This window comes from Arthrobacter sp. P1_B3 (assembly GCF_056406615.1).
In genome coordinates this window covers 55,686-165,226 of record NZ_JBFTZV010000008.1, presented here as the reverse complement: position 1 = coordinate 165,226, position 109,541 = coordinate 55,686, and the positions used below count along the sequence as shown (strand labels likewise).

The following is a 109,541-nucleotide window of genomic DNA, read 5'->3' as shown; positions in this document are numbered from 1 at the left end:
ACACGGGACCGGCCGCCGCTTTCGTGCGCCCTGACTGCTTGAAACCTGAAAACAACTCTTGCCTGTGACATCGAAAAGCACAGATCTGGGTGATGGTCCCACCCATCATCACTAGTGGTTGTCCCGCACCAAGAAGTTTGGGGCCACCTGCCTGCAGCCCGGCTCACCTTTAACGGACTCGAGGTTCTTCTTCACGGCCGCGGGAACCGGGTGGACAAGCAGCTTTGGGCGGCACTGACGCCCATCGTGGAAATGGCGATAAGGAGATGGCGCGTCCCGGATTCGGGCCCTTGGGAAATCCGCACCCCAGGCCGTACGTTCACCTACTCGGCGGCGCTTTGCTTCGTCGCCATTGACCGCGGCAGCGGAGACAGGGGCTCCGGGTAGGGGACAGACGAACGGCTCGCATGCGATCAGGAGTCTTCTGAACCCGCCCCTTCGACGGGACCGTCCCACGACCAGTGTTGGATGGGCAGGCCGTCCGGAACGTCCTCTGCGGAGCGGTGGTACCGGGACATCGTGGTGGTGGTCGACCACGCGAAGTAGTCGTGCAGCACCTTGCGGAGAGGCTTCTCCTCGGTGAGTCCGACGTCGGTCATTGCCTGATCGAAGCAGGCGATCGCTCTACGGTCCATATCCTCGTGCGGCCCGTTGCCGCTGTGCATCCGCACCACAGAGGTCTCGTCGCCGTAGGAGTCTGAATAGGTTGTCGGGCCACCTAAAGCCTCCGCCCAGTAGGCGGCCAGCCGCCGCCTATGCTCGGGATGGAAGCCATGGCTGAACGCGTGGCCGACCACCTCGTCGGCCGTTGCCCTGGTATGCCATGCGCCGGCCAGCGCCAGGAAAAAGGGGGCTCCGCCAGCAGCTTCGTACACCGTCTGCATCCTGCAACGATGGCATGCCCCACCCTTGTACGGAAGGGGCCGGCTCAGCGAAGGACGCGGTAGCGGATGTGGGTCGCCTCCGTGGAAAATTTTCGACGACAGGTGCGGTGTCTTTTCACCCGAACAGCCGCATCACCTGGTGGAACACAAGCGGCCAAATGACCGACGGCCTCCCGGCTCATACTCATGCGGGCTCCCACGCGAACCCGTCCGGGTCGGTGAACGGGCCGGCGTCGCTGCCTATCGTGAGACGGTGCGAACCGGTGCCCTCCGGAGGGACGCCGGCATCCTTGGCGAGAGCGCGGCGCCCGTAGAGCCCCAGCTTGATGGGACTCGCCGGCATGGCGAACTCGACGTACTTGCCGAAGCTTTTCCCGACGGCGAGTCCGTGGTCGACGTAGAACCGTTTGCTCGCAGCAACGTCGGTGGCCGCTACCAGCAGCACGATCTGGTCAATCTGTCTGGTGGCCGGACCGGTGTCCTTCCTCGCCGACGTCGCGACCTTCCAGATCGCTCCATCGGGAGCCTGAACGACGCCGCCATAGCCCCACAGTGACTTTTGGGCCGGCTTCAGCGTCGTGGCACCAGCCGCCAGAGCAGTGTCGATCAGGCTGCTGACGGTGGACGGCTGCGACACTATGAGCGACATCGTGAACCCGCGGAACCCGGCCGTCGGGGCATCCGAAGCTCGCACGCGCACCTGCGTTCCCAATCCGAAGGCAGCAGTGTAGAAGGCGGTGGCGGCCGCGGGGTCAGGTACTTCGAGGGTCACTGATTCGATGGAGGTCATGGCAGGTCCTTCGGAAGGGTGGGCAGGTCGTGTTGATGACTTTATGCTGTGGCCCCCCTGATCGCTTCTCCGATCCTGATCGATCCGTCCCGCATGCGGCCGAACATCCGGCTCGGCCTGCGGTTACCTTCGGGTTGGATGACCGGCGCTGGCTACGAGCTGGTGCTCGATGCCAGCACGCCCAGCCCGAGTGCGGCGATGATGCCGCTGCTGCCGCGTTCGAGCCAGCTGCTCACTCGCGGACGCTGCAGCCACGCCATTGCCTTCGCTGCCGCGATGGATACGGCGGCCAGATAGAGGAAACCGATAATGCTCTCGATGGCACCAAGCACCATCGCGGTGTCCAGAGTGTTGCCGCCGTGCGGAATGAATTGCGGCACGACGGCGAGGTAGAACAGGCCGACTTTGGGGTTGAGCAGTGTGGAGAGCGCGCCGGCGCCGAACCCTGTCATTCGGCTGTAGCTCCGGCGGGGAGCGTGTCCGGCCGTTGCTGAGGGTGTTGTGCGGCGGGCCCGGATCAGCGACGAGATGCCCAGGTACAGCAGGTACAACCCGCCCGCGATCTTTAGCCAGCGGAATACTTCGGCGGAGTCCTCCAGCACTGCGGCGAGACCCACCCCCACCAGCCCGGCCCAGACCAGGGATGCCAGTGCCGAGCCGAGCGCCGCGGCAAGGCCGGCCACGGCACTCTGCAGGGAGATCCGCAGCACCAGGAACGTATCTGGGCCGGGGGTGACGGAGAGCAGCAGGCACAGGCCGGCAAAAGCCAGCAGGGTTACAGCGGTCATGCGCACCATTGTCCGGGTGCAGCTTGCCTGGTTGCAATTGCAGCGAGGCACGGCCGGGGAGGCAGTCAAACGCGACCCGACGTTCTTCTCGAGGGCAGCGAGCTGCGCTGCGTCCCAGGAGCAGGAATGTGCGCTGGTACCACGGAACCGAGAAGTCCCACGGCAAGCGCGTCCTGGGTCATCAGAGGAGGATGACCATCAGCGCGATCAGGTACAGGATGGTGGCAATGCCAAGAAGGTAAAACCATAGGGTGTCCTTCGGCTCCTCGTCTGGGTCGGTCCGCTGAAAATCGCGGTCATCCGGCCCATCTTCGGGCATTTCTCGGGCGTTGCCGGGTTCGACGATCCTGACGGGGGTCACGTCGTTGGTTGCGGGTTGCCGCCGCGGAATCTGGGCGTGTTCATCATCCAGCCCGCGGCGCATAAACCGGTTCTGGAGAGTGAAAGCGGCGGAATGTGCCTTGAGCTTCATGATTGGTTCCTCCTTCCTGCCTGGTGGTACCTGAAGGGGCGGCGGCCATCCACGAGGTCGCTTCGGTATGGACACCGGCTCGATATGTCGTTAGCCGCGAGGAGGCCGGGGGGCGTCTTCAGGCTGGTGACATCAAGGGCAGCACCGGCCCCAGCCCGGCGGTTCCGCGCGCGCCGTCGGCTCGGCACGAGCCTTCCACGGCCGCGAGTATTGTTGGGGCCCTCTGGCATTGACCGCCTTAAACGATTACCCCTCTGTTTTGGGTCTATTTCAAGGGTGATCGACGGTCTTTCTGGAGAAGAATCCGTTCAGAGCAGGGATCTGCGCAGCGAGGGCGGCTGCGCCGTGCCCGTTGCGCGGCCTTCGCCGGGCTTGACCGGCCCGCTAGTCGCCGGCGGCGTCGCGGCCGCGGCGCACGATCAGCCGGTCGGGGCCGTGGACCACAGTTGTGTCCTTGTCCTCGTAGTCGAACTGGTTGAGGAAGAAGCGCATGGCGTTGATCCGGCCCCGCTTCTTGTCGTTGAACTTGATGGTGATCCACGGCGCATGGTCCGTGTCGGTCCGCAGGAACGTCTCCTCCTTGGCTGCCGTGTACTCCTCCCACCGGTCCAGGGAGGCCAGGTCTATCGGGGAGAGCTTCCAGCGCCGCACCGGGTCTATCTGCCGGATCGCAAAGCGGGTGCGCTGCTCGTGGCGGGTCACGGAGAACCAGAACTTGGTCAGGTGGATTCCGGAGTCCACCAGCATCCTCTCGAAGAGCGGCGCCTGAATCATGAAAGTGTCGAATTCCTGCTCCGTGCAGAAGCCCATGACCCGCTCCACATTTGCCCGGTTGTACCAGGAACGGTCGAACATCACGATCTCCCCGGCCGTGGGCAGATGCTGGATGTAGCGCTGGAAGTACCACTGGCCAAGTTCGCGGTCCGACGGTTTGCTCAATGCCACGGCCCGGGCCGAGCGGGGATTCAGGTGCTCGGTGAAGCGCTTGATCGTTCCGCCCTTGCCGGCCGCATCCCGGCCCTCGAATACGATCACGTGCCGGAGCTCCTGGTCCTGGCCCCAGTACTGGAACTTCAGCAGTTCAACCTGGAGCCGGTATTTCTCCAGCTCGTACTCCTCACGGGACATCCGCTCGTCGTAGGGGTAGTCTTCCCGCCACGTCTGCACGGCCGAACCGCCCGGGTGGATCAGCTCCGGATCCTCGCCTTGCCCCCCGCGCACGGTGTACCCCATCTCCACCAGATGGTCGATGGCCTCCCTCAGGTTTTCCCGGAGMCAACCTTGATCCTCGGGTGTCCACGTCCTGTCCGCATGCGCCATCCCCAGCCTCCTTCCGGCCCCGCTGAACCGTCGCCGGCTTTCTAGGGTGCCGGCAGCGTTCGATGCTCAACTGAGTTCATAGAATGCGACCAGCCTAAGCCGACAGGTGGAGCTCACGATAGGGATGGGCTTCAAAGTGATCCTCCGGCCGCTTCCGGCGTTCCGGAGTCGTGGCTCCCTCCGGTCTGGCCGGCGTGATGCCCGCCGGATCCCCGGTAGCCGCCGCCACCTCCTTGGTCGCCGACGCGTTCACGGGCCAGGAAGTTTTCGACGTCGAAGAGGTTGTCCGCGCGCCGGGCAATGTTCAGCAGGGTGGTCATCGAGGCGACCTCTTCGACCTGCTCCTTGAGGAACCAGAGCATGAATTGCTCGCCCAGGGCGTCATTCTCAGCCCTGGCTGCGGCGAAGATGGCCTTGATGTTCTCGGTGACTTCCTGTTCCTGCGCGAGGGCCAGGGCGAGGGGCTCCTCGACGTCAGCGAAGTCGTTGCGGACCGGATCAATGCCCGGGATGGCGACTTTGAGTCCGCGGTCCAGGATGTAGCGGACCATCATCATGGCGTGGTTGCGCTCTTCCAGCGACTGGCGGTAGAAGTGTTTGGCCAGCTGCGGAAGGTCCTGCCCGTCAAACCATGCGGCCACGGCGACGTATTGGTGGGAGGCGGCGAATTCGTTGCCGACCTGGCGGGTGAGCAGTTCAGTAAATTTAGTGGATTCCATCGGGATCTCCTTACGGGGGTCGGTGTGGGCGACTGTGGACGGAGCTGGCCGGGGTCGGCCGCGCTGTCGATTTGCAGGGGGTCTTGCTTCGAGCGTCCCGGATGCATGATGGCCGGTCAATAGCCTGCGGTTCCTGGTCGCGGAAGCTTGCCCACAAACAAGAACTGTGAGGATTGGTGTGGCTGGTCTGGGACTGGCTGGCAGAGTAGGTGCTGGCCGTTCCGCCCTGTGGTCGCGACTCAAACAAGAACTGGCCCCCGTCGGGTGCCCTTCCGTCGACTCGTCCGTCCATGGGGTGGGCGGCCGGTACCTGCCCGGCCCACATCGGTGACTTGATCAGAAGGTTGCCCGCCCTGTTTGACGGGGCGTGGCTCGTCACAGTGCTGTTCCGAAGTGACCTCTACCCGGATTGGTACCGGCCGTGCGCGGCCCTGATCATATCCGCGAAATTGAGGAAGGTGCCTGAACCGCTATGCCTATCGTTGCGCATTCCCGCCCGTTTGTCGTCGGCGTCGACACTCACGCCAGGAACCATGTCTACGCCATCATCGCCACCTCAACCGGCGAACTGCTTCAGACCCGGGATTTCCCCACCACCAGCGCCGGCATCAACCGGGCCATCGCCTGGGTGGCGCGCCGCACCGGCGCCGACCTGGCCACCTTGTGGGTGATCGAGGGCGTCGCCTCATACGGCGCCCTGCTGGCCGCCGCCGTGGGCACTGCCGGCTACCCGGTCGCCGAAGCGGCGCGCATGGATGCCCGTGCCCAGCACGGGCATGGCAAGTCCGATCCGTTGGACGCGCACCGGATCGCCGCAGCCGTCCTGCGACCAGTTCTCGCTGCGGGTTGTCGTATTTCTCCAGCCACAGATCCACATCGGGATTCCGGTTTTCCATAGTTGCCACCCTGTGAGGCCTCGCTATGCGGATTCGAGAACGCTTTTGAGGTTGGTCAGTTGCGCGACTTCGGCATTCATGGTGCGGACAATCACCGGACCCACGAGTTTCATGAGTCCCTTGGGCTGCAGATCCAACGTGAACAGGACAGTCGTTCCGCCGGACGCTGCACTGAGCCGGTAAGCGCCGGCCGGGCGGGCAGGGCCGGCCACGACCTGGAAGCCCAGATGCTTTCCGGGGTCCGCAGCCGTGATTTCGTAGTCACCGACGATAGGCCGGCCGCCCGGACCCGTGAGAGTCTGGCTGTACACGGCACCGAGGTCCCCGGGTGTTCCACTTTTCAGTGTGATGTCCTGCACCCCCGAACGCCATGCCGGGTTGTTCAGCCCATCGGCGAGGAACGCATAGACATCCTCCGGCGAACGGTTAATGGTGGTCTCGTTCTCGGCGTGAGCCATGCATACCCCTACTGGTTCTTGGTCCCGGCCGATTCCCGGCCAGCCGATCGATGTTGTCCATACTGTACGTCGTGCGGCCCTGGCCGGCCCGCGCCCGGTCCAGGTGTCCTCCGGATCGTGCCGTCGCGGCCGACGTCGACCGCTGTGAGAGGGAGCCGTCTAGCGGTCCACCGGGCGCCGGCACCTAGCGGATTGCCTCTTCCCGCTCTTCAGCCATGGGACTCAGCGTCAAGCCGCTGGTGTGGATGAGGGTGCCGAGCAGGGATCGTGCGGCCGCGAGCAGGACGTTGACCTCAGGGCTGGCCAGTTCATAAAACAGCCGCCCGTCGCGTCGCGAGGGGACAATGAGGCGCTGGCGGCGGAGCAGGCTCAAATGCTGGGAGAGGTTCGACGGCTCCAGACCCGTGTTGTCGCGCAGTCTGCTCACGGCAACGGGCCCGTCCGCGAGCATTTCCAGGAGCTGGATTCGAGCAGGGTGGCCCATGGACTTGAAAAGTTCGGCCTTAACATCGGTCAGGACCATACTTGTGGGAAGATCATCCGGCATCGGGACCTCCCTCCTTCACATTCAAATATTCTGGGCCGCGCATCTGTGCAGAACCCGCCGACAGGAAAACTAACACGTGCGAGACAGAAAAGTCTGTCTTGCATCGCCCACGATCGGTCCGCCCGCACATTTATCGTAGCGCCGGACCGCTGCCGTGTCGCCGCCGCCGGAAGACAAAGTGGTACCTCTTGCGCAGATGAGAACCGTAGTTCAGACTTTCATGAATTCATCAATTCGATTCGGCCTTCTATGAGTGGCCGGCATTGTTCGGGTGGATTCGGACTGTTCCCGGTGACAACGGCGTCACCGGGAACAATCGAGTCCCGGCTTCCAGGAGGGTTCTATGACAGGCATGTTCGAACTGTTCACCGATTCCGACACTTCCTACCGATTTCGACTTACCGCCCCGGACGGGACTGTCATGGCCCTCTCCAGGTCCTTTCCTGACCTGCCATCGGCGGTGGGCGGGATCGCCGCAGTAAGGGAGTACGCCGGCATGGGGCTGGTGACCGAAATAGAGGCACCGCAAAATGACGCCCTGCCCCAGCCCGTGGCCGATGCCATTCCGGTGGAGCCAAGCGCGCATAACCGTCGAGCCCATGACACGCACGCCAGCGAGCCCCGCGCACGTGCGGGGTCGGCCCTTGACCGAGCGCCCAGATCCCCGGGACGGCCGCCGCGCACCGGCATCCCGTCCGCCGCGCGCTTCTTGGGCGGCCGGGCCGTCATCCGGAATCAGCAGCTAATCGTACGGTGGCGGCAGGCCCTGGAGGCGCGGAGCGCCCACGTTGGGCTCAGCTCGTGCTGACTGACGCCGTGTCCCGTGTTGGCACCCCGGGGCGCTTTCCTCGGGCCGGGTGCGGGGCGTCTGCCGTTGGGCCGGACAGGCAGGGATGGCCATGACCGAGTTGAAGGCGTTGCGGGCCTACTCCAGCGCGCTGGTCGCCGAGGACTGCCTCGCTGGGACCTTTCGCTACGATGTGGTCTCGGGGGAGCTGCAGTGGTCCGAGCAGATTTATCAAATCCATGGCTATCACCGGGGCGAGGTGGTGCCGACGGTGGGCGTCCTGATGTCGCACCTGCATCCTGACGACCGGAAACGGTGCAGGGAAATTTTTGAGGATGTGGGCCGTGGGGGAGGGTTTTTTGCCAACTACCACCGTCTCTTCGACGCACGCAGGCGGGAACGCCGCGTCCTGACAGCGGGGGAGGGCGTGCCGGATCGTGACGGGAAACTGCTGTTCATCGACGGATTCATGCTCGACCTCACCAGGACAGTTCAGCTGGAAACGGACCGGTCCGCCCGCGAGGCCATTGCCGGAGCCATTGGCACGCGAGGCCTCATTGAACAGGCCAAGGGCATCCTGATGGGAATTCTTCACATCGGTTCCGACGCCGCCTTCGAACGGCTCTCCGCCTACAGCCAGCACCACAACATCAAGCTTGCCCACACGGCCTCGGCCATCGTCCGGCTGGCCAGCAACACGCAGGAATCCGCCACCCTCCGCAGCTTCGTCCACGCACTGGACAGCCGTTTCTCGGCACGCCGCGATGGGGGCCGCGTTTTTCATCCCTAGGGGACGAAAGGCGCCGGGCGGGCCGTTGGCCGGTACGCCCTGCGCGCTGCCCTGACCGAATGCTCCGGGCATAACCCAGCGGACACTCATAGCACACTCCGAGGCAGACCGGTCTGTACGCCTCAGCCCAGTGTAAAATTCTTTTATCATGACTGTCGACGACGCCGCGGGCCCCACACTGTTGCCTGCCACAGCCATGGCCGGACGCGATGAGCCGGTGGACCGTATTCTCGCCACCGCCTACGAGTTGTTCTCCCGCCGCGGCATCCGCGGAGTGGGGGTCAATGAGCTGATCAGCAGTTCCGGGGTTTCCAAAGCAACCTTCTACCGGCACTTTCCGTCCAAGGACGCCCTGGTACTGGCCTTCCTGGAACTCCGCGACCAGGTGTGGACCGTGGACCTCATCGTGGCAGAGGCCAGCCGGCGCGGCGACACCGCCGAAGAACGGCTGCTCGCCGTATTTGACGTGTTCGGCGACTGGTTCCAGCGCGAGGATTTCGAGGCGTGCTCGTTCATTAACGTCCTGCTGGAGATGGGGGCCGGGCACCCTCTGGGGAAGGCGAGCATCGATTACCTCAGCCGCATCAGGGGCCACATCCAGGCCCTGGCTGAGGAAGCCGGGCTGGACCGCCCCGAAGAATTTGCGCGCTCCTGGCACATCCTGATGAAGGGCTCCATCATTTCGGCCACCGAAGGCGACGCGCTGGCCTCCAAGCGCGCCCAGCAGATGGCGCGCTGGCTCATCGAGCACCACCGAAACCTGTAGCAGGTGTGCCGGGGGAGTGCCCGCATTCGATGCCGGCTCCTCCATGACCCTGCGCAAAGCCGCAGCTTCCTCCACGCAAACAGACACACCTAACAGCGCTGGCGCGCCGCCGTCGACATAGCGCCATGCCCCGACGTCGACGCCGCTCCCAATTCCGACGCCGACACCGACGCCGGCTCCTGATTTCAATGCTGACGCCGGCTCCCTGCCGACCGACAGGCGCGCCGCACTCCCATCACCTGACCCTCGAACAACTTTGCCCTTGCGAAATACGTTAGTCACCACTAACGTATTATCTGTGTTGGATGCCTTGGAGATTGCTGCGGAGCCGAATCGGCGACGCCTGCTGCATCTTCTCGCCAGCCACGAACAGGCGGTCGGGGAGCTGGCCGCCCATTTCACGGTGAGCCGCTCCGCGGTGTCCCAGCACCTGCTGTTACTGGAGCAGGCCGGCCTGGTATCTGCCCGCAAAGAAGGACGGAACAGGTATTACAGGCTCGACCCGGTGGGAATGGGCCGGCTCCGTGAACTTGTCGAACAGTTCTGGACCTACGAACTGGATCTGCTGGCATCGGATGCGGCCGCACTTGCCGCACAGCGTCACGGCCCTCCGCAACATCACACGACCAATTCAGATACTTCGCCTCAAGACAAAGGACCACTCTCATGATGTTCGATAAGACCATTCACCTGCCCGTCGGCGTCGACGAGGCCTTTGCACTCATCACCGAGCCGGAACGTCTGCGCCGCTGGCAGACGGTGGCGGCCCGGGTTGATCTTCGGATTGGCGGCGAATACCGATGGACCGTCACTCCTGGCCACCACGCAGCCGGCACTTTCACGGAGATCGAGCCGGGCAAGCGCGTCGTCTTCACCTGGGGCTGGGAAGCCGGAATGGACCTGGCGCCGGGCGCTTCCACCGTGTCGATCACGCTGGAGCCCGACGCCGACGGCACCACGCTCCGTCTGGTCCACGATGGCCTCAACGCCGAACAGGCCGCAGCACATGCCGAGGGCTGGAACCACTACCTGGACCGCCTGATCGCCGAAACCTCCACCCCGGCCGGCGCCGGTCCGGACGAGTGGTCAGCGGCCCCGGATTCGATCGATCACATCAGCTCTGCTGAGGCATCCCTCGCCGTGCTCCTGGGCGTGCTGCGAAAGCTCACTCCGGAAGACCGGGAGAAAGCCACTCCCTGCGAAGACTTCACGGCCCACGAGTTGCTGGAGCACCTGGCCGGTTCGCTGAAGCAGATCGGCGGAGCACTGGGCGCGGACGTGAGCGACGACGCCGGGGCAGGCCCGGAAGTGCGCATCGCCGGACTCGCGCAGGCCACCCTGGAGGCGTTCAGCCGCCGTGGTGTCGAAGGCACCATCGACATGGGCTTCGCTGAACTTCCCGCCACCGTCGTCGCCGGAATCATCAACCTCGAGCTGCTCGTGCACGCGTGGGACTTCGCGAAGGCCACTGGCCAGGAACTCGTCGTCTCCGACGTCGTCACCGATCACGTTGAGGCGCTGGCCCTGCTGACCATCTCCGACCAGGTCCGCGCCAGCGGCAGCTTCGCCGCCGCCCAGCCGGTCGCGGAGACCGCAGGCAGCCTGGAGCGCCTGATCGCGTTCACCGGCCGAACCATCGCCGTCTGAAGTTTCCTACCCGATACCCGTCAGAGACACCCCAGGAAAGCAGGGAACAGTATGTCCAAGTTCGTCTTCATCTACCACGCCCCGATGACCCCCGCCGAGGCCGCGCCGCCCGCACCGGAGGACATGGCGGCCGCCATGGAACAGTGGAACGCGTGGGCCGCTAAAGTCGGCAACGGGCTGATCGACTTCGGGACGCCCCTGGCCAACGGCGTCCGCGTTTCCGCCGGCGGAGCCACGGCACCGAGCCAGCGCGAGGTCGCCGGATACAGCATCATCGAGGCCGAAAACCTTGAGGCGGCCGTCGAGCTCGCCAAGCAGCACCCGCACCTGAACATGCCGGGCGGCTGTGAAATCGAGGTTCACGAGGCCCAGCAGATCCCCGGAATGTAGCAGCGGCTCGACCCGATGCTCGTGGCCTGTTCGCCGCTGCCCAACGGCAGCGGCGAACACGCTTTAACCGGCTCCGGACCATCCTCCGTGGCTGTGGCCGGAGCGCCGGAGCAAGGCGGCCTGCCGCCGCTTTCCACTCTGGCCCCGTGGTCTAGAGATAGTCGCTAGCTCGTTCGCGGGCGATTTCCAGCAGGGTGGAGTGGAAGGCCACCTCGGCCGGGGCGTAGACCTTGTCCTCGCGCTGCGCCAGCAGTATCCGCCGCAGCGGGGCGGCGGAACCCAGGCTCAGCACCTTCACGTCGGGATGCTGAAGTGCCACGGCTGTCTTGGGCACCATGGCCACGCCCATTCCCACACTGACCATGGCCTGGGCCTCCTGGTAGTCGTTGGCCAGGAAGGCAATCTGCGGTTCGAATCCGGTGTCGTGGGCGGAACGCTGCAGAACCTCCACTACGGGGTGGGCCTCGGCGCGAACGATCCAGGACTCGTTGCGCAGGTCTTCCATGCTTACCTGCTCACGGTCGGCGAGTGGGTGGCTGCGGGCCACCAGGATCACGGTGCTCTCCTGGAAGACTTCGGTTACGCGGATGGAGTCGTCCCGGAACGGATTCCATGGGTAGTCCCAGAGCAGGCACAGCCCCGTGACCCCGGACTGCAGATCTGCCACGAGTTCATCGAAGCGGGCGCTGCGCAAGGAGAGATTGATGGCCGGGTACCGCTTCTTGAAGGTCCGGATAACGACGGGCAGGAAGGACCCTGCCAGTGTCGGAAAGGTGCCCACGGTCAGGGAACCGCGTTTGAGGCCGGCAATCTGGCCCAGGTCGGACCGTGCTGCCTGCATCTGCCAGACGATCTTGCGGGCGTGGCCGGCCAGCACCTGGCCGGCCTCGGTGGGCACCACCCCGCGGGAGCGGCGGGTAAGGAGCGGCTGCCCCACTTCTTGTTCGAGCTTTCGCAACTGCTGGGAGACGGCCGAGGGCGTGTACATCATGAGCTCGGCCGCGGCGGTGATCGAGCCCTGCTCCACCACCTCCAGCAGTAGCGCCAGCCGCCTTATGTCGAACAAGCCCTGACCCTCGTCGTTAAGCAACGCTTCACCCTTCTCCGGATTTCGTTCATTCCCTATCAGGATGTGGCCTCCGCTCAGCCCATCGGGGACTAATCCAGCCAAGGGAGGCTGGAAGGACGGGAATTGATCTTCCCGGGCTCAATGAATGTAGCTATTCTACATCCCCCCACAAAAATCCAACATTGTCTAAAGATGTGATCTGGCTCAATCTTTTTACAGATCCTCATCTAAATCTGAGGCACGAGGAGAAACGGGAAAAATCATGGAGATCGAAGCCCGATGGATGCGCGGAGGCACCAGTAAATGCTGGGTGTTCGATGCGGAGCATCTTCAGGAGGGCGGCACCAGCCTGGATGTGCTGCTGCCGCGGCTGTTCGGCAGCCCGGACCCCCGCCAGATCGACGGCGTCGGCGGGGCGACATCGACGACCAGCAAGGCCGTGATCCTGCACCGGCCCGTCAGCGACGAGGTTGACGTTGAGTACACCTTTGCCCAGGTGGGTATCGAAGAGGCCTCGGTGGACTGGGGCAGCAATTGCGGGAACGGTTCGGCAGTGGTGGGACTGTACGCCATCGAGAGGGGATGGGTGATCCCCACCGGAGACGTCACCCGGATCGTCACCCGCAACACCAACACCAATCAAATCATCGTCCAGCGGGTGGCCACCCCGGCCGGCGCCTTGGCATCGGTTCCGGAGGCCCAGATGCCCGGCGTGCCCTTCCCTGGCTACGCGGTGGGGCTCGGCTTCCAAGACCCTGCCGGCAAGACCACCGGTGCGCTGTTGCCCACGGGCGCGGCCACCGACACCATCACGGCAGGCGGAGCCCGTTGGACCGTGTCGATGGTCGACGCCGGAGCCCCCGTGGTGATGGTCCGCGCCGAGGAGCTGGGCCTGGACCCGGCCAGGTACGACAGCTGGCGCGCCGGGGTGGAGCTGCAGCTGGATACGCTGGAGCAGATCCGGAGGCAGGCAGCGGTGCGGATGGGGCTGGTCCCCACGGCAGCCGAAGCGGCCCGGGCCATCCCGAAGCTCGCCATCGTAGCCGCGCCAGCGTTGGCCGGCCCCGGTGCCGACGCCAGCGTCATGATGCTCTCCATGGGCAAGCTCCACCCGGCGCTGGCCATCACAGGCAGCATTGCCCTGACCTTGGCCGCCCGCACCGCCGGCACCGTGCTGCACACCATCACGGGCGACACCTTGGGGAGGACGCTCCGGCTCCGCACCCCCGCCGGGGTGATCGAGACGTGGAGCGAGGAGCACGACGCGACGCTCCTCGTAGGCGTCGACCGCACCGCCCGCACCATCGCCACAACCATCATCCATCTCCCCGAGGTTCCCGGCAGCGCCGTCGCTGCCTCCCTCGCGGGAGCCACCCGCTGAGGAGGCCATCATGACCAAGACTGAGCACCGCACCGCTGTCGCTGCGGACGAGACCCGGGGCAAAGGGGCCCCGAGTCCAACCCGTCGCCGCCGTATCCTACTGGTGGCGGTGGGCGCCGGTTTCGCGATCCTGGCTTTGATTGCCCTCGTGCTGGGGGGTGATATCTTCAACCCCTCGGCCACCCCGCAACCGGAGCACTCCATGACCGCTGTCCAAATCATCCCGCTCGTCATCCTCGTCATAATGTTCATCGTCGCCACGAAATGGCCGCTGAACATCGGCGTGATGGGGCTGGTCGCCTCCTTCGGCGTCGGCTATTTCATGCTCGGAATGACGGACAAGCAGATCCTCGAAGAGTTCCCGGCCAGCATCGTCTTGACGATCATCGGAGTCACCTACTTCTTCAGCATGGCCCAGAGGAACGGCACCATCGACATCATTGTCCAGACCTGCGTGCGCCTCGTCAGGGGCAAGACGATGCTGCTGCCCTGGGTGTTCTTCCTGATCGCTGCTGCGCTCACGTCACTGGGCACGTTCTCGCCGGCCGCCGTCGCGCTGCTGGCGCCTGCTGCCATCGGATTCGCCTACGAGTCCCGGATTCATCCTGTACTGATGGGCGCGTTCATCATCAACGGAGCCCACGCCGGCGGCTTTTCCCCGCTGTCCGTGGCCGGCGTGCTGGTGCACGACATCGCCCTCAAGAACGGATTTCCCATTTCCCAGGGCGCACTCTTCATTGCAAGCTTCGCCCTGAATCTCATTCTTTCGGTGCTCACCATCGTCCTGTTCGCCCTCCTGGGCAGGCTGCGCGACGGCGAAGGCGGCCAGCATGCCGACGTCGACACCGCCCGCACCAGCCGCCCCCGCGGGCAGCAGATCCTCACGCTGGCACTGATCGCGGTGATGCTCGTGTGCACCCTGGGCTTCCACATGCCGATCGGATTTGTCGCACTCTCCGCCGGACTTCTGCTGGCCCTTGTCAACATCAAGGAACACCAAACGTTCATCGGCGGCGTCTCTTGGTCCACGGTCCTGCTGGTGGCGGGCATGATCACGTATGTCTCCCTGCTCCAGCACGTTGGCGTCATCGACACCCTCGCCGAGCAGGCGCTGGCACTGGGCGCACCACTGCTGGTGGCACTGGTCCTCTGCTACGTCATTGGCGTCGGCTCAGCCTTCGCCTCCTCCACGGCGTTGCTGACCGCGTTCATTCCCTTGGCCGGTCCGCTCCTGGCTACCAGTTCGCTGAGCGCCTCCGGCACGGTCGCGGCGCTGGCGATCGCTGCCACAGTGGTGGATGTCTCGCCCTTCTCCACCGACGGTGCGCTGGTGGTCGCCAACGCCCGCGGGAACGACCGGCAGCGTGTCTACCGGCAGCTGATGGCCTATGCAGGCGGCGTGGTTCTGGTGGCTCCCGCCCTCGCCTGGGTCCTGCTTGTACCCACCGGCGTCATGTAACCGGTCCCGCCACGGCGATTCCGCATGGCCAACAGCGAGGCAGCCACCTCAAGGACCACCTCGCTGAATTGAATAGACGGCCCGGACATATTGAGTCCGCCGGCACCAGACCGCAGTGGGGCGGCGAATGATGATCACCGGGATCATCGCCTATTCGCAACGCGCGCCGCCCCACTGCACTGACCCCAGAAGAGCAACCGCAGGACCTGGGCCCAGCCCGTTCAGCCCGGCTCGCAGAGCCTTTTAGCTTTCGCTTCCTGGCGAGGAACAAAATCCAACTGCAGAAGCCCTGCCGGGCCCAAGCAGGCTGAGTTCGGCGGTGTGAATCGCAGTGGTCAGTGGCGGTGTTGTTGCAGCGCTACATGGCAGCCCCGGCGCCCGTAAGCCGATGCGCTTGTGGGGGTACCTTCGATCCAATCGCCCCCCGGCGCCGGGGGGCGGCTAGGCGGCCGAACGTCCGAAGGCGCTGCGTCCAGGCCTGAAGCGAAGGCACGCGCTGGGGTTTCTAGGGAACTCGGCCGTGATGTCGCATGAGGCGGTTCGCCAGAACGGCTCATCAGACAGGCGCCGCTGGCGGGTACAAATCATCGCACTTGCAATACTGTGTAGCGAGTGACGGACGAGCCAACAAATAGCGGCTGGGTGAACGTTCCCCATGCCAGAATCTACTGGGAATCGACCGGTGAGCCCTCCGGCGTTCCGGTCCTCTACCTTCATGGCGGCMCCGGCGGTTCCCTTGGTAAGGGCGGGTACCGCAAACGACACGACCACACCCGATTTAGGATCATCGGGCTGGATCAACGAGGGTGCGGCAAGAGCACTCCGACGGTCCAAGAGGATCTCGACCACCTATCCGAGAACACCACGCAGGCCTTGATCGAAGACATTGAGGCGGTGCGCGAGTTCCTCGGTATCGAAAGGTGGATCGTCACCGGTGTTTCCTGGGGCAGCACGCTCGCCCTCGCTTATTCCCTCAGTTACCCCGGTCGGGTCCTCGGCATCGCTCTCGTAGCCGTGACATCAACTAGCCGGGACGAGGTCCGATGGATCACTGAAGACGTCGGACGCGTCTTCCCTGAGGCATGGAACGAGTTCTCCGAGGCATCCAGCGCAAACCCGGGCGAGCGAGTGGTCGAGGCTTACGCCCGGCGGCTGGCTGGGGAAGACCGCGACGACGCCAGACGAGCCGCCTTATCCTGGGAGCGCTGGGAATCCACGCATGTATCCCTGGACCCCAACTGGGTGCCCGGCGCGTTGTTCGAGAATGAGCGGGAGCGGATGACGTTCGCCCTTCTGGTTTCGCACTACTGGGCCAACGACGGATTCCTGACGGACGGGCAGGAAATCATCCCCCGGATTCACGAGCTCAACGGCATCCCCGGATACCTCATCCACGGCCGGCGCGACATTAGTGGCCCTACTGTAACCGCATGGCAGCTGCAACGGAGATGGCAATCAAGCCAGCTTGTCATTATCGAAGACGAGGGACACGGCGGCCCTGCATCCATGGCGGCATTGTCAGAAGCAGTCGAAGAAATTGCTGCCATGATAACCACCGCCTAGGGAATGAGCGGACCAGCTGGGGGAGGAAGCTCTGATTCGCGGCGTCACTGGTCAGGGCGAGGGTTCCAAAGGCGAACATCAGGATCATCAAAGCCGGAACCGAGATAGTCCCGGTCATCGCCATCACGCATACGCCTGCGAGGATCAGGCCACGGCCGAGGTCTCCGCCGATGAGTACTCATCGTCACCAAAATCAGAACGGAAAAAGCCAAGGTGGCTATATAGCTGCCGAAATCGGACACCGTCGAGGCCAACCAGAATCTGACGATTGCCCGGTGGCGACGAAGGTTCGGCTGCATTGCAGAAGAGCCGTTGGCAGAGATTTCCCACGTTCCCCCAATCGTCTCCTAGGCAAAGAGCTTGACGTAGAGCACTAGTTGGAGTGCCGCAGCCGTAATGGAACTGATTAGCTGATGAGTGCGTGCGGGGCTGGGTCCGCCCTGAAGATGCTGTCGCTGATGTCTCCGGCCGGGAACGGGCCTGTCGTCCCGGGGCTCCTTCATCGTCGGTGTCGGCCCCGGTTCAGGACCTGGTGTTTGGCGGTGGCTCAGAGTCTGACGTACCCGTGGATGATGGTGCGGCTGCTGCCTCCGACCCAGATGGCATCCGCCTCGGAGGTGATCGTGAGCAGTCCGCCGCGCCCGAGTACAGTTCCTTGCTGCACGGTGTAGTTCCCGTCGAGAGCCCCTTCGCTGCGGAGCCACTGTGCCAGTCCGGCGTTGACGCTGCCGGTCACGGGGTCTTCGTTCACGCCGTGCCCGGGCGCGAAGGTGCGGACCTCGAAGTCTGCGGGTTCGCCGTTGTCGTAGGCGCCGATGACGCCCATGTTCAGGTGCCCCATGGCATTGAAGTCCGGCCGGAGGTCCAGGACCTGCTGGGCTGATGCGAGCCGGATCCCAAGCCAGCCGGGGCCGTTGTCGACCCAGTTGCTTCCCAAGACCTGCCCGGCGTGGATGCCGAGGCTGGCAATGACCTGCTCCAGGATTGCCGGTTCGACTGGGCCTGATCTGGTCAGGGGCGGGGCCTGGAAGGACAGTTCGGTGTCGGTGCGCCGGATCGTGACCAGACCGGCCCCGCACTCCTGGACGAGCTGCCCATCTTCCTGGGGCACACCGCCGGTTTCCAGCCAGGCATGGGCGGATCCGAGCGTGGGGTGTCCGGCGAAGGGTACTTCGGCCCGTGGGGTGAAGATGCGGAGCCTGTAGTCCGCTGCCGGGTCGGTGGGGGTCAAAAGGAAGGTGGTCTCTGAGAGGTTCGTCCAGTTGGCGAAGTTCTGCATCTGCTCGGTGGACAGGCCATCGGCGTGACGGACGACGGCGACCGGGTTGCCGGCTTTCGGGCCGGGGGCAAAAACGTCCACCTGGGAGAATTGGCGCGTGGATTCGGCGGGGGTCATGTGGGGTCCTTCTGTTGGTGCGCTGGCAGGCAGCGTTGGTTATTCTCCAACAACCGTAGGGCCATACTGGCTTTAGAATAAAGGGCCAGTTTGATTTTCTGGCATTGCCGTTGCTGGGAGTGGTCAGGGCCAGGCGGGGAGGGTTGAGGCCAAGGCTACGTGGACGGCGGCCCCTCCCATAACGCTGATGACGGCGTTCCGGCGCCAGAGGTGCAGGCCGGCAGTAACCATGAATCCCGTGGTGACCGTCACGGTCACCGGCGTTGCTGCCGGAGGGGCGTGGCGGAGGGTGTAGAAGACCAGGATGGTCATGATGCCGGCTGAGCTGATCAGTACGGCCGCAAGAATGCAGATCGGTTCAGGCATGACGGGCCTTCCTTTGCCGGATGGCGTACTGGACGAAAAGGAACGCGACGAACATGCCCATCGCGGCAATGAGTATCACTTCGCCGAAGACCAGGTGTCCGACCAGTGCGCAGCCGAGGGCAACGGCCGGGATCGGGATGCTGCGCCGGACGCGGTAGGCATCGATTCCCAGCACCAGGAAGAACGCCATCAAAGTCCAGGCCAACGACGCCCGGAGGAATCAACGTCCCGCCCAGCGCACCTGCCGTGACCGCTCCGACCCACGCGATCCGGAATGAGGCCTGGAAGGGGAGACGCGCAGACTCGACGTCAGATGCAGCGGTCGAATTCGGTAGGCTGAGGCCAACATTGTCTTCGACACAAACACCGCCAAGTCCCTTAACCGGAAGTGGCTGCTCGAAGAATTCCATCGAGATGCCGACAAGGACTGCTGATGTTTGGGTTGAGTCGGTGACACGCATGGTTGGGCGGGGTCGCGCCTATTTCGCCATTCAGGCGATTGCCGGATTCTCTTTGTGGACCGCGGTTTTCGTGTCGCCGACCGTGTGCGAGGCGACCCTCGGTATTCTCGACCCCCGCTGTGGTCGCGGTCTTCGACCTTCCACTTTTGCTCGCAGCACGCTACGTGGGCCTCTCACCTGTTGCGATGATCTGTCGGCGTCGAATCCAGGAAGCCTTAGAGCGTCTCCGGAACGAGCCCCGACTCCGACATCGCCACCATTTGCGGCAGACTTTGGCTACTCAGACCAAGCACACCTGGCCAATGACTTCCGCACAGTCCTAGGGCTCACACCCGTCGAGTACCGCAACCTCGCATCGGGCCTTTCTTCCCTCGAATAAGCCTGAAAGCCCTCGGCACTCGTGTCTTGTGAATCGCAAGGCTAATTGGCGGTGAATTCGCAGAGCTTGGTGGTCTATGGCGGTCGCCGGCATGGTCGAGGGCGCCCCGATCGGCATCATCCTGCAATCATGGCTCGCCGTCGCCTACGCGATCATGGGCTCGGTGGTGTGGAACTACGCCGTCAGGCCACTTGAGGTAGAACGGTTCCCTGATCGTCCGAGTGCAGCTTCCGGCACTCGACTTGGTGGTGCCGTTAGGGGTCTTCGTAGAAATCCAGATCGGCGATGAGGTGCTTCGCTGTGCTCTTAAACCACGTCGCCCCATGTTAGATCGCAGCTTAGCGTTGCTCCGCTGTCCCTGCGGGAACCCTGAATGGACGGTTCAGTCGKAGTGCCGGGGCCCAGCATTCGGGCTCGTGAGATTCCCGCGGCGGCGGGTTCTTCCCTGGAACCCCACCCTTTCCCCGAGCCGCCGGGAGCGCAACATTCGGCCACATCCCCAGGAAATCTTTCGTCCCATGTACGACGGCGGCGCGACGCCGGCTCCGTCACGCGCGGTCGCCGGGCGTCACCGAGACTTCACAACGCGGGGTCCGGTGGGGCGCGGAGGCGTCCCGGAATGGCCTCTGATGACCGCGTGAGTCTGCCCTGTTACGGACTGCGTCCGATTGGGTAGCGATTGGCGTCCGTGGCTGTTTTCGTCGCCGGATTACGCGCGGTTTCGTGGGGTGTCGGGGCACCTGCCGGCTCGGATTCAACTCTGTTCTGATGGTGGACACGGTCCGGTAACCCCGGTCCGCACCATCGAATCCAGAAAGAATCCGCTATGAAAAACCGACTCTTACCCGCAGGACTTTTCCCCACCTTGGGCGTTGCTGCCGCCCTGGCGGTCTCGCTGGTGGTCTCCGGTTGCGGCGGCCCTGCGAGCGCCCAGTCCCCGGCCGGAAATGCCCCTGGGACGCCCGAGGTGACCGAACTCCGCTACGAGGGCTGGGCCAACAGCGTCACGTTGCCGGAGCTGGCCGAGGACCTCGGTTACCTAGGCGATGTGAAGCTGAACTGGGTAGGCAACACCATCAGCGGGCCGGCGAGCATCCAATCAGCCGCGACAGGAGCCACCGACTTTGGCGGCGCCTTCTCGGGTGCCGTGGTGAAGCTCATCGAAGCCGGCGCACCGGTCACTGCGGTGATCAATTACTACGGCGAGGACGAGAAGACGTTCAACGGCTTCTATGTCACCCAGGAGAGCCCCATCCGGTCGCCACGGGATCTGATCGGCAAGAAGGTTGCGGTCAACACCTTGGGCGCCCATGCGGACGCCGTGATCAATAGCTACCTCAAGAAGAACGGTCTGTCGCAGGAGGAGATCAAGCAGGTTCAACTCGTCGTCGTTCCGCCCAATGACACCGAGGAGGCCATCCGCCGCGGACAGGTCGACGTCGGGTCGCTCGGCGGAGTGCTGCAGGATAACGCTGTCGCCAATGGCGGCCTGCGGTCCCTGTTCAACGACTTCGAGCTGTTTGGAACCTTCGCTGGAGGCCAATACGTACTGCGCAAGGACTTCGTCGAAAAGAACCCGGAAACCGCGAGGATCTTTACCACCGGCGTGGCCAAGGCCATCGAATGGGAACGCAGTACGCCCCGTGACGAGGTGATCGCACGGTTTACGAGCATCATCAACAAGCGCCAGCGTTCTGAAAGTACCGCGGCCCTGAAGTACTGGAAGAGCGTCGGTGTCCCGTCCAAGGGCGCCATCAGCGATCAGGACTTCACCCGCTGGTCAGCGTGGCTGAACGACACCGGAATCGTGACCGGTGACATCACCCCCTCCAAGTACTACACCAACGACTTCAACGACCTGCTGAAGGGGGCGGCATCGTGACCCGTGATACCGGCCAGGCGCCGAAAATCAGCCTCCGGGACGTCGGGAAACAGTTCACAGTCCGGCCCAGCAAGGACCAGCCGGAGGGCACCACCCTGACGGCGCTGGAGGGCATCACCCTCGACGTCGCCGCGGGCGAATTCATCACTCTGGTCGGTCCGAGCGGATCCGGCAAGACCACCCTCCTGGACCTCCTTGCCGGGCTCACCCGGCCGGACACCGGCCAGGTGCTGGTGGACGGCAAGGAGGTGACCGGACCCGGCCGCGACCGTGCCGTCGTGTTCCAGCAGTACGCACTCTTTCCGTGGCGCACCGCGGCCGCCAACGTCGCCTTCGGCCTCGAAGGGTCCGGCAGCGACGGGCGCCGGCTCAGCCGCAAGGAACGTACCGACAAGGCCCGCCACTATCTGGAGCTCGTTGGCCTGTCCGGCTTCGAGGACCGGTATCCCCATGAGCTCTCCGGGGGCATGAAGCAGCGCGTTGCCATCGCCCGGAGCCTCGCGTACGAACCCGACGTCCTGCTCATGGATGAACCGTTCGCGGCGCTGGATGCCCAGACCCGGGAACAGCTCCAGGAGGAACTCCTGCGCATCTGGCGGTCCACGGGCAAGACCATCATCTTCATCACGCACGGCATCGACGAAGCCGTATACCTGGGCCAGCGGGTGGCCGTGCTCAGTTCCCGCCCCGGCCGGCTCAAGCAGATTGTCGACATTGACCTGGGGGAGCGGAGCGGTGACGGCGACGTCCGTTCCGACGCCGTCTTCGTCGAACACCGCCACCAAGTCTGGTCCCTGCTGCACGACGAAGTCCGGAAGGCCCAGGAAGCCGGGCACGCCAAAATCCGGCCCGACGGGTCAGCACCCGACGAGGCACCCCAACTCAGCAAGGGACAGCTCAGCAAGGGAAGGGCAGCCTGATGACCGCACCAACACTGACCAAAGACGCCGCCGCGCCTGCCGCACCTGCCGCCCCTGCCGCACCCGCGGCCGACGCCGGGCGGACCGCGCAGCCCGCGGGAGCCCGACACCTCCCCTCCCTGGTCCGGTCCAGCGCCCGCAGGGCCGGACGCGGGATCTGGGCCTCCGGCGCCATCCTGCTGTTCCTTCTGCTCTGGGAACTGGGGCCCACGTACCTTGCCTCGCCATCCACCAGGGTGTTCCTCCCGCCGCTGCACGAGGTCCTGCGTGCCCTGGGGTCCCTCCTCGCCAAGGGTCAGCTGCAGAACCATTTGGCGGCAAGCCTCACCCGCTCCGCCAGCGGCTTCGGCATCGCCGTCGTCTCCGCCGTCGCCCTGGGCCTGCTGGTCGCCTGGTACCGGTCCCTTGACCGGTTCTTGAATCCGCTGCTGGAGGTCTTCCGGAACACGGCGGCGCTTGCCCTGCTCCCGGTCTTCACCCTCCTGCTGGGGATCGGGGAGACGTCCAAGATCAGCATCGTGGCCTACGCCGCGTTCTTCCCCGTCCTGCTGAACACCATCGCCGGCGTCCGGACCGTTGACCCGCTCCTGATCCGTGCCGCCCGCTCCCTGGGGCTGTCCAACTTCCGGCTGTTCCAGAAGGTCATCCTGCCCTCGGCGGTACCGACCATTTTCACGGGAATCCGGATGGCCGGAACGTCCTCGATCCTGGTGCTCATCGCCGCGGAAATGGTCGGGGCCAAGGCGGGCCTCGGGTACCTGATCGTCAATTCCCAGATGAGCTTCCTGATCCCGGACATGTACGCAGGGATTCTGACCGTCTCGCTGCTCGGCCTGCTGGTCAACTACCTGCTGGTCGCCGTCGAACGGCACTTCTCCCGGTGGCGGACCGCCGTCGGATCCCAATCGAACTAGACCAGCCAACCTCACCACCCCCCACAGATCAAGGAGACCACCACCATGTCGATAGCTACCGAAACCCGCCTCAAATTCCGCAAACTCAGCGCCCGCATCGGCGCCGAGATCCGCGGCCTGGACCTCAACAGCGAGCTCAGCGACGCCACCATTGCCCAGATCCGTGAAGCCCTGAACACGCACAAGGCCCTGGTCTTCCGGGACGCCAACATTCGCGACGACGAAGCCCAGGTGCGCTTCGCCAGCCGCTTCGGCCCGCTCACCCAGGCACACCCCACGGTGGCCTCCGTAGAGGGCAAACCGGCGGTCCTGCCGGTAGACAGCGAAAACGGCAGCGCGAACAACTGGCACACCGACGTCACCTTTGTCGTGAACCCGCCGCAGGCCTCCACCCTGCGCAGCATCACCCTGCCGGCCTACGGCGGGGAGACCCTGATCGCCTCCTCGGCAGGTGCCTACCAGGACCTGCCGGAGGAACTGCGGAACTTCGCCGACACGTTGTGGGCCGTCCACACCAATGACTACGACTACTCCGTGCCGAAGAACCTCGAGCACGCCAACGCCGATGAGCGGCGGAAGGAATTTGCCCGGATCCACTTCGAGACCGCCCACCCCGTGGTCCGGGTCCACCCACTGACAGGGGAGCGCGGCCTCTTCATCGGCGGCTTCGCCCAAAGGTTGCGGATCGTGGGATTGTCCAACACCGAATCCAAGGACATCCTGCGGCTGCTCCAGGCCTACGTCACCCGCCCGGAGAACGTGGTCCGCGTCAACTGGGAACCGGACCAGCTGGTGCTCTTCGACAACCGCATCACCCAGCATTACGCCCCGGACAACTACGACGGCCAGCCCCGCCAGCTGAACCGAGTCACGGTGGCCGGCGATGTTCCCGTAGGCATCGACGGACGCAGCAGCTCGTCCATCCAGGGCGATTCCTCCGTCTATTCCGAGACGGTTGTTCTGCCCGCAGACTTGCCCGGAGACGGGCTGTGAGCGGCGCACGGCAGCTGCACCTGAACGCGTTCCTCATGAGCACCGGGCACCACGAAGCCTCGTGGCGGCTGCCGGAAAGCGACAGCTTCGCCGGGACCGACGTCGCCCACTTCCAGCGGCTTGCCCGGACCGCGGAACGCGGAACGTTCGACTCGATCTTCTTCGCGGACTCGCCAGTACTGCACGGCGACGTCGGACAGCGCCCGTACGGCAGCCTCGAGCCGACCGTACTGCTGGCGGCCATCGCCGCCGTCACCGAACGCATCGGGCTCATCGCGACGGCCTCCACCACCTACAACGACCCCTATAACCTGGCCCGGCGGTTTGCCTCCGTGGATCACATCAGCGGCGGCCGGACCGGGTGGAACGTCGTGACCACCGCCGGGGACGCCGCGGCAAGGAACTTCTCGCTGCAGGACCAGCCGGCCCACGCGCTGCGGTACGAGCGGGCCGCGGAATTCCTGGACGTTGCCCGCAAGCTCTGGGACAGCTGGGAGGACGGCGCCGCCGTCGGGGACAAGGACGCCGGGATTTGGGGGGACAACACCCGCGTCCATCCGGTCAACCACGCCGGCACGTATTTCAGCGTCCAGGGCCCCCTGGATGTGCCGCGCTCCGTCCAGGGCCACCCGGTGATTGTCCAGGCGGGCTCCTCGGAAGACGGCAAGGACTTCGCCGCCCGCTACGCCGAAGCGGTTTTCACCGCCCAGCAGACGCTGCCAGAGGCACAGCGCTTCTATGCGGACCTGAAGCAGCGAACGGCCGCAGCCGGCCGGGACCCGGAGACGATCAAGATTCTTCCGGGCATTGTTCCGGTCATCGGGTCCACGGAGGCCGAAGCCCGGCGGTTGGAGAAGGAACTCGACGGACTCATCCACCCCGGGCACGCCAGACGGCAACTCGCCGGGGTCCTGAAGGTCTCGCCGGAGTCGCTGGCCCTGGACGCCGAGCTACCGGAAGACCTGCCTTCCGAGGACGAGATCGAGGGCGCCAAGAGCAGATACACACTGATCGTGGACCTCRCCCGGCGGGAACGCCTGACCGTGCGCCAGCTCATCGGCAGGCTCGGGGGCGGCCGCGGACACCGGACCTTCTCCGGGACCCCCGAGCAGGTGGCCGACGCCATCGAGGAATGGTTCGTGGCCGGGGCAGCGGACGGCTTCAACATCATGCCGCCCGTGCTTCCGTCCGGCCTTGACGCTTTTGTTGACCACGTCATCCCGATCCTGCGGGACCGCGGACTCTTCCGGCGTGAATACACCGGGCGGACCCTCCGCGAGCACTACGGGCTGCCCCGGCCGGCCAACACTTTCGCTGCGGCCGGACGGTCCAGCCATGTGGACAACGTCGGTGCGCCGAGAGGCGGACTGCTGGTCTCGGAACGATGACCTGAGTGGGTCCAGGGTTCGGCTCACGACCGGATGGAAGCCCCGGGCAGCAACAGCTGTCCGGGGCCTCCTCACTTCAGGGGCGTGACTGTCAGCGGAAAGTGGTGCGCAAATCACTGCTCTGTTTGGCGTTGCCACGTCCCGTTGAGGAACCCCAAACGGCAGTACGGTAGCTCTTCGCGGGCTGAAAATAATCGGTCGCGTCCGCCTCTTCCTTTGGGGAACTGCTTCGCGTACTCCTCGGCCGTGCCGAAATCGGCTTCCGCCGCAGTCCCTGCAACGGCCCCGGCCCTTGGCCTTGGCAACCTTCATCCCTTCCCGGGTGCGGGCTCGGAAGAGGCCCCTTCGAACTCTGCGACCATCGCCTGGACGTTGACGACTAGGGTATCCCTGATTCCATGGTTCTGGGACCGGTTGAGCGGGAACCGGCAGCCCAGGGACCTGAACGAATCGCCCCGACGCGTTAGCATGTGACTCATGCCCATCAAACTCGAAAACGTAGGCATAGCCGTCCGCGACCTCGAAGCAACGATCGACTTCTTCACTGACCTTGGTCTGACCGTCGTCGGCCGTGACACCGTCAGTGGCGAGTGGACCGACACCGCCGTCGGCCTCGATGGCAACCACGCCAACATCGCCATGCTCCAGACGCCAGACGGCCACGGTCGCCTTGAGCTCTTCGAGTACATACACCCCGACGCAATCGAGACGAAGCCAACCCGTCCCAACGAGATCGGCATGCACCGTGTCGCCTTCTCTGTCGACAACATCGACGAGGCCCTCGAGATCGCCGCGAGGCACGGCTGCCACCCGCTGCGCGGCGTGGCGACCTACGGGGACGTCTACAAGCTCACCTATGTCCGCGGACCAAGCGGCATCATCGTGATGTTCGCCGAGGAGCTGAAGAAGACCCACGTAGCGTCGACCAGATGAACGGTTAAAAGCCCATGTCGGAGTCGAACGGCCGAGCGAAGAGAAGCCGGGGCGCGGCATTCCTGCCGATCGGGATCGTTTTCCTGGCCGTTGCGATCGCAATGATATTTCTAGGAACCACGGCCTGGATTGCCTTCTTCACTGTGGGTATCACGTTCCTCATCCTCGGGATGCAGGAGCCCGCAGGCAAAGATGAGCGTCCCCCGGCGAGGCTTCGCAGGGCTGACCTCGACCGGCATCTTCCCCGCCGAATGCTTTTGTGCCGGTTCTGGAGAAAAGGGACATGCTTCCCACTTGGACACTCTCACGCCCGAAACCGTTGACGCAGCTAGAGGAACTAAGCGCTGCTAATTCACTGCCAGCTCTGCGGTTTTCATAACCTCAGGGGCGTGATGCGCCCGGCTTGATGCTGGCCAGCAGGATGGCTGCCGCGTTGGTGGCGACAATGATGCCGATACCCAGCCATTCATGAACGGCGAGGATCTGCCCCAGCACGATCATCCCCGAGAGGGCCGCAAGAAGGGGATTGATGCTCATATATACACCGAAGAATGCCGGCCGCACCTTCCGGAGCGCCACCAGGTCCGCGGCGTACGGGATGACAGAGCAAAGCACTCCGGCGATCACCGAATACAACAGCGCCGGACCCGTCAGGGACCCCGCCGAGATCAGATAACCGACCACCGGCAGGTAGAACACCATGGAGACCAGGGTTGCGGCTGCCGGGCCCTGCAGCCCGGGCAGCCGCTGACCCACGACCCCATTCAGAATGATGTAGGCCGCCCAGCAGGCGGCCCCGGCCGCAGCGATTCCAATGCCAAGGAAGTCGCTCGAAGGTCCCGGCATCACCAGGACGTAGACGCCGGCACCGGCGCACAGCGCACACAGCAGGTCGAGTTTGGACCTGGACCGCATGAGGGCGATTGCAAGCGGGCCAAGAAATTCCAAAGTGACGGCCAACCCCAGCCCGATGCGCTGGATGGCGACATAGAGGCAAATGTTCATGAGGGCGATCGTTCCGCCCAGCAGGAGCGCCGGCCACCACTGTTTCCACGTGAACCGATGGAGGGGCGGCCGGGCGGCCGACAGGAGGACGGTCGCGGCCACGAGTTGCCGGACGGCGACCACACCGGCGGGTCCGAGCACCGGAAACGCGTGGGCTCCAATGCCCGCCCCGATTTGATTGCTGACCCCGCTGCCCGTCATGGTCAACAGGCCACCGAATATCCGGGGCTGGGTTTGAGCTGACGGACGGCGGTCTTGGCCCGAGCCGTCCTCTGTGTATGCCTCCATAACCCAAAGTGTGGGGCGAAATCTTCAAACCAATAAATGCTTGCGGTGACCGTTCTATACGATGACCGTATGAATCTTGAGCTGCGCCATCTTAGGGCACTCGTGGCTGTCGACGACGCCCGGACCTTCACCGACGCGGCCATCAGTTTGGGAACGTCCCAGGCAAGCGTCTCCCGGTCGGTCGCGACCCTGGAACGCACCCTTGGAGTCCGTGTTTTCCAGCGAACGACGCGCAGCGTGACCCCGACCGCCGCCGGGCAGCGGATCATAGAACACGCACGGCGGGTCCTGGACGAAGCCCGGCTGCTGGAAGAGGCCGCGAGGGATCACGCGGGCGAGCTCAGGGTCGGCTACGCCTGGTCCGCGCTGGGCAGCCGGACCATAACCGTGCAGCGCCGCTGGGAAGAGGCGAACCCGGGAGTGCAACTTATCTGGGTCCAGTCGAACTCGGCGACGGCCGGCCTGGCCGGCGGATCCGTGGATCTGGCCGTTGTCCGCCGCGGGCTCAATGACCCGCGCTTCACTGAGACGCTGATCGGAACAGAGTTACGCTATGCCGCGGTGGCCACGACTGATCCGCTGGCCCGCAAACGGTTCCTCCGCATGGCGGACTTTGCCGGGCGGACAGTCGCCGTCGATAGCCGGACCGGAACCACAGTCGAGGATCTTTGGGAACCGGAGGCCCGGCCTTCATCCCTGCGCCCCATCCAGGGAGTAGACGATTGGCTGACGCTGATTTCGACGGGTAAGGCCATGGGCATGTCCTCGGAAGCGACCGCCACGCAGTACCAACGTCCCGGGGTTGTGTACAAGCCGGTCCGTGACGCCCCTCCCATACCGGTCTTCCTTGCATCTTGGAAGGATGACCCGTCAGTTCCCCTTGCCGCCTTCGCGAGCCTGGTCCGACAGGTGTTTACGGAAAACCGTGGGACCGGGTCCGGCGGGAACGATTAGGCAAAATCGCGGAATTCGGCACAGCGGGAACGACGAGCTTGTGGCCTGTCCCTGGTTCACATGAGGCAGGGAAGCGTGTAATGGTGTACGTTGGCTTCCCGTCAGAACTAAACATAGGAATGAGAGTCACCCCCGTGGCAACCGATTACGACGAAGTCCGATCCGACGTCAAGGAATCGCAGGATAGTTCCCTGCAGGCGCTGCAATCCGCCAACGCCCCGGATGCCCGCAGTGTTGTCCGCGAGATGGATGAGACTGACGCATTTGACGATGCGATCAGCCCCGGCGGGGAATTCGTCGCCGAGGAACTCGTCGTGCAGGTCATCCCGCAGGCGCAGGACGAATTCACCTGCCACTCCTGTTTCCTGGTCCGGCACCGGTCCCAAGTGGCACGCGAAAAGAACGGCCACACTTACTGCATCGACTGTGAAGGCTAGGACAATGGCCCCGCGTGTGTGCGGCGCCGGGGCGGTTTTCCGCACCGCTCCGGATCAGCGGACCAGCATCGTCCACGGCAGGTCCAACTAGTCCATGCTCCGCCTGAAACGCCTGGCAGTGCTCGGCCTGTTCGCGTTTTGCGTCATCACTGCGTTCTTGTTTTGGGCACTGCGCTACTCCGGCGCGGAGACCCGCGCCGCCCTGCCGCCACCGCCCCGGGCGGAGGCGAAACTCGAAACGCTGTCCACCGGCATCACCTCCGCCGTGAACATCACCCGGAGCACGGACGCCCAATGGCTCATTGATGCCGCCGCGCAGACGGACATCCCAGCCCGTGCGCTCCAGGCCTACGTGGCCGCTGCCGGCGCGGCCAACGAGTCGGCTCCGGCGTGCGGCATCGGCTGGAATACGGTGGCAGGGGTCGGCTTCGTCGAATCCGGCCACGGAACCTACGGCGGCGGAAGCCTGACCAGCGCCGGCCAGGCGAGCGGGCCAATTGTCGGTCCGAGCCTCAATGGCGACGGTTTTGCCGCGATCCCTGATACGGACGCCGGCGCCCTGGACGGCGACGCCCAGTGGGACCACGCCGTCGGACCCATGCAGTTCATTCCCTCCACCTGGCARCTSGCAGGGCGSGACGGGAACGGWGACGGMRAAGCCGACCCSYTSAACATCGACGACGCCGCCCTRASTGCCGCYTCGTACCTSTGCGCCCGAGGCGGTGACCTCACGACCGCCGGGGGCTGGGCGGATGCCATCTACTCCTACAACCAGTCGGATACGTACGTGGCCAACGTACGCGACCGGGCCACTGCCTACGCCGCGCGGGCGGGCACTACCGGATAAGTCCGCGGCGATGACGCGCTGATTAAGGCGCCCGTCCGCCCGCAGGGCAGAATGGGAGCCATGACCTTTACGACGTTTGCCCTCGTCCGCCACGGCCAGACGGACTGGAACGCGGAGCGCCGGCTGCAGGGATCCACCGACATTCCGCTGAACGCCGTCGGCCGCGGCCAGGCGCGCAACGCCGTCGCCGCCCTGTCCGGCTATGGGTGGGACGCGATCGTGTCCTCGCCGCTGAGCCGTGCCGCGGAAACTGCCGACCTCATTGCCGCCGGGCTGGGGCTCAGCGTGGCCCGGCGCGTGCCGGAGCTCGCCGAGCGCAGCTTCGGACCCGCGGAGGGCCTGCAGGCCGGCCCGGAACTGGACGCACTGCGCATCCCCGATGGTTTCCGCGGCGCGGAAAGCGAGGACGAGGCGGCCCGCCGCGGGTTGGCCGCGCTGGAAGCGCTGGCCGAGGAGTTCCGCGGCCGCCGCGTCCTGGCCGTCGCCCACGGGACGCTCCTGCGCGTGAGCCTCAGCCGCGCGATCGGCCGCACCCTGGAAAGCATCGACAATGCCGTGCTGAACCTGGCCCACCACCATGCCGTCGACGGCTGGCAGCTCGAATACTTCAACGGCGAGCGCGTCATGGCTGCCGTTTAGGGCTGCAGCCCACTCGCCGGAGTGACGACAGGGGAGCAGGGGGCCGGCAGTAGTGTCCCCTGCCGGCCGCCCACGCCCGGTGACTAAGGGAGCCGCATCGGTTTGAGTTCGTCGAAACGGTCGCCGGGTCCCGGGTTCTCCGGATGGGTCTTGCCGCCGAGCTGCGTCATGACACCCCACACTGCGTTCAGGCCTGTGGTCACTGCGCCGTCGGCCCAGCCGCCGGTCCAGGAGACGCCATCCCCGGCCAGGTAGATCCCGCGGTGGGCCGCATCCATTCCGTCCTGCATGAAGTGCGTGTACAGCCGTTCCTGGTAGCGGTAGTGGCCGGGCAGGTTGTCGCTGAACGCTCCCATAAAGTTGGGGTCATCCTCCCAGGAGACAGTGATGGGGTCACCGACGATGTGCGAGGCGATGTCCACGGTGGGGTAGATCTGCTTCAGGGAGTGCAGCATGAGCCGGACACGTTCGTCGGCGTCCAGCGGCAGCCACTTCAGGGCATCATCGTTCCAGGTGTAGGACAGGCAGATCAGGGCAGGCTGGTCCGGGCCGTTGTCCAGCAGGTAGGTCCCGCGGGTGAGCCGGTCCGTGAGCGTGGTGCTCATGACCTGACGGCCGGTCTGCGGGTCGAGGTCCTTCCAGAACGGCCGGTCGACGACGACGAACGTCTTGGAGGACTGCATGTAGTGGCTGCGCTCGATCGCGGTCCAGAGCTTGTGGCTGAAGAGCGATTCGCCGACGTCGATCCGTGCCGAGAGCAGCCAGCTCTGGCACGTCGCAATGACGGCCGCGTACTGGCGCGACAGTCCCCATTTGTCGGTGACGGCGATGGGTCCCTGGCTGGCTGCCGTTCCGTCCTCACTCCCGGGAACCCGCCGGATGGCGGCGACGCCGGGCCGCGGGTGCCCGCCGTGCAAGGAAGCAAGGCTGGTACCCTCCGGCCAGTACGCCAGGCCCGACGGGGCATGGTGCCAGAGCCGTTCGGGCAGGAGCTGGGCGCCGCCGATGATCCGGTGCTGGTCGGCGTCGGCGTCCACGTAGACGACCCGGAGGATCTCCAGGATGCTGTCCGGGAAATTGGTGTCCCAGCCGCCCGTGCCGAACCCCACCTGGCCGAAGGCCTCCCGGTATTCGAACGGCAAGGAGGAGAACGCCTTCGACGTGGCCAGATAGCCCGAGAAGGAGCTGTCATCGAAGCGCGGAACCAGGTCGTTCCAGAGCTTCTTGATGGTGGCGAGGTCGCGGGTGCGGATGGCTTCCTGCATGGCGCTGAAGTGGGCGCGTTCCTCCAGACAGTCGTTCCAGGCATTGGAGACTTCCCCGAAGAAGCCGGGAAGGTCGGCGGCTGTCTCGGCGTAGTGGGCCTGGCCTCCGAGCTCGATCACCGTGCTGCCTGCTGCCGGGGTCAGCGGGTTGGGGAACGGCTGGGTTTCGATGCCCACGAGGTCCGCGTAGTGGAAGAACGAGGCACCGGACTTCGGGAAACGCATCCCGCCGAGGTCAGCGACGGGGCCGGACTGGCCCGGCTGGGTTCCGCCGCGAAGCCGTCCGCCGATCCGGGAGGACTCGTACACAACGGGCTTGAGCCCCATTTTCATGAGTTCGTAGGCTGCGACGAGCCCGGACATTCCGGCGCCCACCACGGCCACTTCCGTGCCGTGCATGTCGGCGGGGACGCTGCCGATTCCCGCGGTGTGGGTGATGTAGTCGTCATAGGGGAACGGGAAGTCGGGGATGAGCATGCTCAGGTTTGCAGTCGGCGTGCTGGTGGCTGCGATGGTCACGGAGGTCCTTTACTGGGGGTGGGCGCTTGCTGCGCTGTGAACGAAGGTGGAAAGGTAGCCGGTGTCCCGCCGGGCCTGGCGCACGGTGGCAACCGCAATGTCCGCGACGATGAGTGCCGCGTCGTCGCCGGCCGCCGCGAGGCGGCGGCCGTACGGATCAGCGACCGTACTCAGGCCGGCGAAGTCCGGGCCGGCGTGGTTGGCGTACGCGATGAACAGTTGGCTTTCCAACGCGCGGGTGGGCACCACCATCGCCGGGACCAGCCGGGTGTCGAAGGGGTGCGCGTCGGTCTGGCCGCCCGCGCGCAGCGGGACCGCCGTCGGAACGCAGAGCAGTTCCGCGCCCGCGAGGGCCGCGGCGCGGACAAATTCGGGAAACTCGATGTCGAAGCAGATCCCGAGGGCAACGTTGACTCCGTTGAAGGGGACGACGGCGGGTGCCGCCTCCCCGGCGTCGAAGGCGCCCTTCTCCGCGGCACCGAAGAGGTGCTGCTTGCGGTAGCGGGTCAGTTCACCGCCATCGCGGTCGAAGAAGGACGCCGAAATGTAGTGCCGGTCCCGGTCGTGTTCGACAGTGGAGCCCACGATCGCCAGGCCCGCGGATACAGCAATGTCCGCGAGCTGCCTCCGCTGGGCTGCACCGTCGGTGGTGTGGACCAGGCTGGGCGCATAGCCGCTGACGTACAGTTCAGGCGTCACCAGCAGATCCGCGCCCTGCGCCCGGGCTTCCTGCGCGCGGGAGGCAAGCCGGTCCAGGTTCTGTTGCGGGGAGTTGACCAGCCCGGTGCCCTGCACGACGGCCACCCTGATTAGGCCGGTCACTGGACGCCCTCAGGCCGGGTGCCGGACCCGGGAGCCGCGGTGCCGGACCCGGGAGCCGCGGTGCCGGACCCGGGGGCCGCGGCGCCGTCGAGGTCCCCGTTGCACAGCCGTTCCACCACGCGGGTGAGCATGTCCACGCCGGCGCAGGCGTCGCCGTCGTTCGTGTACTCACGTTCGTTGTGGGAGATGCCGTCCACGCTGGGGACGAACAGCATGACCGTCGGGACGACGTCCTTCATGTTGATGGAGTCGTGTCCGGCCAGCGTGAACACCTGGCGGTGGCTGAGGCCCAGTTCGGCTGCGCATTCGGCGGCCAGGGCCACACCGGCGGGCTGGTAGGGGTTGATGCCCCAGGCATGGGACTCCGCGACGTCAATGCTGACGTTGGCCTCCGCCTCGATACTGGCGATGCCGGCGCGGAGCAAGGCCTTGGCTGAGGCCAGGATCTCCTCGTCGGCAGTCCGCAGGTCCATGACCAGTTCCACCCGGGACGGTACCACCACGGGCGAGTTCGGGTAGACGGTCAGTTGGCCCACGGAGGTGTGCAGCACGGCGCCGCTGAAGTGGTCCGCGATTTCGCGCAGGAGCACCACCAGTCGGGATGCACCCAACAGCGCGTCCCTGCGGTCGGCGATGACCGTTGAACCCGTGTGCGCCTGTTCGCCGTGGACGGTCACGCTGTATTTCGCCGCGGCCCAGCAGGCGTGGACCAGGCCGATGGTGGTGCCGGAATCCTCCATCGAGCGGCCCTGTTCGATGTGGATCTCTGCGTAGGCGGAGGCCGTGGGGCCCTCGCCGCTGCCGAGGTGCCCGATTTCGGAGAGGGCCTCGCTCACGCTGGTGCCGGCGGTGTCAGTGACGGCGAGCGCGACGTCGGCCGAGAGCTTTCCGGTGTAGACGGAGCTGCCCATCATGGACGGGGCGAAGCGGCAGCCTTCCTCGTTGAACCAGTCAACGACGGCGAGGTTGTATCTGGGCGCACCGGCCGCGCTGCCGCCGTCGGAGGGTGCGGAGGCTGCCCGGTCCGCCAGCCGGCGGCCGGCGTGTAGGGCTGCGGCGACGCCGTAGGCGCCGTCGTACTTTCCGGCCGTCGGCTGGCTGTCCAGGTGCGATCCCACCAGCACGAAAGGCGCGCCGGGGTTCCATTCGATGAGTGCGAAGAGATTGCCGATCCTGTCCGTCTCGGTGCGGAATCCGTACTGCGAGGCGAGCGAGGTGAACCAGGCACGTGCCTGCGCGTCCGCCGCAGTGGCGGCCTGGCGGTCCACGCCGTGGCCGGGTGTTTCCCCGATGGCCGAGAGGCTGCGGAAGTCGCGGAGGAACGCCGCGGCCTCGTCAGATGTTTCCTGGCGGGTGCCGGCGGAGGGTCCGGCCAGCGTATGGGTGGGGCGTGTAGCTGCGGCAGTCATGGTGTGTGCTCCTCGTTGTTGAACCGCGTGGATGAATGCTGGGTGGATGAATGCTGGGTTGCTGGTACTTGTACCGGGATGGCGCCGGTGAGCGGATGGGTCGTGGCGAGCTCGTTGACGCGTTTCCGCACCGAATACCAGCCGGCAGCCAGGGCCGGGATGATGATCGCCAGGGAAGCGACCGTGTAGGTTCCGATCGGGAAATCAAACAGCATCAGGACCAGCACCGCGGCCAGGAAGGCCAGCGTGAGGTAGGAGGTCCAGGGCGCACCGAAGAGCCGGAAGGCGGGCCGGGGCATGAGCCCCGCCTTGGACAGTTTGTACAGTTTGAGCTGGCACAAAATGATGGTGGCCCAGGTACAGAGGATGGCGAGGGCGGTGGCGTTGATGGTGATTTCGAAGGCCATCTTGGGAACAACGGCGTTCAGGCCCACGCCGAGCAGTGTGAACGCGGCGGTGAAGAGGATTCCGCCGTAGGGTACGCCGCCGCGGCTCATGCGTTCCATGAACTTCGGCGCTGTCCCGGTCTGGGCCATGGAGCGGTAGATCCGCCCGGTGGAGTAGAGCCCGGCATTGAGGCTGGACAGGGCAGCCGTCAGGACTACGAAGTTCATCACGTCACCGGCGCCCGGCACCCCGATGCTGGCGAAAAAGGTCACGAAGGGTGACTCACCGGCCTTATAGGAGCTGTACGGAAGCAGCATCGCCAGCAGCGCCGTGGAACCGACATAGAAGATGGCGATCCGGAAGATGACGGCATTGACCGCCTTCGGCATGATCTTCCGGGGGTCCTTGGTTTCGCCCGCGGCGACGCCGATCATGTCGATGCCTGCGTAGGCGAACACGATGCCCTGCACAATGACGATGGCAGGCAGGAGCCCGTTGGGCAGCAGGCCGCCGTGGTCAGTGATCAGGGAGAGCCCGGGCTGGTGCCCCGCGACCGGGAAGTTGCCTGCGAGGAAGATGCCGCCCACCAGGAGGAACGCCACGAGGGCGCCCACCTTGATGACGGCGAACCAGAATTCCAGCTCGCCGAACAGCTTCACGGAGATGAGGTTGACGCCGGTGACCACGATCAGGGCTGCCAGCGCGAGGATCCATTGCGGCACGCTGCTGAACGCCGTCCAGTAGTTCAGGTAGACCGCGACGGCGGTGATGTCCACGATCGCCGTGAGCGCCCAGGACAGCGAGTAGACCCACCCGGAAATGTAGGCGGCCTTTTCGCCGTAGAACTCCCGAGCGTAGGAGACGAACGAGCCCGACGACGGGCGGTGCAAGACCAGTTCGCCGAGGGCGCGAAGAATGAAGAACGCGAACACTCCGCAGATCGCGTACACAACAGGGAGTACGGGCCCGGCTGAGGCCAGGCGTCCGCCGGCACCCAGGAACAAGCCGGTACCGATTGCGCCGCCGATGCCGATCATCTGGACCTGGCGGTTGGAAAGGCCCTTCTTGTAGCCGGACTGTTCGTCGGGGCGGACGGCCGTTGTCCGCTCCTCGACTGTGTCAATGATGGTCATGGAATCTCCTGGCCGGTGAAAGTCTGCTTGCCGCCACGATGCGGCTGACTTCGATCGTCCCAAGGCGCGGGGCCATTGCCCATGACGGCGGAAGACAGACGAGCGGGCAAAAAATGTACGAACGTACATCCCTGTGGTGGTCCGCTTCGGGGATGATAGGAGCGGCGAGTCTGGGAGGACTGATATGACCGAGGACGAACGATGGCGTGGTCTGATTGCCGCCGTCGGCACGCAGCTGCCCGAACTCGTGGAAAAGTTCCTGACCCGGATCCTTCCCGACCCGGCCTACGCAGACTCGGGTCTCACCCTTGAAGATCTGCGCCGCAGCAGCTTCCGTTCCTTCGCTGCCATGCTCGCGGCCCTCGGCGGGAAGGCCTCGGAAATTGACGCGCTAGCCGACATTGCCTCCGAACTTGGTGCCCGCAGAGCCCGGCAGGGAGTGCCTTTGGACAGCCTGGTGCGGGCTATCAGGCTGGATTTCTCGGTGCTGTGGGATGCCCTGGCCGCCCCTGCGCTCGGCGCAGACCCGGCGCTGCTGGTAGAGAAGGCAGAAGTCGTCTGGGCGACGGTGGACCGGTTCGCAGCCAGCGTCCAGGAACGGTACCTGAGGGAGCTGCAGGAAATTGAGGGCGCCGATGCCGATCTTCAACAGCAGTACCTGACGCAGCTGTTGGCGCCCGCCGAGCCGTCCCCAACGGATCTGTCACGGATAGCCGGCGCCCTGCGGATTAGCCCGCACGCCGTGTTCCTGGTGGCGGCCATCGACCGGAACGACGGTCTGCTGGTCCGGAGGCGGATCCGGGCGCGCCCACCCCGGGACGTTCCCGTGCTGACCTATGACCAGGGCCACCACACCTTGGTCATCCGGCCCCGGACGGCATCCTCCGACGAAAAGCTGAGTTTCCAGGAGGCCGCATTGTTCGACGGCGTGGCCGTTGCAGTGGCACCGCACGCCGACGGGATCGCAGGARTGCGCACAGCCGTCAGCGCTGCCAGGGAAATCATGAAGGACCTGCCCATGGGCAGCAGGGGAGTGTTCACGTTGCGGGACCGCTGGTTGTCCATCACGGCACACCGGCTCTCGCAAGTGGGCTGCAACCCTGAAAGCCTCATACTTTCGGCGCTTGGTCGGTGCAGCGAGGCGGAGCGGGAACGCCTCTTGGAAGCAGCACGGACGTTCCTGGAACTCGGCAGCCTCGTGGCAACGGCCGACCGGCTCGCCTGCCACCGGAACACCGTTGTTAATCGGCTGGCGGCGTTCGAGGGCTACACCGGCCTGGACCTTCAAAAACCACGCGATAGCGCGCTGGCCCTGCTTGCCATCGGAGGCTAAGCAGCCTTGAACCGCAGCATGAGCGATGGGGGAGGCGTGCGCCAGGGCGCGTCCTTCGTTCACGAGCTCGGATCTCAATGATAGGTCGGTAGCGCGATGTACTGGTTGATGTTCGTGGACTGGAAAGTCTCAAATGTCAGCCTATCTTGGCCGCCTTGCGGATCTCCGACCACGACGGTTTGGTTGGAGGAATCCACGCCCAGCAATGCGCAGGAATGATCGGATACCAACTTGCCGTCGTCGTTGGAGGTCCCAAGCGTTATGAGGCCGTTCGTGAAATCCTGCTCGATTTGCGCGAAGCTTACTCCCGTCATGGGGCCGCCGGGATTGCGGTCGACGCCCTCCATGCCGGTGATCGCATAAAGGGCATTATGCACATCGTGATCCTCGGCGTTGCTGAGATCGGTGCCATCGATGCCGGCATAGCGGTTGCCGTTCGCGGCCGCCCACCCTTTCTCGATAATGGCGGCCCATGAAACGTTCTTGCCGTCGATATTTTCGATGCCATTTTCAAAGGGTTTGCCGTGGCGATACGGAAGGTCACCATTAACCGTCACTGTCACCGGATTGGGCGCGCCGTCATACTTGCTGTGGAATGAAATGGTGTAGGTGCCGTCAGCATTATCGTGAACCATGTTCAAAACGGTCTCCGGCGAGCGCGCTGCCACTGTCATCAAGGCTGCCAGGAAATAGCAATCGCCGGCATCACCCTGCTTGATATTGTCCAGGTCTCCGGAGATGTCAGGTTGGCCGGCACTATCAAGCGCGAACAACACCTGGTTCGGGACTTTTTGGAACGTTGCGCGCCCAGTCGCGGCAGGATTACTCACTGGTCGGCCGGATCGTCCCGGAACCGGCGCAGGGCCGGAAAACGGCGCAACTGTCGACCGGGAAATAGAAACAAACGCAATTCCAAAAATTACCACCACTGCAATCAGTGAAGAAATGATAAGTGCGCGAAATTTGGCCGGCCTGGATACCGCACGTTGCATGCTGCGTGCCCTCCCGTTCTGCGGGCTCCTGCCCGACGGCGGACTCGCTGCGGCAGGGGTCCAACGGCACCCCCGCCGTCGGACACTTCTCAGTTGCTTAATTCACCACCCGACCAACAGCTTGCCCCAGGCAACCAGAGTCACGCAAGGGCCGGCAAACGATTCACAGGCAAATCCATCGAAGTCACCGCTGTGTCGCGGCATTCCTTGGCGCTACACGGCATTGCACGGCCGTCTTCCGCCCGGGAGCTAGCMCTCCGACTGGACCGGGAGGCCGGCGTGTGCCGGGGTTGGCAGCGGCAGCTTGAGTTTCGAGGTCGCGATGGCGCTGTCCATGACGACGCGGGTCAGGACACCAAGGTCAAATTGGCCCTTTGCCATCGCGAACAGGTTCTGGACGGCAAGGCCATAGGCCACCGGCCACTGCTCCGGCCGGGGCGCAGCCTGCCGGACGGGTGCCTGCAGGGGTTCCCACATGGCCAGATAGCTCCGAGGCGTGCCACCGGCATTGGTTCCCGGAGCGAAGCGCGGCAGGCCGAACTCCGCTCCGCCAAGGGTGCTCGCGCTGTGGTGGAAGAGCTCGTTGAGGTCCGGCACCTGGGCGCCGTGCTGCTGGGCTGCCCCAGCCACCAGACTCCAGACCGAGTGCGTGGACTCCGCCAGCGGACGGTTGATGGCATCGCCAACGAAGTATTCATCGCCGTTGGCGCCACCGACTGTCAGCAGTGACAACCCCCGGTACTGTGCCGCGCCCGAGTTGAGCCCTTCCAGTGCTGCGATCTGGCACGCCCGGCCGGCCAGCGCACCCAGGGCGGTCGCCAAAGACTCGACATGGACGCCACGCTCATCGCGCATTGCTCCGAGCAGCCGTTCCAGGACAATCCGGCCCGCCAGTTGCGCTCCCGGAAGGGGATCGAATCCCGGGGATGGCGCTGCCGCATCGCGGGGCAGGCCGTTCTTGCGGTTGGACTTACCGAACATGTTGTCCCCCAAGGTGAAGTCGTGCCGGACAGTTTGTAGTTGACGCCCGGCAAAGAACCGTGAATCGGGACAGCATATGCGCTCTGGAGGAGATCTCCTAGGCCCCTGCGCACATCGCCAACGGTGCCGGTTGGGCCGGATCACCTCAAGCGCCTGCTTCAGCGGGGGAGCGCGGTCTGCCGGCGCGGACGGAAGGGGGCCGGCGTCGGCGGCTTTTTTGTGGATGACCTCATGCTGCGTTGAGGCAGCGGGGTGCCGGGGCATGGCTGGGGATCATAGACAGCGGCCGCGGGCGGGCCGGGCGGTGTACTTGTCAATGCAGGCGCTCCATCTCTTGTTCAGTGGTCTGGTTTGGTCTGTGCTGTGGTTCCCCGCCGTCGTACATGTTCGTATCTACATCAAGGGATTCGCCGGTCCCGTACTCGTGGCACTGTTCTGCATCGCAGGTTCTGCTCCGCGACTTCTACGCCCAAGGTCCCTGAGAAGCGCATAGTCCCTGCTGCGCACCACGCGACGCTAGGCCGTTGATAAGCAACTGCAAGTGTGCTTGTTTAGCAAGTAGCGCAGATCCAGAAGGGGTGTCACTCTACATGAGATTGACGACGACGACCAACGTCTCGGTGGACGGCGTGATGCAGGGGTTGGGCGGACCTGACGAAGACCGCAGCGGGGGCTTCAACCGCGGGGGATGGGCCATACCTCTTCTCGATACCGAAACCGGGGACTATCTCAACCAGGTCTACGGCGGTGCGGCGGCGTTCCTCTTCGGCCGCCGGACGTACGAGATCTTCGCCGGCTACTGGGGAACGATGATCGATCCGACCACGAACCCGATCGCCGCCGCACTGAACAGCCGGCCCAAGTACGTGGCATCGACCAGCCTCACCGACCCTCAGTGGGCGGGCACGAATGTCCTGAGCGGCGACGTCRCCGCGGCCGTCCGTGGTCTGAAGGCGCAGCAAGACGGCGAACTGCTGGTGCCCGGCAGCGGTGCCCTCGTCCGATGGCTGCTCGCCAACGACCTGGTCGACCAGCTCGACCTGCTCACCTACCCCGTCATCGTCGGCCAGGGCACACGGCTGTTCCCCGATTCCGGCCCCGACATCGCGCTCGAACTGGTCAACACGCGGACCACTTCCCGCGGCATAACCATCCAGACCTATCGGCCTCTCGGGCGTCCGGAGTACGCAACGTCCACTGTGGACCCCGAACACGTGTTCTAGCTGCGCCAACCCGACATCGCGGTGACCCGGAAGCTCAGGGTGTCGTCATTGGCGAGGCAGGCCTTGAGCATGGCTAGCCGTTGGTCCTTCTCAGTACTGGCACGGGTCCTAATCTGCAGATTCTGCAGTCGGATCATTTCTACTTTACATAATGTTGATTATCGGCGTTGCATAATCAGTCGAGAGGGGCTGATCTTCTGCCCAAACTAGTTGGTGGCAATCACCATGCAGCAGCGACGCTGACCTGGTTACCAACGCGAGCTTAGATCGGAGCCGCTGACAGAGATCTGGGCGCGCATGGCCGCCTGCTTCTGGCTGGGCTGCTCCGACACTGCAGAATTCGCCAAGTTTCCGCTCGTGCATCGGGACGAATAAGTCCGACACTAAGAGGCGCGCCTGCTCGTCTCCACCTGACTGCCTGCGCATGATATGGGTATGACCGAAAAATCCCTGCGCGTGCTTTACTCGATCGGCCTGGGCATCATCCTTGTGCTCTTCGTTGGCCTCGGCATCGCCACCTTCTATCCGGCCCCTGAACTGCTATCGCTGGCTAGTCTCGACGCGGCGGCCAGGCAGTCAGCCATCGACGCCCACCAGTCCGCGATGCGCGACTACAACCGCAACGTCACCATTGCGGCGCTCGTCTCGGCTCTCGTGATCCTGGGAGCCAGTATCTGGACCGAATCGAGGAAGCCACTGTTCGCCGGCGGGTTCCTTATCGGCGGCCTGCTGACGCTCGTCTACGGCCTCATGCGTGGCCTGACGTCCGGAGTGACGGCAGTTGCGTTCTTCTCCGTCGCCGTCGGCCTCTTCGTGGTCGTATATCTCGGACACCAGCGGTTCTTCTCCGCCCGGGCCGTTGAGGCCCGGGCAAAGGCGCGGGCGGAGAATGCGCAGGCCGCCTACGCCCGGATGCCCATGCAGCCGCCGTACGTCCCGGTACATCAGCCCCAGGGGCCGGCTCCGTCCCCGTACGCCCAGGGCCAGCCCTACCAGCCGACGCAAGCCCAGCCGGGTCAGCAGCAGGGCCAGACCTACCAGCCCCAGACCTACCAGCCCCAGCCCTACCAGCCCCAGCCGGGTCAGTATCCGCAGCAGGGTCAGTACCCGCCCCAGGCGCAGCCAATGCAGCAGCCGTACCCGCCGTACCCGCCATCGCCGGGAGATCCCGGACGGCGTTAACGCTCACCATTTACGGAGGCCCGTCGACCCCCATGGTCGCCGGGCCTCTACCGTTCCCTGCTGCTTCTTGACTGTGCGCTTGCTGCTCCCCCGGTTGAGCGCGCTTCCCCAGTAGGCTGAATCCCACAAGTGTGGACAGGAGGCTGATGTGGCAGAGACGACGATGGCAGAGACGACGATGGCCGAGGTGATGGCCGAGCTGGCCGGGCTCGAGGACCCGAGGGCACGGGAGGTGAACGAGAAACACGGCGACGATCACGGTGTGAACCTCAGCAAACTGCGCGCGCTCGCGAAGCGGCTGAGGACGCAGCAGGAACTCGCCCGCCAGCTTTGGGAGACGGGTGACACCGCGGCGAGACTGCTGGCGATCCTGATCTGCCGCCCGAAGGCGTTCGAGCGTGACGAGTTGGACGTCATGTTGCGCGAGGCGCGCACCCCCAAGGTGCACGACTGGCTCGTGAACTACGTGGTGAAGAAGAACCCGCACGCCGAAGAACTGCGCCTGGCCTGGTCCGCGGATCCGGACCCAGTGGTCGCGAGTGCCGGCTGGGCGCTGACCACGGAGCGGGTGGCGAAGAATCCCGAGGGCCTCGACCTCGCAGGACTGCTCGACGTCATCGAGATGGAGATGAAAAACGCCCCGGATCGCCTGCAGTGGGCGATGAATCACTGCCTGGCTCAGATCGGGATCGAGCACGCCGAGCACCGGGCCCGTGCACTCGACATCGGTGAGCGCCTGGGGGTGCTCAAGGACTACCCGACTCCCCCGAACTGCACGTCTCCGTTCGCGCCTATCTGGATCACCGAGATGGTTCGCCGACAGCAAGACAAGTAGCACGGTTCGCGCACTGCTACTCCCCCAGGACGCGGCGCCCGATAAGAACCGGCTGCGAGGGGCCTCGCCGCCTATGGAACCCAATCGGCGTCGTCGTAGGGGCGGCCGCGGAAGTGAGCGCGGAGGTACTCCCCCACAACGGCAGCCCCCAAGTCCCCGGCTTCGGGCGCGACCACCCGGCCGCCAACCCGGCGGACCATACGCTGGACGAACCGCTCGAGCCCAGGGTCGTCGCCAAGCCGGAAGAACGTTGCCTGGGCGCCCGCACGCCCCAGCCGGTCAAGTTCGGCGACCGTGACGCGGATGGTTTCCCGGTCCGGCGGCCAGCAGAACCACGACTCGCCGTCGGCCAGCAGGTGCGCGGTGGGTTCGCCGTCGGTCACCACGAGGAGGACGGGTTGCATCGACGGATGCTGGCGGAAGAAACGGCCGGCCAGCAGCAGACCGTGATGCAGGTTGGTTCCCTGCTCCCGCAGGGCCGGCAGGGCCGTGAGCTCGCCGATGTCCATGGACTGCGCGTAGCGGCCGAACGTGATCAGCTGCAGCCGGTCCCCGCGGAACCGGGTGGAGACCAGGTGGTGCAAAGCGAGCGCGGTGCGCTTCATCGGCACCCACCGTCCCTCGGCGGCCATCGAGAACGACACATCGACCAGCAGGACGACGTCGGCCTGCGTGCGCGCCTCCGTCTCCGTCACCTCGATGTCGCCCACGGCGAGGCGCAAGCCGCGGCCCGGATCGCCGCCGTCGGCCATGGTGCGGCGGATCGCGTTGGTCATGGTGCGGGTGACGTCCCACGGCTCGGCATCGCCGAACTCCCACTGCCGGCTGGAGCCGGTCTGCTCGCCGGCCGCCCCGGCGACGCGTGTGTCCCGGCGCCCCTGACGCCCGGAGAGCTGCTTGGCGGTATCCCGCAAAAGTGACCTGCCGAGCCGCCGCATGGCGGCCGGCGACAACCGGAGGTCTCCGTCGGCCCCGCGCCGCAGGTAACCGCCTTCCTGCATCGCCCGCTCGATCTCCGCGAGCGTACGTGCGGTCACGGCAGCATTCTGCCCGAGCTGGCGGGCGAGGGCATCCAGGTCCAGGTCGTCGAGGCGTGAGCCGTTATAGGACTGGGAGAGCTGTTCGGCCAGCTCATCGAGTTCGGCCACATCTTGCAGCACGCCGGTGCCATCGCCCAGCCCGAGCCCCTCCTGGCCCTCGAAGCGTTCGGAGCCGGCCCAGTCCTCGCCTGGCCGGAGGGCGCGCAGGCTGGCGTCGAGTTGGTCGAGCTCGGCCATGAGTTCAGGCGAGCCAAACGCCTGCGCGGACAGCCGCATCAGCTCATCTCGCTGCTCCGGAGACATGGATTGCAGGAGCCGCTGGGCGGCGGCCGCGCGCTGGGCGAGGGCGTCCACCAGCTCCTCGACTGATTGCGGGTTCTCCGGGAAGAAGTGGCCGTGCCGGGCCATGAACTCCTGGAAGTCCGCGTCGGTGTCTTCGCCGCGCCGGTGTTTTCCGAGGAGCTCGTTGAGGTCTCGCAGCATCTCGTTCACCGCTGCGCGGTCCTCGTCAGTGGCGTCCTCCAGCGCTTGTTTCATGCCGGCGAAACGCTGGTCCAGGATCTCGCGGCCCAGCAGATCCTTGATCCGCTCATAGGCAACACGCGCGGCGCTGGACTGCCAGTCATAGGAGGCGAGTTCGTTGACAGCCGCTGCGGTGGACCGGGGCAGATTCTGCAGCTGCATCTCCCGGAAGGCGCGGTCGGTGTTGTCCATCATGGCGTCACGGGCGAGCTGCTTGCGCTCCTCCAGCACCGCGGTATCGAGCAGCTTCTGGACTTCGGTGAGGGTGCCGTCCAGCCGGTGGCGGCCCAGCAGTTCACTGCGGCGCTGTTGCACGCGCCGGGCAAGATCGTCGAGCCCTTCCCGGTTCCGGCCACCGCGGCGCAGGAACTCCTGCAGGGCGTGCCGGGGCGAGTAGCCCGCCATGACGTCCTCGGCGATCGCGTCAAGCGCCTCCGCCAGGTCAACCGGCGGGGCGAGCGGATCGGGTCCACCCGTGTACCGGCCATATTTTGACCTGTTGTGTGCGGTCATGAGGCCTCCTGTAGTCAGCCGTAGATCGTCGCCTCGTCGTCGAACTCCTTGGCGATCCGCCGGGCGAGGTAGAGACCTTCCAAGGCGAGTTCGACGGCGGCGGCGCGCTGCCCGTCGTTTTTCGCGCCCAGGCGCTCACTGATGTCGTCGTAGAGGCGGGAGCCGTTGAGCGCCGGAAGGTTGTGGAGGAACTCCCGCGCCGTGACCTGTTCCCCGGTGGTCACTGTGGTGTGGCCGTCGAGCGCAGCCACGAGGGGACCCATGTCGATGCCCTGAAAATGCGCCCGCGCAGCTTCGGCCGTGGCCGTGCGCAAGAGGTGGTCGAGGACGGCTTCCTCACGCCCTTCCTCACCGGACTCGAACTCAACTTTCCCGGTGAGGACTTCTGCTGCGGCTGCCAGGTCGACGATCCGTGCGACGGCCTCGCCCTCCCCTCGCACGCTCGCCCGGCGCAGCGCCGCCGCAGCGACGGTCTCGGCGCCCGCAATGGCGAACCGTGCTGAAACGCCGGAGGTCTGGTTGATGGCTGGGGACTGGCGCAGCGCCCGGGTGTAACGGGCCAGGATCTCGAGGATGACGGGCGGGACGTCCGCCACCAGCTGCCCTTCCTGCCGGATGACGGCGACCTCGTCGTCCAGCTCTATCGGGTAGTGGGTACGGATCTCGGCGCCGAAGCGGTCCTTCAGGGGCGTGATGATCCGGCCGCGGTTGGTGTAGTCCTCCGGGTTGGCGGACGCGACGACGAGCACGTCGAGCGGCAGCCGCAGCACGTAGCCACGGATCTGGATATCACGCTCTTCCATCACGTTGAGCATGGAGACCTGGATGCGCTCGGCGAGGTCGGGCAGTTCGTTGATGGCGATGATCCCGCGGTTGGAGCGCGGGACAAGACCGTAGTGGATGGTTTCCGGGTCGCCGAGCCGGCGGCCCTCGGCCACCCGCATCGGGTCGACGTCGCCGATGAGGTCGGCGACGGAGGTGTCCGGCGTCGCGAGCTTCTCCACATAGCGTTCCGAGCGGTGACGCCACGCAACCCGCAGCCGGTCCCCTTCGGTGAGGGCACGGGCGCGGGAGTGCTCCGTAATGGGTTCGTACGGGTGTTCGTTCAGTTCCGAATCCTCGATCACCGGCGACCACTCGTCCAGCAGCCCGGACAGGGTGCGCAGGAGCCGTGTCTTGCCCTGTCCCCGTTCGCCGAGCAGGACGACGTCGTGGCCGGCGATCAGTGCACGCTCGAGCTGGGGCAGGACGGTCCGGCCGAAACCGTACAACCCGGGCCACGGATCGCGGCCCGCGGCAAGGGCGGCGAGCAGGTTGTCGCGGATTTCGCGGCGCAGGTCCTTGTGAACGTGGCCGGCTGCACGCAATTCGCCAACAGTGAAGATATCGGGACGATCACTCACCCCTCTAAGGTAGTCCTCGACCGGGCGGGGAATCGAGGGATTTGTTCAGATTCCCTGCTCACGGGCTGCAGTGCGGCTTACGCTGGATTCTAATGACTGCAGCACCGCCGCCGGCATCGCCGGCACCCGCTACCCCACCCGAGCGGCAGGGCACGCTCCTGCTTCTGGTGCGCCATGGGGAGACGCCCACTACGGGCAGGGTGCTGCCGGGGCGGGCACCGGGGCTGCACCTGTCCGCCCGTGGCAGGGACCAGGCGTACCGGGTCGCGGAGCGCCTCGCGGGACTTCGGGTCGACGGTATCTACTCCTCCCCCCTGGAGCGCACGTGCGAGACGGCGGAGCCCACGGCAGCCCGCGCCGGACTTGAGGTGAATGAGGACGCCGGCCTGATCGAATGCGACTTCGGCGAGTGGACCGGCGCCGCGTTGGCTGAACTGGCGGGTATGCCGCAGTGGCAGACCGTACAGCGCAGCCCCTCGACCTTCCGTTTCCCGAATGGCGAGAGCTTCACGGAAATGCAGGCGCGGATCGTCGGAGCGCTCGAGGCACTGCGCACAGCCCACGCCGGGGGCGTCGTCGTGTGCTTCTCCCACGCCGACCCCATCAAGGCCGCCGTCGCTCACGCCCTGGGCACGCCCCTGGACCTTTTCCAGAGGATCGTCATCAGCCCGGCGTCGGTTTCGGCCATCTCATACGTGGACGGTCAGGAACCTGCCGTTCTCATGGTGAATTCGACCTCGGAACCCCTCAGTGGGCTGAGGGCGCCGTGAGAGCGGACAGAGTAAAAGGGGGCAGACGGTGGCCGGACGGGAGCTGACGCTGCTCACCGAAGGCCGCGTCGAGCTGCTCGGACGCATCCTGCGCAGCAGCAACGAGACATACCTCGCCCGGGTCTCCTGCGGGGACGACTCTGCCTGCGCAGTCTACAAGCCGGAGGCGGGGGAACGGCCGCTGTCCGATTTTGAGGCGGGGCTCTACCGGCGCGAACGCGCGGCCTATCTGCTTAGCGAGTCCCTGGAGTGGGGACTCGTGCCGCCAACGGTGATTCGTGAGGAAGCCCCGGCAGGTGTGGGTTCGCTTCAGTGGTTCATCGAGTGCGACTTCCGTGAGCATTACTTCACTCTGTACGCTGACGCGCCCGAGACCCATCGCCGGTTGTTGCAGATCGCACTGTTCGACTGCGTCGCCAACAACACCGACCGCAAGAGCGGGCACGTGCTCCGCGGCCATGACGGAAGGGTGTGGGGCATCGATCATGGACTGTGCTTCTCTGCAGGTTTCAAACTGCGCACCGTGATCTGGGACTTCGCCGGTGTTCCCATCCCCGGGACCTTTCTCGAAGGCATTGCCCCGCTCGCCGAGAAAGTGCCGCGAGACGTGGCGGAGCTTCTCGACGATGCAGAGGTAAAGGCCCTGCAGCGCCGGGTGCGGCGCTTGCTGCACGACGGGGTGCTGCCGGTTGACCGCACCGGCATGCGTTACCCGTGGCCGCTGGTATAGGAACGCACTGCGGACCGGCTCCTAAGTGGAGCCGGTCCGCAGCACGTGATGGGTTAGCCGATGAGCCGGCCGGGGACCCGTTCCAGGTCAGGCAGGAATCCGGTCCGCCAGAGTGGAGCGGGCAGCGCGGGCTGCGGGCGCGCCGTCGGCGTCCTGGCCGTACAGCCAGTCGTTGTACTGGAAGTCGTCGTCCTTCCGGCTCTTGAACAGCAGGTTGCGCAGCGTACGGGCCAGCCCGGAGACGTGCCAGGATTCGCCCCAGACGCGGGCGGTGCGCTGGACCCGGGCGGTGCGGCCGGCGCGGACGTTGTTGAATTCCTTGATCGCCCCGTCCCAGGCTTCCGGGTTGACGCCGGCTGCGGTGAAGACGGTGCCGTTGCTGACGTCCTGCAGCACGGCCGCGTCCTCAAGCGCCTGGCAGGCACCCTGGGCGAGGTACTGCAGCATCGGGTGCGCGGCGTCGCCCATCAGCACCATCCGGCCGGCGACCCAGTTCTCGATCGGGTCGCGGTCGTACATGGGCCAGCGCATGCTGGTGCCCAGGTTCTTCAGCGCATCCTGGACGGCCGGAACACAATCCTTGTACGCAGCCTCAAGCTCGTCCAATCCCCCGTACTGCTCTTCACCGCGCTCAAAGGAAGCGGACTTGAACACAGCCACGGTGTTCAGCAGTTCGCCCTTGCGCAGCGGGTACTGCACCAGGTGGCAGTCCGGTCCGAGGTAGACGATGACGTCCTCGAGGTCCGCCTTGGGCGTGTTTTCGGTGATCGGCACGGTTCCGCGGTAGGCCACGTACGCCGAGGGAACCGGCTCGTCGCTGGCGACCAGCGGGCGGAGAGTGGACTTGAGCCCGTCGGCGCCGATCACGACGTCGGCAGAGTAGTCCACACCGGCGGCGGTGTGGGCTACACCCCGGCCGTTCACGGTCTCAACACTTTCGACCATGACGTCGTTGACGAGCTTCACGCCCGCCGCTTCACAGCCTTCGAGCAGGACCCGGTGCAGGTCGCTGCGGTGGATCACGACGTACGGCGCGCCGTAGCGTTCCTCGAATTCCCCGCCGAGGCTCTGGCGGGTGAGCTCCTCGCCGGTGACGGCGTCGCGGAAGACCAGGTGCTTGGGCTGGACGCCGATTTCCAGTGCCTTTTCCAGCAGGCCCCAGCGCTTCAGGACGCGGGAGGCGTTGGGGGCCATCTGCAGGCCGGCGCCGACTTCGCCGAATTCGGGGGCACGTTCAACGAGGGTGACGTTGGCGCCGTTTTCCCGGAGCGCGAGGGCTCCGGCCAGTCCGGCCATTCCCCCTCCGATGACGAGGACATCGGTGGACGTGGCGTGCTCAGACATTGCTTGCTCCTGTTGTTGAGAGTGCGGGTGAGATTGAGGATTTTGACTTGAGTTTGAGGCCGACGGCGGCCAGCAGGACCGCGGCGATGGCGGCGGCACCGGCGAAGGCGAGGAAATTGGAGTTGACGCCGAGGCCGGCGGCCAGCAGGAGGCCGCCTATCTGGGGTGCGGCGACGGCGCCGATCCGGCCCGTCCCCAGCGCCCAGCCCAGCGCGGTCCCGCGCAGGTGCCCGGGATAGTGGCTCGCGACGGCGGCGATGATGAGGCACTGCGTGCCGTGGGTGCCGACGCCGGCGAGGACCAGCATGAGGTACACGACCGTGACCGGCGGTCCCGTAACCAGGACCACGAGCGCGCCGGCGGCGACGGCCGCCGCGGCGATCGCCGTCGGGATCGGACCGAACCGGGTCCCGGCCCAGGCGGTGATCACCGAGCCGGCCACCGCGCCCAGGTTCAGGGCCAGGGCGAAGGTCAGGGCGGAGCCCAGGTTGTAGCCGGCCAGCTGCATGAGGTTGGGCAGCCAGGTACCGAGCCCGTACCAGGCGAAGAGGGTGGCGATTGTCGCCAGGGCGAACAGCAGGCTGACCCCCAGGTACGGGGCGCGGAGCAGGGACTTGAAGCCGATCGGCTCCTTGAGGTTGCGCGTTCCCCTGTCCTCGGCATTGACCGGGGCCAGCGTCTCCGGCAGGTATTTCAGTCCGAGCGGCACCACGATCAGCAGGGCCAGCACGGCCACGAGGAACATGGACTCCCAACCGAAGGCGGGGATCAGCTGGATGCCGACCAGGGCGGCGATGGATCCGCCGATCGGGACGCCGGACATCATCAGGGTGGCGATCGTGGACCGCCACTTGGTGGGGACCAGTTCGGCGACGAGGGCGTTGGCCGAGGGCACCAGGCCCCCGAGTCCAATGCCGGCCAGAAGCCGCAGTCCGCCGAAGACGGCCGCGCTGGGGGCGAAGGCGCAGAGGATGGTGAAAACCGAGAAGACGACGGCACAGCCGAGGATGGTGCGGCGGCGCCCCCAGGAGTCGGCCATCCGGCCGGCGAAGATCGCCCCGAGCATCATGCCGACGAAGGCCATGGAGCCAATGGTTCCGGCGGTGGCCTTGGTCAGCCCCCAGCCGGTCTCGGAGATCAGGGAGGACTGGACGGTGCCGTAGACGATCAGGTCGTAGCCATCGAAGACCACCAGCAGCCAGCAGACCAGGACGGCGGCTGCCGAGCTTTTGGAGAACCGTGATGCGGGCCCATCAGCGGTAGAGGGGGCAGGGGCCCCCGGCGAGGACCGTTGCGGCGGTGCAGCGGAAGGTGTGTGATTCATGCCACTTACTGTCCTAGCCGCCGCAGGTGAACCACAATACAATTCTGATGTGCAGAACAAACCGTTGGCCAGAGCAGCCCGCAAACCTGTCCAGAAGCGGCCCACCTACTCCATCGAGGCGGTCGACAACGCGCTGCAGCTCCTGCAGCTGCTCCGCGACAACGGTGCACTGCGGCTCAAGGACGCCGCCGAGGAGCTGGGCGTGGCGCCGTCCACCGCCCACCGCCTTCTGGCGATGCTGGTCTACCGGGGATTCGCCGTGCAGGATGAAACCCGCCGCTATGTCCCGGGCCCGGCAATGGGGGTCGGGCCGGCCGGGCTGAGCTGGACCCGGCTCCTCCGATCACTAGCCCAGCCGCACATGGAGCTTCTCTCTGCACGGCTCAACGAAACCGTGAATCTCATGGTCCGGGTGGGGACGAAGGTCCGGTTCCTGGCCACCGTGGAGGGCGGCAATGTGTTGCGGGTGGGTGACCGGCAGGGCACGGTCATGCCAGCCAACAAAACCTCCGGCGGAAAGGCCATGCTCGCCGAGCTGGACCCGCCGATGATCGAGCAGCTGTTCCGCAGCCACAACGCGGAAATCGGCGGCGACACGATTGCGGACAATGAATATCCGACGTTCCTGCGCGAGCTTGAGTCCATTCGCGGCAACGGCTTCGCGGCGAATTTCGAAGGCACGGAGGAGGGCGTGAGCGCGCTCGGCATGGCCGTGCACAACCGGCACGGGCACGTGGTCGGCGCGCTCAGCGTCGCCACTCCCGCGACCCGCTTCCGGCGGGTGTTCGACGCCGGACTCGTCCCAGCGCTGCGGGAAACCTGCCGGCAGCTGGAGATTGATATCGTGGCCAACCCGGCCGACCCGGACTGAGCACCCTGCATTTCAAACTAACAGCACCGGTTCAGGGAATTCTGACCAGCAGAATATGTTGGGGATCACACATCGGCATCCGTAGAGTCGAAGCACGTCAAAGAACTGTTCTGACCTACCGAGGAGGCCCACGTGTCCATCAGCGCCGAGAACACGACTCACGAATCAGTGGCCGCGGGGCACACTGCTCCGGAGCCGACGCCCGAAGAGGCTGCCCAGCTCAAAGAGCTGTACCGGGATTTTGACCGGGAGAACCTGATCCCGCTCTGGACCGAGATCGCGGATTTGATGCCGATGGTCCCGACCCCCAAGGCGGTCCCCCATGTCTGGCGGTGGAGCGACCTGTACCCGCTGGCGGCCCGTGCCGGGGATCTGGTCCCGGTGGGCCGGGGCGGGGAGCGCCGGGCCATTGCCCTGGCCAACCCGGGCCTGGCCGGCACCCCGTACGCCACGCCCACGCTGTGGGCAGCCATCCAGTACCTCGGTGCCCGTGAAACCGCGCCGGAACACCGGCACTCGCAGAACGCGTTCCGCTTCGTCGTCGAGGGCGAGGGCGTGTGGACCGTGGTGAACGGGGACCCGGTGCGGATGTCGCGCGGCGACTTCCTGCTGACCCCGGGCTGGAACTTCCACGGCCACCACAACGACACCGATGAGCCGATGGCCTGGATCGACGGCCTGGATATCCCGTTCGTGCACTACGCCGACGCCGGCTTCTTCGAGTTCGGCACCGAGCGCGTCACCGATGAGGCCACCCCGGACATCTCCCGCTCCGAGCGGCTCTGGGCCCACCCGGGCCTGCGCCCGCTCTCCGGCCTGGACGACACCACGAGCTCCCCCATCGCGGCGTACCGCTGGGAATACACGGACCGCGCACTGGCCGAGCAGCTGCTGCTGGAGGACGAGGGCCACCCGGCCACCGTGTCCCAGGGCCACGCCGCCGTCCGCTACACCAACCCCACCACGGGCGGGGATGTGATGCCGACCATCCGGGCCGAATTCCACCGCCTGCGTGCCGGCGCCGCCACCGAGACCCTCCGCGAGGTCGGCTCCAGCGTCTGGCAGGTCTTCGAAGGGACCGGCTCCGTGGTCCTGAACGGCGAAACCAGGACCCTGGCGAAGGGCGACCTCTTCGTCGTCCCGTCCTGGGCCGCCTGGTCATTGCAGGCTGAGACCGAGTTCGATCTCTTCCGCTTCAGTGACGCCCCCATTTTCGAACGACTGAACTTCAACCGCACCTACCTCGAAGGACGCAAGAACGCATGAGACTCCTCACCCTCCGCACCCAAACCGGCACCAAGGCCGTGCGCCAGGACGGCGACACCCTGACCGAGATCGACGGCTTCGCCGACGTCGGAGAGCTGCTCCGCACCGCGGACTGGGAAGCCACCGCGAAGGCAGCCAAAGGCGCCACGCACCCGCTCGAGGGCGCCAACCTCGACGCCGTCGTGCCCTCCCCCGGCAAGATCATCTGCGTGGGCCACAACTACCGCAACCACATCAAGGAAATGGGCCGGGAAGTCCCCGAGTTCCCCACCCTGTTCGCCAAGTACCAGGAATCCCTGATCGGCCCGAACGATGATCTGGCCCTGCCGCAGGAATCCGGCACCGTCGACTGGGAATCCGAACTCGCCGTCGTCATCGGCAAGAAGGGCCGCCGGATCAGCGAAGCCGACGCCGCGGAGCACATCGCCGGCTACGCCGTGCTCAACGACGTGTCCATGCGCGACTACCAGTTCCGCACCATCCAGTGGCTGCAGGGCAAGACCTGGGAAAAGTCCACCCCCTTCGGCCCCGCGCTGGTCACCAAGGACGAGTTCAGCGGCGGCCTCATGACCACCGCGGTCGACGGCGAAGTGCAGCAGCAGACCCCGACCAACGACGTCGTCTTCACCCCGGAGTTCCTGGTCTCCTACATCTCCACCATCATCACGCTGAACCCGGGCGACGTCATCGCCACCGGCACTCCGGGAGGCGTGGGCCACGCCCAGGACCCGAAGCGCTACCTGCAGGAAGGCCAGATCCTCGTCACCACCATCGAGGGCCTGGGCCAGCTGAAGAACCGCGTGGTCAAGGAAGCCTGATGGTTGCCCGCCAGGACCAGACGACGGACCCGGAGCTGCTTGCGGCCCTGCTGCAGGCCCGGCGGGGCACGGCGTTCTTCGCCCGCAAGCTCAACGAGCTCTCCGACGCCGAGCTCGACGGCGATTCGCTGCTGCCGGGCTGGACCCGACGCCACATCACCGCGCACATCGGCTACAACGCCCGTGCGATCGCGCGGCTCATCGAGTGGGCGGCCACCGGGGTGGAGACCCCGATGTACGCCTCCACCGCGGTCCGCGACCACGAGATCGACTTCGGGGCAACCCTGAGCCCGATCGCGCTGCGGCACCTGTTCGACCACTCCGCCGTGCACCTGAACGTCGAATGGCGGGACCTGCCCGGGGACGCCTGGCGCCACAAAGTCCGCACCATCCAGGGCCGGGAAGTGCCTGCCACCGAAACGGTCTGGATGCGCAGCCGGGAAGTCTGGATGCACGCCGTGGACCTGGCCAACGGCGCCAGCTTCACCGACATCCCGGTTCCCGTGCTGGAGCGGCTCCTGAAGGACATCACCGGCGCCTGGAAGGCCCGCGGCACCGATGCGGACCTCGTGGTCAAGGTAACGGACCGCGGCCTCACATTCGGGGACACGACGTCGGCGTCCCCTACCGTGGTCTCCGGACCGCTCGCGACCGTCGTCGAATGGGCCGCCGGCCGCGGCAACGGCGGCGTCACCGCCAGCGGGTCCGGCGCTGAAGCCGGCAACGGCAAGGTTCCGGCCGCACCGAAGTGGATCTGAGCCCCACGGATTCCAGCAGCAGACCGGAAAAGCCCCCTCACCCGAGGGGGCTTTTCCGGTTTAAATACCGCAGGGACCGCCGGCTACTTTCCATCCCGGTAACCATCTGCATGTGCGATTACTCAGTGTGGTGACTATTGCGGAGCAGAGTGGTAAACATGAGCTGTTCCGCTGAGGAACCCCGGCGGGGCTCGTTTCTCACAGCGAGGTGAACCATGACTTCCATCAATCCTGCCAATCATCTCGACGAACTCGGCCAGCGCACGCTGCGCAGGGCGCGCCGCCGCATCATGCCACTGATCGTCCTGCTCTACTTCATTGCGTACCTGGACCGGAACAATGTCGGCTTCGCGAAGCTGACCATGAGCGAGGACATTGGCCTGAGCGCATCGGCATACGGCCTCGGCGCGGGCATCTTCTTCCTCGGCTACGCGCTGCTGGAAATCCCGAGCAACGCCGGAATGTACCGGTTCGGCGCCCGCAAATGGATCGCCCGGATCCTCATCTCATGGGGCATCTTTGCGACCGCCATGTGCCTGGTGAACGGCGAAACCAGCTTCTACATCGTCCGGTTCCTGCTCGGTGCCGCCGAGGCAGGGTTCTTCCCCGCCATCCTCTTCTACCTGACGCTGTGGTTCCCGGCCGCCCAGCGCGTCACGGTGCTGGGGATCTTCATCCTGGCGCAGCCGGTGTCCAATGCCCTTGGCGCTCCGGTTTCGGGCCTGCTGCTGCAGATGGACGGCATTCTTGGCCTGCAGGGGTGGCAGTGGCTTTACATCGTTGAGGGCATCCCCGCCATCATCCTCGGGATTCTGACCCCGGTCCTGATGACCGACCGCCCCAGCCAGGCGCATTGGCTGGCCGACGATGAGCGCGAATGGCTGACCAGGACCATGGACGATGAGCTGGCCCACAAGCAGAAGGGGCAGCCCCATCATTTCCTGGCCGGCCTCAAGGACCCCCGGACCATTGCCTACGCAGCGCTGTACTTCGGGCTGGTCTGCGGTATCTACGGCCTCGGGCTGTGGATGCCGACGATCGTTGCCGCACTCGGGGACTTCAGCACCACGCAGGTCGGTTTTATCGTTGCCATCCCCTACACGATTGCGGCGATCTTTGTGTACTTCTGGGGCAAGCGCTCGGACCGTACCGGTAACCGGGTCTTGCACGCGACCCTGAGCATGATCATGGCGGCCATCGGTCTCTTGGCTGCCGGCTACCTGGTCGAGGTCAACGCGATCCTGGCACTGATGGCCCTGACGCTGGCGGCCATGGGCATTTACTCCGCTATTGCCCCGTTCCTGGCCATGCCCGCGACTGCCCTGGTCGGTGCTGCGGCAGCAGCCGGTCTGGCCATGGTGAATTCGCTCGGTAATCTGGGCGGGTTCGTGGCTCCCTACGCCGTGGGGCTGCTAAATGACGCCTCGGGCGATAACCGTTCCGGCCTCGTGTTCCTGTCGGCCTGCCTCGGCATCACGGCCGTCGCGACCTATCTCTACGCACGCAAGCGCCCGGAGGGACATGTGAAGCCCGGTACGCCCTCCACGGTCGGGGAAGAAGCTGTAGCTTCCGACGACTTCGACATCCAGAACTGACAATCAGGCGACGAAGGGCTAAGGGACATGACTCAGCAAAAAGCGTTTCCGGTGAAGCGGACCGCCGTGCTGACCGGCGCGGCCTCTCCCCGCGGCATCGGACGGGCGACGGCGGAAATGCTCGCCAGCGGAGGCTGGGCGGTTGCGATCCTGGATGTCGACGGCGACGCAGCCCGGAACGCAGCGGAGGAAATCACCGCCGTTTACGGTGTCCAGGCGATTGGCGTGGGCGCGGACGTCTCCGACCCGGAGGCCGTCAACGCCGCCATTGACGAGGTTGAATCCACCCTGCCGCCGATCGTTGGCCTGGCCAACCTGGCAGGTATCAGCTCACCCACGGAGTTCATGGACGAGACGCTCGGGGCGTGGGAGCGGGTGTTCAAAATCAACATGACCGGCACGTTCCTGGTATCCCAGCGGGTGCTCAAGGGCATGATCGAGCGGAAGCTAGGAAGGATCGTGAGCGTCTCGTCCATCTCCGCCCAGCGCGGAGGCGGCACCTACTCCAAGGTGGCTTACAGTGCCTCGAAAGCTGCCATCATCGGTTTCACACGGGCTCTGGCTCGGGAAATGGGCCAGCACGGAATCACCGTCAACTGCGTGGCTCCCGGCCCCGTGGACACGGACATCATGGGTGGAACACTCACGGATGAGCGAAAAGCCGCCATGGCTGCCGACATCCTGGTGGGCCGGGTGGGAACCGTACGGGACATCGCCGCGCTGATGGTGTTCCTGCTGGGCGAGGATGCCGGCTTCATCACGGCCGCGACGTATGACATTAACGGAGGACTGCAGATTTCCTGACCCTTGCGAACTGAGTCATCTGCGCAAGACGGGGCTCAGCCCAGGTGGACGATCGGGGCGTCGCCGTCGGTGCCGGTGAACTTCTTGCGGTCGATGTTGATGAGCAGCAGGGCAATCGGAGCGATCAGGATCGCAACACCTGCGGCCCAGAGGAACACCTTGGCGTAGCCGTCTGAGAGGGCCGCCAGTGAGACACCGCCGGCCGCGGCCGCGATGGTGCTGAAGAGAGCGATGCCGAGGGAGCCGCCGATCTGCTGCGAGGCGTTGACCAAGGCGCTGGCCACACCGGAATCATCCTTGTCCACGCCGAACAGCGCCAGGTTCTGCATCGGCACGAACACCATGCCAAGCCCGACACCCAGGAGAAGGAGCGCGGGCAGCATGTTGACGAGGTAGAGGCCCTCGGCGCTGACCTGCGTGAGCCAGAGCATCGCCGCCGCCATGAAGACCGGACCCGCGGCCGTCGGGATCTTTGCACCCAGCTTCGGCAGGTTCTTCGCGACAACCCCCGCCGTGATGATCAGTGCCACCGTCATGGGCAGGGAAGCAAGCCCGGCGAGGAACGGGGCGAAGCCAAGCACAATCTGGATGTAGAAGTTGATGAACAGAATGCCGCCGATCAGGACCGCGCCGGACAGGAACGAGGCCAGGAACGCCGCTCCGCGGTTGCGCTCGGTGGCCACGCGCAGCGGCAGGAGCGGGTGCTTGACGGTGGCCTCGACCAGGACGAAGAGTGCCATGAGTACGACGCCGGCTGCAATGAATCCCCAGGCTTCGGGGGCATCCCAGCCGTGCTCCGCATTGGTGAAGCCGTAGACGAGGGACCCCAAACCCAGGGCGGCCAGGACGACGCCGGGCCAGTCATATTTGGTGGACCCCTGGGCCTTGCTTTCGCTGACCAGAGACCACACGCCGGCGAGGGCGATGGCGGCGATCGGCACGTTCACGAAGAAGCACCAGCGCCAGCTCGCGTGTTCGGTCAGGAAACCTCCCAGCAGGACGCCGACGGCGGCACCGACGCCAGTGATGGAGCCGAAGATCGCGAACGCCGTGCCGCGGTCCTTTCCGCCCGGAAAGGCGACGTTCAGCAGCGCCAGGGCGGCGGGGGCCAGCAGCGCAGCGAACACGCCCTGCAGGGCGCGCGCACCGATCAGTTCCCAGGGCTGTTGCGCGATGCCGCCGAGCAGAGACGCGACCGCGAAACCTGCGGCGGCCACGAGGAAGGTCCGTTTCCGGCCCCAGAAGTCCGCGATCCGGCCTCCGAGCAGCAGGAAGGCGCCGAAGGCCAGTGCGTAGGCCGTGACCACCCAGGAACGCGCCGAGTCACTGATCCCCATCTCGATCTGGAGACGCGGCAGTGCCAGGTTCACGATCGTGCCGTCCAGGACCACCATGAACTGTGCGAGGGCCAGGAATACCAGCGCCCACCAGCTGCTGCTGGGCCTGCTCCCCTGCTTTGTCCCTGCATCTGCTAGCTGTGTTGCCATATCAAAATCCACCCTTCAAGTATTAATACTTACAAAAGTATAACTACTTCGCATGAGTTCTTAGGCAGGGCGTGGAGGTGATGTGCGCTACTCGGGCTCGGCGATGATCGAGGCGAGGCGCTGCAGGGCCGGCAGGCTGGCGGCGATTTGCTCGCGCTCTTCGGGCAGCAGCCGGGAACTCGCCGACTCCAGCGCTTCCGCCCAGGCGCCCTCAAGGAGGGTCTTGATCCGCTGGGACTCCGCCGTGGGGTGGAGGGCGACGTACCGCTTGTCGGCTGCGTCGCGGGTGCGGGTGACAAGGCCCGCGGCGACCAGCTCCCGGAGCTGGACGCTGACGTTGCTGAACTGCCGCCCGAGACGCGAGGCAACGTCCGCAACGGTGATGCCGGGGTGGTTCTCGATGACCCGGAGGATTTCCAGCACGCCATTGGACAGCGGCCGGACGCCGGTGTCATTGTGCGATTTCCGGCGGATATCGGAGGAAATGTCGATCACCGAGACGGCCAGGGACCGGTGGTCCACAGCCTTCGCCGGTACTTCGGCTGCGCCCATACTTTCCATCCGGTTCAGCCTTCGTCGCAGAGCAGGTGGTACCAGTTGTCGGCGAGCACCTCGAGTGCGTGGTCGCGGTTTGGTTCAAACTTCCGTCGTGTCCAGAGCGTGGCGACGTAGTCGAGCGAGGTGAACGCGAGAGTGCCGCGAATGTGGCGCGTCTCCTCCGAGAAGCGACTTGCCAGCTCCATTCCGCGCACGAGATCGGAGATGACCTCCTCATGCCATCCCTCGACCAGGGCGCGCACCTCGCGATCAACGGCGGCTGCCTCCTCGAGCACGTCGAGGTACGGGCGGAAGACTGGCCAGAGCGCCGCCCGCGACTCCAGCCAGGCCAGGATGCCCGGCAGCTCGCCTGCGCGCACGACGTCGACGAGCTCGGCCGCGGTCGATCCCCGTTCGGGGCCGTCCGCGCGGTCCAGCACAGCGTTGACGCGCGCCATGAAGTCCCGCATCAGGTCGCTGCGCGAGGGGTAGTAGGCGTAAAAAGTCACCCGGGTGGTTCCTGCCGCAGCGGCAATCTCATCGATCGTCGTCGCGGCGTAGCCCTTCTCGGTGAAGAGTTCAAGTGCCCGTTCGACGATCACGTCGCGGGTCAGCTGCTTCTGGGCCTCTCGCAACGACGACATGGATCAATCCTAACGGTGTTGTGCGGCGTCAGACACGAGCTGGCGCCGCCGGACGCACCGCGGCCGGACCGACGTCGGCCAGCCGGCGCAGTTTGGGGATGGGGATCCGGTAGTTGATCGCGACGGCGGTGCCTGAACCGTCCATGTTGTCCCAGCGCAGCAGCATCGAATCCGCACTCTCGCCGGGCTCGCAGAAATCGGGAGTCCCGACAACCGGCGCGAAGCCCACCGACTTGAGCGACAGGCCGAAGCCCTCTGTCCAGAAGTACGGCTGGAAGTCGAACTCGGGCGCCGCGTCACCCTTGAGCAGGCCGACGGCGGCGATCTTGGCCTGGTCGATGGCGCTGGTCCAGAGGGGCACCCGTTCCACCCCTCGACKGSTCGGGWAGAACGCCACGTCGCCGGCGGCGACGATGTCCGGCCGGAGCCTGCCGCGCGAGTCGACACGCAGCTGCCCGTCGACGAGGAGGTTCGAGCCAGCCAGCCAGCCGATGTTTGGCTCGTCGCCGATAGCGGTGACCACAAGGTCCGCCTCCAGTTCGGTGCCGTCGGCAAGGACGACTTTTGCCCCGGTACCGTGATCGAGAAGACGGGCCTTCCCACCGCCAACCACCCGCAGTCCGCGCCGGACGGCGGCGGAGGTGAAGATGTCGGCCAGATGGTCGCCAAGCTGACGCGAGAGCGGCTTGACGTCGGAGACGAGGGTGACCTCGCAGCCCACGTGCAGGCAACCGGACGCGACCTCAACGCCGAGCGGTCCGCCGCCGACCACAATAACTGACGGGCGCGATGCGGCCAGCTCTTTGAGCAGGATCGCATCCTCGATGGTGCGCAGGGTGAGCTCCCGGAGGGAGCCGTCCTGTCGCGGTCCAGCTGCTCCTTGCCCCGGGGCGAGGCGCTTCGCCCGGGAACCGGAAGCGATGACGAGGCCGTCATACGGCAGCTCATCGCCCCCGTCCAGGCGAACCAGCCGGGCGTCAACGTCCAGGCCCGTGGCGCTGACTCCGAGCAGCTCGGTTGCTTCGTGGGTCGGCTCGGGGAGCACATGGGCCTGGAGTACATCGTCGCTTTTCCCATCGACGCTGTTCCCATCAACACTGTCCCCATCAACACTGTGCAGCAGCGCCTTGGAGAGGGCTGGCCGGCTGTAGGGATGGTGGCGCTCGGCGCCCACAACAGTGAGCTCACCATCGAAGCCGGCCGAGCGCAGCGAGTCGCAGGCCGTGAGCCCGGCGATGCCGTTGCCAACCACCACTATCCTGCGCATCGTCATGCCGCGGCCAACCGCAGCGCGGCAACCGGGCAGACCCTTACCGCCGCCTTCGCGGCGTCCAGGTCAGCCCCTTCCGCGTCCGGAACGTCGATTACCAGCTCGCCGTCGTCGTCGAGGTGCATCAGCCGGGGAGCGGCCTCTTCGCAGAGGCCGTGTCCCTCGCAGCGCGGCCGGTCGAGTTGGATCCTCATGCTGCCACCACCTTGGTGACCTGGAGCAACTCGAGGCTCCGCGTGATGTTGCTCGGCTCCCGGACTTCATCGGAAATCGTCAGCGTTTTCACCCTGCGGGCAAGGGCCTCAATGATCGCATGGGCTTCAAGTTTCGCCAGGCCTTGGCCGGCGCAGCCGTGCGGTCCATAGCCGAAGGACAGGTGGTCCACCGGGTTGCGCATCACGTCGAAGGTGTCGGGATTCTCGTAGTGCCGCGGGTCCCGGTTGCCGGCGCCGAAGAGGATGCCCACCTGCGCCCCGGCAGGAATCGTGGCTCCGTCGATTTCCACGTCGCGGGTTGCCCTGCGGCCCCAGATGTGGACCGGTGCCCAGTAGCGCAGCACTTCGGCGAACGCCGCGGGGACGAGTTCCGGGTTCTCCCGGACCAGCCCGAACTGCCCGGGGTGGTGGCCGAACAGCGCAATGATGTTCCCGATTGACGCGATTGTCGTGTCGACGCCCGCTCCCAGGTACTGGTGGATGATGTGCCCCGCAGAGCCTTGGGGAATGTCGCCGCGTGTCTCGGCGTCGAAGATTCCGCGGCCGATTGAGCCGGGTGTGAGGTCGTCGGCGGTGACCGACGAGCACCAGCCGTAGAGCTCGCCGGCGATCGGGAAGCTCTCCTGCGTGCGCTGGTTCAGCGGGCCGATGACCTGCATCGCGGCCTGGCCCCAGCGCAGCATGTTGTCCTTGACGTGTCCGCTGAAGCCAATGAGGTCGGCAACGATTTCGATCGGGAAGGCCCGGGCCAGGGAGTCGATGGCCTCAAAGCTGCCGCTGGCGGCGAGCTCGGCGACGAGCTGGTCCGCCTTTTCGTCGATGACGACCTTCAGGCCGCGGAGTGCGCGGGGGGTGAGGTTCTGTGACAGCGTGGCCCGGAGCTGCGTGTGAATGGGCGGGTCGGAGGCAAGCGAGGTGCCCTGCAGCGCCTCGTTCACCATCGGGTTGAAGCCGATGCTGGTCGACGAGAAGGTCTCCGGATCACCGAGTGCGTCACGGATAACGTCGTAGCGCGTTAGGACGTACAGCTCGTTCTTGGGAAGGTGCACCACTGCGGCCTGCTCGCGGAGCGAGGCATACGTGGGGTAGGGGTCGACCAGGACGTCGTCGGCCCAGATGTCGATGCCGGATTCGGTGGGTGCAGTCACGGTGTTCTCCTTGCGGATTGTGGGTTGTGGGTAGTGGGTAGTGACGTGAAGCCGTCAGTCTCAGACGGCCACGTCAGCGGTGGCCTCTGTCGTCTCTGCGATGGCGTCGGGGGTGGGCGCCGAAGAACGAGCGGAGATGAAGAGGGTGAGGAGGGCGGAGGCTGTTGCCGCGATGGCAGCGACGAGGTAGACCGTTTGGAAGCCCTGGCCGAGCGAGGCTCCGGCCACGCCCTGTATCTGCTGCTGCGCGGCGGTGAGGGCCTGAACCATGCCGTCGACAGCAGGGGCGGGCGCGCCCCCGGCCAGTGCCTGGCCGGAGAACTGGGCGATGACGCCGTCCCAGCCCGAGAGATAGCCCAGGGGCGGCACGTGGGAGAGCCCGGCGACTGCGTTGGCGGGCAGCCCCGCCCCGCCGAGGATCCCGCCGAGGGGGCCCGCGAAGGCTGAGGCGCCGATGCTGAACGCGATGGCCGAGCCGATGACCGGGCCAAGGGCGAAGCCAAGGTCCCGCAGCAGGTTCGTCGTCGCCGACGCCATGCCGATGTGCTGCGGCGGGACGGTGTTGATCGCCACGGAAGTGATGGAGCCAACTGTGAGCGCGAATCCGATGCCCAGCAGCAGAAGTGGCGGAATGAAGGCCGTCCACGGGGTACCGCCGAAGGCCTCCGGCGCGCCCAGGGAGAACGTCGAGAGCCAAAAGCCGGAGATGGCCATGAAGGCGAAGCCCGAGGTGAGCACCCAGCGCGGCGCTATGTGGTGGATGAGCCACCCCACCACGGGGATGAAGGCGAACGCGGGGCCCTGGATGAAGACGAACAGCACCCCGACCTTCCAGGTCTCGGCCAGGGCAAGGCCGCCGACGGCGACGCTGGTGCTGAAGCAGATCGCGAGGAAGGCAAACATGCCGGTGACCGCGACGACGCCTGTGATCGAGTAGGCGCTGTTCTTGAACAGGGAAAGGTGGATGAGCGGCTGTTTGGTCCGCGTCTCGATGACGAGGAAGAGGACCAAAAGGATGCCGCCGATGACGTAGCTAACGACGACATCCGAAGCGCCGAAGCCCGCATCGACCGCCTGAACCGTCGCAAAAAGCACGGCGATGAGGCCGAGCGCGAGGGTGAACTGGCCGGGCAGGTCGAGTTTGCGTCCCTCCGCGGCCGCGGAGTCCTTCGCCCGGAGCGCGACGATGAGAACGCCCACGGCGACGGCGGCCGCAACGAAGTAGGCGACACGCCAGCCGCTGAACACGTTCGGCGTGCCAGCCGCAGCGCCTGGCACGGTGAAGAACTGGGCCGTGAGGCCGGCGAGCAGGGGGGAGATCACCGCGCCGAGCGACAGGAACCCGGCCCAGGTGGCAATGACCCGGGCCCGCGCCCGGTGGTCCGGGGTGATCGCCGCGATCATGGACAGCGAAATGGGGAAGAGGATGCCCGCCCCGATGCCGCCGACGGCCTGCGCGGTGATCATCATCTCGGTTGTCGGCGCCAGCGCAGCAAGGACGGAGCCGACGATGCTGACCCCGGCGCCGATGTACAGAAGCTTCTTGYGTCCGAACAGGTCACCCAGGAGCCCCCAGCTGAGCTCGAACACGACGATACCCATCAAGAACATGCCCGCGATCCAGGTCAGGCCCGCGCCCGAGGTATGGAATTCCGCGGCGAAGGTGCCGCTGAGGGCACCCGGCAGGGCGTTGGTGATCTGCGCGAGTGTGACCGCGCTGTAGGCGGCCACGAACGTCGCTCGTACTGAGCCTCGGCTCGACACCGTGGTGGTCTGACTCATCRATGAAACTCCTTTGTTTCCGGTCGATTCTCCGGTGGTGCGCCGTTGCTGGTGCCCTACCGGGTAAGTGCCGGTAGGCCGGAGGTAGATGTGGCGCTCCCCACAGTGTGGTGCCAAGGTTTACATGATGTCAAGAGCACTTACGCAACGTTGGTTTCATAAGCACGCCGATGCTCAGCTGCCGTACGGCCTGCAAATTTCCTTGACATCATGTAAAGAAATATGTGAGGCTGACTGCACCGCAAGGGAGCGACGGCACGGTCGAACTCCGCGGCACCCCTGCATTGCAGCACTCGATCCTCAAGGGAGAAGCCAAGTGAGCCACACCACACCCGCCGATACCGGTGACGCGTTCCACGCCCCCGCCGGGCAAACCGTCAACACGGTCTTGGGTCCCGCCCCTGCCTCGGAACTGGGCGTTGTGGCGCTCCATGAGGCTTTGTTGTCGGTGGTCCCGGGCGCCCAGTACGCACCGGAGATCTCCATGGACCGGGCGGAGATCTTCCAGGCCCTGGCCGCGAAACTCGAGGACTTCCGCGGGCACGGCGGGAAGACGATCGTGGACAGCACCGGCATGTTCCACGGCCGCGACCTCAAGCTCTACGAGGCACTGTCCCGCTCCACCGGCGTCCACATCGTCGCCTCCACGGGCCTGGGCCCGGAGGAAGAACTCGGCGGATACTTCCTGACGCCCCAGACCAACCCGCCCACCCCGTGGCCGGCCGAAAAGTTCAGTGATCTCTTCGGCAAGGAGGTCAAGGAGGGGATGGTGGTTCCCCGGGTCGAGCGCCGCGCCGCCGCTGGCATCATCGCCACCACCGCCGACCGCGCCGGTATGACGCCGACCGAGGAAAGCCTGTTTCGCGGCTCCGCCCGCGCTGCCAGGGACACCGGCGTCCCGGTCTCCATCCGCTTCGGCGCCGACGCCCTGCACGATCTGGACATCGTCCTGGACGAGCAGATCGGGGCCGACCGGGTGCTCGTCGGCGGCCTCGACCGCAAGGACGGCGCCGGCTCCGCCATGGAAGTGGCCGGCCGGGGAGCCTTCGTCGGCATCGACCACGTGGGCCTGAACGACCATGCGGACTACCTCACCGACCACGATCGCGCCGAACTGGTGCTCGAGCTCGTCAAGGCAGGCCATGCCGAAAGGATCATCCTTTCGGGCAACTCGATCGGCGTGGCCAAGGGTCTGCCGGAGTACAACCTGCCCTACAGCCACGTCCTGACCACCTTCATGCCTTTCCTCAAGGCCCACGGCCTGGGCGAGGAAGACGCCCGGCGCATCCTCGTGGACAACCCGCGCAACCTGCTGACCGTGCGCTAAGCACGCGGCGGCCCACACACAACAAGCTTTCGAACCCCGAGGTGAACGAAATGACCAAAGTCAACACCGTGCTGGGAACCATCCCGGCCGAAGAACTGGAAATCGTGGCGGTCCACGAACACATCGGCTACGGCATGCCCGGGTCCGAACTGGACACCAAGTGGTGGAAGTCTCCGGAGCAGGCCTACGAGGAAACCGTGCCGAAACTGCGGAAATTCCGCGAATACGGCGGCGGCACCTTCGTGGACGCCACGGGCATTTGCAACGGCCGCGACGTCGACTACTACAAGTCACTGTCCCGGAAGACGGGCGTGCACATCGTGGCCTGCACCGGCTTCGTCGGCGGCGACACCGCCCTGCCGCACTTCTCCCGTGCCACCGTGGAGTACCTCACGAAGGTGTTCATCCACGAGATCACCGTCGGCATCGGCACTACAGGCGCCAAGGCCGGCGTCATCAAGGTCGGTGTGAGCCGCGGCGGACGCATGACGGACCTGGACCAGCGGATCTACCGGGCCGCGGCCCGCGCCGCCGTCGTCACCGGCGCACCGGTCCTGACCCACCTGGCCATCGACCCCGAACCGGCGGTGAACATTTTCAACGAAGAGGGCCTCCCGCTGGACCGCGTGCTCTTTGGCCACGCCGACGACGGCCTGAACGCTCCGATCACTCCCCACGATTGGATCTACGAGCAGGGCGGCCGCATCGGCTTCGACACCTTCGGCTACGACCTCGAACTGCCCGATCCGCCGTTCTGGGGCCGCAAGCGCGCCGAACGCATGGAGCACTTCGTCCACCTCGTGAACAAGGGCTATGCGGACAAGCTCCTGGTCTCGGCCGACGCAAATTGCAGCCCACTGGGCTGGCCGGGAGTGAAGGGCCACACCATCAACTACATCTTCGAGGACATGATCCCCGACATGCGCGCAGCCGGAATCGACGACGCCACCCTCAAACTCCTGCTCGAGGACAACCCGGCCGACTTCCTGTCGCTTCACGCCTGACCCCGGACAATCCACCACACTCACCGTTCCCCAACACTTGGCCCGGGCCAAGCGTCAAGAAGGAGATGAACCATGAAGGCTGAAGACATCAAGAACCTCAACATCGCCATCGTCGGCGCGGGGTACGGCGGCGCCGCGGCGGCCAAAGCCCTGAGCCTGCTCGGTGCCGACGTCAACGTGTACGAACAGGCTTCCCAGATGCGGGAGGTCGGCGCCGGCATCGGGCTGCGTCCCGCCACCATGCACCGGTTCAGCCAATGGGGCATCTTTGACGCGATCGCGAAAGTAAGCTCGCCGAGCGACTACTTCGAAATCCTCACCGCCACGGGTGAGCCGATCATGAAGGACACCTGGCCGGAGTTCGGCGAGCAGACACAGACCCACCTCATCCACCGCGGCGACTTCATCGAGGCCCTGCTGGGCGTGCTGCCCGAGGGCATGGTGCACCTTGGCCACAAGCTGGAAACCATCGAGGACAAGGGCGGCCGCCCCGTCCTGACGTTCACCAACGGCAAGAGCGTCGAGGCCGACCTGGTGGTGGGCGCCGACGGCATCAAGTCCGTGGTGCGTGAGCAGCTCTTCAGCGACAAGGGTCCGGTGTTCTCGGGCGAACACGCCTACCGCGCTGTGATCTCCGCCGACGACGCCCACGGCATGGTGGTGGACGACAACCTGCGGATGTACATGGGCAGGGGCACGAAGGTCTACCTGCTGCCGCTGCGTCACCGCAACCAGATGTCGTTCGATATCACCGCACTGTGCCCGGACAGCACCTGGGCCCCCACGATCACGAAGGACGACCTCGTGGCGACAGTGGAGGGCTTCGACGAGCGGATTGTCAACATTGCCCGCGGCCTCGACATGGACACCGTGAACATCCGCGCCGTCTACGACATAGACCCGGTTAGCTCGTGGCACACGGACTCCGTCGTGGTCATGGGCGATGCGGCCCACTCGATGCTGCACCACCAGGGCCAGGGCGCGAACTCGGCCATCGAGGACGCCGGCGCGCTCGCCGATGCCCTTGCGGGGGCTGGCTCCGTCAAGGAGGCACTGGCCCTGTTCCAGGCAACCCGCAAGCCGGTAACGGACGAGCTGCAGCGTATCTCCCGCCAGGGCTGGTCCGAGGACGAGGTCAATGACGTCTTCCCGGGGCAAAAACCCACGTCCCAGAAGCCCGCCGCCGCATCGAAAGCGTGAACGCCATGACCATCCATCCCGAAATCGCCAAAATCCTCGGCACCCTGCCGGCACCGGACGGGTCGCCGCTCAACCCGGCGGCCATGCGCGCCGGGGAGGCTTCGCAGGTGCTCCCTCTCGAGGACCGGCTGCCGCTGTTCCTTGTCGAGGACGCCACGGCAGTGACGGCGTCGGGCGAGGTGCCCGTGCGGATCTACACGCCTGCCGAGGCGGACGCCTACGGCCTGCTGGTGTACTTCCACGGCGGCGCATTCTTCCTGGGCAGCCTGGACACCCACGACCACGTGGCACGGTCGCTGGCGAGGGAGACCGGCCACAAGGTCATCTCGGTCGGCTATCGCCTCGCCCCGGAGGCCGCGTTCCCGGCCGGCCTCGACGACTGCTACGGGGTGGTCCGGTGGGCCGCCGAGCAGGGTGCGAGCCTGGGCTGGGACGGGAAGAACCTGGCCATCGCCGGTGACAGCTCGGGTGGCAACTTCGTCGCGGCCGTCGCCGCGCAAGCACACGACGACGGGTTTGATCTCATCACGCACCAGGTCCTCTTCTACCCGTCCCTGGACCTGGACTTCGACGTCGACCGCTACGCCTCACTGCGGGAGAACGCTGAGGGGTACGGGCTGGAGACGGCGGGCCTTTTGCCGTTCAACTCCTTCTACCTCGGGAACGGGGCGGATCCGTCGGATCCCCTCGTCTCCCCCATCAAGCGCGAGGATCTCGCCGGCCTGCCACCGGCCCTGGTCATCACCGCGGAGTACGATCCCCTGCGCGATGAGGGCGAACTCTACGGCCAGCGACTGACGGAGGCCGGCGTGGACGCGACGGTCAGCCGTTACGCGGGGGCAAACCACGGCTTCGTCGCAAACTTCTCCTGGCTCCCGGAGTTCTACCGGGCGTTCGGTGAGACGGCCGCCTTCCTGGACGGGAACGCCGGGCAATGACGCCGGCAGTCGCTGTTCATCCCATCGTCTCGCCGTGGGGCCGGTTCGGTCTCTACAGCTTCTTCATCGACGCCCCGGAGCCCGCCATCGTGGACACTGGGATCGCATCCTCGCCCGCGGAAGGACTGGCGCCCGCGCTGGCGGCGATCGGCCGCCGGATCGAGGACGTCCGCTGGATCCTGCTGACTCACGGGCATATCGACCACGTCGGCGGTGCCCACGCCCTGTGGGAACTCACCGGACGGCGCGCGCAGGTCGTTATCCACGAGGCCGACGCGCCGCTGCTGCGCTCGCGAAGGGCGCACGTGGACGAATACGTCGCCGGCCGGGCGCAGTACCTGCACGACCCTGACGGTGAATCGAGGCTGTCGGCCGCCGCGGACGCGGTTATCTCCGGCGAGATGGAACCGACGTTGTTGGTGCGGGGCGGCGAGAGAATCTCCCTCGGTGGTGACGTCACCGTTTCCGTTCACTCAATCCCGGGACATACCCCCGGGTCGGTCGCCTACGTCATCGACGGGCAGGACGACGTGTTCGTCGGCGACGCCGTCCAGGTCCACGGCGCGGCCAACGGGTTCCCCGGTTTCGTGGACCCGGCCGGCTATCGCGCAGGCCTTCAGTACCTGCGTGAGGAGATCCGTCCGCAGCATCTCTACCTCGGGCACCCGTACCGCCGCGCGGACGGCACGCCGTACGGCGTCGAGCTCGACGCGGAACAGGCCAGGGAAGCGCTCCAGGCGAGCCAAGAGATCGAGGCCCGTGTCGGTGACGCGGCCTGCCGCTGCCTGGACGCCGGGCTGCAGGACACGGACTCGCCATACTCGCCCTTCGCCCGCGTTGCTGAAGAACTCGGCTACGCGGGGGACCCCAGCCTGGAGCCGTCCCCGTTCTTCACGACGCTCCACGGCTACCGCACAACCTTTGACCAAATGACCAAGCATGAGGAGCTACGCACCCATGGATGACCTAAAGATGCTGGATGCCGGCGGGGAAAAGATTGCTGTCCGCAAGGATCTCCGGGTCCCGATGCGGGACGGCGTCGAGCTCGCCGCGGACGCCTATCACGGTACTGAGGACAAGCCGCGGCCCGCCCTGGTGGCACTGAGCCCCTACGGCAAGGAGCTGCAGGCGCTGGCCCTCACCACCCCGCCGCAGCGGCGCCCCAGCCCCATGTGGGACGGCTGCATCGAGGCCGGGGACATCGCCCGCATCGTCAAGGAGGACTACGTCCACGTCATCGGCGACCTGCGCGGCTCCGGCCACTCCGGCGGCGAGCACATCGGCAATTACAACGCCGGCGGCGTCTCCCTGGGCCAGGACGCGTACGACTTCATCGAATGGGTCGCCGAGCAGCCGTGGTGCGACGGCAACGTCGGCATGGTCGGCATCTCCTACTTCGGCTCCATGCAGGTGCTGGCCGCGGCCGAGCGCCCGCCGCACCTGAAGGCGATCTTCGTCTCCGGCGGCCACTACGACTTTTACGAGACCACCTACCACGGCGGCGTCATGTGGTTCATGCCGCGCGCCGCCCGCGAGGGCCGCGGCGGCGACTCCGGCTGGGCGTTCACCGACGGCGTGAAGTCCCGCATGATCGAGAAGTACTCCCCCGATGAACTGAAGAAGCTGGTCCAGGAGCGGCTGCAGGATCCGGACGTGGCCGCCTGGCCGAACCTGGTCCATGTCCTGAACTACCCGAAGAATCATGAGGTCTGGTTCGACATCGTGATGAACGAGCTGGACGGGGACTGGTACGAGGAGCGCAACCCCGTCTCGCTGGCCCCGAACATCGACATCCCGGTCTGGCTGCAGCTCGACCAGGGCCGCGGCTGGACCTTGGATGGCACGATCGAGCTGTTCAATAAGCTGAAGGGCCCCAAGAAGCTGGACATCGGTCCCTACCCGCCGATGCAGTCGCGTCCCTTTATCGAGGAGCACGACAAGATGTTCCGGTGGTACGACTACTGGATCAAGGGCATCGACAACGGCGTCATGGACGAACCGGCCGTGAGCGTCTTTGTGGAGGGTTCCCGGGAGGTGGTGACCGCCGAGGCGTGGCCGCCGAAGGACATCGAGTACAAGTCCCTCTATCTGCGCCCGCGCCACACGCTGTCCGAACAGCCCGAGCCGATGGGGGCGGAGTACGCCGCCCCGGACGGCTTCTACCAGGCGCCGCTGACGGTGACGGACAAGGTGGAGATCATCAGCTGGTCCACCCCTGTCTTCGAGGAGGACACGGAGATGATCGGCGCCGGTGCCGCGCACATCTTCGCCGAGATCGACCAGCCGGACACCAACTTCATCCTGCGCCTGTGGGACTACGCTCCCAACGGCCCGCGCCAGCTGATCACCAGCGGCTACCTGAAGGCCTCGCACCGCGAACTCGACGAGCGAACCACCGAGGGCAACCCGTACCACGCGCACACCCGTTCCGTGCCGGTGGAGCCGGGGACGATCGAGGAGTACGTGCTGCGCCTCTATCCGTTCGCGAACACGTTCAAGCCGGGGCACAAGCTGACGGTGGAACTGTCCAACGGCGAGCCGCTGGCCGACGAGCACAATGCGCTGCTGCCGCCGGATGCCTTCCACCTGCCCGTGGGCCGGCCCGTCACCCATAAGATCTACCGCGACGCCGCCCACCAGTCCAGGCTGGTCCTGCCGTTCACCACACGCAAGGCGGCGGAAGACCAGGGGCACTGATGTCGTGGGGCACCTGAAAACGCCGGGGCGCAGTCAATAGACTGCGCCCCGGTGCTTCCTGCTCACTCAGCCAGCAGGAAGCACCAGTTCTCGACCATCAGATCCAGAGAAGTGTCGCGGTCTACGGTCCAACCGAGCCGCATCCAGCGCCGGGAAAAGAACTCCAGTTCTCCGAAGGCCAGCGTGCACCGGACACGGCGGCTGGGTGGGTCAAAACGCCCGGCCCGGTCCAGGCCGGCCTGCATGTCATCGATTGCCAGGTCGAACCACTGATCCAAAGCGGCCTGGATGTCCGGTTCGCTGGCCGCGGCCTGGTGCGCCGCCACCACATAGGGACGGATGTCGGCCCATTGGTCAAATTTCCGTGCAAGCCAGACCCTGATCAGCTTGCGGTCCCCGGATTCCACCACCGAATGCAGCGGCGGCACATCGGCATCGGTCAGTATCTCGTTGGACCGCTCGACGAGCGAGCGCATGAGCTGGGCCTTGGACGGAAAATGCGAATAGAAGGTTGCCCTGGTGGTGCCTACGGCAGCGGCAATGTCATCCACCGTGGTGGCGGCGAACCCCTTTTCCTCGAAAAGCTCCAGCCCCTTCTCGAGAAAAAGTCGGCGGGTCATCTGCTTTTGAGCTTCTCGAATGCTTGCCACGGCCCCAGATTAGTCCACATTCTCAGACCACGCTGGAATCCGCCGATACCGAATCGGTTGAGCAGCAGCGGCGGGCTGCCCGCAGTTCCGGGTGCCATCGGAGCGATCCGGTGGCACCCGGAGCCGCAACCGCGGCCGCGGCAATGACCGGGCGGGTCACGAACGGACGTAGGCCGCCAGGTGCTGGCCGGTGAGCGTGGCGCGGGCAGCGACGAGGTCGGCGGGGGTGCCCTCGAAAACAAGCCTGCCGCCGTCGTGGCCGGCACCGGGGCCGAGGTCGATGATCCAGTCGGCGTGCGCCATGACCGCCTGGTGGTGCTCGATGACGATAACCGACTTGCCGGAGTCGACGAGCCGGTCCAGGAGGCCCAGCAGGTTCTGGACGTCGGCGAGGTGCAGGCCGGTGGTGGGCTCGTCGAGGACGTAGATGTCACCCTTCTCTGCCATCTGGGTGGCGAGCTTGACGCGCTGCCGCTCACCGCCGGATAGCGTGGTGAGCGGCTGGCCGAGGGTGAGGTAGCCGAGCCCGACGTCCACGAGCCGGTCGAGGATCTTGTGGGCCGCCGGCGTGCGGGCTTCCCCTTCGCCAAAGAACACCTCGGCCTCGGTCATCGACATTGCCAGCACTTCGGCGATGTTGTAGCCGCCCAGCCTGTACTCCAGCACCGAGGCCTGGAATCGCTTGCCCTCGCAGTCCTCGCAGATGGACTCGACGGTGGCCATGACACCGAGTTCGGTGAAGATGACACCCGCGCCGTTGCAGGTGGGGCAGGCGCCTTCCGAGTTGGAGCTGAACAGCGCCGGCTTCACGCCGTTGGCCTTCGCGAATGCCTTGCGGATCGGCTCGAGGAGGCCCGTGTACGTCGCGGGGTTGCTGCGGCGCGACCCCTTGATGGCACCCTGGTCGATTACCACCACACCGTCGCGTCCGTCCACCGAGCCGTGGATCAGCGAGCTCTTCCCTGAGCCGGCGACGCCGGTGACCACGCAGAGCACGCCGAGCGGGATGTCGACATCCACACCCTGGAGATTGTTGGTGGAGGCACCACGGACCTCCAGTGCGCCCGAGGACGGGCGTACCGATTCCTTTACCGCGGCCCGGTCGTCGAGATGGCGGCCGGTGATGGTGTCACTCCCCCGCAGCCCCTCCACGCTTCCCTCGAAGCAGACACTGCCGCCCTCGGTGCCTGCGCCGGGACCGAGGTCAACGACGTGGTCGGCTATCGCGATGGTCTCCGGCTTGTGCTCGACGACAAGCACGGTGTTGCCCTTGTCGCGCAGCTGCAGCAGCAGCTGGTTCATCCGCTCGATGTCGTGCGGGTGCAGGCCGATCGTCGGCTCGTCAAAGACGTAGGTGATATCTGTGAGGGACGAGCCCAGGTGCCGGATCATCTTTGTGCGCTGGGCCTCTCCCCCGGACAGCGTGCCCGCCGGCCGGTCCAGGGAGAGGTAACCCAGCCCGATTTCGGCGAACGAGTCGAGCAGGTGCCGCAAGCCGTTCAGGAGCGGCGCGACCGAAGGCGCATCGAGCTCGCGGACCCACGCGGCCAGGTCGCTGATCTGCATCACGCAGAGGTCGGCGATGTTCTTGCCCTGGATCTTCGAGGACCGGGCCTCCCGGCTGAGCCGCGTGCCGTCGCACTCCGGGCAGGCCTGAAACGTGATGGCGCGCTCCACGAAGGCCCGGACGTGGGGCTGCATCGCCTCGACGTCCTTGGACAGCATGGACTTCTGGATCTTCGGGATCAGCCCCTCATACGTCAGGTTGATGCCCTCAACCTTGATCTTGGTCGGTTCCTTGTAGAGCAGGTCGTGCATTTCCCTTTTGGTGAACTTCGCGATCGGCTTGTCCATGTCGAAGCCGGCGCCGCTGAAGATGCGGCCGTACCAGCCGTCCATGCTGTAGCCGGGGATTGTCAGGGCACCGCCAGCGAGCGACTTGGAGTCGTCGTAGAGCGCAGTGAGGTCGAAGTCGGAGACCGAGCCCATGCCCTCGCAGCGCGGACACATGCCGCCCAGGTAAACCGCGTCGTGCACCACATTCTTCTCGACCCGGCCGCTTTTCTCGGTGCTCATCACGCCGCTTGCCTTCCGCGTCGGGACGTTGAAGGAAAACGCCGTGGGGGGTCCCACGTGCGGTGATCCCAGCCGGCTGAAGAGGATGCGCAGCATGGCGTTGGCATCGGTGACGGTGCCGACGGTGGACCGGGGGTTGGCGCCCATCCGCTCCTGGTCGACGATGATCGCCGTCGTCAATCCCTCGAGGTGGTCCACCTCCGGCCGCGACAACGTCGGCATGAAGCCCTGCACGAAGGCGCTGTAGGTCTCGTTGATCATCCGCTGCGACTCTGCGGCGATCGTGGCGAACACCAGGGAGCTCTTGCCCGAGCCGGAGACGCCGGTGAACACCGTCAGCCGGCGCTTCGGGATCTCGATGCTGACGTCCTTGAGGTTGTTCTCGCGCGCGCCCTGCACGCTGATCAAATCGTGGGTGTCAGCAACATGCTGCGCAGGCGACTGCGTGTCCGCCCCGGTGGCCATGCTCATGGTGTCTCCATCTGTTTGCGGGGCCGCCTGCGCGGACTCCCTCAGCGTCGCTTTGCTCTATCTAACCAGCTTCCGGCTCTGTGCCTTCTTGTCCCGCGTCCGCCTTGCCCGCGTCCGCCTTGCCCGCGTCCGCGGACGGCTCAGAGCGGCTGCTGGATGCGGATCAGGTTGCCCGCGGGATCGCGGAAGGCACAGTCGCGGACCCCGTAGGGCTGCTCTGTCGGCTCCTGGACCACCTCGGCGCCGCTGGCCTGGAGCCGTTCGAAGGTGGCGTCGACGTCCTTGGTGGCCAGGAGGATGCGGGCGTAGGTGCCCTTGGCCATCATCTCGTCGATGATGCGGCGCTCGTCGTCGGTGATACCGGGGTCGGCGGCCGGCGGCTCCAGGACGATGGCCGTGCCCGGCTGGTCGGCCGGGCCGACCGTGATCCAGCGCATCCCGCCGTATCCGACGTCGTTGCGGACCTCGAAACCGAGTGTGTCGCGATAGAAGGCGACGGCGGCGTCGGGATCGTTGTGTGGGAGGAAACTCGCGTGAATGTTGATGTCCATGAAATTCATGCTAGCTGCGCTTCGGGGGCCGGCACTTCTCGATTCCTGACCGGTCTGGTGACCTGTTTCGCCACGCAGGACGGCATCCCCGCGGTCGCGCGCGCCGCCTCGCGCCGGTAGACGCTGGGCGGTACGCCGACCAGTTCGGTGAAACGGGTACTGAAGGTGCCCAGCGACGAGCAGCCGACCGTGAAGCAGACCTCGGTGACGCTCAGGTCGCCGCGGCGCAGCAACGCCATGGCGCGCTCGATGCGCCGCGTCATCAGATAGCTGTACGGTGACTCGCCGTACGCGAGGCGGAACTCGCGGCTGAGGTGCCCGGCGGACATGTGCACACCGCGGGCGAGGGCCTCGACGTCGAGCGGTTGCGCGTACTCCCGGTCCATCCGGTCACGGACGCGGCGTAGCAGCGCGAGGTCGCGCAAGTGCTGCGCCGGGTCGGGTTTGCTGGTCACATGTGAGATGGTGCTACTTCGCGCCGAAGTTGTCCACCCCGGCCGTGGTCCCAAATCTCAAGTCGTTCCATTGTCTTTGGCGGCGGCCTCACTGAGAATGAACCATGACGGTCTACCTGAGGTCCTTAGAAACTGCAGTCCCGCCAACCATCCTGGTCCAGTCCGAGGCCAGGGCGGTGTTCGCCGCCCAGCCGGGCCTCACTCGGCTCGGATCCCGGCTGGTCAACACCTGCTTTGACTCCGCCGCCATCGACACCCGGCATACGGCAGTCGAGGAACTCACCAAGGACAGCCGGGCGGAAGATCCCCAGTTCTTCGACCCGGCCACCGGCTTGGTGCTCAGCCCCAGCACCAAGACCCGCAACGGCATTTTCGCCACGGAAGCGACCAAGCTCTTCATTGAGGCCGCCCAAAAAGCCCTGGATGCCTGTCCGGGAGTCGATGCGCAGGACATCACCCACCTGATCACCGTCTCCTGCACCGGATTCTTCAATCCGGGCCCGGACTACAAGATTGTCCGGGCCCTCGGCCTGAACCCGGCCGTCCAGCGGTACCACCTCGGTTTCATGGGCTGCTACGCCGCATTCCCGGCGCTGCGGGCCGCGAAGTCATTTTGTGAGGCGGACCCGGATGCGGCGGTGCTGGTGGTCTGCGCCGAACTCTGTTCCCTCCACGTCCGGACCTCCAATGACCCGGACACCATCATGGGATCGGCCTTGTTCGCCGACGGCGCCGCTGCGGCCATCATCACGGCGCGGGACATCCCTGGCGAACCAGCCCTGCTGCGGCTGGACCACTTCGAAACCGTTCTGACACCCGTCGGGGAGGACTCGATGGCCTGGAACATCGGCGACGAAGGCTTCGAGATGGTGCTGGGAAACTATGTCCCGCACATCATCGATGACCACATCATCGGCGCCCTCGAACCTCTCCTGTCCCGCGACAGTTCGCTGCAGGGACTCCCCTACCGGGACATCCAGCACTGGGGCATCCACCCGGGCGGCCGGAGCATCCTGGACAAGGTCCAGTCCAGGCTGGACCTCAGCGACGAACAACTCGTCCCCGCCCGCGAAACCCTGYGGAACTTCGGCAACATGAGCAGCGCCACCGTCCTGTTCGTCATCAAGCACATCCTGGACCTGCCGGCGGCGGACGACGCCGGGACCAGCCCGGCCAGCCCCGGCGGCCCGGGCGTGGAACGGATCTGCTCCATGGCCTTCGGCCCGGGCCTGACGGTCGAAACGRCACTCTTCACCAGGCTGGCTGCCCCGCGACCTGCTGACAACCCGCGGCAGGAGTCCGCGGCGGAACCGGCGGAACCAGTAGCGGTACGGGTCTGAAAGCGGCCACACTGAAACCGTTCAGCGCGAAGCAGATCCCAGAACACCTCCGGGCGGCCCTCTTGCGGGACCGCGCGTCAGACGCCGTCGAGGAAATGGACCTGCCCGGCTGCGATCCCGGCCGGCTGGAGCGCACTTATGCCCAGTTTGCGCTCGTCAACCGCGCAGTGGCCGGTTGGCGCGGCATCTATCGGACCCGGATCCGGCCGCGGCTGTCCGCGGACTCCCCCACGTCCCTGCTGGACGTCGGTTGCGGCGGGGGCGACGTTTCGGTGCTGCTTGCCCAATGGGCCGCCCGGGACGGGCTGCGCCTGGAAGTCACTGCCATTGACCCGGATCCGCGGGCCATCCTGTTCGCCCGTGCCCGCCACGCAACGGCGGACGTGACGTTTCGCCAGGCGAGCTCTGCAGAGCTGCTCGCAGGGGGCCAGCGGTACGAGGTCGTGGTGTCCAACCATGTGCTGCACCACCTCAGTGGGCTGGGAACGTTCCTTAGCGAGTGTGCCATGTTGTCCAATGGCACCGTCATCCACAACGACATCCGCCGCAGCCCCGCCGCCTACGCGCTCTTCTTTGCCGGCTCCTGGGTGCTCTCCGGCTCCTACATCCGGCGGGACGGGTTGACCTCAATCCGTCGAAGTTACACTGCCGCGGAGCTGGCCGCCGCCGCTCCCCCCGGCTGGACAGTGGCCCGCCACGCCCCATTCCGGAACCTGCTGCTGCTGGACACTCCCGACGGCGACTATCCGGGGAGGCCCGCTGCCCGTGGCTGAAGTGCTGATCATCGGTGCTGGTCCGGTGGGACTGTTCATGGCCGCGCTGCTGCTGCAGGAAGGCGTGGATGTGCAGATCCTGGAACAGCGGAGCGCACCGGAACCGCATTCGCGTGCCATCGGCATCCATCCGCCGGCGTTGGCCGCGCTCGCGGGTACCGGAGTTTCCGAGGCCCTGGTTGCCGAAGGCGTCCCGATCCGCCGCGGAGTTGCCCTCGCCGGCGGGAAATGCCTCGCCCAGATGTCCTTTGCCGGTGTCTCGGACCGTTTTCCGTTCGTCCTGTCCCTGCCCCAGGGCCGCACGGAGGCGCTGCTGGAACGGCGGGTCAATGAGCTCAACGACGGCGCCCTGCACCGCGGCGTCCGCCTCACCCGGCTGTCCGACGACGGCGCCCGCGTCACCGTGGAAGCCGTATCCGGGCGCGGCACCTTGAGCTATGCGGCGCCGCTGGTCATTGCCGCCGACGGCGTGCGCTCCACAGTGCGGGCGCTGCAGGGCGTCGCCTTGCGAGCCAAAGAGTACCCGGACAGCTACCTCATGGGTGACTTCGCGGATAACACCGGGTTCGGTCCGGACGCCGCGCTCTTCCTGGCCGGGGCCGGCATCGTGGAGTCGTTCCCCTTGCCCGGTCATCTCCGCCGCTGGGTGGTCCGGCTGGGCGCCGGCGACCCCCCTGCTGCCGGCGGCGCCACCGCGGGGGGCCAGCGCGGCGACAGTCAGGGCGGCGACGCCCTGTGGCTCATGCGCTGCGTACGCGAGCGGACAGGACTCGACATCGACGCCGGAACCAACACCATGCTCAGCAGCTTCGGCGTCCGCACGCGCCTGGCCCGCCGGATGGTGACCGGCCGGGTGGTGATGATCGGGGATGCGGCCCATGAGGTCAGTCCCATCGGCGGGCAGGGCATGAACCTGGGCTGGCTCGACGCTGCGGCGCTGGTACCGATCGCAACGGCCGCCATGCGCCGCCAGCATATAGACGGCGCCTTGAAGAACTTCGAACGCACCCGGCTGCGGGCGGCGGCGAGGGCCGCACGCCAGGCCGAAATCAATATGGCCCTGGGCCGGCCCCTCACGGACGGCCTCTTGGCGTTGCGGAACCGGGCCATCGGAGGCGTCGCCGCAGTTCCGGCGGTGAATGCACTGATCGCCCGCCGCTTCACGATGCAGTGAGGTTCCCGGTTGCTGCCCCGCGGCCTCCCGCCCGTCGCTGCCCCTCAAAGACACCCGCCGACACCTTTTGAAATTCACCCGCACATGCGGGAGAATTTGGTGGGCTGCTCACGTTCGACGCGCCAGGGCATCCTGAGTTGCCGAGCCCAAACCGTGCATCGGAACCGCAGTCGGTCCGTTGTGGCCCCGAACTCGGTCCAGGGTGCCGTAACTCGGAGTTTTTTGCAGAGTTCTTTTGATAGTCCAGCCTGACAACGGCGCGACATCGCTCAGCGCCAGTTCGAGCCCCTGGGGCCGCCCAGCAGGGTGGGTCGGGGGTAAAGGGTGTGTTGCGAACGCACTCCCGCCGCACAGGAAGGTTCCGGAATTCCACGACCAAATCGGCAACTCAATCCCTTCATCCGCAAATACCTCAAGACCGGCCGCCCCGCCCATGCAGATGCCAGAGGTCTCGGCGAAATCAAGCCGGTCGAGCCCGCCGCCCGGCAGGAGGGCGCGCCCCTCCTCGGCGATGATCAGGTCTACGTGATGAAGTACGGGAGCGAGTACCATACGGCGTGGTGCCACGATGTGGCCGACAAATGGCGCAACGCACCCAGAGGGCTCCTCGTGACGTTGTTGGCCGACATCGGAGCGCGGACCCGCTGCGAGGAATGCGACCGACCCCCGAGCGCAGCCGGAGCGTCATCTGCGCAGGAGTACCAAAAACAACCCCGGCCCGCCCCGGCGACCCCGCCGCCGGACGGGGTGATCCCGTTGAAGGTCGTCGGGGTGGCCCATGGAATCCTGTTCCTGGCGGCGGGGCCGGAGCATCAGGAACTCCTTAAGGGGACCGCTGTCGAGCCGGCGACCCCGCTGTTCGTGGGCGGACGGCGGGCCGGCATCGTGATGCGGGTGGACGCCGCCCGTGACGAACCACGCCTGGTTGTCCAGTTGGACCCCCGCGCCACGTTCCAGAACGGGCCGTACCAGCTGCGCCTCCGCCGTCCCCTTCAGCGGTCGGCGACCAAACCCTATGCCGTGGAGTCCGTTGAACTGGCGCCGCGGGGTAGCACTCCGTAAGGGCGCCCGGGCAGGTGCTGACGGTTCGGCGACGATGGCCGACTCCCTCTCGGCCGTGACCGTGGATGGTGCCGCAAAGCCAGTCGGCTGACCGCAGAATAGACTGTGCGCATGGACGGCCCCGTGGTGACGCGCCGGCGGCACATCGTATTCCGGGCAGCGGAAGCCGCGATCGCCGCGGCCGTGCTGGGCGCTGCTGCGGCCTGCAGCCCGGAAGGCGGTCCGGCCGGTACGAGCTCCGCGGCCACGGATGCTGTGACCGCGGAAATCAGCCAGTTCCGTGACAACTACAGCAAACACATCATCGAAATCCAGCTCACGAACACCACCGGCCGCGCCCTGACGGTCCTTGCCGCGGAACTGACCAGCCCGCTGTTCGCGGCGCCGATCACCTGGCCAGCGCGCACGGGCGGGATTGAGCTTCCGCCCGGACAGGCGAAAAGCCTGCCGGCACCGCTGCCCGCACCAGAATGCGGCTCCCCGTCCCCGTCCTCAACAGGGCCGGCAACCGCCTCCGGCGCCGACTCCGGCAACGCGGTTGTCGCACTCCGGCTGGCGGTGCCGCAAGGCTCTGTGCCACAGGGAACTGCGCCGCCCCAAGCCGTCGCCCGGGCAGCAGACCCGTTCGGCGTCCTGGCGCGGAACAATTCGGAGATGTGCCTGGCCCGGGCAGCCTCGGCCGTGGCCGCGATCGCGCTGGTTCCTGACCTCGAGGTCGCCGCGGACGGGCGGACCGCCGTCGTACGTCTGCTGGTGCAACCGCGCGCTGCCAGCGGTGGAGGGGCTGGCGCGGGTGAGCTGGTGATTGACCGGGTCGAGGAGACCCCCTTGCTGGCGGAAGCCCCGCAAGCCCCCTGGCCCCGTTCGGTGACGCTCAGCGCAGGCGGGCCACCGGCGGAAGTGCGCCTGGGCATCCGGCCCTCCCGCTGCGATCCCCACGCCGTGGCCGAAGACAAGGTGGGCACGCTCCTGCCGCTTCGGGTCAGGGTGGCGGGCCGGGAGGGTGTTGTGAAGATCGACGCCGGCAGCCAACTTCGTGGCCGGATTTATGACTTTGTTACAAAGGCGTGCGGCCGCCAGTAGTCTGGGGGCATGTCCTTTGACGCCAGGCCCACCGACTTCAGCGCCGCCCGGATCAGCGAGGCCGTCCAGGAGATCCTGAGTGCGGGTATCCTTCCGCCGATTGTCCAGGCAGGGCACCCGGTGCTCCGGCACGTGGCGGCACCCTTCGACGGCCAGTTGAGTGACGCCGAACTCGGCCACCTCATCGACCTCATGCGCAGCGTGATGCACAAGGCCCCGGGCGTCGGCCTGGCGGCACCGCAGCTGGGCATTCCGCTGCAGCTCGCCGTCCTGGAGGACCAGTTCACCGTCGATCCCGACGTCGCAGCCATCCGCGGGCGGGAACCGCTGCCGTTCTTTGCCATGCTGAACCCGAGCTATCGGGCCCTTGGCGACAAGTCCGTGGCGTTCTACGAAGGTTGCCTCTCCATCGGAGGCCTGCAGGCGGCGGTGTTGCGGCCGGAATCGGTCCAGCTCGATTTCGCGGCGCCGGACGGCACGCAACTGGAGCGGACTTTCACCGGCTGGCAAGCCCGGATTGTCCAGCATGAGACCGACCATCTGCACGGAGTGCTGTTCCTTGACCGGGCCGAGCTGCGCTCCATCAGCAACAACGCCGAATACTCGGCCCGCTGGGCCCAGCCAGACATCAGCCGTGCCCGGCAGGAACTCGGGTTCCTGCCGGACCCGGCGGAGGACTAAGGCAGAGGTGCCGGGTTCCCGGCAGATGGCAGGTAGCGGGCCCACCACTTCAGGATTTCATCGAACCTCTGCTTGCGGTGGTGCGGAGTCCCGGAGCGGGACAGCTCATGGTTCTCACCCGGGAAAACCAGGAATCCGGTCTCGACGCCCTGCTGCTTGAGGGCGGTGAAGTACCGCTGGCCCTGCTCCACGGGGCACCGGAGGTCCTCCTCACTGTGGATCACCAGCGACGGCGTCCGTACGTTCTCCACCCGGGCCATGGGACTCTGGGCCGCCATTTGCTCCGCCGAAGGGCCGGTGTATTCGCCGCCGAAGAACCAGCCGATGTCAGAAGAACCCGTAAAGCTCACCGGATCCAGGAAACCGCGCTCGACGATGGCCGCCCTGAAGCGGTGGTCGTGGCTGATGGTCCACGCCGTCAGGTAGCCGCCGTAGGAACCGCCCATGATGCCGACATTGGCGGCGTCCAGGTCCTCAAACTTCTCCACGGCCCCGTCCAGGAAGGCGAGGACGTCCTGCATGTCCACGGTTCCCATCCGCTCCTTGATGGAGCGTCCGTGCTCCTGGCCATAGCCAGCCGAGCCCCGCGGATTGCACATGAGTACGGCGTAACCGGCCCCGGCATAAACCTGGGCTTCGTCGAACAAGGCCACGCCGAACTGGGCAAAAGGACCGCCGTGGATGTTCAGCAGCACCGGGTGCGGGCCGGGGCCCGCCGGCTTCACGAGCCAGCCATGGACCGGGTACCCGTCGGTCGAGGGCAAAGTCAGTTCCTGCGGCTCGCTGATGCCCGCCACGCTGCGCAGAGGCGCGGAGAAATCCGTCAGGCGGTGCACGTGCCCGCTGTCGAGCACAGCGAGGTCCCCGGCCGTGGTTGCATCGCTGAAACTCACCACGAGCCGCCCCCCGCCGTCCGCGGCCCCGGTCACCACCCGGTTCCCCTCCAGCAGGACGGCGTGGCCTCCCGTCGCGACGAATTCGTGCAGCTCTACGGTTCCCCGCGCATTGTTCAGCACCAGGGCGCCCGCGGCCCCGCGCAGCTCGATCCGGCTGCCGCCGGACACGTCCAGGGTCTCGGCGTCGCTGAGCGCTGTGGCGTCTCCGCCGGCGGCCGGCATGGCATACAGGGCGGTGTTCCTGGCCACGAAGTCCCGGCCGGATGCGCCCAGGTCCTGGGCGAGGAAGAACAGCCACTTCCCGTCCGCGGACTGGCGCACGGCGCTGACGGTCTGCCGTCCGGTATTGGCCGGTGAGAGGGCTTGCGGCTGCCCTCCGGCGGCGGGAATCGCGTAGATTCCGCTGACGAGGTCGGTGTCCCGGCCCTCATGCAGGGCCGCGGTGAAGTAGATGGTGCCGCCGTCGGCGCTGAAGCTGGCGTCGTTGTGGTCCGCCGCCCCGGTGGTGAGCTGTCTGGCGGCCGGCAGCAGGCTGGCACCGGTTTCCGCGGGATCGGCCGCGGCGCCGAGGGCCTTGAGGGCGCGCCCGGCCGGGGCCACCTTCGGTTCGGCGTCAAGCTGCGGCACCTCGACAAGGAACAGCTGCAGGGGCTTGTCGGCCGTGTAGCCAAGACCGTTCATGCGGTACTGGTAATCGGTGATCAGCCGGGCGTCCTCGCTGCCGGCACCCACCCCGTCGATGTTGCCGTACCGGCCCTCATCAGGGGTCCTGGCACCGAAGACAATGCTGCGGGAATCGGGTGACCAGGCAAAGGAGCTGACCCCCAGCGGCGCTGCCGCTAACAGCTGGGGTTCGCCGCCGGCTGCTTCCACCACGTGGAGCTGCGGTTTTCCGCCGGCAGCCGCACGCAGGAACGCAAGGGCCTGGCCGTCCGGTGAAAAGTCCGGCGCGGTGTCCCGGAAGCCGCGGGTCAGGCGGCGCGGCCGTTGGCCGGGGTTTAGGTTTGGGATGTTCAGGTCCGGATCCAACGGGACGGTCCACAATTGGCCCACATAGGCATCGGCATCGAAGTCCGGCCGGATCACGGACACCACGGCGCGGGAGCCGTCAGGGTGCACGGCGGGGGCGGAGACGGAATTGAGCAGCGGTAGATGTTCAGATTTCACGCTTGCGAGCCTAACCCGCGGCGGGCGCGCTGTGAACTACCTCACGTCCTGCCGGTGCGCCGCGGACGCCACGGCCGTCCCATTCCCCGGCCGGCCGCCGTCGGCGGGAAAGCTCCAGCGTGACCTGCCCCGGCCCCCTGCCGCGAGGCGGGCCGGGGTTCCGCGCTTAGGATGAAGCTATGCCTCCCGCCCCCGATTTCCCCCTCTTGTGCCCGGTATGCCGGGACGCTCTCCGCTTCGGTGGCGGCGGTGCCCGCACCCTGGTGTGCGGCGCCGGCCACAGCTTTGATGCCGCCAGGCAGGGATACTTCAACTTCCTGGTCGGCAGGGGGACTGTTTTTGAAGCCGACAGCGCAGAGATGGTGGCGGCCCGCTTCGATTTCCTCTCGGCAGGGCACTACCGGCGGCTGGCCGATGCCATTGCCGATCTTGCCGCGCCGGCGCTCATGGAGGCCCCGGCCGGGCAGCCGGCGGTGCTGGACGCCGGAACGGGAACCGGGCACTACCTCAGGGCCGTGCTGGATCGTCTCGCCCGGGATCGCGCGGCACGGGATCTTGCATTAACGCCCGATCCCGCGGCGGACGGTGCTTCGGCGGACGGTGCTTCGGCGGACGGTGCTTCGGCCGATGGTGTCCTGGCCGCGGCCATCGGCCTGGACATTTCCAAGTTTGCATTGCGCCGGGCCGCCAGGATGAACCCGGAAGCCTTGAACGTGGTCGGGGACGTCTGGCAGCCGTTACCGCTCGCGGACAGCGCCGTCGACGTCGTCACCGTGGTCTTTGCGCCGCGCAACGCGCCTGAGTTCGCCCGGGTGCTCCGCCCCGGCGGCCGCCTGATCGTGGTCACACCACGGCCTGGACACCTGGAGGAGATTGCCGGCCTGACCGGGATGCTGGGGATCGAACCGGCCAAGGACGAACGGCTCACTGCTTCCCTGGGCAAGGATTTCGCGGCCGTCAGCGCCAGGGATCTGGACCTGGCGTTGACCCTGGCTCCGCGCGACGTCGCCAACCTTGCCTACATGGGTCCGGCAGGCCACCACCTGGACCGTGCCGCACTCGCGGCCCTCGAGGCCGGGCTTCCGGCGTGGACCGCTGTCTCGGCCCGCTTCCGGATCAGCGTTTTTGCACCCATCCGCTGACCGCTCCCGCCGCGACGCCGCGACGCGGCCTGCCTTCAAGCCGCCCTGAACCACTCCCGGGGGAATCGGGATGGGGAAATCGGGCAGGGAATCGACCCGCGAAATAACGACTTGGCCACTTTGTCCATGAATTCCCAACTCCCTGTCCCAGCTATTGCCCCGCCGCTTAGGATGGAAAGACAGTTACTGGGGAACTGTGCCTGCAGCTCCCGGAACTAAAGGGGGAATTGATGTCTGAATGGTTGATCGAGAATTGGTGGGCCCTGTGGCTCACGCTCTTTCTCCTGTTTGCCGTGGTCGAGATGATCACTCTGGACCTGTTCTTCATCATGCTAGGCGGCGGCGCCCTCGCCGGGCTCGTGGCGGACTTCGCCGGTGCGGATCCGTGGCTTCAGATCATCGCCTTCTGCGTTGTGTCCCTCCTCATGATTGGCTTCGTTCGGCCGGTGGCCCTCAAGCATCTGCACAGAGGCCCGGCGGATCAGCGCACCAACATCGAACGACTTATCGGCGAATCCGCCGTCGTCATGGAGGCCGTGAATGAAAGCGGCGGGCTCGTCAAGATTGGCGGGGACGTCTGGAGTGCACGGTCCGAATCGGGAGTGCTGGTGCCCGGACAGCAGGCTGTGGTCAGCGCCATCGACGGTGCCACCGCGATCGTGGCCCCGCAGCCGGAATCGGCAATCCAATAAGGGAGAGCAGTTCTGCGGGCAGTGGTGTCCGGAGGGCCTCGGAACTGCCGCAGCGAGACAAAACCAAACAACTGGGGAATAGGTGAAGTATGGATATCGCAGTCGCAATTGTGCTGCTGGTACTAATTGTGTTCGTAATTATTGTGCTGGTCCGGTCGGTTCGGATCATTCCACAGGCCCGGGCCGGCGTCGTTGAACGGCTGGGCAAATACCAACGCACCCTGAATCCCGGGCTTACCCTGCTGATCCCGTTTGTGGATCGCTTGCTGCCGTTGCTCGACCTGCGTGAGCAGGTGGTTTCCTTCCCGCCGCAGCCCGTCATCACCGAGGACAACCTGGTCGTTTCGATCGACACTGTGGTCTACTTCCAGGTCACTGACGCACGGGCCGCCACTTACGAGATCGCCAACTACATCCAGGCCGTGGAGCAGCTCACCACCACCACCCTGCGCAACGTGGTTGGCGGCCTCAACCTTGAGGAAGCGCTGACGTCGCGCGACCAGATCAACGGCCAGCTCCGTGGCGTCCTGGACGAGGCGACCGGACGCTGGGGCATCCGGGTCTCCCGTGTGGAGCTCAAGGCGATCGATCCGCCCCACTCGATCCAGGATTCGATGGAAAAGCAGATGCGGGCCGAACGTGACCGCCGCGCGGCCATTCTGACGGCAGAGGGCACCAAACAGTCCGCAATCCTCACCGCCGAGGGCCAGCGCCAGTCGTCCATCCTGAAGGCCGAAGGCGACGCCAAGGCCGCGATCCTGCGCGCTGACGGCGAGGCGCAGGCCATTCAGAAGGTCTTTGACGCGATCCACAAGGGCAACCCGGACCAGAAGCTGCTCGCCTACCAGTACCTCCAGACCCTCCCGAAGATAGCCGAGGGGAGCTCGAACAAGCTGTGGATCATTCCCAGCGAGGTAGGCGAGGCACTCAAGGGGATCGGGAACGTGCTGGGGGCAAACGCCGTGCAAGAGCAGGCGTCCCCGACGCCGGACGTTGTTCCGCCGTCAGCGCCGGCCGGTGCAGACGGCCAAGGGAGCCGGCCCTGAGCCCAAGTCCGCATTGGATCACTCGGACGCCGCCTGCGTAACTGCGCAGCCTGCGCGGTCCCGGCTGCGGGGGCCGGCCAATTCAACGACGGGCCGGTCGGGTGCAGCCTACGCAGTTCACCCCGCGGGGCTACTCGCTTTACCTCGCCCGCACCACTCCCGTATACTTGAATATTTGTCCGGTCAGTTCAGCCGTCCGGAACAAAAACGCTCCGCACAGCGTTGATTCCAATGACGTTCCAAGCAGTTTTTGTCCACTGGCAACTGTCATCTGGCCGGGCCAAACGGGCCAGGTACGGTACAGCGCGGTGCAACCAGAAGTCCGGCGCCTGACGGTCCCCGGACAACGCAGGGCTGGACCCTGCGAACCGAATAGAGGGAGAAAAGATGAGCGATCGCAGCCTGCGGGGTATGCGCCTTGGCGCACAGAGCATGGAGACCGAATCCGGCGTCGAACCGGCTCCGCGCCAGCGGGTTGAATACCGTTGCGAGGACGGCGAGCAGGTGTTCGTGACGTTCTCCTCGGAAGCCGAAATCCCCCCGGTCTGGGTTTCGAAGACGGGCAAGGAGGCCTTGCTGGTCGACGGCGAACGCCCCGTCAACAGCAACGAAAAGGCAGTTCGCACGCACTGGGACATGTTGCTGGAGCGCCGCTCGCTGCCCGAGCTGGAGCAGATCCTCGAAGACCGCCTCACGATCCTGCGCGAACGCCGGGGCGAACGCCGCTCGGCCTAGACCCCCAGCGCACCGGCTACGGCAAGGGCCGGGCCCGCATCACTCTGTTGATGCGGGCCCGGCCCTTTTTGGTCCGGATTGCCATCCGGGAACGGGAGCCGTCCGTGCTGCTAGGCGTTCTGCCGGCTGTCCTGCTTGCCCCGGAGCTTGTTCCAGCGGGCAGTGAGTCCCCACTTGGTGACGTTGATCATGGCTTCGACGACGATATTGCCGCTCATCTTCGAAGCGCCGAGCTCACGCTCAACGAAGGTGATGGGCCGTTCCACGATGGTCAGGCCGAGCTTGGCCACGCGCCAGGCCAGATCCACCTGGAAGCCGTAGCCGACCGAGTCCACTGCATCCAGGTTCAGCTTCTCGAGCGTCGTCCGGCGGAAGGCGCGGAAGCCGCCGGTGACGTCCTTGATCTTCACGCCCAGCATGATCCGGGCGTAGGTGCTGCCGACTCGGCTGATGGCCTGGCGGTAGAGCGGCCAGTTGACCACACTGCCCCCGGGAACCCAGCGTGAGCCCATGGCGAGGTCCGCGCCCTGCTCCACAGCTTCGATCAGCTGGGGCAGCTGCTCGGGCTGGTGCGAACCGTCGGCGTCCATCTCCACGAGGATGTCGTAGCCGGCCTCCAGGCCCCACTTGAAGCCCGCGATGTACGCGGCTCCCAGCCCCGCCTTTCCGGCGCGATGCAGGACGTGGACCTGGCCGTCGTCGGCCGCCAGACGGTCCGCCAGCTGCCCCGTGCCGTCGGGGCTGTTGTCGTCGACAACCAGCACGTCGGAAGCGGGCACGGCTGTGCGCAGGCGACCGAGGGTCTTGGGCAACGATTCCAGCTCGTTATAGGTCGGGATGATGGTGAGGACACGCACAGCGAGGCCTTTCCTTGAAGGGAGCGGTCGGTGCGCCGAACGTCATTCGTTCCGGATATTCAGGCGCAACTTCCCATTATAGGGAGTTGCGCGCCCGTCATGGGCCCGCGTGACCCCCCGGGCAGGTCCACCCGCTTCGGGCCAGTTCCGGCAGGCCTCGAATTGCGGCGCCGGAACCGTTTTCTGCTGCGAAGTAGACCCGCCCCGTGGGGTGCCCGGGGTCATGACCAGTAAAGCTCCCGCGGGTGCGGCAACCTGGGATGGACCGGGACTGACGGAGCCTGCGCCGTACGCAACCCTCCGTTGCCCCTCAATGCTACGGGGGCGGACCGATCTGTCAACCGAGCCGTGACCTGCCGTTATGTCCATCGCCCCAGTTCAGGGCAGGGTTACGGCCGTGAATGTTTCGGCTCCGCCGGCCGGATGACGGGCCGTGGATTGGGCGCCCAGGGCTCAGGCGCCGACGGCGCCGCTGGCATAGAGTTCCCGGCCGTCCCGTACCGTCAGCAGGCAGGCAGGATCGCTGCCGGTGTCCAGCGCCGGCAGGAGCGGTGTGCGGGCGCGCGGGTCGGTGCTCCAGGACTGCACCCGGCCGTCGGCAACCTGGACCATGAGTTCCTCGACCTCCCATACCGCGAAACTGGCCGGCGCCCCCGGCACCAGCTGCCCGGCCATGGGGTTGGGGTAGCGGGCGGCCCGCCAGCCGGCCCGTGTGTGGCCCAGGAACGCGGCGCGGGCGGAGATCTGTTCCGCAGGGTTGGTGTGCTGCAGGCACGCACGCACGCTGGACCACGGCCGCAGCGGCGTCACCGGGCTGTCGCTGCCGAAGCAGATCGGCACACCGGCCGCGTAGAGGCTTCCAAAGGCGTTCATTCCCAGCTGGCGGGAACCGAGCCGCTGCTGGTACAGGCCGTTCCCGCCACCCCACAGGGCGTCGAAGACCGGCTGCGCGCTGACGGTGACCGAATAGCGTGCCAGCCGGCTGATGGCCGCGGGATCCGCGAGCTCGACGTGCTCGAATCGGTGCCCCGCGGCGCGGACGCGCTGCTCCCCCACCTCGGCCGCGGCAAGGTCGAGGGCCTCCAAGGCAGCGTCCAGGCCCGCGTCGCCGATCACGTGGAAACCTGCCTGGATTCCCAGCAGCGAGCACGCCGCAAGGTGGGCGGCGGCCTCGGCCACGGAGAGGTACAGGTTGCCGCGCTCTCCTGGTGCGTCGGCGTAGTCCGCACGGAGGGAGGCGGTCCGTGAGCCGATCGAGCCGTCGATGTTGAGGTCGCCAGCCAGACCCAGAACGGATACGCCCAGGCCGTCAAGGATGGACTGGGCATGTTCCTGCGATGTGGCCAGTTCGCCCCAGTACGGCAGAATCTCGGGGACGGCGTCCGGGCCGTCATTCCAGGCCGTCGCCAGCTGCAGGTCCTCGATGCTCCCGATGTGGGGTGCAGCCATCTCCGCGAGGGCCACATAACCGTTGGCGGCGGCCTCGGCGAGGGCACGCCGCTGGTACGTGCGCAGGGTGTCTGCCGGCAGCTGGCGGGCTGCCAGGCGGGCGGCGGTGTGCGCCCCGCGTTTGACCTGGCTGCCGGCGGCGCCGTCGAGCCCGTCCAGGCCGGCCGACGCCGCCAGGGAGCTTGAAACCAGGGCCGAGTGGACATCCACGCGGGACAGGTAGACCTGGCGGCCGCCGGCCGCGCGTTCGATTTCGTCCCGGGTGGGCAGGGTGGGATCGGACCAAGTGCTCTCGTCCCAGCCGTGGCCCAGGACGGGGCCATCCGCGCTGGAAGCGGAGAGGGAGAAGGCGGCCACGGCGTCGAGCAGTTCAGTGGCCGAGCGCACGCCGGCCAGCTGCAGCCCAGCCAGGGCGATTCCGGTTTCCGTCACGTGGACGTGGGAGTCGACGAAGCCGGGGGCCAGCAGCGCGCCCTGCAGATCGATCACCTCCATGGAGGAGTCCGCGATGGACGTGGCGGCCTGCTCGGAACCGACCCAGGCGACAGTGTCGCCGTCGACCAGCACCGCGGTCGCAAAGGGATCGGCCGCAGTGTAGACGGAGCCGTTGCGGTACAGCGTGACTTTGCGGGAGGCGGGGGCGGCCGGCGAATCGGTCATGGGGCGGGAACTCCTTGTAACTGGTGGCCGGTCCAGCGCCGGCGGGTTCGAAAGTCGTGGGAGGCCCGGCAGGGGGCCAGGTAGCGGGCCGGCACGGCCCGCTCCCTACGCCACGGACGAATAGGCGACGACGCCGCGTTTGATGAGTTTGATGGCCTGCGCGCACAGCCGCGCAACCCGGGGGTCGAGGTTCGGGATGTCGGCCAGCTGGTCCAGGAGGTCAATCACCTGTTTGACCCAGCGGACAAAGTCGCCTGCAGCCAGGTCGGTGCCGCTCAGCACGTCCTGGAGGTGCCGGCCCTTGGCCCATTTGAAGATCGGCCAGACGAGGCCGAGTTCGGGCTCGCCGGTGAGAGGGAGCTTGTTGGCCTCCTCCACGTCCTCCAGCGCGGACCATTCCCGGACCACGGTGTCTACCGCGGATTCCAGGGACACGCTCGGCATCTTGGGCCGCAGGCCGCGGTCCTCGCGCTTGGCCTGGTAGACGAGCACACTGGCCAGGGCGGCGATCTCGGCGGCGTCGAGGTCGTTGAACGCGCCCATCCGCAGTGACTGCGAAATCAGCAGGTCCTTTTCGCCGTAGATCCGCCGCAGGCGTTGCCCGTCCGGGCTGATGGACAGCACACCGGTGTCCGAGGTCTCCAGGTAGCCGTAGCCCGTCAGGACGCCGCATACGCGGTCAAAGGTCTTCGCGATGGTGTTGGTCCGGCCCTGGATCTGGCGGATGAGCCCGTCCGTTTCCTGGCGGAGCTTCCACCAGCGTTCGGACCAGCGGGCATGGTCCTCGCGTTCGCTGCAGCCGTGGCACGGGTGGGCGCGGAGCTCCCGGCGCAACTCGGCGATCCGCTTCTCCTGGCTGGGCGCTGCGGAGGCCCGGCCGAAGTCGTCGTCGCGGCGCGGGGGCGCAGGCGGCCGGTGCTCGCGGATGGCGTTGCGCACCGAGGACGCCAAATCGCGGCGGGATTTGGGGACCTTGGCGTTGAAGGATTTGGGAATCCTGATCCGCGTGATCGGTGACAACGGACCTTCGACGTCGTGCAGGCCGATCCGGCGGAGCTGGTTGTCCAGAGTCATGACGGCGGGACGGGGCTCCCGGGATTCGTGGTCGGAGCTGAGCACCACCGCCAGTCCGGGCGACTTGCCGCCGGGGACATCCACCACGTCGCCCGGAAGCAGCCGGCTCAGGGAGTCCTCGGTGAGGGACTTTTTAGCCCGGGAGCTGCCCCTGGAGGCGGTGGTCTCGGCATCGCCCAGGGCCCGCCGCAACCGCGCGTATTCGGTGAAATCCCCAAGATGGCAGGTCATGGCCTTGCTGAACCCGGCGATGGACTCTTCCCGGCTCCGGACCTGCCGGGCCAGCCCAACGACGGAACGGTCCGCCTGAAACTGGGCAAAGGACGATTCGAGGATCTCCCGGGCGCGGGGCCGGCCGAACTGCGCCAGGAGGTTAATGGACATGTTGTACGTGGGCCGGAAACTGGAGTTCAGCGGGTAGGTCCGCCGTGAGGCGAGGCCGGCGACAGCCGCGGGATCCGTGCCGGGTTGCCACAGGACGACGGCGTGGCCCTCGACGTCGATGCCGCGGCGTCCGGCGCGGCCGGTCAGCTGGGTGTACTCCCCCGCAGTGATGTTGACATGCGCCTCGCCGTTGAACTTGTCCAGCTTTTCCAGCACCACGCAGCGGGCCGGCATATTGACGCCGAGGGCAAGCGTTTCGGTGGCGAAGACGGCCTTGACCAGCCCGTCGACGAACAGCTTCTCCACAACCTCCTTGAACGTCGGCAGCATGCCGGCGTGGTGCGCGGCGAGTCCGCGCAGCAGGCCGTCCCGCCAGCTCCAGAAGCCAAGCACATCGAGGTCGTCCGAGGGGATGTCCTGGGCGGCCTCGTCGACGCGCTKGGCGATGATCTGTTGTTCGCGCTCGGTGGTCAGCCAGAGTCCCGCCGCGACGCACTGGGCCACGGCGGCATCGCAGCCGGCCCGCGAGAAAATGAACGTGATGGCCGGCAGGAGGTCCTGCCGGTCCAGGCTGGCGATAACCTGCGGCCGGCTGGCCTTCCGCACCGGGCTGCGCTGGGCGCTCTGCGGTTCGTCCCGCTGGCGCTGGTTCCGCCGCTGGTTGCGGCCGCCATGGCCGAAGCGGCCACGGAAATTCATCTGGCTCTCGGCCCGTGCCATGGACAGCAGTTCCGGGTTGACCTCGAAACCGGCCCGCCCGGGCAGCTCTGCGGTGATGGCCGCGGAGCCAACGGCCGCAGGGACACTGCCTGCAGCGGCCCGGCCGGCAACTGCCTGACCGTCAGCTGCCTCGCTTCCCCCTGCCTCACCGGCTGGGGCGATCTCGTCAAAGGTTGTGTCGCCGGCAAACAGGTCCACGATCTTCCGGCCCACCATGACGTGCTGCCACAGGGGCACAGGGCGGTGTTCGGAGACGATCACGTCGGTCTGCCCGCGGACGGTGTCGAGCCATGCGCCGAACTCCTCGGCGTTGGAGACCGTGGCGCTCAGCGATGCCACCTGGACCTCGCTGGGCAGGTGGATGATCACTTCCTCCCACACCGCCCCGCGGAAGCGGTCAGCGAGGTAGTGGACTTCGTCCATGACCACGAAGCCGAGGTCATCGAGGGTGTCGGAGTCCGCGTAGAGCATATTGCGAAGCACTTCGGTGGTCATCACCACCACGGGGGCGTCCCCGTTGATGCTGGTATCGCCGGTGAGCAGGCCCACCTGGGCGGCGCCGTACTTGGCGGCCAGCTCGGCGTACTTCTGGTTGCTCAGGGCCTTGATGGGCGTGGTGTAGAACGCTTTGAGACCGCGCTGGAGGGCCAGATAGATGGCGAACTCCCCCACGATGGTTTTCCCGGCGCCGGTGGGGGCGGCCACCAGCACGCCCCGGCCCGCCTGCAGGGACAGGCATGCTTCGCGCTGGAAGTCATCGAGTTCGAATTCGAGCGAGCGGATGAAGCCGCCCAGATAGGTTTTGGCTTCGGCGGCCCGCTCGACGCTGGCGCGGTAACGTTCGGACGGCGATTCCGGCCCGGGGTGTGACGACATGCTTCCAGCCTAGTGCGCGAAGGGCTAGAGGTTCTCCAGCTCGGAGCTGGGGGTGGCCTGGTCGGCCGTGGCTTCGGTCTCGGCCGCATGCTTGACGGCGCGTCGCTCGCGCCGGCGGTCGTTGAGCAGGCAGAGCCCGATCGCGGCGAAGAACAGCGCCAGCATGGGTCCGGCCAGGTAGAACATGCTCATGGCGTCGGCGCCGGGGGCGGCCATCGCGGCGAACAGGCAGACCAGGAACACCGTGATCCGCCAGCTCTTGACCAGCTGCTGGCCCTTGATGAGGCCGGCCAGGTTCAGCCCGAACAGGACCACCGGCAGGAGGAAGGCGATGCCGAAGGCGAGCAGCAGCCGCAGCACAAAGGACAGGTACACCTGGGCGCTGATGAAGTTGGAGCCGCCCGACGGCGTGAAATCGGTCAGGACGCGCACGGCGTTGGGCAGCACAAGCCAGGCCAGCAGGACGCCGCCGACGAACAGCGGCACGGCCGCGGCCACGAAGGACAGGGCCAAGCGGCGTTCCTTCTTGTGCAGCCCGGGCACAATGAAGGCCCACAGCTGGTAGAGCCAGACGGGGCTGGCGATGATCAGGCCCAGGAACACGGACACCTGGATCATGAGGTCGAACGAGCTCGCGACGCCGTCAAAGTTCAGGGTGGCCTGACGGCCCTCGTGCTCGTTCAGGTCGCGGATCGGCTTGATCAGCGCCGTCAGCATTGGCTGGTAGACAAGGAAACCCACTACCGTCCCAAGGACGACGGCGATTGCCGCCTTAAAGAGCCGGTTGCGCAGCTCTTTCAGGTGGTCGAGGAGCGCCATCCTCCCCTCGGGGTTCGATCGACGGCTCATGGTCAATGCCATACGGACTTAGGCGCGGGTCGACGGCGGAACGTCGGTTCCGTCGCCCGTGCGGCTTTCCGGTGCGCCGGCCTGCGGGTGGTTGATAACCCTGCCTTCGACCGGCTCTGAGCCATCCTTGGCGTCGGAGGCGCCGTCCTTCTTCATTTCCCGGACTTCCGACTTGAAAATGCGCATCGACTGGCCCAGGCTGCGGGCCATGCCCGGCAGCTTCGGCGCAGCGAAAAGCACCAATGCCAGAACGATGATGATGATGAGATGCCAGCCTTCAAGCCTCATGGGGGGAGGTCCTTTCGTTTGAATACATCCTATGACTAACGCGTTTCGATGTCGCTCAGCGCCTGTGGTTGCCCGCGGTCCTTCTTGCGCTGGATGCGGCGCAGCCGGCGGGCGTTCTGCCGGGCGGACTTGGATGCGTGGTAATCATGTCGCATCCGGGCAGGCGAGGCAAAAACGGCGTCGCCGGGAACCGGCCGGGGGCCTGCGTCCGTGCCGTCCGGGGCACCGGCGTCGGCCGTTGCGGACCCGGCCTCGGGGGCCGAAGGTGAGGGCAGGCGGGAAAAACGTTCGGCGGCTTCACCCAATTCCTCAAGCGTGGTCATGGCTTGCCGGTACAGCCGCACGCCGAGCACGCCGAAGAAGAGCAGCGACAGCGCGACGAGCGCTATCCAAATCAGGATCCAGGACCACCAAGGCATGCTTATCAGTCTATCGGGCGATCCGACGAGGCTTCGTATTGCGCCAGGGCAGCGGCGAGCCATTCCCTGGACGCGTTCGCGAGGGCGTCTGGCTGCAGGATCCGCACCATTCCGCCGTGCTGGGCTACGAACATTGGCAGCCAGTCCGTACTGCCGAACCGGATTTCGGCGAGCATGCCGCCGCCGGGCAGCGCCGCGGTCCTCTCGGCGTAGTAGTCGTCTGCGAGACCAGTGCCACGGGGCGCAAGTTCCACCACCACCACCGTGTCGTCGTCGTTCGGGGTGAACAGTTTCACCGGAAAGCTGTCCGCCGGTTTCGCCGTCGCGGCCGCCGGCCGGCCGTTGGGCTCAAGGGCTTCGATCCTGTCCAGCCGGAAGTTGCGCAGGCCCTGGGCAGAGTGGCAGTACGCCTCGAGGTACCACGTGTTGTCCAGTGAATAGAGCCGCAAGGGGTCCACGTCGCGGTCGGACACGGCGTCGCGCTGCGGCGAGAAGTACCTCAAGTGCAGCTGCGCCCCGGACCTGATGGCCGTACGGGCGGTTTCGAGGGTGGCAGAGTTGCCGGGGGCCACCTCGGGGCCGGACAGCGCAGCCGCCTTCACCCCCTCCTCCCCCGCAGCGGCCATGAGTTTGAGCGTCACCGATTCCAGTGCGCCGCCTTCGGCGATCTCGGGCAGGCCGTTGAGGGTTTCCAGGCCGGTCAAGAGGGCGCAGGCCTCGTCCACGGTGAAACGTACGGGGCGGGTCAGGTCCAGGTCCTGGGTGATGAAAACGTGATCATCGTCCCACTGGATGTCCAGCAGATCGTCGGGGTAGCCTTCCGGCAGGCCTGAGCAGATCAGGATCCGCAGGTCGTCCTCGAGCGCCTTGCGGGTGATCCCAAACCTGGCCGCGACCTCGCTGATATGCAGTCCCTGGTTGTGGACAAGGAAGGGGACGAGCTGCAGCATCCGCTTGAGCTGGTCCTCCGAGGTGCGCTTGCGGGTGCGCCCGGCGCGGCCGGCTTCAGGGAAGGCCACGTCCGGAACGGGCCTGGCGGCGAAGGCGGCGGCTCCGGTGAGGCGGCGGCGGACGGCGCCGGCGAGTTCGGGAGGTGAAATCACGGTGACCCGGGGACCATAGGAGGCCAGCTCCTCGCCCAGCGTCTCGGCATCGCGGAAGGGCACCGTGAGCCGGTCCCTCCCGGCCGCGGGCAGCCGGGCCCCGGACTCCAGATCCAGGGCCCCGGGTTCCGGAGCTGGCTCCGAAACCGGCTGGGCGCGTTTGCGGAGCCCCAGGAGCCGTCCCTGCTCGACATCGACGACGGCGCTCTGTACCGGCAGCTCGGCCAGGGCAGCCAGTTCGGCGCGGACATTGAATGCGGCGGGAGGCGTGAAGCCCTTTTTCTCCAGCACGGTCACGGCGGACGTCAGGCGGGACAACCGGAAGAACCGTTTGTCCCCCCGGCCGCGGTCCTGGCCCACGAGGTACCACTGGCCAAAGCGGCTGCCCAGGCCCCAGGGCTCCACCAAGCGTTCCTGCTCCTGGCCCGTGCTGCCGGCGAGGTAGCTGAACCTGACCGGGTGCTGGGCATGCATCGCGGCGACCAGGTCTTCAAAGGCCTGGCCGGCGGGCCGGATGCGCGGCTGGACGCCGGTGGGAAGTTCGGCGTCGACGAGGCCGCCGGCGGCCTGCAGCTTGCGGACCGCGTCCACGGCGGCCGAGCCGAGGGCGGCATGCTCCCAGAGCTGCGCTGCGAGGATCAGGACAGTGCATTCCTCGGGGCTGAGGCTGACGTCGGGCAGCCGGTTCGATTCCTTGCCGATCCGGTAGCGGGTGGTTGCCGGGTCGTCGGAGCCCCACCCCGTGTCCGTCACGGTTTCGACGTCAAAGCCAAACTGGCGCAACTCGCCTTTGTCGCGTTCGAACATGCGGCCGAAGGCGACGTCACTGCTCGTGGTGTCGTGGTACACCTTTTCGCGCAGCTCACCGCGGCGCAGGCCGTACTTGGTGTTGAGCAGGGCAATGAGCAGGTTCAGGAGACGTTCTGTACGTGAGGCGGACACCACGCAAGGGTACTAAAGCCGGTCCCCGAAAATAACGAAAGCGCGGCAACAGCCGGAAGAACTTTTCCGATTGTTACCGCGCTTTGCGCATGTCAGCAGCATATTCCCTGCTGGTACCACCGGCCGATGGGCCCACGCCCGCAGGGTTCCCTGTCCAGGGAACCGGTGCGGACTTGCGAGGATAGGGGGCGGGTGGGTGGGCCCACGCCCGCAGGGTTCCCTGTCCGAGCTTGCGAGGATTAGGGGGCCGGTGGGGATTAGCGGACGGCGACGAGGTCCACGACGAAGATCAGGGCCTCGTTGGGGCCGATCGCCCCGCCGGCGCCACGGGAGCCGTAGGCAAGCTCGGACGGGATCTCGAGGCGGCGGCGGCCGCCGACCTTCATGCCCAGCAGGCCCTGGTCCCAGCCCTGGATGACCTGGCCGACGCCGACCCGGAAGTCCAGCGGCGCGCCGCGGCCCCAGGAGGCGTCAAATTCTTCACCGGTGGACCAGGCGACGCCCACGTAGTGGGTGGAAACGGTGTCGCCGGGCTTGGCCTCGGCGCCGTCCCCTTCGATCAGGTCGGTGATGACCAGTTCGGTGGGGACGTCCCCTTGGGGGAAGTCAATTTCCGGCTTCTCGCGGTCGAGGTTGCGCTGTCCAAATGACATGGTTACTCCTTTGACGTGACGTGTATTGACGTGTGGTGGATGCGGTGGATTATTTGACGCCGAGGATGTCGACGACGAAGACGAGGTCGCCCTTCGCGTCGCCTTGGCCCTGATCACCGTAGGCTAGGTCCTTCGGGACCACCAAAAGGACGCGGGAGCCGACCGTCTTGCCGGTCAGGCCCTGGGTCCAGCCCTTGATGACACCGGTCAGCGGGAAGGTGGCCTTTTTGCCACTTTCAAAGCTGGAGTCGAAGACCTTGCCGGTGGCGAGGGCCACGCCGACGTAGTTGACGGTGATCGTGTCGGTCTCCTTGAGGGCCTGGCCCTTGCCGGTGATGAGGTCCTGGGAGACCAGCTCGGTCGGAGCCTTGACGCCGGTGACCGAGATCTCCGGGATGCCCTTGTCGTTTTCCTTGACGGTCGGCAGGCCGGCCGGCGGGGTGACGGCGTCGCCCTCAGGCTTGTCCAGGACCGGCGGAGCATCCTTGGCGGAGAGGACCTTGACGATCAGGAGCTGCGTCGGCTTGGCCTCGGTCCCCTCGGCGGCGGCCTGGCCGGGAACGGCCAGGGCGATGTGGGAGCCAACCTTGGCGCCCACGAACGCGTTGTAGATCACGGGGCTGCTGGTCTTGAGCTCGTCGTTCAGCTCCAGCGGCTCGGGATCGTTCGGGAACGTGTCTTCGAGGGTGGCACCGTCGGTGCCGTTGAAGGCAACGATCGAAATGTCCGCGATCTGGTTGGCCTTGACCCGGTCGCCGCCGCCCTCGGTGACCACCTTGACAGTGGGTTCCTTGACGTCGAGCGGCTTGGTGAACTCGACACCGGGGGCCTTCTTGTCACCGTTCTCGGTCAGTTTGACCGAGTCCAGCTTGGCGGTCTCACCCGCGGACTGGCTGGTGGGTTCCGGAGCCGGAGGCGCTTCGCTGCCGCCGCAGGCGGTCAGCAGCAGCAGTCCGGGAAGAAGAATTGCTAGTAGTCGGCGCACTTGGAAACTTTCGTCGAGGCAAGGTGGACTCAGTGCCGTTCGGTTTCCCGCGGCAAAGAAAGCAGCGGCCGCAAGGCGGCCCTACCCCCAGAATAACGTGCCAAGCTGGGTATCAGCCCATCGAGTCCAGCAGCGCATCCACCCGGTCGTCCACGCTGCGGAACGGATCCTTGCACAGGATGGTCTGGTGGGCGCGGTCGTTCAGCTTCAGATGGACCCAGTCCACCGTGTAGTCGCGTCCGAGCTCCTGGGCGCGCCGGACGAAGTCGCCGCGGAGTTTGGCACGCGTGGTCTGCGGCGGGGCATCCACAGCATCCTTGACCGCGGTGTCGTCCACCACCCGGCGCACGGCCCCGCGGGCCTGGAGCAGGTAGAAGAGGCCGCGGCCGCGGGAAATGTCATGGTAGGTCAGGTCCAGCTGCGCAATCCGGGGCGCGTCAAGCCCCAGCCCGTGCCGTTCCCGGTAGTTGTCCATGAGCTTCTTCTTGATGGCCCAGTCCACTTCAGTATCGATCGTGCTCGTGTCGCCGCTTTCGATGGCGTCCAAGGTGCGCTCCCAGAGGTCCAGGATCATCGGCACGTGTGCGTTGTGCGCACCGTGCTCGGCCACGAACGCGGTTACCTTGCCCAGGTACTCGCGCTGGATTTCCAGCGCCGTGAGCTGCCGGCCGTTGGCGAGCCGCACCAGTGCCCGGCCGCTCAGGTCGTGGGAAATTTCCCGGATGCTGCGGATGGGGTTCTCCATCCTCATGTCGCGCATGATCACCCCGGCCTCGATCATCCGCAGGATCAGGTCCACCGTGCCGATCTTGAGCAGCGCCGTCGTTTCGGACATGTTGGAGTCGCCCACGATCACGTGCAGGCGCCGGTAGAACTCGGCGTCCGCGTGCGGCTCGTCCCGGGTGTTGATGATGGGCCTGGAGCGGGTGGTGGCGGAGGAGACGCCCTCCCAGATGTGGTCGGCCCGCTGGGAGAACGCGAAGGTGGCCCCGTGCGGGGTCTTGAGGATCTTGCCGGCCCCGGCGATCAGCTGGCGCGTCACGAGGAACGGGATGAGGATCTCCGCGAGCCGGGAAAATTCCCCGCGGCGCGGGATCAGGTAGTTTTCGTGGCTGCCGTAGGAGTTCCCGGCCGAGTCCGTGTTGTTCTTGAACAGGTACACGGTCCCGTTGAACCCCTCCGCTGCCAGCCGTTCCTGGGCTTCGTCCACGAGGTCGCACAGAATCAGCTCCCCGGCGCGGTCATGGGCGATCAGCTGGGCGAGGTCGTCGCACTCGGCCGTGGCGTACTCCGGATGGGAGCCGACGTCCAGGTAGAGGCGTGAGCCGTTGGTCAGGAAGACGTTGGAAGACCGTCCCCAGCTGACCACCTTGCGGAAGAGGTAGCGGGCCACTTCCTCCGGCGCCAGCGGCCGGGACTCCGGGCTTGAATAGGAAATTCCGAATTCGGTTTCGATGCCGAATATGCGCTTGTCCATCTCACTTCTCCTCAGCCAGCAATGCCACGATGTCCGGGTCCTCGAGCCGGCGGAACGCCCGGCGGGTGCCGCGGCCGCTTTCCGACCCCCGGTCCAGTACCGCAACTTCCAGTGCGGATACCGGCAGGGTGGTGGTTTCCTTGTCTGCCACGAGTCCTGCGAGGGCCAGCCGGATGGCTCCCGCGAAGTCGAGTTCGCCCTGCCAGCCCGCCGCGACAGCTTCGGAAACCTTGTCCGCCTGCCCGCCCATCACGATGAAGCCGTGCTCATCGGCAATGGACCCGTCAAAGGTCAGACGGTACAGATGGTCCGCCTCCTGGGTTTGAGCGACTTCGGCCACGGCCAGTTCCACCTCGAAAGGTTTCTGTTCTGCCGTAAACACCGCGCCGAGGCTCTGCGCGTACACGCTCGCGAGGCCGCGGGCCGTGACGTCCTCGCGGTCGTAGGAGTAGCCGCGGACATCCGCGTACCGCACCCCGGCTTGGCGCAGGCTCTCGAATTCGTTGTACTTCCCGACCGCCGCAAACGCGATTTTGTCGTAGATCTCGCCGATCTTGTGCAGTGACGGGGACGGGTTCTCCGCCACGAGGGCAATCCCGTCCTGGCAACTGATGACAACCACCGAGCGTCCGCGGGCGATGCCCTTCCGTGCGAAATCCGCACGGTCCTTCATGAGCTGTTCGGGGGATACGTAGAACTGCTGGGTCATCTCAGGCCTCCCGCTGGGCGACGGTCCGGGACTCGATGACGCGAACCGCCACGGCGGCGAGATCGCGGTCCGGGACCCGGACGGCGCCGGTTCGGTTCACGATGTACACCACTGGCCACAATTGCCGGACCGGGTCCGGGCCGCCCGTGGCGGAGTCGTCGTCGGCGGCGTCGTACAGAGCCTCGACGGCGACCGCCACAGCATCCTGCTCCGAGAGGCCGGGCCGCCACAGTTTTTTCAGCGCGCCGCGGGCGAACATCGAACCGGATCCCACCGCATGGTGCTCCTGCTCCTCATAGCGGCCGCCCGTGACGTCGTAGGAGAAGAGCCGGCCGAAGCCTGCGGGCCGGTCGAATCCCGCGAACAAGGGAACGACGGCGAGGCCCTGCATGGCCATGGGCAGGTTGCCGCGCACCATGGCGCCGAGCCGGTTCGCCTTGCCGTCCAGGCTGAGGAGCGTGCCCTCGATTTTCTCGTAGTGTTCGAGTTCAACCTGGAACAGCCGGGTGATGTCCAATGCGATTCCGGCGGTTCCGGCGATGCCCAGCACGGAGTACTGGTCGGCGGGGAAGACCTTCTCAATGTGCCGGCTCGCGATCACGTTGCCCATGGTGGCGCGGCGGTCCCCGGCCATCAACACTCCCCCGGCGTAGGTCATCGCCACGATCGTGGTCCCGTGCGGGGCCTGCAGCGGTGCCGCCGAATGGGCCGCGGGCAGCTGGTTGAAAGGCACTTGGCCGAAGGGCATTAAGTCGGGCCGTTCGCGCTGCAGATGCTCGGTGAATGAGGACGTCGCGTTGGCTGCTACTCGGTTGGCTGTTGTTTCCTGCACTAACGCTCTCCCTCAACGTGGTGGATCAACGACTCTTCCGGCCCTTAGCCCCTCCCGCCGCCCTCATCCGGCGGCCGGCGGCGCTCCTACTGGCCGCCCTTTTGGACGAAGGCGCGGACGAATTCCTCGGCGTTGGACTCCAGCACGCCGTCGATCTCGTCGAGGAGATCGTCGACGCCCTGGGTGGCTGCCGACGCCTGGGCGTCCCCTGGGGCCGGCGGCGCGGCGGGGACGTCCTCGTCAACCTCGGTGTCCCGCGACTGCGGCTGCTGCTGCTCCTGGCCTGCCATTGTTCTCTCCTTCATGTCCGTCCCTTTTCTCCTAAGGGACATCCTGTAGCAATAGTGCCACGCCCGGGGCGCCCGCGGGGGGCTTTGTTCCTAGGAACCGGGGCTGAGTCCCAGCAGTTCCGCCAGGAACGTTGCGGCCTCCCGGTGCCGGGCAAACAGGCCGCCTGTGAGAGCTTCGGTTCCGCGCAGCGGCTCGCGGGTAGGGACCCGCTGGAGCCTGCCGCGGCCGGGGACATCGAAGATCACCGAGTCCCAGCTGGCCCCCGCGAGGTCTGCGCCGAACCGGCTGACGCAGCGTCCGCGGAAGTACGCCCGCGTGTCCGACGGCGGTTCGGTTACCGCGCGGGCGATCGCGGCGTCGTCCACGATCCGCTGCATCCGGTCGCGGGCCAGGAGCCGGTAGTACAGCCCTTTTTCGGGGCGGATGTCGGCCCACTGCAGGTCCACGAGGCCCAGCCGCGCGCTGTCCCAGCCCAGGCCGTCCCGCTGCCGGTAGCCCTCCAGCAGGGACAGCTTGGCGAGCCACTCCACCGAGGACGCGGCCGCCGCCCGGTCGCCGCCGAGTTCGCTCAACGTGGCGGACCACCGTTCCAGGACCTCGTGGGTGTGGCCGTCACCGTCCACCGCGTCCGCGACGCCGGTGTCCTGCGCATGCTTCGAAGCGGCCTCCAAGTAGATCCACTGCAGGTCCAGGGCGGTGATCCGTCGGCCGTCGCCCAGGCGCAGCAGCGCGGTGAGCGAGGTGTCGTGGCTGACGGCCTGCAGCGCGGCGACGGGCTCGTGGATTTCAATCCGCGGCGCCAGCCCGGCTTCGATCAGGCTCAGGACCATGGCGGTGGTGCCGAACTTGAGGAAGTTGGACGCCTGGCTGAGGTTGGCGTCGCCAATGATGACATGCAGCCTGCGGTATTTGTCCGCCGTGGCGTGGGGCTCGTCCCGAGTGTTGATGATGGGGCGGCGGATGGTGGTTTCCAGGCCCACTTCGGTTTCGAAGAAGTCAGCGCGCTGGCTGATCTGGTAGCCGGACCGGGCGCTGTCCTGCCCGAGGCCCACCCGTCCGGCACCGCAAATGATCTGCCGGGTGACGAAAAACGGCGTGAGGCCGCGCACGATCTCGCCGAACGGCACCGAGCGGGGCATCAGGTAGTTCTCGTGCGAGCCGTAGGAGACGGACTTGTTGTCTGTGTTGTTCTTGTACAGATTGACCGGCGGCAGGTCGGGATCGGCGGCGAGGCGCCGGACGGCGGCCAACGCCACGAGGTCGCCGGCGGCGTCCCACGTCACGGCGGCGCGGGGGTTGGTCACCTCGGGGCTGGAATACTCCGGATGGGCGTGGTCCACGTACAGCCGTGCGCCGTTGCCCAGGACCATGTTCATGAGCAGCGTGCCGGACTCGTCCTCGCCGTCTGCCTCGAGTTCCTGCCGGCCGTATGCGAGAGCGATCGCCTCGGCGTCGAGGACAGGAGGCTGGTCGGTCAGCTGTTCCGGATCCGCGCTGCCGCGCTCGAGGGTCCAGCCGCGGGCGTCGTGCAGCGGCTCCTCATCGGTGTAGTCCCACCGCGTTTCGGCGCCGCCGGCGGCGCGCTGCCGCGTTACCTGGGCGTATGCCTGGATGACCCGGGCTGACATCATCGTGGCGTTGGCTCCGGGGGCCGAGGGCGCGTGGATGCCGTATTCGGTCTCCGAGCCCATCACCCTCATCGCCCCGCCGACCGGCAGCCCGCCCGCAGTGTCGGCAGGCCTGCCGGGGACAACAGCCGTCACAGGTACTGCCCTGTGCTGGGCATCGTCTCGATGGACTTCCCGGGCTCTTGGCCGGCCTTGCCCTGGACGATGGTGCGGATATACGTGATGCGCTCGCCCTTCTTGCCGGAGATCCGTGCCCAGTCGTCCGGGTTGGTGGTGTTGGGCATGTCCTCGTGTTCACGGAACTCGTCCACGACCGCCCGGAGCAGGTGGTCGATCCGCAGGCCCTTCTGCCCGATGGTCAACAGGTCCTTGATGGCGTACTTCTTGGCCCGGTCCACGACGTTCTGCACCACGGCGCCGGAATTGAAGTCCTTGAAGTAGAGCATTTCGGTGTCGCCATTGGCGTACGTGACCTCGAGATATTCGTTGGACTTCTCGGTGGAGTACATCGCCTCGACGGTCCGCTGCACCATGGCGTCCACAGTCGCCTGCACGTCGCCGTTGTGCTCGGCGAGGTCGGTCTCGTGGAAAGGCAGGTCCGTGGTGATGTACTTGTTGAAGATGTCGGCCGCGGCCTCGGCGTCGGGCCGCTGGATCTTGACCTTGACGTCCAGGCGGCCCGGGCGCAGGATCGCCGGATCGATCATGTCTTCCCGGTTGGAGGCGCCGATCACGATCACGTTGTCCAGCCGTTCGACGCCGTCGATCTCGCTGAGGAGCTGCGGGACGATGGTCGTTTCGACGTCGGAGGAAATGCCCGTGCCGCGGGTGCGGAACAGGGAATCCATTTCGTCGAAGAACACCACCACCGGGCTGCCTTCGGAGGCCTTCTCCCGGGCGCGCGCGAAGATCAGGCGGATGTGCCGTTCGGTCTCGCCGACGTACTTGTCGAGCAGCTCGGGTCCCTTGATGTTCAGGAAATAGCTCTTCATGTCCGTCTTGCCGGCGCGCTCGGCGGCGCGCGCGGCCAACGAGTTGGCCACGGCTTTAGCGATCAGGGTCTTGCCGCAGCCGGGCGGGCCGTACAGCAGGATGCCTTTGGGCGCCTTCAGCCCGTGCTCCCGGTACAGGTCCGGATGCAGGAACGGCAGTTCGACGGCGTCGCGGATCTGTTCGATCTGCGGACCCAGGCCGCCGATGTCCTGGTAGGTGATGTCCGGGACTTCCTCGAGCACGAGGTTCTCCACCTCAGAACGCGGGATTTTTTCCAGCGCGTAACCGGTGCGTGAATCGATCGACAGTGCGTCGCCGACCCGGAGCCGCTGGGCGAGCAGGGCACCGGAGAGCCGGATGACCCGCTCCTCGTCGGCGCGGCCCACTACCAGGGCGCGGTCCGGCCCCAGCATTTCCTTCAGCGTGACAAGGTCACCGGCCCGTTCGTAGCCTAGCCCGGCGACCACCATGAGGGCTTCGTTAAGCAGGACTTCCTGCCCGACGGCCAGTTGGCTGATGTTGACCAGCGGGCTGATCCCCACCCGCATCTTGCGGCCGGCGTTGAAGATATCCACGGATTCTTCCGTGGCCGCCTGGCCGCTGTTCCCGGCCGTCGGCTGTCGCTTCGGGTTGAGTTGGAGGATTGTGCCGAAGCTGTACGGCGGCTGTCCCTCCTGGTCGAGGGCGTTCTTCAGCCGCAGGATCTCGGCCTTGGCCGTTTCCAGCATGCTGACCAGCTTGGAGTTGTTCTGCGTGGCGGCAGCAAGCTGACGGTCAATGTGGCGGAGCTTGTCCCGGAGGATGTTGACCTGCCGCTCTGCGACTGACAGTTCACTGGCGGCGTACCGTTCACCCTCGCCGGCTGCGGGCCGGGCCGCGTCCGTGCGTGCGGCAGCATCCGCTGCGCCCTCGGCCGGTGTGCGGCCCGGGTCAGTATTCGGAGTCTCCATCGTGCATCAGCCCCTTCCTGCTCTTCTGTTAAGACCATAGCCCTAAGAAGGCGGGTGCCGCTGGAGACATCCGAAATATGCTGCCTAGTTCGTTATCTCCGGGGCGTCGACGACATTTGTTCCGGCGATTGCGTCACGGGCGGCGCGGCGCAGCTTCTTGTCCGAGACCGCCCGCTCGCCGACGGCGCCCGGGGTCCAGGCGTTGACGTCTTCTTCGTTAAAGTCGGTCTTGGAGGGGCGGCGTTTCACCGAAATTCCCGTGACACCGTCGGCGAGGCGGCGGGTTACCAGCAGGAAGCCCGTGTGGGCGACCATGCGGTGGTCCGGGCGCACGGCCAGGCCCTCGAGATGCCAGCCGCGGACCATGGATTCCCACGCGTCGGGTTCGGTGAACCTTCCGTCCGCGCGGATGGCTTCGGCTGTCCGCGAAAGCTGCGTCACAGTCGCGACATAATTGATCCACACTCCCCCGGGTGCCAGGACCGTGGCGACGGCGTCGAGGCATTCCCACGGGGCGAGCATGTCCAGGACCACGCGGTCCACGGAGCCGGGTTCCTCGGTGCGCACCACTTCCTCCTGGAAGTCGCCGAGTGAGATCTTCCAGGCCGGGTGCGGGCCGCCGAAGATGGTCTCGACGTTGCCGCGGGCGATGTCCGCGAACTCCTGGCGGCGTTCAAAGGAATGCAGGTAGCCGTTGTCCCCCACCGCGCGCAGCAAGGAGATGGACAGGGCGCCCGAGCCGACGCCGGCTTCAACAACGCGCGCGCCGGGGAAGATGTCCGCCATGGTCACGATCTGGCCGGCGTCCTTGGGGTAGACCACGGCTGCGCCGCGCGGCATCGAGAGCACGAAGTCCGAGAGCAGCGGGCGCAGGGTCTGGTACTGCTGTCCGACGTTGTTGACGACCACCGAGCCGTCAGGCTTGCCGATGATCTCATCATGGTTCAGGAATCCCCGGTGGGTGTGGAATGCCCCGCCGACCTCGAGCGTGATCGTGTTCATGCGGCCGCGTTCGTCCGTGAGCTGGACCCGCTCGCCTTCGCGGAACGGTCCGCGGCGGCGCGCCGCGCCGGTCGCACCGTTCGCGGTGGTGGCGGCGGTGGTTTCACCTGCGGCGGTCTTAGTGCCTGCGGCAGTGTTGATGCCGGCGGCGGCGTTGGCGGCAGTGTCGCTGCTCATGAAGATGTTCCTCGCTCCTGTAAAGCTGTGTGGCCGCGGACATGCCGGCGGCCACCGGTCCTTGCGCGTGGGGGCCGGAAAATCACGACCGCCCAGTAACTCTACCGGTTCTGTCCCTGGTTCTGGCGTTCGTTCCGGTACTTGCCTGTGATGGCACGCAGGACGGCGGACTGGCGCAGCAGCCCGGTGACGGCGCCCTCTCGGTCCACCACCGCGTAGTCCTGGCCTTCGATCTGGGCCAGGTACTGGACCAGTTCCTGGCCTTTGGACCATTCGGGGACATAGGCGCCGGCGCCAAGGGGGTAGGAGACCGCGGTCAGGGCGGTCGCTGCGGCCAGGTCGGCAGGCACGGTGGCGGCCGCTGCGGCGTCCACGATGCCCACGGGGCGGCCGTCCCGGTCGCACAGCACCACGGCGGGCTTTCCTGCCGGCGCCCGGTCCTGGAGGTCTGCGACCGTGGCGGTTTCAGGGAGGCCGACGGCGGGTTCGGCGAGGGCCGCGGCATCGACAAGGTACAGCCGGCTCCGCAGGCGGGCCTGCTGGATCGACGCCGACGCCCCCATCCACAGGAAGCTGCCCACCAGGGCGGTGATGAGGGTGAAGGAAATATCCGGCCGTGCGCCGCTGAGCAGGGGCAGGACAATGAACCACAGGGCCAGGCCGATCACGATGATCCGGCCGGCCCAACCGGCGGCAATGGTGCCCTTTTCCTGGCTGCCGGTGGCTTTCCAGACGGCGGATTCGACCAGCCGGCCCCCGTCCAGCGGAAGGCCGGGAAGCACGTTGAAGATGCCGATCAGCAGGTTGGCCCAGACGAAGATGTTGGCCAGGATGTCGGCCACGCCGCTCAGGTTCCCGTACGCGAGCGGGAGCCAGCCGGCGCCGGCAAGGGCGAAGTTCGCCGCCGGGCCTGCCATCGCCACCAGGACGGAGCGGCCGGGTGAGGCAGTGAAGCTCTGGAACTGGGTGTGGCCGCCCCAGAGGTTGAGGACAATTTTCTCCGTGGGCCAGTGGAAAATCTTGGCGGTCAGCGCGTGCGCGAGTTCGTGGGCCAGCACGGAGATCAGGAGCAGCAGCGCGTAGGCGAAGGCGACGAAGAAGGCGGTGACGCCGAGGCGCGGATTGTTGCTCTGCAGGACCGGCCCGTACGCGATCACCGTGAAGGCCGCGATGATGAACCAGGAATACGCCAGAAAAACCGGAATGCCGGCGATGCGGCCCAGCGGGATCCCCTCACGGCGGCTTGCCGGGTTCTTGCCGGGCTGTCCGTGGCCGCCGGTGTCAGCCACGGGGACGGCTCCCGGTCGAGGTGCCGGCCAGGGCGGCGGTCGAGTGGGGCGGCGAGAGAGCGGCTGAGTCCGCCGCGCCCCCGAAGGTGGCGTCCGGGAATTCGTGCCGCAGGGCCACGAGCTCTTCCAGGTCCGCAACCGTGCGGCCTTCAAGGGTGTCCCAGGTGGCGCGGCGGGGATCGTCCGGGAGGGGCAGGATGTGCGGGATGGCGACCGTGACGACCCCGGAGGCCACGGCGGCGGCGACACCCGGCACGGAATCTTCCAGGGCCACGCAGTGGTGCAGGCCGAGCTCGGGGTCCTGCTGCTGCAGGAGCTCAACGGCCGTCAGGTACGCTTCCGGGTGCGGCTTCCCCTGCGTGACCGTGTCCCCCGTGACGAGGAACTCGAAGTAGGGCTCCGGCAGGCTCGCAACGATCTCCCGGGCCAGCGGGGCTTCGGACATGGTGACGAGGGCGCAGCGGACGCCGGCGTTGTACAGTTCGTCGAGCAGTTCGCGGGCGCCGGGGCGCCAAGGAACGCAGTTCCGGACCTGGCTGACCACATGGCCGGTGAGGGTGTCGATGATGTCGCGCCGTTCCATCGCCACGCCGGCTTCCTGCAGGATGCCCGCGGAAAACGTCAGGGACTGTCCCACGAGCTGCATGGCCTGGTCCTGGGACCATTGTCCGCCGTGGGCTTCAACGAGCGCGCGTTCGGCTTCGATCCAGTAGGGCTCGGTGTCGACAATGGTGCCATCCATGTCCCAGAGCGCTGCTTTAAGGAGGGGCCGGGACGCTGAGGATTGCATGCCTTCCAGTCTACGGGGAAGCCCGCGGCCGGGTGCCCGCGCTACGCCTACGGCGAATTCCGACTTCCCGGCCGCGGGATTCCGGGCGGAAATTGGGCGGAAATGGGGCACGCTCAGTGCCGTATTGCCTGCGCGGGGCGGGGTCTTGGACGTAGGGTGATGGCATGAACAGCTTCGAGGCAGACCCCACCGAACCAGGCGCCGTCTCCGAGCCGGAGCGGCTGCTGCAGCCCGTCCCCGAGGGCCGGCGGATCACCGTCATGCTGGCGGCCTTTGAAGGCTGGAACGACGCCGGGGAAGCCGCCAGCGATGCCCTGCGCTATCTGAACAAGCTCTGGGGCGGCAAGAAGGTCGCTGCGATCGACGCGGACGAGTACTACGACTTCCAGTTCACCCGGCCCACGATCCGCCGGACGGCGGCCGGTGAGCGGAAGATCAAGTGGCCCTCCACTCGCATCTTCAAGGCCAGCGTCCCCGACTCGAACGTGGACGTCATCTTCGTCCAGGGCACCGAGCCCTCCTACAAGTGGCGTGCCTACACGGCGGAGCTGCTGGTGCATGCCGAGGCCCTGCATGTGGACTACGTCATCCTGGTCGGTGCGCTGCTGGCTGACGTGCCGCACAGCCGCCCGATTCCGGTCAGCACTTCGACGGACGACGCCGCACTGCGTGAGCGGATGGACTTGGAGGCCTCGCAGTACGAGGGGCCGGTGGGGATTGTCGGCGTGCTCGGCGAGGTGGCGTTGCTGGCCGGGCTCCCGACGGTCTCGCTCTGGGCGGCCGTGCCGCATTATGTGGCCCAGGCGCCGTCACCGAAAGCTCAGCTGGCCCTGCTGCACCGGATCGAGGAGCTGGTCCAGGTCCCCCTGGACACCACGGAACTGGTGGAGGAGGCCGACGCGTGGGAGCGCGGCGTGGACGAACTCGCCACCGAGGATCCCGAAATTGCGGCGTATGTCCGCCAGCTGGAGGAGGCCAAGGACACCGCCGACCTCCCGGAGGCCAGCGGCGAATCGATCGCCCGCGAGTTCGAGCGCTACCTTAAGCGCCGGGGCAAGGACAAGCCCTAGGCCGTACCTGCCTTCTTATCTGCGGAATCCACGGACCCTTCCAAGGGTTCTTCCCCGGGCCAGAGTCTTATGACCCTGCCGGTGGGCGCCTGTCGGGGCAAGAGTGGGACCTGCGCTACCGGTTGGGGTACCGTCCCGGCCTGGGCCGGGCAGGCCTCCCCCCCGCTCGGGATTCGGTTCTGTCCGACACCCTCGGGACCGGCAGCGTCGAGGAAGAAGCGGAGTGGCCGTTACGCCGGCCAGAACCCAGTGGAGGTCACACCATGTCAGAGCACAACTACACCTTGTTCGTGTCCTCGTACGCCGACGAGGACTCGGCGGCAGAGGATTTCAAGGCGATCAAAAGCATGGACGACGCGGCCGTGGCTGCTGCGGTGGTCCTGTCGCGTGACGCTTCGGGCAAGACCGAGGTCAAGGAGCACGGGGGCGGACTGGTCGCCGGCGGCACTACGGCCGGCGCCATC

103 protein-coding genes and 1 pseudogene (1 of these 104 only partly in view) are annotated in these 109,541 nt (G+C 66.4%); 50 read left to right on the top strand and 54 right to left on the bottom strand.

The window, feature by feature from the left end; genetic code table 11:
* Positions 1-413: 413 nt before the first annotated feature.
* From AC1D2F_RS11940 to AC1D2F_RS11915, 6 genes are all read right to left on the bottom strand, one after another.
* The gene (locus AC1D2F_RS11940; protein WP_364742994.1) at positions 414-884 is read right to left on the bottom strand and encodes a group II truncated hemoglobin; all 471 of its coding nucleotides are present in this window, start codon (positions 882-884) and stop codon (positions 414-416) included.
* Positions 885-1,068: 184 nt separating this feature from the next.
* A complete protein-coding gene (locus AC1D2F_RS11935) occupies positions 1,069-1,674 on the bottom strand; it encodes a VOC family protein (protein ID WP_364742997.1) in 606 nt (201 codons plus the stop codon).
* Between the two features lie 152 nt (positions 1,675-1,826).
* Positions 1,827-2,462 (bottom strand): LysE family translocator, encoded by a 636-nt coding sequence (locus AC1D2F_RS11930; protein WP_364743000.1) that lies wholly within the window; start codon positions 2,460-2,462, stop codon positions 1,827-1,829.
* 181 nt (positions 2,463-2,643) lie between these two features.
* On the bottom strand, positions 2,644-2,934 hold the full coding sequence (locus tag AC1D2F_RS11925) for a hypothetical protein (protein ID WP_364743003.1): 291 nt from the start codon (positions 2,932-2,934) through the stop codon (positions 2,644-2,646).
* A gap of 384 nt (positions 2,935-3,318) precedes the next feature.
* Positions 3,319-4,254, bottom strand: a complete 936-nt coding sequence (gene ppk2, locus AC1D2F_RS11920) for a polyphosphate kinase 2 (RefSeq protein ID WP_476966796.1) — start codon at positions 4,252-4,254, stop codon at positions 3,319-3,321.
* Between the two features lie 131 nt (positions 4,255-4,385).
* Positions 4,386-4,973, bottom strand: coding sequence for a ferritin (locus tag AC1D2F_RS11915; protein WP_476966795.1), 588 nt, complete (start codon positions 4,971-4,973; stop codon positions 4,386-4,388).
* Between the two features lie 472 nt (positions 4,974-5,445).
* On the opposite strand from AC1D2F_RS11915, the pseudogene AC1D2F_RS11910 reads away from it, so the two are divergent.
* Positions 5,446-5,826 (top strand): annotated as a pseudogene (locus tag AC1D2F_RS11910) (IS110 family transposase); the annotation flags it as partial.
* A gap of 66 nt (positions 5,827-5,892) precedes the next feature.
* Here AC1D2F_RS11910 and AC1D2F_RS11905 read toward each other — a convergent pair.
* Together AC1D2F_RS11905 and AC1D2F_RS11900 are read right to left on the bottom strand one after the other, a co-directional pair.
* Positions 5,893-6,327: an SRPBCC family protein gene (locus AC1D2F_RS11905; RefSeq protein ID WP_229992350.1), complete on the bottom strand. Its 435-nt coding sequence runs from the start codon at positions 6,325-6,327 to the stop codon at positions 5,893-5,895.
* Between the two features lie 184 nt (positions 6,328-6,511).
* Positions 6,512-6,874, bottom strand: coding sequence for an ArsR/SmtB family transcription factor (locus AC1D2F_RS11900; protein ID WP_229992351.1), 363 nt, complete (start codon positions 6,872-6,874; stop codon positions 6,512-6,514).
* Between the two features lie 343 nt (positions 6,875-7,217).
* Between AC1D2F_RS11900 and AC1D2F_RS11895 the strand changes: the two genes are divergently transcribed.
* The 6 genes from AC1D2F_RS11895 to AC1D2F_RS11870 all read left to right on the top strand — a co-directional run bounded on the left by AC1D2F_RS11895 (position 7,218) and on the right by AC1D2F_RS11870 (position 11,254).
* Complete coding sequence (locus tag AC1D2F_RS11895; RefSeq protein WP_476966794.1) at positions 7,218-7,682, top strand: YegP family protein; 465 nt, start codon at positions 7,218-7,220, stop codon at positions 7,680-7,682.
* 91 nt (positions 7,683-7,773) lie between these two features.
* Complete coding sequence (locus tag AC1D2F_RS11890) at positions 7,774-8,451, top strand: PAS and ANTAR domain-containing protein (RefSeq protein WP_364743010.1); 678 nt, start codon at positions 7,774-7,776, stop codon at positions 8,449-8,451.
* A 148-nt stretch (positions 8,452-8,599) separates the two neighbouring features.
* Positions 8,600-9,217: a TetR/AcrR family transcriptional regulator gene (locus AC1D2F_RS11885; protein WP_364743012.1), complete on the top strand. Its 618-nt coding sequence runs from the start codon at positions 8,600-8,602 to the stop codon at positions 9,215-9,217.
* A gap of 298 nt (positions 9,218-9,515) precedes the next feature.
* On the top strand, positions 9,516-9,887 hold the full coding sequence (locus AC1D2F_RS11880) for an ArsR/SmtB family transcription factor (protein WP_229992355.1): 372 nt from the start codon (positions 9,516-9,518) through the stop codon (positions 9,885-9,887).
* Entirely contained in the window at positions 9,884-10,864 is a 981-nt protein-coding gene (locus AC1D2F_RS11875) for a TIGR03086 family metal-binding protein (RefSeq protein ID WP_364743016.1), read from the top strand. Before AC1D2F_RS11880 ends, AC1D2F_RS11875 begins: the two co-directional genes overlap by 4 nt.
* Positions 10,865-10,915: 51 nt before the next feature.
* Positions 10,916-11,254: a YciI family protein gene (locus tag AC1D2F_RS11870; protein ID WP_229992357.1), complete on the top strand. Its 339-nt coding sequence runs from the start codon at positions 10,916-10,918 to the stop codon at positions 11,252-11,254.
* A 151-nt stretch (positions 11,255-11,405) separates the two neighbouring features.
* Here the strand turns inward: AC1D2F_RS11870 and AC1D2F_RS11865 are convergent, their stop codons facing one another.
* Entirely contained in the window at positions 11,406-12,344 is a 939-nt protein-coding gene (locus tag AC1D2F_RS11865; protein ID WP_364743022.1) for a LysR family transcriptional regulator, read from the bottom strand.
* 241 nt (positions 12,345-12,585) lie between these two features.
* On the opposite strand from AC1D2F_RS11865, the gene AC1D2F_RS11860 reads away from it, so the two are divergent.
* The 3 genes from AC1D2F_RS11860 to AC1D2F_RS11850 all read left to right on the top strand — a co-directional run bounded on the left by AC1D2F_RS11860 (position 12,586) and on the right by AC1D2F_RS11850 (position 16,726).
* The gene (locus tag AC1D2F_RS11860; RefSeq protein WP_476966793.1) at positions 12,586-13,704 is read left to right on the top strand and encodes a PrpF domain-containing protein; all 1,119 of its coding nucleotides are present in this window, start codon (positions 12,586-12,588) and stop codon (positions 13,702-13,704) included.
* Positions 13,705-13,714: 10 nt separating this feature from the next.
* Positions 13,715-15,163, top strand: a complete 1,449-nt coding sequence (locus AC1D2F_RS11855) for an SLC13 family permease (protein WP_364743028.1) — start codon at positions 13,715-13,717, stop codon at positions 15,161-15,163.
* Between the two features lie 612 nt (positions 15,164-15,775).
* Positions 15,776-16,726 carry an alpha/beta fold hydrolase gene (locus AC1D2F_RS11850; protein WP_476966792.1) on the top strand — a complete coding sequence of 317 codons (951 nt, stop codon included), beginning with the start codon at positions 15,776-15,778 and terminating at the stop codon, positions 16,724-16,726.
* A 547-nt stretch (positions 16,727-17,273) separates the two neighbouring features.
* Here AC1D2F_RS11850 and AC1D2F_RS11845 read toward each other — a convergent pair.
* From AC1D2F_RS11845 to AC1D2F_RS11835, 3 genes are all read right to left on the bottom strand, one after another.
* A complete protein-coding gene (locus tag AC1D2F_RS11845; protein ID WP_476966791.1) occupies positions 17,274-18,122 on the bottom strand; it encodes a PhzF family phenazine biosynthesis protein in 849 nt (282 codons plus the stop codon).
* 123 nt (positions 18,123-18,245) lie between these two features.
* On the bottom strand, positions 18,246-18,488 hold the full coding sequence (locus AC1D2F_RS11840; protein WP_476966790.1) for a hypothetical protein: 243 nt from the start codon (positions 18,486-18,488) through the stop codon (positions 18,246-18,248).
* A complete protein-coding gene (locus AC1D2F_RS11835) occupies positions 18,481-18,678 on the bottom strand; it encodes a hypothetical protein (protein WP_476966789.1) in 198 nt (65 codons plus the stop codon). The genes AC1D2F_RS11840 and AC1D2F_RS11835 overlap by 8 nt, the downstream gene beginning before the upstream one ends.
* Positions 18,679-20,154: 1,476 nt before the next feature.
* On the opposite strand from AC1D2F_RS11835, the gene AC1D2F_RS11830 reads away from it, so the two are divergent.
* The 6 genes from AC1D2F_RS11830 (at position 20,155) to AC1D2F_RS11805 (ending at position 26,358) form a co-directional block, all read left to right on the top strand.
* Positions 20,155-21,210, top strand: a complete 1,056-nt coding sequence (locus tag AC1D2F_RS11830) for an ABC transporter substrate-binding protein (RefSeq protein WP_476966788.1) — start codon at positions 20,155-20,157, stop codon at positions 21,208-21,210.
* Positions 21,207-22,130, top strand: coding sequence for an ABC transporter ATP-binding protein (locus AC1D2F_RS11825; protein ID WP_476966787.1), 924 nt, complete (start codon positions 21,207-21,209; stop codon positions 22,128-22,130). The genes AC1D2F_RS11830 and AC1D2F_RS11825 overlap by 4 nt, the downstream gene beginning before the upstream one ends.
* Positions 22,130-23,044 carry an ABC transporter permease gene (locus AC1D2F_RS11820; protein WP_476966786.1) on the top strand — a complete coding sequence of 305 codons (915 nt, stop codon included), beginning with the start codon at positions 22,130-22,132 and terminating at the stop codon, positions 23,042-23,044. The genes AC1D2F_RS11825 and AC1D2F_RS11820 overlap by 1 nt, the downstream gene beginning before the upstream one ends.
* A gap of 45 nt (positions 23,045-23,089) precedes the next feature.
* Entirely contained in the window at positions 23,090-24,037 is a 948-nt protein-coding gene (locus AC1D2F_RS11815) for a TauD/TfdA dioxygenase family protein (protein ID WP_476966785.1), read from the top strand.
* Positions 24,034-25,425 carry an LLM class flavin-dependent oxidoreductase gene (locus AC1D2F_RS11810; RefSeq protein WP_476966784.1) on the top strand — a complete coding sequence of 464 codons (1,392 nt, stop codon included), beginning with the start codon at positions 24,034-24,036 and terminating at the stop codon, positions 25,423-25,425. Before AC1D2F_RS11815 ends, AC1D2F_RS11810 begins: the two co-directional genes overlap by 4 nt.
* 477 nt (positions 25,426-25,902) lie before the next feature.
* Complete coding sequence (locus tag AC1D2F_RS11805; RefSeq protein WP_229992369.1) at positions 25,903-26,358, top strand: VOC family protein; 456 nt, start codon at positions 25,903-25,905, stop codon at positions 26,356-26,358.
* Positions 26,359-26,739: 381 nt separating this feature from the next.
* Here the strand turns inward: AC1D2F_RS11805 and AC1D2F_RS11800 are convergent, their stop codons facing one another.
* Positions 26,740-27,651, bottom strand: coding sequence for an EamA family transporter (locus AC1D2F_RS11800; RefSeq protein WP_364743056.1), 912 nt, complete (start codon positions 27,649-27,651; stop codon positions 26,740-26,742).
* Positions 27,652-27,720: 69 nt separating this feature from the next.
* Here AC1D2F_RS11800 and AC1D2F_RS11795 point away from each other — a divergent pair, with 69 nt between their 5' ends.
* From AC1D2F_RS11795 to AC1D2F_RS11780, 4 genes are all read left to right on the top strand, one after another.
* Entirely contained in the window at positions 27,721-28,605 is an 885-nt protein-coding gene (locus AC1D2F_RS11795; RefSeq protein ID WP_476966783.1) for a LysR family transcriptional regulator, read from the top strand.
* 134 nt (positions 28,606-28,739) lie between these two features.
* Positions 28,740-29,042 (top strand): DUF4193 domain-containing protein, encoded by a 303-nt coding sequence (locus AC1D2F_RS11790; protein WP_476966782.1) that lies wholly within the window; start codon positions 28,740-28,742, stop codon positions 29,040-29,042.
* Between the two features lie 94 nt (positions 29,043-29,136).
* A complete protein-coding gene (locus AC1D2F_RS11785; RefSeq protein ID WP_476966781.1) occupies positions 29,137-29,889 on the top strand; it encodes a lytic transglycosylase domain-containing protein in 753 nt (250 codons plus the stop codon).
* A gap of 60 nt (positions 29,890-29,949) precedes the next feature.
* Positions 29,950-30,528, top strand: a complete 579-nt coding sequence (locus AC1D2F_RS11780; RefSeq protein WP_476966780.1) for a histidine phosphatase family protein — start codon at positions 29,950-29,952, stop codon at positions 30,526-30,528.
* An 83-nt stretch (positions 30,529-30,611) separates the two neighbouring features.
* Here the strand turns inward: AC1D2F_RS11780 and AC1D2F_RS11775 are convergent, their stop codons facing one another.
* Genes AC1D2F_RS11775 through AC1D2F_RS11760 form a run of 4 tightly spaced genes read right to left on the bottom strand, consistent with a single transcriptional unit; the run spans position 30,612 to position 36,063 of the window.
* On the bottom strand, positions 30,612-32,270 hold the full coding sequence (locus AC1D2F_RS11775; protein ID WP_476966797.1) for a flavin monoamine oxidase family protein: 1,659 nt from the start codon (positions 32,268-32,270) through the stop codon (positions 30,612-30,614).
* Between the two features lie 51 nt (positions 32,271-32,321).
* Positions 32,322-33,134: a nitrilase-related carbon-nitrogen hydrolase gene (locus AC1D2F_RS11770; protein ID WP_476966779.1), complete on the bottom strand. Its 813-nt coding sequence runs from the start codon at positions 33,132-33,134 to the stop codon at positions 32,322-32,324.
* Entirely contained in the window at positions 33,131-34,543 is a 1,413-nt protein-coding gene (locus AC1D2F_RS11765; protein ID WP_476966778.1) for a M20 family metallo-hydrolase, read from the bottom strand. The genes AC1D2F_RS11770 and AC1D2F_RS11765 overlap by 4 nt, the downstream gene beginning before the upstream one ends.
* Positions 34,540-36,063 carry an amino acid permease gene (locus AC1D2F_RS11760; protein ID WP_476966777.1) on the bottom strand — a complete coding sequence of 508 codons (1,524 nt, stop codon included), beginning with the start codon at positions 36,061-36,063 and terminating at the stop codon, positions 34,540-34,542. Before AC1D2F_RS11760 ends, AC1D2F_RS11765 begins: the two co-directional genes overlap by 4 nt.
* Positions 36,064-36,247: 184 nt before the next feature.
* Here AC1D2F_RS11760 and AC1D2F_RS11755 point away from each other — a divergent pair, with 184 nt between their 5' ends.
* Complete coding sequence (locus AC1D2F_RS11755) at positions 36,248-37,396, top strand: RsbRD N-terminal domain-containing protein (RefSeq protein WP_476966776.1); 1,149 nt, start codon at positions 36,248-36,250, stop codon at positions 37,394-37,396.
* A gap of 74 nt (positions 37,397-37,470) precedes the next feature.
* Here the strand turns inward: AC1D2F_RS11755 and AC1D2F_RS11750 are convergent, their stop codons facing one another.
* Together AC1D2F_RS11750 and AC1D2F_RS11745 are read right to left on the bottom strand one after the other, a co-directional pair.
* Positions 37,471-38,388, bottom strand: a complete 918-nt coding sequence (locus AC1D2F_RS11750) for a C2 family cysteine protease (protein ID WP_476966775.1) — start codon at positions 38,386-38,388, stop codon at positions 37,471-37,473.
* A gap of 249 nt (positions 38,389-38,637) precedes the next feature.
* Positions 38,638-39,369 carry a hypothetical protein gene (locus AC1D2F_RS11745; protein ID WP_476966774.1) on the bottom strand — a complete coding sequence of 244 codons (732 nt, stop codon included), beginning with the start codon at positions 39,367-39,369 and terminating at the stop codon, positions 38,638-38,640.
* A 590-nt stretch (positions 39,370-39,959) separates the two neighbouring features.
* Here AC1D2F_RS11745 and AC1D2F_RS11740 point away from each other — a divergent pair.
* Positions 39,960-40,592 carry a dihydrofolate reductase family protein gene (locus AC1D2F_RS11740; RefSeq protein WP_476966773.1) on the top strand — a complete coding sequence of 211 codons (633 nt, stop codon included), beginning with the start codon at positions 39,960-39,962 and terminating at the stop codon, positions 40,590-40,592.
* Here AC1D2F_RS11740 and AC1D2F_RS11735 read toward each other — a convergent pair.
* Positions 40,589-40,729 (bottom strand): hypothetical protein, encoded by a 141-nt coding sequence (locus AC1D2F_RS11735; protein ID WP_364743087.1) that lies wholly within the window; start codon positions 40,727-40,729, stop codon positions 40,589-40,591. The genes AC1D2F_RS11740 and AC1D2F_RS11735 overlap by 4 nt on opposite strands.
* 298 nt (positions 40,730-41,027) lie before the next feature.
* Here AC1D2F_RS11735 and AC1D2F_RS11730 point away from each other — a divergent pair, with 298 nt between their 5' ends.
* Together AC1D2F_RS11730 and AC1D2F_RS11725 are read left to right on the top strand one after the other, a co-directional pair.
* Entirely contained in the window at positions 41,028-41,774 is a 747-nt protein-coding gene (locus AC1D2F_RS11730) for a hypothetical protein (protein ID WP_476966772.1), read from the top strand.
* Between the two features lie 163 nt (positions 41,775-41,937).
* The gene (locus tag AC1D2F_RS11725; protein WP_364743734.1) at positions 41,938-42,609 is read left to right on the top strand and encodes a DNA alkylation repair protein; all 672 of its coding nucleotides are present in this window, start codon (positions 41,938-41,940) and stop codon (positions 42,607-42,609) included.
* Positions 42,610-42,680: 71 nt separating this feature from the next.
* On the opposite strand, the gene AC1D2F_RS11720 is transcribed toward AC1D2F_RS11725, so the two are convergent.
* Together AC1D2F_RS11720 and AC1D2F_RS11715 are read right to left on the bottom strand one after the other, a co-directional pair.
* Entirely contained in the window at positions 42,681-44,684 is a 2,004-nt protein-coding gene (locus AC1D2F_RS11720) for a vWA domain-containing protein (RefSeq protein WP_476966771.1), read from the bottom strand.
* Between the two features lie 14 nt (positions 44,685-44,698).
* Positions 44,699-46,087, bottom strand: coding sequence for a sigma 54-interacting transcriptional regulator (locus tag AC1D2F_RS11715; RefSeq protein WP_364743095.1), 1,389 nt, complete (start codon positions 46,085-46,087; stop codon positions 44,699-44,701).
* A gap of 92 nt (positions 46,088-46,179) precedes the next feature.
* Between AC1D2F_RS11715 and AC1D2F_RS11710 the strand changes: the two genes are divergently transcribed.
* Together AC1D2F_RS11710 and AC1D2F_RS11705 are read left to right on the top strand one after the other, a co-directional pair.
* The gene (locus AC1D2F_RS11710) at positions 46,180-46,857 is read left to right on the top strand and encodes an MSMEG_4193 family putative phosphomutase (protein WP_364743098.1); all 678 of its coding nucleotides are present in this window, start codon (positions 46,180-46,182) and stop codon (positions 46,855-46,857) included.
* A 28-nt stretch (positions 46,858-46,885) separates the two neighbouring features.
* Entirely contained in the window at positions 46,886-47,587 is a 702-nt protein-coding gene (locus AC1D2F_RS11705; protein WP_364743101.1) for an SCO1664 family protein, read from the top strand.
* Between the two features lie 87 nt (positions 47,588-47,674).
* Here the strand turns inward: AC1D2F_RS11705 and AC1D2F_RS11700 are convergent, their stop codons facing one another.
* Positions 47,675-48,931 carry an FAD-dependent oxidoreductase gene (locus AC1D2F_RS11700; RefSeq protein WP_364743104.1) on the bottom strand — a complete coding sequence of 419 codons (1,257 nt, stop codon included), beginning with the start codon at positions 48,929-48,931 and terminating at the stop codon, positions 47,675-47,677.
* Positions 48,924-50,255, bottom strand: a complete 1,332-nt coding sequence (locus AC1D2F_RS11695) for an MFS transporter (RefSeq protein ID WP_229992388.1) — start codon at positions 50,253-50,255, stop codon at positions 48,924-48,926. The genes AC1D2F_RS11700 and AC1D2F_RS11695 overlap by 8 nt, the downstream gene beginning before the upstream one ends.
* Positions 50,256-50,304: 49 nt before the next feature.
* Here AC1D2F_RS11695 and AC1D2F_RS11690 point away from each other — a divergent pair, with 49 nt between their 5' ends.
* From AC1D2F_RS11690 to AC1D2F_RS11665, 6 genes are all read left to right on the top strand, one after another.
* Entirely contained in the window at positions 50,305-51,126 is an 822-nt protein-coding gene (locus tag AC1D2F_RS11690) for an IclR family transcriptional regulator (protein WP_229992389.1), read from the top strand.
* A 132-nt stretch (positions 51,127-51,258) separates the two neighbouring features.
* Entirely contained in the window at positions 51,259-52,392 is a 1,134-nt protein-coding gene (locus AC1D2F_RS11685) for a cupin domain-containing protein (RefSeq protein ID WP_476966770.1), read from the top strand.
* Positions 52,389-53,210 carry a fumarylacetoacetate hydrolase family protein gene (locus AC1D2F_RS11680; protein ID WP_476966769.1) on the top strand — a complete coding sequence of 274 codons (822 nt, stop codon included), beginning with the start codon at positions 52,389-52,391 and terminating at the stop codon, positions 53,208-53,210. The genes AC1D2F_RS11685 and AC1D2F_RS11680 overlap by 4 nt, the downstream gene beginning before the upstream one ends.
* Entirely contained in the window at positions 53,210-53,968 is a 759-nt protein-coding gene (locus tag AC1D2F_RS11675; protein WP_476966768.1) for a maleylpyruvate isomerase family mycothiol-dependent enzyme, read from the top strand. Before AC1D2F_RS11680 ends, AC1D2F_RS11675 begins: the two co-directional genes overlap by 1 nt.
* 215 nt (positions 53,969-54,183) lie before the next feature.
* Entirely contained in the window at positions 54,184-55,563 is a 1,380-nt protein-coding gene (locus tag AC1D2F_RS11670; RefSeq protein ID WP_229992393.1) for an MFS transporter, read from the top strand.
* Between the two features lie 27 nt (positions 55,564-55,590).
* Complete coding sequence (locus AC1D2F_RS11665; RefSeq protein WP_229992394.1) at positions 55,591-56,367, top strand: SDR family NAD(P)-dependent oxidoreductase; 777 nt, start codon at positions 55,591-55,593, stop codon at positions 56,365-56,367.
* Between the two features lie 35 nt (positions 56,368-56,402).
* On the opposite strand, the gene AC1D2F_RS11660 is transcribed toward AC1D2F_RS11665, so the two are convergent.
* The 7 genes from AC1D2F_RS11660 to AC1D2F_RS11630 form a co-directional block, all read right to left on the bottom strand.
* A complete protein-coding gene (locus AC1D2F_RS11660) occupies positions 56,403-57,854 on the bottom strand; it encodes an MFS transporter (protein WP_229992395.1) in 1,452 nt (483 codons plus the stop codon).
* An 87-nt stretch (positions 57,855-57,941) separates the two neighbouring features.
* Positions 57,942-58,406, bottom strand: a complete 465-nt coding sequence (locus AC1D2F_RS11655; RefSeq protein ID WP_476966767.1) for a MarR family winged helix-turn-helix transcriptional regulator — start codon at positions 58,404-58,406, stop codon at positions 57,942-57,944.
* A 14-nt stretch (positions 58,407-58,420) separates the two neighbouring features.
* Positions 58,421-59,035, bottom strand: coding sequence for a TetR/AcrR family transcriptional regulator (locus AC1D2F_RS11650; RefSeq protein ID WP_229992397.1), 615 nt, complete (start codon positions 59,033-59,035; stop codon positions 58,421-58,423).
* A 28-nt stretch (positions 59,036-59,063) separates the two neighbouring features.
* Positions 59,064-60,308, bottom strand: coding sequence for an NAD(P)/FAD-dependent oxidoreductase (locus AC1D2F_RS11645; RefSeq protein ID WP_476966766.1), 1,245 nt, complete (start codon positions 60,306-60,308; stop codon positions 59,064-59,066).
* Positions 60,305-60,499, bottom strand: coding sequence for a ferredoxin (locus AC1D2F_RS11640; RefSeq protein WP_229992399.1), 195 nt, complete (start codon positions 60,497-60,499; stop codon positions 60,305-60,307). The genes AC1D2F_RS11645 and AC1D2F_RS11640 overlap by 4 nt, the downstream gene beginning before the upstream one ends.
* Complete coding sequence (locus AC1D2F_RS11635) at positions 60,496-61,668, bottom strand: cytochrome P450 (RefSeq protein ID WP_229992400.1); 1,173 nt, start codon at positions 61,666-61,668, stop codon at positions 60,496-60,498. Before AC1D2F_RS11635 ends, AC1D2F_RS11640 begins: the two co-directional genes overlap by 4 nt.
* A gap of 60 nt (positions 61,669-61,728) precedes the next feature.
* The gene (locus AC1D2F_RS11630) at positions 61,729-63,450 is read right to left on the bottom strand and encodes an MFS transporter (protein ID WP_476966765.1); all 1,722 of its coding nucleotides are present in this window, start codon (positions 63,448-63,450) and stop codon (positions 61,729-61,731) included.
* A 316-nt stretch (positions 63,451-63,766) separates the two neighbouring features.
* On the opposite strand from AC1D2F_RS11630, the gene AC1D2F_RS11625 reads away from it, so the two are divergent.
* The 6 genes from AC1D2F_RS11625 (at position 63,767) to AC1D2F_RS11600 (ending at position 70,616) form a co-directional block, all read left to right on the top strand.
* Entirely contained in the window at positions 63,767-64,777 is a 1,011-nt protein-coding gene (locus AC1D2F_RS11625) for a phosphotriesterase family protein (RefSeq protein ID WP_476966764.1), read from the top strand.
* Positions 64,778-64,827: 50 nt separating this feature from the next.
* On the top strand, positions 64,828-65,781 hold the full coding sequence (locus tag AC1D2F_RS11620) for a phosphotriesterase family protein (RefSeq protein WP_229992403.1): 954 nt from the start codon (positions 64,828-64,830) through the stop codon (positions 65,779-65,781).
* Between the two features lie 72 nt (positions 65,782-65,853).
* Complete coding sequence (locus AC1D2F_RS11615; RefSeq protein ID WP_229992404.1) at positions 65,854-66,981, top strand: FAD-dependent monooxygenase; 1,128 nt, start codon at positions 65,854-65,856, stop codon at positions 66,979-66,981.
* 5 nt (positions 66,982-66,986) lie between these two features.
* Positions 66,987-67,919: an alpha/beta hydrolase gene (locus AC1D2F_RS11610; protein WP_364743138.1), complete on the top strand. Its 933-nt coding sequence runs from the start codon at positions 66,987-66,989 to the stop codon at positions 67,917-67,919.
* Positions 67,916-68,884 (top strand): MBL fold metallo-hydrolase, encoded by a 969-nt coding sequence (locus AC1D2F_RS11605; protein ID WP_229992406.1) that lies wholly within the window; start codon positions 67,916-67,918, stop codon positions 68,882-68,884. The genes AC1D2F_RS11610 and AC1D2F_RS11605 overlap by 4 nt, the downstream gene beginning before the upstream one ends.
* Positions 68,877-70,616 (top strand): CocE/NonD family hydrolase, encoded by a 1,740-nt coding sequence (locus tag AC1D2F_RS11600; protein WP_229992407.1) that lies wholly within the window; start codon positions 68,877-68,879, stop codon positions 70,614-70,616. The genes AC1D2F_RS11605 and AC1D2F_RS11600 overlap by 8 nt, the downstream gene beginning before the upstream one ends.
* 62 nt (positions 70,617-70,678) lie before the next feature.
* Here the strand turns inward: AC1D2F_RS11600 and AC1D2F_RS11595 are convergent, their stop codons facing one another.
* The 4 genes from AC1D2F_RS11595 to AC1D2F_RS11580 all read right to left on the bottom strand — a co-directional run bounded on the left by AC1D2F_RS11595 (position 70,679) and on the right by AC1D2F_RS11580 (position 74,819).
* Positions 70,679-71,266: a TetR/AcrR family transcriptional regulator gene (locus AC1D2F_RS11595; RefSeq protein ID WP_229992408.1), complete on the bottom strand. Its 588-nt coding sequence runs from the start codon at positions 71,264-71,266 to the stop codon at positions 70,679-70,681.
* Between the two features lie 156 nt (positions 71,267-71,422).
* The gene (locus AC1D2F_RS11590; RefSeq protein WP_229992409.1) at positions 71,423-73,813 is read right to left on the bottom strand and encodes an ATP-binding cassette domain-containing protein; all 2,391 of its coding nucleotides are present in this window, start codon (positions 73,811-73,813) and stop codon (positions 71,423-71,425) included.
* Positions 73,814-73,953: 140 nt separating this feature from the next.
* The gene (locus AC1D2F_RS11585; protein WP_229992410.1) at positions 73,954-74,373 is read right to left on the bottom strand and encodes a VOC family protein; all 420 of its coding nucleotides are present in this window, start codon (positions 74,371-74,373) and stop codon (positions 73,954-73,956) included.
* A complete protein-coding gene (locus tag AC1D2F_RS11580) occupies positions 74,370-74,819 on the bottom strand; it encodes a helix-turn-helix transcriptional regulator (RefSeq protein ID WP_476966763.1) in 450 nt (149 codons plus the stop codon). The genes AC1D2F_RS11585 and AC1D2F_RS11580 overlap by 4 nt, the downstream gene beginning before the upstream one ends.
* A gap of 104 nt (positions 74,820-74,923) precedes the next feature.
* Between AC1D2F_RS11580 and AC1D2F_RS11575 the strand changes: the two genes are divergently transcribed.
* From AC1D2F_RS11575 to AC1D2F_RS11550, 6 genes are all read left to right on the top strand, one after another.
* On the top strand, positions 74,924-76,159 hold the full coding sequence (locus AC1D2F_RS11575; RefSeq protein ID WP_476966762.1) for a type III polyketide synthase: 1,236 nt from the start codon (positions 74,924-74,926) through the stop codon (positions 76,157-76,159).
* Between the two features lie 62 nt (positions 76,160-76,221).
* The gene (locus tag AC1D2F_RS11570) at positions 76,222-76,932 is read left to right on the top strand and encodes a class I SAM-dependent methyltransferase (protein ID WP_476966761.1); all 711 of its coding nucleotides are present in this window, start codon (positions 76,222-76,224) and stop codon (positions 76,930-76,932) included.
* Positions 76,925-78,106, top strand: a complete 1,182-nt coding sequence (locus AC1D2F_RS11565) for an FAD-dependent oxidoreductase (RefSeq protein WP_476966760.1) — start codon at positions 76,925-76,927, stop codon at positions 78,104-78,106. The genes AC1D2F_RS11570 and AC1D2F_RS11565 overlap by 8 nt, the downstream gene beginning before the upstream one ends.
* Before the next feature lie 528 nt (positions 78,107-78,634).
* Positions 78,635-79,168 carry a hypothetical protein gene (locus AC1D2F_RS11560; protein WP_476966759.1) on the top strand — a complete coding sequence of 178 codons (534 nt, stop codon included), beginning with the start codon at positions 78,635-78,637 and terminating at the stop codon, positions 79,166-79,168.
* A gap of 111 nt (positions 79,169-79,279) precedes the next feature.
* Complete coding sequence (locus tag AC1D2F_RS11555; RefSeq protein ID WP_476966758.1) at positions 79,280-80,251, top strand: hypothetical protein; 972 nt, start codon at positions 79,280-79,282, stop codon at positions 80,249-80,251.
* A gap of 9 nt (positions 80,252-80,260) precedes the next feature.
* Complete coding sequence (locus AC1D2F_RS11550) at positions 80,261-80,932, top strand: peptide deformylase (protein ID WP_476966757.1); 672 nt, start codon at positions 80,261-80,263, stop codon at positions 80,930-80,932.
* Here AC1D2F_RS11550 and AC1D2F_RS11545 read toward each other — a convergent pair.
* Complete coding sequence (locus AC1D2F_RS11545) at positions 80,929-82,995, bottom strand: S9 family peptidase (protein ID WP_476966756.1); 2,067 nt, start codon at positions 82,993-82,995, stop codon at positions 80,929-80,931. The genes AC1D2F_RS11550 and AC1D2F_RS11545 overlap by 4 nt on opposite strands.
* A 179-nt stretch (positions 82,996-83,174) precedes the next feature.
* Here AC1D2F_RS11545 and AC1D2F_RS11540 point away from each other — a divergent pair, with 179 nt between their 5' ends.
* The 4 genes from AC1D2F_RS11540 to AC1D2F_RS11525 all read left to right on the top strand — a co-directional run bounded on the left by AC1D2F_RS11540 (position 83,175) and on the right by AC1D2F_RS11525 (position 86,610).
* A complete protein-coding gene (locus tag AC1D2F_RS11540; RefSeq protein ID WP_476966755.1) occupies positions 83,175-84,137 on the top strand; it encodes a putative RNA methyltransferase in 963 nt (320 codons plus the stop codon).
* A 230-nt stretch (positions 84,138-84,367) separates the two neighbouring features.
* Positions 84,368-84,829 (top strand): NfeD family protein, encoded by a 462-nt coding sequence (locus tag AC1D2F_RS11535; protein ID WP_090580549.1) that lies wholly within the window; start codon positions 84,368-84,370, stop codon positions 84,827-84,829.
* 89 nt (positions 84,830-84,918) lie between these two features.
* Positions 84,919-85,875: an SPFH domain-containing protein gene (locus tag AC1D2F_RS11530; protein WP_229996015.1), complete on the top strand. Its 957-nt coding sequence runs from the start codon at positions 84,919-84,921 to the stop codon at positions 85,873-85,875.
* Positions 85,876-86,262: 387 nt separating this feature from the next.
* Complete coding sequence (locus tag AC1D2F_RS11525) at positions 86,263-86,610, top strand: RNA polymerase-binding protein RbpA (protein ID WP_026266329.1); 348 nt, start codon at positions 86,263-86,265, stop codon at positions 86,608-86,610.
* 110 nt (positions 86,611-86,720) lie between these two features.
* Here the strand turns inward: AC1D2F_RS11525 and AC1D2F_RS11520 are convergent, their stop codons facing one another.
* The 18 genes from AC1D2F_RS11520 to AC1D2F_RS11435 all read right to left on the bottom strand — a co-directional run bounded on the left by AC1D2F_RS11520 (position 86,721) and on the right by AC1D2F_RS11435 (position 108,007).
* Positions 86,721-87,467: a polyprenol monophosphomannose synthase gene (locus AC1D2F_RS11520; protein WP_229996184.1), complete on the bottom strand. Its 747-nt coding sequence runs from the start codon at positions 87,465-87,467 to the stop codon at positions 86,721-86,723.
* A gap of 453 nt (positions 87,468-87,920) precedes the next feature.
* The gene (locus AC1D2F_RS11515; protein WP_476966754.1) at positions 87,921-89,576 is read right to left on the bottom strand and encodes an amidohydrolase; all 1,656 of its coding nucleotides are present in this window, start codon (positions 89,574-89,576) and stop codon (positions 87,921-87,923) included.
* A gap of 105 nt (positions 89,577-89,681) precedes the next feature.
* Complete coding sequence (locus tag AC1D2F_RS11510) at positions 89,682-92,630, bottom strand: DEAD/DEAH box helicase (protein WP_476966753.1); 2,949 nt, start codon at positions 92,628-92,630, stop codon at positions 89,682-89,684.
* A gap of 24 nt (positions 92,631-92,654) precedes the next feature.
* Positions 92,655-93,449 (bottom strand): twin-arginine translocase subunit TatC, encoded by a 795-nt coding sequence (gene tatC / locus AC1D2F_RS11505; RefSeq protein ID WP_229994991.1) that lies wholly within the window; start codon positions 93,447-93,449, stop codon positions 92,655-92,657.
* A gap of 48 nt (positions 93,450-93,497) precedes the next feature.
* Positions 93,498-93,767, bottom strand: coding sequence for a Sec-independent protein translocase subunit TatA (gene tatA, locus AC1D2F_RS11500; RefSeq protein ID WP_229994969.1), 270 nt, complete (start codon positions 93,765-93,767; stop codon positions 93,498-93,500).
* Positions 93,768-93,802: 35 nt separating this feature from the next.
* Positions 93,803-94,186, bottom strand: coding sequence for a hypothetical protein (locus tag AC1D2F_RS11495; protein WP_476966752.1), 384 nt, complete (start codon positions 94,184-94,186; stop codon positions 93,803-93,805).
* A gap of 5 nt (positions 94,187-94,191) precedes the next feature.
* Entirely contained in the window at positions 94,192-96,231 is a 2,040-nt protein-coding gene (locus AC1D2F_RS11490; RefSeq protein WP_476966751.1) for a helix-turn-helix transcriptional regulator, read from the bottom strand.
* A 257-nt stretch (positions 96,232-96,488) separates the two neighbouring features.
* Complete coding sequence (locus tag AC1D2F_RS11485; RefSeq protein ID WP_229994972.1) at positions 96,489-96,884, bottom strand: FKBP-type peptidyl-prolyl cis-trans isomerase; 396 nt, start codon at positions 96,882-96,884, stop codon at positions 96,489-96,491.
* 49 nt (positions 96,885-96,933) lie between these two features.
* Positions 96,934-97,869: an FKBP-type peptidyl-prolyl cis-trans isomerase gene (locus AC1D2F_RS11480; protein ID WP_229994973.1), complete on the bottom strand. Its 936-nt coding sequence runs from the start codon at positions 97,867-97,869 to the stop codon at positions 96,934-96,936.
* A gap of 112 nt (positions 97,870-97,981) precedes the next feature.
* Complete coding sequence (gene pafA / locus AC1D2F_RS11475; protein WP_229994974.1) at positions 97,982-99,346, bottom strand: Pup--protein ligase; 1,365 nt, start codon at positions 99,344-99,346, stop codon at positions 97,982-97,984.
* Position 99,347: 1 nt separating this feature from the next.
* Complete coding sequence (gene prcA / locus AC1D2F_RS11470) at positions 99,348-100,055, bottom strand: proteasome subunit alpha (RefSeq protein ID WP_229994975.1); 708 nt, start codon at positions 100,053-100,055, stop codon at positions 99,348-99,350.
* A 1-nt stretch (position 100,056) separates the two neighbouring features.
* Positions 100,057-100,887: a proteasome subunit beta gene (gene prcB / locus AC1D2F_RS11465; RefSeq protein ID WP_229994976.1), complete on the bottom strand. Its 831-nt coding sequence runs from the start codon at positions 100,885-100,887 to the stop codon at positions 100,057-100,059.
* An 86-nt stretch (positions 100,888-100,973) separates the two neighbouring features.
* Entirely contained in the window at positions 100,974-101,177 is a 204-nt protein-coding gene (locus tag AC1D2F_RS11460; protein ID WP_090581157.1) for a ubiquitin-like protein Pup, read from the bottom strand.
* Positions 101,178-101,267: 90 nt separating this feature from the next.
* Positions 101,268-102,941, bottom strand: coding sequence for a depupylase/deamidase Dop (gene dop, locus AC1D2F_RS11455; protein WP_476966750.1), 1,674 nt, complete (start codon positions 102,939-102,941; stop codon positions 101,268-101,270).
* Positions 102,938-104,749 (bottom strand): proteasome ATPase, encoded by a 1,812-nt coding sequence (gene arc / locus AC1D2F_RS11450; RefSeq protein WP_229994977.1) that lies wholly within the window; start codon positions 104,747-104,749, stop codon positions 102,938-102,940. The genes dop and arc overlap by 4 nt, the downstream gene beginning before the upstream one ends.
* 84 nt (positions 104,750-104,833) lie before the next feature.
* Complete coding sequence (locus AC1D2F_RS11445; RefSeq protein WP_229994978.1) at positions 104,834-105,928, bottom strand: tRNA (adenine-N1)-methyltransferase; 1,095 nt, start codon at positions 105,926-105,928, stop codon at positions 104,834-104,836.
* Positions 105,929-106,029: 101 nt separating this feature from the next.
* Positions 106,030-107,217, bottom strand: coding sequence for a site-2 protease family protein (locus tag AC1D2F_RS11440; protein ID WP_229994979.1), 1,188 nt, complete (start codon positions 107,215-107,217; stop codon positions 106,030-106,032).
* Complete coding sequence (locus AC1D2F_RS11435; protein ID WP_229994980.1) at positions 107,210-108,007, bottom strand: HAD family hydrolase; 798 nt, start codon at positions 108,005-108,007, stop codon at positions 107,210-107,212. The genes AC1D2F_RS11440 and AC1D2F_RS11435 overlap by 8 nt, the downstream gene beginning before the upstream one ends.
* Before the next feature lie 164 nt (positions 108,008-108,171).
* Between AC1D2F_RS11435 and AC1D2F_RS11430 the strand changes: the two genes are divergently transcribed.
* Positions 108,172-109,077, top strand: a complete 906-nt coding sequence (locus AC1D2F_RS11430) for a PAC2 family protein (protein ID WP_229994981.1) — start codon at positions 108,172-108,174, stop codon at positions 109,075-109,077.
* A gap of 263 nt (positions 109,078-109,340) precedes the next feature.
* A protein-coding gene (locus AC1D2F_RS11425) for a DUF1269 domain-containing protein (protein WP_229994982.1) crosses the window boundary here: on the top strand, positions 109,341-109,541 show its beginning. The gene runs 318 nt beyond the window's last position; the window shows 201 of its 519 coding nt (coding positions 1-201); it begins with the start codon at positions 109,341-109,343; its stop codon lies off the right edge, out of view.

Excerpts from the sequence above, each read along its gene's own strand:
- AC1D2F_RS11940 (WP_364742994.1), bottom strand. The coding sequence starts at position 884 with ATGCAGACGGTGTACGAAGCTGCTGGCGGAGCCCCCTTTTTCCTGGCG.
- AC1D2F_RS11935 (WP_364742997.1), bottom strand. The coding sequence starts at position 1,674 with ATGACCTCCATCGAATCAGTGACCCTCGAAGTACCTGACCCCGCGGCC.
- AC1D2F_RS11930 (WP_364743000.1), bottom strand. The coding sequence starts at position 2,462 with ATGACCGCTGTAACCCTGCTGGCTTTTGCCGGCCTGTGCCTGCTGCTC.
- AC1D2F_RS11925 (WP_364743003.1), bottom strand. The coding sequence starts at position 2,934 with ATGAAGCTCAAGGCACATTCCGCCGCTTTCACTCTCCAGAACCGGTTT.
- AC1D2F_RS11915 (WP_476966795.1), bottom strand. The coding sequence starts at position 4,973 with ATGGAATCCACTAAATTTACTGAACTGCTCACCCGCCAGGTCGGCAAC.
- AC1D2F_RS11905 (WP_229992350.1), bottom strand. The coding sequence starts at position 6,327 with ATGGCTCACGCCGAGAACGAGACCACCATTAACCGTTCGCCGGAGGAT.
- AC1D2F_RS11900 (WP_229992351.1), bottom strand. The coding sequence starts at position 6,874 with ATGCCGGATGATCTTCCCACAAGTATGGTCCTGACCGATGTTAAGGCC.
- AC1D2F_RS11895 (WP_476966794.1), top strand. The coding sequence starts at position 7,218 with ATGACAGGCATGTTCGAACTGTTCACCGATTCCGACACTTCCTACCGA.
- AC1D2F_RS11890 (WP_364743010.1), top strand. The coding sequence starts at position 7,774 with ATGACCGAGTTGAAGGCGTTGCGGGCCTACTCCAGCGCGCTGGTCGCC.
- AC1D2F_RS11885 (WP_364743012.1), top strand. The coding sequence starts at position 8,600 with ATGACTGTCGACGACGCCGCGGGCCCCACACTGTTGCCTGCCACAGCC.
- AC1D2F_RS11875 (WP_364743016.1), top strand. The coding sequence starts at position 9,884 with ATGATGTTCGATAAGACCATTCACCTGCCCGTCGGCGTCGACGAGGCC.
- AC1D2F_RS11870 (WP_229992357.1), top strand. The coding sequence starts at position 10,916 with ATGTCCAAGTTCGTCTTCATCTACCACGCCCCGATGACCCCCGCCGAG.
- AC1D2F_RS11860 (WP_476966793.1), top strand. The coding sequence starts at position 12,586 with ATGGAGATCGAAGCCCGATGGATGCGCGGAGGCACCAGTAAATGCTGG.
- AC1D2F_RS11855 (WP_364743028.1), top strand. The coding sequence starts at position 13,715 with ATGACCAAGACTGAGCACCGCACCGCTGTCGCTGCGGACGAGACCCGG.
- AC1D2F_RS11845 (WP_476966791.1), bottom strand. The coding sequence starts at position 18,122 with ATGACCCCCGCCGAATCCACGCGCCAATTCTCCCAGGTGGACGTTTTT.
- AC1D2F_RS11840 (WP_476966790.1), bottom strand. The coding sequence starts at position 18,488 with ATGCCTGAACCGATCTGCATTCTTGCGGCCGTACTGATCAGCTCAGCC.
- AC1D2F_RS11835 (WP_476966789.1), bottom strand. The coding sequence starts at position 18,678 with ATGGCGTTCTTCCTGGTGCTGGGAATCGATGCCTACCGCGTCCGGCGC.
- AC1D2F_RS11830 (WP_476966788.1), top strand. The coding sequence starts at position 20,155 with ATGAAAAACCGACTCTTACCCGCAGGACTTTTCCCCACCTTGGGCGTT.
- AC1D2F_RS11820 (WP_476966786.1), top strand. The coding sequence starts at position 22,130 with ATGACCGCACCAACACTGACCAAAGACGCCGCCGCGCCTGCCGCACCT.
- AC1D2F_RS11815 (WP_476966785.1), top strand. The coding sequence starts at position 23,090 with ATGTCGATAGCTACCGAAACCCGCCTCAAATTCCGCAAACTCAGCGCC.
- AC1D2F_RS11805 (WP_229992369.1), top strand. The coding sequence starts at position 25,903 with ATGCCCATCAAACTCGAAAACGTAGGCATAGCCGTCCGCGACCTCGAA.
- AC1D2F_RS11800 (WP_364743056.1), bottom strand. The coding sequence starts at position 27,651 with ATGGAGGCATACACAGAGGACGGCTCGGGCCAAGACCGCCGTCCGTCA.
- AC1D2F_RS11795 (WP_476966783.1), top strand. The coding sequence starts at position 27,721 with ATGAATCTTGAGCTGCGCCATCTTAGGGCACTCGTGGCTGTCGACGAC.
- AC1D2F_RS11780 (WP_476966780.1), top strand. The coding sequence starts at position 29,950 with ATGACCTTTACGACGTTTGCCCTCGTCCGCCACGGCCAGACGGACTGG.
- AC1D2F_RS11775 (WP_476966797.1), bottom strand. The coding sequence starts at position 32,270 with ATGCTCATCCCCGACTTCCCGTTCCCCTATGACGACTACATCACCCAC.
- AC1D2F_RS11765 (WP_476966778.1), bottom strand. The coding sequence starts at position 34,543 with ATGACTGCCGCAGCTACACGCCCCACCCATACGCTGGCCGGACCCTCC.
- AC1D2F_RS11760 (WP_476966777.1), bottom strand. The coding sequence starts at position 36,063 with ATGACCATCATTGACACAGTCGAGGAGCGGACAACGGCCGTCCGCCCC.
- AC1D2F_RS11750 (WP_476966775.1), bottom strand. The coding sequence starts at position 38,388 with ATGCAACGTGCGGTATCCAGGCCGGCCAAATTTCGCGCACTTATCATT.
- AC1D2F_RS11735 (WP_364743087.1), bottom strand. The coding sequence starts at position 40,729 with ATGATCCGACTGCAGAATCTGCAGATTAGGACCCGTGCCAGTACTGAG.
- AC1D2F_RS11730 (WP_476966772.1), top strand. The coding sequence starts at position 41,028 with ATGACCGAAAAATCCCTGCGCGTGCTTTACTCGATCGGCCTGGGCATC.
- AC1D2F_RS11725 (WP_364743734.1), top strand. The coding sequence starts at position 41,938 with ATGGCAGAGACGACGATGGCCGAGGTGATGGCCGAGCTGGCCGGGCTC.
- AC1D2F_RS11720 (WP_476966771.1), bottom strand. The coding sequence starts at position 44,684 with ATGACCGCACACAACAGGTCAAAATATGGCCGGTACACGGGTGGACCC.
- AC1D2F_RS11710 (WP_364743098.1), top strand. The coding sequence starts at position 46,180 with ATGACTGCAGCACCGCCGCCGGCATCGCCGGCACCCGCTACCCCACCC.
- AC1D2F_RS11700 (WP_364743104.1), bottom strand. The coding sequence starts at position 48,931 with ATGTCTGAGCACGCCACGTCCACCGATGTCCTCGTCATCGGAGGGGGA.
- AC1D2F_RS11695 (WP_229992388.1), bottom strand. The coding sequence starts at position 50,255 with ATGAATCACACACCTTCCGCTGCACCGCCGCAACGGTCCTCGCCGGGG.
- AC1D2F_RS11680 (WP_476966769.1), top strand. The coding sequence starts at position 52,389 with ATGAGACTCCTCACCCTCCGCACCCAAACCGGCACCAAGGCCGTGCGC.
- AC1D2F_RS11675 (WP_476966768.1), top strand. The coding sequence starts at position 53,210 with ATGGTTGCCCGCCAGGACCAGACGACGGACCCGGAGCTGCTTGCGGCC.
- AC1D2F_RS11670 (WP_229992393.1), top strand. The coding sequence starts at position 54,184 with ATGACTTCCATCAATCCTGCCAATCATCTCGACGAACTCGGCCAGCGC.
- AC1D2F_RS11665 (WP_229992394.1), top strand. The coding sequence starts at position 55,591 with ATGACTCAGCAAAAAGCGTTTCCGGTGAAGCGGACCGCCGTGCTGACC.
- AC1D2F_RS11660 (WP_229992395.1), bottom strand. The coding sequence starts at position 57,854 with ATGGCAACACAGCTAGCAGATGCAGGGACAAAGCAGGGGAGCAGGCCC.
- AC1D2F_RS11655 (WP_476966767.1), bottom strand. The coding sequence starts at position 58,406 with ATGGGCGCAGCCGAAGTACCGGCGAAGGCTGTGGACCACCGGTCCCTG.
- AC1D2F_RS11650 (WP_229992397.1), bottom strand. The coding sequence starts at position 59,035 with ATGTCGTCGTTGCGAGAGGCCCAGAAGCAGCTGACCCGCGACGTGATC.
- AC1D2F_RS11640 (WP_229992399.1), bottom strand. The coding sequence starts at position 60,499 with ATGAGGATCCAACTCGACCGGCCGCGCTGCGAGGGACACGGCCTCTGC.
- AC1D2F_RS11620 (WP_229992403.1), top strand. The coding sequence starts at position 64,828 with ATGACCAAAGTCAACACCGTGCTGGGAACCATCCCGGCCGAAGAACTG.
- AC1D2F_RS11615 (WP_229992404.1), top strand. The coding sequence starts at position 65,854 with ATGAAGGCTGAAGACATCAAGAACCTCAACATCGCCATCGTCGGCGCG.
- AC1D2F_RS11610 (WP_364743138.1), top strand. The coding sequence starts at position 66,987 with ATGACCATCCATCCCGAAATCGCCAAAATCCTCGGCACCCTGCCGGCA.
- AC1D2F_RS11605 (WP_229992406.1), top strand. The coding sequence starts at position 67,916 with ATGACGCCGGCAGTCGCTGTTCATCCCATCGTCTCGCCGTGGGGCCGG.
- AC1D2F_RS11600 (WP_229992407.1), top strand. The coding sequence starts at position 68,877 with ATGGATGACCTAAAGATGCTGGATGCCGGCGGGGAAAAGATTGCTGTC.
- AC1D2F_RS11590 (WP_229992409.1), bottom strand. The coding sequence starts at position 73,813 with ATGAGCATGGCCACCGGGGCGGACACGCAGTCGCCTGCGCAGCATGTT.
- AC1D2F_RS11585 (WP_229992410.1), bottom strand. The coding sequence starts at position 74,373 with ATGAATTTCATGGACATCAACATTCACGCGAGTTTCCTCCCACACAAC.
- AC1D2F_RS11560 (WP_476966759.1), top strand. The coding sequence starts at position 78,635 with ATGAAGTACGGGAGCGAGTACCATACGGCGTGGTGCCACGATGTGGCC.
- AC1D2F_RS11555 (WP_476966758.1), top strand. The coding sequence starts at position 79,280 with ATGGACGGCCCCGTGGTGACGCGCCGGCGGCACATCGTATTCCGGGCA.
- AC1D2F_RS11550 (WP_476966757.1), top strand. The coding sequence starts at position 80,261 with ATGTCCTTTGACGCCAGGCCCACCGACTTCAGCGCCGCCCGGATCAGC.
- AC1D2F_RS11540 (WP_476966755.1), top strand. The coding sequence starts at position 83,175 with ATGCCTCCCGCCCCCGATTTCCCCCTCTTGTGCCCGGTATGCCGGGAC.
- AC1D2F_RS11535 (WP_090580549.1), top strand. The coding sequence starts at position 84,368 with ATGTCTGAATGGTTGATCGAGAATTGGTGGGCCCTGTGGCTCACGCTC.
- AC1D2F_RS11530 (WP_229996015.1), top strand. The coding sequence starts at position 84,919 with ATGGATATCGCAGTCGCAATTGTGCTGCTGGTACTAATTGTGTTCGTA.
- AC1D2F_RS11525 (WP_026266329.1), top strand. The coding sequence starts at position 86,263 with ATGAGCGATCGCAGCCTGCGGGGTATGCGCCTTGGCGCACAGAGCATG.
- AC1D2F_RS11515 (WP_476966754.1), bottom strand. The coding sequence starts at position 89,576 with ATGACCGATTCGCCGGCCGCCCCCGCCTCCCGCAAAGTCACGCTGTAC.
- tatC (WP_229994991.1), bottom strand. The coding sequence starts at position 93,449 with ATGGCGCTCCTCGACCACCTGAAAGAGCTGCGCAACCGGCTCTTTAAG.
- tatA (WP_229994969.1), bottom strand. The coding sequence starts at position 93,767 with ATGAGGCTTGAAGGCTGGCATCTCATCATCATCATCGTTCTGGCATTG.
- AC1D2F_RS11495 (WP_476966752.1), bottom strand. The coding sequence starts at position 94,186 with ATGCCTTGGTGGTCCTGGATCCTGATTTGGATAGCGCTCGTCGCGCTG.
- AC1D2F_RS11485 (WP_229994972.1), bottom strand. The coding sequence starts at position 96,884 with ATGTCATTTGGACAGCGCAACCTCGACCGCGAGAAGCCGGAAATTGAC.
- pafA (WP_229994974.1), bottom strand. The coding sequence starts at position 99,346 with ATGGACAAGCGCATATTCGGCATCGAAACCGAATTCGGAATTTCCTAT.
- prcA (WP_229994975.1), bottom strand. The coding sequence starts at position 100,055 with ATGACCCAGCAGTTCTACGTATCCCCCGAACAGCTCATGAAGGACCGT.
- AC1D2F_RS11460 (WP_090581157.1), bottom strand. The coding sequence starts at position 101,177 with ATGGCAGGCCAGGAGCAGCAGCAGCCGCAGTCGCGGGACACCGAGGTT.
- arc (WP_229994977.1), bottom strand. The coding sequence starts at position 104,749 with ATGGAGACTCCGAATACTGACCCGGGCCGCACACCGGCCGAGGGCGCA.
- AC1D2F_RS11445 (WP_229994978.1), bottom strand. The coding sequence starts at position 105,928 with ATGAGCAGCGACACTGCCGCCAACGCCGCCGCCGGCATCAACACTGCC.
- AC1D2F_RS11435 (WP_229994980.1), bottom strand. The coding sequence starts at position 108,007 with ATGCAATCCTCAGCGTCCCGGCCCCTCCTTAAAGCAGCGCTCTGGGAC.
- AC1D2F_RS11430 (WP_229994981.1), top strand. The coding sequence starts at position 108,172 with ATGAACAGCTTCGAGGCAGACCCCACCGAACCAGGCGCCGTCTCCGAG.